Origin of the sequence: Cumulibacter manganitolerans (genome assembly GCF_009602465.1) — a bacterium.
In the GTDB taxonomy this organism is placed as follows: Bacteria; Actinomycetota; Actinomycetes; order Mycobacteriales; family Antricoccaceae; genus Cumulibacter; species Cumulibacter manganitolerans.
Genome location: NZ_WBKP01000001.1, coordinates 22060 through 136112, shown reverse-complemented (window position 1 = coordinate 136112; position 114053 = coordinate 22060). Strand labels below are relative to the sequence as shown.

Here is a 114053-nt window from a genome sequence, read left to right as displayed (position 1 = left end):
GACTTGAGGTCCAGGACGACGGATCGCTTGTTACGCAGCAGGTTCAGCGCGACGCCGGACAGCTCCTCGTGCGGACCGCCGCCCATCATCCGGTTGGTGTCGGGATCGGCGTTCTCGATCATGATCACGTCGGCGCCCTGGTCGGCGAGGATCTGGGTCGCGTACGGACCCATCACCACGCGCGTCAGGTCGAGGATCCGTACTCCATCGAGCGGTCCGCCCATGCCCACACCTTTCGCTTCGCTAACTATCTCCGTCGAGATTACGCGACCGCCACGGCCGACCTCGAGCACGCCGCCGCGGGTGGACCGTCAGCCGCGGACGAGCAGCGCCGCGGAGCGCGCCGGCAGCAGCAGCGTCGCATCGTCGTCCTCGCGCGAGATCCCCTCGCGCGTGCCGAACGCGACGGACGACGCGCCGTCCACGGGGGCGCGCCACGGCTCCGTGCCCAGGTTGAGCAGGATCTCCGCGGGACGGTCCAGGGAGGCGCCGCGGGTGACCCGCAGCCACCGACGCTCGGGGTCGATCCAGACGTGTCCTCGGGCGAACGACGGATCGCGCAGCGCGGGCAGGTCCTCGCGCAATCGCGCCAGCGCCCGGTAGGCCGCGAGAACGCGCGCGTGCCGGCCGTCCGCCGGCTCGGCCCAGGACAGCCGGGAGTCCGCGAACGTCTGCGGGTCCTGCGGGTCGGGCACGACGGCCGGGTCCCAGCCCATCCGCGCGAACTCGCCGATCCGTCCCTGGGCGACGGCGGCGGCCAGCTCCGGCTCGGGATGGGCGGTGAAGAACTGGAACGGGGTGGACGCCGCCCACTCCTCGCCCATGAACAGCATCGGGGTGAACGGCCCGGCGTACAGCATCAGCGCCGCGATGAGCAGCTCGGACTCGTCGAGCTTCTCGGTGATCCGGTCACCGCGCGCGCGATTGCCGATCTGGTCGTGGTTCTGGGCGCTGACCACGAGCCGCCAGGCCTTCGTCCGCGCGGTGTCGATCGGGCGGCCGTGGTCGGCTCCGCGGAACGAGGAGTAGGTGCCGGCGTGGAAGAACCCCTCCTCCAGCACCTTCGCGAGCGCCGTCAGCGGTGCGAAGTCGGCGTAGTAGCCCTCGACCTCTCCGGTGAGCGCGACGTGCAGCGCGTGGTGGAAGTCATCGCTCCACTGGGCGTCGATGCCGTACCCGCCGTCCGCGATCGGCGTGATCATCGTCGGGTCGTTGAGGTCCGACTCCGCGATCAGCTCGTGGATCCGTCCCGTGCGCTCCGCGATGGCGTTACGCAGCTCGGCCATCTCGCGCAGGATGTGCGTCGGACCGCTGTCGTGCAGCGCGTGCACCGCGTCGAGGCGCAACGCGTCGACGTGCATGGTCTCGAGCCAGAAAGCCACGTTGTCGAGGATGTAGCGACGCACCTCGGGCTCGGCGAGGTTGACGTGCTCACCCCACGACGAACGGCCCTCGCTGGAGAGGTAGGGCCCGAACTCGGGAAGGTAGTTCCCGCTGGGACCGAGATGGTTGTACACCACGTCCTGCACGACAGCCAGCCCCGCGTTGTGGCAGGCATCCACGAACCGCTGGTACGCCGCGGGGCCGCCGTACTGCTCGTGGACGGCGTACCACAGCACGCCGTCGTAGCCCCAGTTGTAGTCGCCGTTGAACGCGTTGACCGGCATCAGCTCCACGTGCGTGACGCCGAGCGTCGTAAGGTGCTCGAGCTTGTCCAGCGCCGCGTCGAGGGTGCCCTCCGGCGTGAACGTCCCGAGGTGCAGCTCGTAGATCACTCCGCCGGCGATCGACCGCCCGGTCCACCCGGCGTCGCGCCACTGGTGACGGCCGGCGTCGAAGGTCCGCGAGCGCGCGTGCACGCCTTCGGGCTGCCACCTGCTGCGCGGGTCGGGCCGTACGTCGTCCGACTCGCCGATCAGGAACCCGTAATCACCGTCCGGCCCGTCGGCGCTCCACCAGCCGCCGTCGCCGGCGGTCATCTCGACGATCGCGCCGGCGACGTCGAGGCGCATGCGCTGGGCGTTCGGCGCCCACACGTCGTACCGGCGGCTCACGAGGCGTCCCGCACGAGCAGGGCGACCGGCAGCCGGTCGAGCAGTCCGGCGGCCTCGACGCGGCCACCGCGCAGCGCCTTGCCGGTCAGCACGTCGCGCCAATGCCCGTCGGGCAGCATCACGTGACTGTCGGCCCAGTCGCCGCGCGACATCGCCCATCGGCTCGCGACGGTCACGGCGCCGCCGCGGTCGAACGCGATCAGATGCTCGCGCGCCGTGCCCTCGGTGACGATCGGCGCGTAGCCCGTGAACAGCTCGGGGCGGTCCCGGCGCAGCCGCAGCGCCGCGCGGACGACGTGCGCCTTGGCCCGGGACAGGTCGCCGAGATCGGAGTCCGCGGCGTCCGCACCGGTCAGCGCGTCCCACAGCACGGCGCGCCGGTTGTCGGGGTCGACCAGGCTGTCGTCGAGGCGCTCGGTCCCCTGGTAGACGTCGGGGAAGCCGGGCATCGTCAGGTTGACCAGCTTCGCCGTGAGCACGTTGGTGCGCCAGGCGTCGTCGGTCCGGGCGACGAGGTCGGCGAGCCGGCGGCTGCGTGCCGCCTTCTCGACGAGGGCGGTCAGCGCGGTCTCGTGGGCCGCGTCCGGGTCGATCCAGGTCGTGACGGTGCCGGCCTCGCGCGCCGCCTTCTGCGCGTACGCCGACAGCCGCTGCAGGTACTCCTCGAGCCCGTCGCCCTCTGCCAGCCGCGGGTGCCAGGTGCCGAACACCGCCTGCGCGACGAGGTGGACGATCGAGGGATCACCGGGGGGCAGCTCGTCGGCGAGCTCCTCCAGCACGGCGGCCCACTCCTGCGGCACCTCGGAGAGGACGTCGATGCGCGCCCGCACGTCCTCGCTGCGCTTGGTGTCGTGGGTCGACAACGCGTTCATCGCCCTCGGCCACCGCGCTTGCCGCTCGGCGAGCTGCCGGTGCAGCTCGCCGGTCGGCACGGCGAACACCGCGGGGTCGCCGCCGACCTCGTTCAGGCTGGTCAGCCGCAGGTACCGGTAGAACCCGTTGTCCTCCACGCCCTTCGCCATCACCATGCCGCTGGTCTGCTGGAACCGTTGCGCGGCCGCGATCGCGGGGTCGCTCAGCAGCGCGCCGACCCGCTCGAGGACGCCGGCGAGGTCGGGACGGCGCAGCCGCGCGGCGAGCAGCGCGTGCTCGAGATGCGCGCGGCCGTCGGGCAGGTACGAGCGGTAGACCGGGAAGCAGGCGAGCAGCTCGGCGAGCGCGTCGTCCAGATCGGCCGGGTCCAGCCCGGCGTCCTCCCAGCGCAGCTCGCGGCCGATGCGGTGGGTCTCCGAGGCCAGCATCTGATCGGCGACCGCGCGCTTGGTGTCGTGGATCAACGGATACCAGTGCAGCGGTGCGTCGCGGTAGGCGTCCCCGAGAGCGGTCAGGGGCCGCTCGCCGCGCGGGTCGACCAGCACCCGATCGACGAACGCGAGCGTGTCGTACCCGGTCGACCCCTCGCACTCCCACGCCTCCAGGCGTTCGCCCGGCTCCAGGATCTTCTCCACGACGACGAACGCGCCGCCGGTGCGGGCGCGCAGCCGGGCGAGGTAGCCGGCCGGGTCGCGCAGGCCGTCCGGGTGGTCGATGCGCAGCCCGTCGACGAGCCCCTCGTCGAACCAGCGGCCGATCTCGCGGTGCGACGCGTCGAACACGGCGTCGTCCTCGACGCGGATCGCAGCCAGGGTGGTGATGCCGAAGAACCGCCGGTAGTTCAGGTCGTGATCGGCGCGGCGCCAGCCGACCAGCTCGTAGTGCTGGCGGGCGTGCACCTCGTCCGGCGTACCGCCGCCGGTGCCGGGGGCGATCGGATACCGGTTGTCGTGGTAATGCAGCTCGTCGCCGACGACGCGCAGGTTGGTCACCTGCCCGCCGGGTCCGAGGTCGTCGTCGCCGACGACCGGGATCCGGATCCGGCCGCCGCCGGCTTCCCAGTCGACGTCGAACCATGCGGCGTACGCCGAGTCCTGGCCGCCGCGCAGCAGGTCCCACCAGGCCGCGTTCTCGTGCGGCTCGGCGACCCCCATGTGGTTGGGGACGATGTCGACCAGCACGCCCATGCCGAGCCGCCGCGCCTCGGCCGACAGCGCGGCCAGGCCCTCCGGGCCCCCGCGGGCGTCGTCCACCCGCGAGTGGTCGACGACGTCGTAGCCGTGCGACGAGCCGGGGCTCGCCTGCAGGATCGGGGACAGGTAGACCCAGTCGACACCGAGGTCGTGCAGGTAGGGCAGCCGGCCCGCCGCGTCGAAGAGCGTGAAGTCGGGGGTGATTTGCAGTCGGTAGGTACTCGTCGGAGAGCGCACCCGCCCATCCTCCCTGATTCGGCGTCGCTGCCGGTCCGTCCCGCGAGACGCGGCGGCGCGCCGCGGCGATCTGCCCGGCCGAGGCCCGGCGCGGCCACGCCTCGGCGATCCACCGCGGCCCGGCCGGAGGCCTACCGCAGCTGCGCCTTGGCGATCTTCCCGGCGGGCGTCATCGGCAGCTCGTCGACGAACACGACCTGGCGCGGCACCTTGTAGTCGGCCAGCCGGCCCCGGCAGAACCCGATGAGCTCGTCCTCGGTGACCTCGCCCTGCTTGATGACGAAGTAGCGGCCCACCTCACCGAGCACCGGATCGGCGACCCCGATGCCCGCGGCCATCGCGACGGCGGGATGGCTGCACAGCAGGTTCTCGACCTCGACCGGATAGACGTTGTAGCCGCCCTGGACGTACATCTCCTTCAGCCGGCCCTTGAGCTGCACGTGTCCGTCCTGGGTCATCAGGCCCATGTCGCCCGTGGCCAGCCATCCGTCGGCCAGGAACGTCGCGGCCGTCTCCTCCGGCTTCTCCCAGTAGCCCGCGGCGACGCCGGCGCACCGGATCTGCAGCTCGCCCTCGCTGCCCGGCTCGAGCACGTCGCCGGTCACGTCGACGATGCGCGCCTCGACGCCACCGATCGGGACGCCGATGTACGTCGAGACCTCCTCGACGCCGTCGTCGTGCGCCGAGAGGATCGCCGCGCCGGAGCTCTCGGAGAGGCCGTAGAGGTTGGTCAGCTTCGCCGACGGGAAGCGCTCGACGATCTGCCGGCACAGCGTCGGGTCGGCGTTCGATCCGCCGATGACCGCCTCCTGCAGCGAGCTCACGTCGTACGATGCGAACGACGGGTGGTCGATCATCAGCTTCCACATCGTCGGCACGCCGCCGAAGTTCGTGCCGCCGTACTGCGCGATGGCGGCGATCGCGGCCTCCGGGGAGAACGCCGGCAGCATCACGACCTCGCCGCCGCCGACCAGCCCGGTGCTCACCGCACAGGTGATCCCGCCGACGTGGTTCAACGGCATGCAGGTGATCTGCACGTTGTCCGGCCCGAAGCCGGTGTGGTCGCGCTGGGCCGTGGCCGAGGCGATCATCGAGGCGTGCGTCAGGGTCGCGCCCTTGGGGCGGCCGGTGGTGCCGGAGGTGTAGAGGATGACGGCCGGGTCCTCGGGTCGCACGTCGGCCTCGACGTACCCGGCCGGGTCGGCGTACAACGCCTCGAAGGGCCTGGCCTCGGTCGACCCGATGCGCGTGCCGGCGTCCAGCTCGCCGATGAAGTAGTAGTGCTCGACGGTGGGCAGCCGCTCGGCGAGGCCCGCGTACAGCCGGACGTAGTCGAAGTCGCCGAGCTGCGCCGAGGACACCACCGCCTTGGCGCCGGACTGGCCGAGCATGTACTCGAGCTCGGACTCGCGGTAGCGCACGTTCAGCGTCACCACGACCATTCCGGCCCGCACCGTGCCGAAGAACAGCTCGAGCCACTCGATCTGGTTGGGGGCGGCGATCGCCACCCGGTCCCCGACCCGCAGGCCGGCGCCCTGCAGCCCGGCGGCGACCTGCCGCGAGCGCTGCGCCAGCTCGGCGAAGGTGACCGCGGTCATGGGGCCGCGCGCCGAGTCGGCGCGCAGGAACACCTTGTCCGGGCTGCTCTTCGCGCGCTCGTCGAGCAGCTGCGGATACGTCGTCATAGTCCCCCCGGTGGTGGTCATCGGCTGACGGCTTCGCCGCGGCCGGCGTAGCGCTCGCGCAGGGTGCGCTTGAGGATCTTGCCGGTCGCGTTGCGCGGCAGCTCGTCGATCACCTCGACCGAGGTCGGGCACTTGAAGTGGGCCAGGTTCTCCCGCGCGTAGGCGATGATCTCCTCGGGCACGATGGTCTGCCCCGGCCTGGCGACGAGCACCGCCTTGACCGTCTCGCCCCACTTCTCGTCGGGGACGCCGATCACCGCGGCGTCGATGACGCTCGGGTGCCGGTGCAGCACCTGCTCCACCTCGATCGGGTAGACGTTCTCGCCGCCGGTGATGATCATGTCCTTCTTGCGGTCGACGAGCGTGTAGAAGCCGTCCTCGTCGACGCGGGCGAGGTCGCCGGTGTGGAACCACCCGTCCCGGATGGCGTCGCGGGTCGCGTCCTCCATCTGCCAGTAGCCGATGAACACGTTGGGGCCGCGCAGCACGAGCTCGCCGACGGTCCCGGGTGCGACGTCCTCGCCAATCTCGTCGACGACGCGCGCGTCGACCAGCAGCGCCGGGCGGCCGACCGAGCCGGCGTGGTCGATGACGTCCTCCTTGTTCAGGCCGGTCGCGCCCGCGCAGGTCTCGGTCATGCCGAAGCCCTCGATGAAGTCCCAGCCCTTGTTCTGGAAGAACTCGATCACCGTGATCGGGCAGGGCGCACCGCCGGAGATGGCGTAGCGCATGCGGGAGACGTCGTACGAGTCGAAGTCCGGGACCTGCGTCATCGCCGCCCACATCGCGGGCACCAGGAACTGCACGCTGGCCCGGTGGTCGGCCATCGCCTTCAGCGTCCCGGCGGGCTCGAAGGTCGGCAGGATGACGACCGTCCCGCCGAGGAACAGCAGCGGGAAGGTGTGCACCGCGAGGCCGCCGATGTGGAACAGCGGTGCCGGCGTCACGGTGGTGTCGTACTTCGAGATGCCCTCGGCCATCGCCATGATGTTGATGTTGTTGGCCTCGACGTTGCCGTGGGTGAGCATCGCGCCCTTCGGGCGGCCGGTGGTGCCGGAGGTGTACATGATGACCGCGACGTCGTCCTTGGCCACGTCGGCCTCGACGGCGTCCGCCGACCCGCTCGCCACGACGTCCTCGAACGCCTCACGGCCCTCGGGGACGTCGCTGGTCTCCATCGCGACGACGCTGCCGACGTGCACGCCCTCCTGCTTCAGCGCGGAGTCCACCGTCGGCGCCAGGTTGCCGCTGTAGAACAGCACCTTGGGCTCGGAGTCGGTCAGCACGTAGGCCACCTCGGGCCCGGCGAGCCGGAAGTTGATCGGCACGAAGATCGCGCCGACCTTCGCCGTCGCGAACAGCGCCTCGAGGAACTCCGCCGAGTTGGTCGACAGGATGCAGACCCGGTCGCCCTTCTCGACGCCGCGGGAGCGCAGCGCGGCGGCCAGCCGGTTGGTGCGCTCGTTGAGCTGCGTGTAGCTGATCTCGCGATCGCCGTACTTCAGCGCGATCCGGTCGCCGTTGATGACCGCGTGCTTGTAGATCCAGCGGCCGATTCCGTTGTCCATGGCGCTCACTTCCTACCGGGCCGAGTGTCGAGTCGACATTAAGGTCCTCTTCATCACCACGCCAGCCCTCGCTCTCGCGGTGGGTTACGCCCCGCTCACCGCTCTCGCGGTGGGTTGTGCCCCGCTAAACGACTGATAGCGGGGCGCAAGCCACCGCATCGGCGACCAGCAGGGTCAGGGGGTGAAGCCGTCGATGCGGGCGAGCACCTGCAGCATCGTCTCGTCGCTGCCGCCGCCGATCGAGCCGAGGCGCGTGTCGCGGACGTATCGGGCGACCCAAAAGTCCTCCATGTAGCCCATGCCGCCGTGGAACTGCAGGCACCAGTCGCCGACCTCGCGGGCCAGCCGGGCACCGATCAGCTTCGAGATCGTCGCCTCGCGGGTGGTGTCTCCACCCGCGGCGAACTTCTCGGCCATGGCGTGCGCGTGCGCGCGGAAGACGTCGATCTGCGCGGAGAGGTCGGCGAGCTTGTAGGCGACGTAGTCGCTGGCGATCAACGGCTTGCCCTTGACGACGCGCTGCTTGAGGTACTCCGCGGTCCTGTCGAGCGCGCGCTGCATGGAGTCGGCCTTGCCGTAGGAGGCGAACATCCGCTCCACGACGAACTGCTCCATCTGCTGCTGGAAGCCCCGCCCGATCTCGCCGATGGTGTTCGAGACCGGCACCCGCACGTCCACGAACGACAGCTCGGCGGTGTCCGAGGAGTGCATGCCGTACTTGTCGAGCTTGCGCACGACCTCCAGGCCCGGCGAGTCGCGCGGCACGATGATCTGCGACATGCCGCGGTAGCCGCCCTCGTTCGAGGTGCGGGCGAGCAGGCACAGCCAGTCGGACTGGGTGCCGGAGGTGATGTAGATCTTCGAGCCGTTGATGACCCAGTCGTCGCCGTCCTGCACGGCGCGGGTGCGCAGCGACGCCACGTCCGAGCCGGCGTCCGGCTCGGTGACGGCGATCGAGGTGACCATGTCTCCGGCGATCGCCGGACGCAGGTACTTCTCCTTCAGCTCCGGCGAGCCGTGCTTGTGCAGCGACGGCGTCGCCATCATCATCTGGACGCCGAAGGCCATCGGCACGCCACCGCACGGCATCCGGCCGATCTCCTCCACGGCGATCATCGTGTAGAGGTGATCGGCCCCGAGACCGCCGTACTCCTCGTCGTACTCGATGCCCAGCAGCCCGAGGTCACCGGCCTTCTTGAAGACCTCGTGCGCCGGGAAGATCCCCGCCTTCTCCCACTCGTCGGCGTGCGGCGTGAGCTCCTTGGCCACGAAGCTCCGCACCATCTCACGGAACGCGTTGTGCTCAGCGGTGAACTGCATACGAGACTCCCCAAGTTGACTTGCGTGTCAAGTTAGCATGCAAGCCGACGAGACGGAATCCACCGGCCGCGCCGCTCAGGAGTGCGTCATGTCCATCGGCACGACCCACTGGTCGAACTGCTCGGCGGTCACGTGGCCGAGGGCCAGCGCCGCCTCGCGCAGCGAGGTGCCGTCCTTGTGCGCCTTCTTGGCGATCGCGGCCGCGTTGTCGTAGCCGATGTGCGGGTTCAGCGCCGTGACCTGCATCAGGTTGGTCTCGAGGTTGGCCGCGATCCGCTCGCGGTTGGGCTCGATGCCGACCGCGCAGTGGTCGTTGAACGACACGCAGGCGTCGGCGATGATCCGGATCGACTCCAGGACGGCGTGCGCCATCACGGGCTTGAACACGTTGAGCTCGAAGTTGCCCTGGGTGCCCGCGAACGCGACCGTGGCGTCGTTGCCGAACACTCGCGCGGCGACCATCGTGATCGCCTCGCACTGCGTCGGGTTGACCTTGCCCGGCATGATGCTCGAGCCCGGCTCGTTCTCGGGGATCAGCAGCTCGCCGATGCCGTTTCGCGGCCCGGACGCCAGCCAGCGGACGTCGTTGGCCATCTTCATCAGCGCTCCGGCGAGGGTGCGCAGCGTCGCGCTGACCGCGACCAGCTCGTCGTGCGCGGCGAGCGCCGCGAACTTGTTCTCCGCCGAGACGAACTCCGCACCGGTCTCCTGCGAGATGTACGAGGCGGCCTTCGCGCCGAACTCGGGGTGCGCGTTCAGGCCGGTGCCGACCGCCGTGCCGCCGATGGCCAGCCGCTGCAGCCCCTTCTCGGCGTGCCGTACGTCGTCCAGCGCGTGGTCGATCTGCGCGACCCAGCCGCCGATCTCCTGGCCGAGCGTGATCGGGGTGGCGTCCTGCAGGTGGGTGCGCCCGACCTTGACGACGTCGGCGTACTCGGCGGCCTTCGCGTCGAGGGTGTCACGCAGCTTCGTCACCGAGCCGTACAGCCGCTCGCGCAGCTCGAGCAGGACGGCGATGTGCATCGCGGTCGGGAAGGTGTCGTTGCTGGACTGCCCCCGGTTGACGTGGTCGTTGGGGTGCACCGGCTTCTTCGAGCCCAGCTCGCCGCCGGCCAGCTCGATCGCCCGGTTGGAGATCACCTCGTTGGAGTTCATGTTGCTCTGCGTGCCGCTGCCGGTCTGGAAGACCACGAGCGGGAACTCGGCGTCCAGCTTGCCGGCGATCACCTCGTCGGCCGCCTGCACGATGAGCTTCGCGACGTCCGCCGGGATCTGCTCGAGGTCGCCGTTCGCCTGCGCGGCCGCCTTCTTCAGGATGCCGAGCGAGCGGATGATCGGCCGGTCCCAGACGAAGGAGTTCCGACCGATGTCGAAGTTGTGCAGGCTGCGTTCGGTCTGCGCGCCCCAGTAGTGGTCGGCGTCGACCTCGATCTTGCCCATGCTGTCGGTCTCGGTGCGTGTATTGGCCATGCCCCGACCGTATGCCTCATCGGTCCTTCGGCGTTACCCGCCCCGCGCGGGCGTCCGTCCACGGACGGTGGCAAACCGGGCGTCATCAGGCACAATCACGGCAAGCCCAACGAGGAGGTCCCATGCAGCCCGATGTCTCCGGCGTGTCCGCGCTCGACTACAACCTCGCGGGGAGGTGCGTGGTCGGTGACATGCTGACCCGCTCCGCCGAGCAGTTCCCCGACCGCGTGGCCATCAAGGACGCGGCCGGGACGGTCACCTACGCCGAGCTCGAGCGCACGGCGAACGCCGTCGGCCGCGGCCTGCTCGGCCTCGGCGTACGCCGCCAGGAGCCGGTCGGGTTCATCATGGGCAACTCGTGGCAGTTCATGGCCACGTACTACGGGTGCGCGAAGGCGGGGATCATCAGCCTGCCGATCAACCTCGCGCAGGCACCCGACGAGATCCGGTTCTGCCTCGCCGACGCCGAGGTCGGCACGCTCGTGGTCGACAGCCCGTACCTCGGCATCGTGGAGCAGATCATCGCCGAGCTGCCGCAGGTCACCCGCATCGTCGTCCGCGGCGACGCGCCCGCGCAGGTCGGCGGCATCGACACGGTGTCGTGGGACGACCTCGCCGACGGCGACGGATCGCTGCTGGAGGTGCAGGTCGACGACCGCGACATCCTGCAGTGCCTGTACTCCAGCGGAACGACGTCCCGGCCGAAGGGCGTGCTGACCAGCCACGTGTCCGTCGTGGTGGCCTGCCTGACGACCGCCATCACGGCCGGCCACCGGTGGAGCAACGAGCCGAGCGTGTTCGGCGTGATCGTGCCGATGTTCCACACCACCGCGCTGAACGTGCTGACGATGCCCACGCTGGCCACCGGCGGCACAGTCGTCGCGCTGCCGGGGTTCGATCCCGACCAGTTCGTCGACTCGCTGGAGAACGACGGGCTCACGCACATCATGCTGCTGCCGCACATGTACGAGCTGCTGCTGCAGAACCCGCGCACCAAGGGCAAGACCTACGACAGCGTCCGGTTCTGCATGTACGCGATGGCGCAGATGCCCGATGAGCGCATCAAGCGGATCAAGGCGCTGTTCCCCAACGGGCACGCGCTGCTGGGCTCCGGAATGACCGAGTGCGTGCCGCCGACGGTGTTCCAGTTCCCGGAGCACGAGTTCACCGCCACGGCGTCCTGGGGGCCGCCGGTGTGCACCGTCGACACCCGGATCATCTCGCCCGAGGGCACCCTGGTGCCGCGCGGCGAGCACGGCGAGATCGTGTACCGCGGCGCCCAGGTGATGCGCGGCTACTGGAACCGCGGCGAGGTGAACACCGAGGTGTTCCGCGGCGGCTGGCTGCGCACCGGCGACCTCGGCTACAAGGACGACGACGGAGTCGTCTGGTTCACCGACCGCTCGAAGGACATGATCAAGTCCGGCGGTGAGAACGTGTCGTCCATGGAGGTCGAGCGGACCATCCTGGAGCATCCGCACATCGTCGACTGCGGCGTGATCGGCGTCCCGGACGACCGCTGGGGCGAGGCGGTCACCGCGTTCGTCGTCACCGACGGCACCGACGTCACGCCCGAGGGCGTCATCGCGCACTGCAAGGAGCGCCTCGGCGGCTTCAAGGTGCCCAAGCGGGTCGAGCTGGTCAAGGCGCTGCCCAAGACCGCGACCGGCAAGGTGCAGAAGCACGAGCTGCGCAAGCTCACCTAGCCGCGCCGTCCAAGCGCTCCGAAGCGGCCCCACAAGCACCCGACGCGCGCATCCCACGACCCCGTCTCCCTGGGGTCGCCCGGAAACCGTCGCGATTGCGGGGCCTTGCGCACCCGGAGTGGCCAAGGCGTCTCCAGGGTGACGTTTTCCGGAGTGGCTCGGCCGCGCCGAGCGGCTGCGGGCGAAGTCCCCACAGCCGCGCGCCGAGGCGGGTCAGCCGTATGAGGCGCCGAGGCCGGCCCGCGCGTCGCTCTGGATGCCGTACTGCGGGATCGGGTACCGGAAGCCGTTGCGGCTGAGCGCATCCAGCCCGTCGAGCATGCCCGGGAGGTACTCCGGCGGCAGCGCGAGCAGCAGCTCGTCCTCGAGGACGCCGCCGTACCGGCGCTCGGCGTAGCAAGGGATCGACATGGACGGCTCGCGGCGCGCGAGCGCGCGACCCCACGAGTCCGCACAGGAGGACTCCCCCACGCACGACCACTCGAACTTCTTGTAGCCCGCCCACTGCAGCCCGTTGATCATCAGGATCGACTGCGCCGGCGTCGCGTAGATCAGCACGACGTCCGGCGGGTCGAGCCGGCCGCTGCTCACCGGTGACACCGCCATCGCCTGGTAGATGCCGTCCGGGACGGTGTCCATCGCGTGCTGGTGCAGCGACGCCTGCTCCTGGTCGGCGAACCACACCCCGGCCATCCGGTCACCGGAGAGCCACTGCTCGTCGCGGGGGTGCAGGCCGATCACGGCGCCGCACTGCGGCCCGACAAGGTCGTCGTTGGTGATGCCCATGGTGAAGCCGATCCGGGCCGCCTGCGCGACGATCTGATCGGTCGTGTGGATCGCCTTCGGACGGCGGATCTTCGGTACGGCCTCCATCTCCTCGACCGTCTCGAAGAGCTTCATCGCGACCGGCGTGGTGCGCAGCCGCAGGAGGGCGTTGAGCCGGTCCATCAGGGCGGCCCAGTCGGTGCTCCCCGCCTCGAGCCGCGCGGGCGGCGTGTCCTGCGGCCGGCGGCTCGGCATCGGAAGGTTGATCTGCGTCATCGGCCTGCTCCTGTCGTCGATGACCCAGACCCTAGGCGCTGCCGACGAGCCGGGAAAGCCCAGCCGGCGGGGCAGGTGAGCCGCACGAGGCCGCGCCGCCAGGTCTGGTCCGGCGGAGGAACGCGACGACCGGCCCGGATCGGCCTCGCGAAGCCGCGCCTCCACGGCCGGATCCGTGCCACGGGAAGACCGCCCGTGGTCGGATCAGTTCTCGGCGAGGCCGAGGCCGCGGGTCCAGATCCGGGTGAGGATCGGGACGGCTGCGTCGATCTCGGCCTGCGTCCGCGACTCGACCCAGATCTGCGCGAAGCGCTCGATCATGCCGCCGAGGACGTCGGCGGCGACGCGCGGGTCGATCTTCTTGTCGACCAGGCCCTGGGACTGCAGGCGCTTGATGCCCTCGGCGTTGCGGGTCACGAACCGCTCGCGGATCTCGACCGACAGCTGGCGGGTGAAGTCGTCGTACGCCGTCACCTCGACCATGACGGTCATCATGCGGGCGTTGCGCGCATAGGCCTCCACGTACTTGCGGTTGGCCACCTCGATGCGCTCGACCGGGTCGTCGCTGGCGGTGCGCGGCCGCGAGAACTCGAACATCTCGCTGGTCACCTCGCGCACGACCTCGCGGAAGATCTCTTCCTTCGACTCGAAGTACGTGTAGAAGGAGCCGTACGACGCACCGGCCTTCTTGGCGATGTCGGCGATCCGGGCGTCCTTGAAGCCGGACTCCTCGAAGACCTCCCGGGCCGCGGCGACGATCGCGGCGCGCTTGCGACGTCCACGCTCGGTCGCCGGCTGCGTCTCGGCGAGGACGGAATGCGCGTCCGTCAGTGCCGCCGGCGGTGGCTTGGTCATGGCGTCGACTCCCTCTCTCCTGACCCAGCCTAACGCGACTTGACACCCTTGTCATGTTTGCACCAGAGTGGCCGGGAGCGCCGCACCAATCCACCTCGTCCCTTGGAGGGCCTGTGCCGCCGATCCATTCACGGCTCGACACCAGATCCCGCGAGTACACAGCGAACCGCGAAGCGATGCTGGACATGCTAGGCGAGATCAACGCCGAGAATACGAAGGTTCTGGCCGGCGGAGGTGAGAAATACGTCGCTCGGCACCGCCAGCGCGGCAAGCTGCTCGCCCGCGAGCGCGTGGAGCTGCTCGTCGACCGCGGCTCGGCGCTGCTGGAGCTGTCGCCGCTGGCCGGCTACGGCACCGAGCACCCGCTCGGCGGCGGCGTCGTCACGGCCGTCGGCGTCGTGGAGGGCACCGAGTGCCTCATCATGGCCAACGACCCCACCATCCGCGGCGGCTCCCAGTCGCCGGTGAGCGTCGCCAAGGGGCTGCGGGGCTACGAGGTCGCGCGGCGCAACAAGCTCCCGCTGATCAACCTCACCGAGTCCGGCGGCGCCGACCTGCCGTTCCAGTCGCAGATCTTCGTGCCGGGCGGCGCCTCCTTCAAGGAGATCAGCCGGCTGTCCAAGAACGGCGTCCCGACGATCGCGCTCGTGTTCGGCTCGTCCACCGCCGGCGGCGCCTACGTCCCCGGGATGAGCGACTACACGGTGTTCGTCAAGGGCGGCGCCCAGGTGTTCCTCGGCGGCCCCCCGCTGGTCAAGATGGCGACCAACGAGGACGCCGACGAGGAGACCCTCGGCGGCGCCGAGATGCACGCCCGGCAGTCCGGCAGCGCGGACTACCTCGCCCGCGACGAGCACGAGGCGATCGCGCTGGGCCGGCAGATCATGCGCCACCTGCGCATGTCGCGCCCGGCGCCCGACGGCCTGACCGGCCCGGACCCGGTGTACGACGCCGAGGAGCTGCTCGGCGTCCCGTCGGTCGACCCGCGGACGCCGTACGACATCCGCGAGGTGATCGCCCGGACCGTCGACGGCTCGGAGTTCGAGGAGTTCAAGCCGCTGTACGGCGGCAACCTCGTCTGCGGGTGGGCGCGCCTGCACGGCCGCGACATCGGCATCTTGGGCAACAACGGGATCCTGTTCAGCGAGGAGTCGCAGAAGGGCGCGCACTTCATCCAGCTGTGCAACCAGCAGTCGATCCCGCTGCTGTTCATCCACAACATCACCGGCTTCATGGTGGGCACCCGCTACGAGCAGGGCGGCATCATCAAGGACGGCTCGAAGCTGATCAACGCGGTCTCGAACTCCTCGGTGCCGCACTTCTCGCTGATGGTCGGCAACTCCTACGGCGCCGGCAACTACGCGATGAGCGGGCGCGCGTACGACCCGCGGTTCGTGTTCTCCTGGCCGACCCACAAGATCGCCGTGATGGGCGGCAAGCAGCTCGCCGGCGTGCTGTCGATCGTCCGGCAGAACGCCGCCAAGGCCTCCGGCAGGCCGGTCGACGAGGACGCCGAGGCCAAGGCCCGCGCCGTCGTCGAGGCGCAGATCGACAAGGAGTCCACCGCGCTGTACGCCACCGGCCAGCTGTGGGACGACGGGATCATCGACCCGCGCGACACCCGCACCGTGCTCGGGATCGCGATGTCCGCGGCCCGCGGCAACCCGACCGACGCTGAGCGCGGCTACGCCGCGTTCCGGATGTGAGGCCACGATGACCCGTATCTCCTGCATCCTCGTCGCCAACCGCGGCGAGATCGTCTCCCGCGTGGCGCGCACCGCGGCCCGGCTGGGCATCCGCACCGTCGGGGTGTACTCCTCCAGCGACGCCGACTCGCGGTACCTGGACGACGTCGACCTCGCGGTCGCGCTCGGCGACGACTCGAGGTCGTCGCCCTACCTGTCGATCGAGGCGATCATCGCCGCGTGCCGCCGCACCGGCGCGGACGCCGTCCACCCCGGCTACGGGTTCCTCGCCGAGAACGCGGCCTTCGCCCAGGCGGTGATCGACGCCGGCCTCACCTGGATCGGCCCGACGCCCGCGGCCATCGAGGCGATGGGCGGCAAGATCGGCGCCAAGGAGATCGCGGCCGAGGCCGGGGTCCCGGTGCTCGACAGCGTCACCGTCGGCGACGACGTCGCGGCGGCGATCGCGCAGATCGAGGCACTGCCCACCCCGCTGCTGGTCAAGCCGTCCGCCGGCGGCGGCGGCAAGGGCATGGTCCGGCTCGACTCGACCGACGGCCTCACCCGCGCCCTCGAGACGGCGCGCCGCGGCGCGGAGTCGGCGTTCGGCGACGGCACGCTGTTCGTCGAGCGCTACCTGGAGGGCCCGCGGCACATCGAGGTGCAGGTGCTCGGTGACCTGGAGGGCGACGTCGTCCACCTCGGCACCCGCGACTGCTCGGTGCAGCGCCGCCACCAGAAGATCATCGAGGAGGCACCCGCACCGCGCACCACCTCGCCCGAGCTCGCCGAGCAGATCTGCCAGGCGGCCGTCGCGCTGGCCAAGCAGATCGGGTACGTCGGTGCGGGAACCGTCGAGTTCCTCGCGTTCGACCACGGCTTCGCGTTCCTCGAGATGAACACCCGCCTGCAGGTCGAGCACGCCGTCACCGAGGAGGTGGTCGGCATCGACCTGGTCGAGCAGCAGATCCGGATCGCCGAGGGCGAGCCGCTGCCCGAGCGGCTGTTCGGCGACGTCCCGTTCGACGGGCACGCGATCGAGGCGCGCATCTACGCCGAGGATCCGGCCCGCGGCTATCTGCCCTCCCCCGGCCGGATCCCGCACTGGTCCGCGCCGGACGTGCCCGGCGTGCGCTGGGAGATCGGCGTCCGCTCCGGCAGCGAGGTCAGTGTCCGCTTCGACTCGATGATCGCCAAGGCGGTGGCGCACGGCGTCGACCGGGACGCCGCGATCGCGCTGCTGGCAAAGGCGTTGCGCGCGGTCGAGGTGACCGGCATCAGCACCAACATCCCGCAGCTGCTGGCCATCCTCGACGACCCCGAGTTCGCCGAGTCGTCGGTGGGGACCGACTTCCTCGATCGCCGTCCCGAGCTGGTCGGCGTTGCCGCCGACGAGGAGGACGTGCGCCGCGCGGCGCTCGCGGCCAGCCTCGCCGACCTGCTCGCCGCGCCCACCTCACCCACCGTGCAGGCCTTCGCACCGGTCGGCTTCCGCAACCTGCGCAGCGCGCCCATCCCGACGGCGTACTCGTACGCCGGCGGCGAGGTGACGGTCGAGCTGACCCCGCAGCGCGACGGCGGCTGGCTGCTGGCCACGGACGGCGAGCCGGTTGCGGTGCGGGTCGCGCGCCGCGAGGGTGACCACCTCGCGCTCGAGGTCGACGGGATGCGGCATGCGTTCACCGTGACCCCGGGCGACCCGACCCTCGTCCGGTCGCCGCACGGCGTCATCGCCCTGCACCCGGTGGACCTGGCGGCCGTGGACGAGGTGGACGGCGTCGCCGGCAGCATCGAGGCGCCGCTGCCCGGGCTGGTCGTCTCGATCGAGGTCGCCGAGGGCGACGCGGTGAAGGCCGACCAGACGCTGATCGTCCTCGAGGCGATGAAGATGGAGCACAAGCTCGCCGCCGGCGGCGCCGGCGTCGTCAAGCAGGTCCTCGTCGGCGTCGGCGACACGGTCGACTACCAGGCGCCGCTGATCGTCGTGGAGGAATCATGACCGAGGTGTTGCGGGTCGCCAACTGCAGCGGCTTCTTCGGCGACCGCCTGTCGGCCGCCAAGGAGATGGTCGAGGGCGGCGACATCGACGTGCTGACCGGCGACTGGCTCGCCGAGCTCACGATGATCATCCTGCGCCGGCAGCTCGCGAAGAACCCGGCCGCCGGCTTCGCCGGCACCTTCGTCACGCAGGTCGAGCAGGTGCTCGGCACCTGCCTCGACAAGGGCATCAAGATCGTCTCCAACGCCGGCGGCCTCAACCCCCGCGGCGCCGCCGACGCGATCACGGCCGTCGCCGAACGGCTCGGGCTGACGGCGTCCGTCGGCTATGTGACCGGCGACGACATCCTCGACCGGGTGCCCGACCTCATCGAGCGCGGAGCGCTGACCAACCTCGACGGGGGCGACGTCGTCGACCTCGCCGGCCGGCGTCCGCTGGCCGCCAACGCCTACCTCGGCGGCTGGTCGATCGCCTCGTGCCTGGAGCGCGGCGCGGACGTCGTCGTGACCGGTCGGGTGACCGACGCCGCCGTGGTCGTCGGGCCCGCGGCGTGGGCGTTCGGCTGGCAACGCGACAGCTTCGACGAGATCGCCGGCGCGATCGTCGCCGGTCACGTCATCGAGTGCGGCGGGCAGGCCACGGGCGGCAACTTCTCCTTCTACGACGAGGTCCCGGGGATCGAGCGCATCGGCTTCCCCATCGCCGAGATCCGCCGAGACGGCTCGTCGGTGATCACCAAGCATCCCGGCACCGGCGGCCTGGTGTCGGTCGACACCGTCAAGGCGCAGCTGCTGTACGAGGTCGGCGGCCCGCAGTACGCCAACCCGGACGCGACCGCGCGGCTGGACAGCATCACCCTCACCCAGGAGGCGCCCGACCGCGTCGAGATCTCCGGGGTGCGCGGCGAGCGTCCGCCGTCCGGGCTGAAGGTCTCGATGGCCGTCGAGGGCGGCTACCGCAACCAGATGCTGCTGTGCCTGACCGGCGAGGACCCCGAGGGCAAGGCCGCCATCGCCGAGAAGACGATCTGGAACATGATCCCCGGCGGCCGCGACGCCTTCGAGCGGGTCGAGGTCGACCTGCTCGGCCGCAACGCCGAGGACCCGCAGACCTTCGGCGCCGCGACCACCCTGCTGCGGATCGCGGTCGCGGACTCGAACGAGAAGCTCGTCGGTCGCGCGTTCTCCGGCGCGGTCATCCAGACCGGGCTGTCGACGTACCCCGGGCTGTACGCCACCTCGCCGCCCGGCGGCGCCACGGCGTACGAGACCTACATCCCCGCCATGGTGGACGTCGGCGAGGTGACGGCGACGGCGTACGTCGGTGACGACGCGGTGGAGGTCCGCGAGACCGGGCTTGATCTCGCCGGCTCGCTGGATGCGCCGTCGTACGACGAGGGAGCGGCGTCCGCGCCGCCGACCGGCGGAGCGACGACCCGCGTGCCGCTCGGGCGGCTGTTCGGCGCCCGGTCGGGCGACAAGGGCGGTCACGCCAACGTCGGCGTGTGGGCACGCACGCCGGAGGCCTACGCGTTCCTCGAGGCCACGCTCACGACGCCCCGGCTGCGCGAGCTGCTGCCGGGCATCGACGACCTCGCCGTCCGCCGGTACCCGCTGCCGAACCTGCAGGCGGTCAACTTCGTCATCGAGGGCTTCCTGGGCGACGGCGTGTCGTCGTCGTTGCGGTTCGATGCCCAGGCCAAGGGCCTCGGCGAGTTCCTCCGCGCGCGCCACCTGGACATCCCCCAGGACCTCCTGGGGTAGCACGAGGCGCTCGGTCGTCCGGAGGACGTCGCCCTGCAGGTCCGCTGTCCACCCGGGGTGGTCAAGGCGCCTCCTGGGCGACGTTTTCGTGGGCCGCCGGCGCCCGGCCGCTGCCGGTGCCGGTTCTGCCGCTGCCGCTCTCGGTTCCGGTGCCCGTGCCGCTATCGCTCTCGGTTCCGGTGCCGGTGCCGGTGCCGGTGCCGGTGCGGCGGTCTAGACCGGTTCCGGGTCGGGATCCGGCCGGTCCACGCGCCGGCCGTACCCGGTCGCGACCAGGTTGCCCGGGGCGAGCCGGGAGTGCTTGCGGCCGTATCCGAAGTAGATGATCAGCCCGAGCGCCAGCCACACGAGGAAGCGCAGCCAGGTCTCGACGGCGAGACTCGCCATCAGCACCAGGCAGGCGAGGCCGGAGATGATCGGCAGCACCGGGACGAACGGCGTACGGAACGGGCGGTGCATCTTCGGCTTGGTCCGCCGCAGCACCGCGACCGCGATGGAGACGACGAGGAACGCGAAGAGCGTGCCGATGCTGACCATCTCGGCCAGCGCCGTCAGCGGAATGAACGCGCCCAGCAGGCAGACGACGGCCGTGGTGCCCAAGGTGATCCGCATCGGGGTCCGAAAGCGCGGCGAGACCTTGCCGACGGACGCCGGGAGCAGCCCGTCGCGGCACAGCGCGAAGCCGATGCGGCCCATCGCGACGATGTCGACCAGGATCACCGACGACAGCCCGGCGACCGCGGCGATGCCGATGAGGATGCCGGCCCAGCCCAGCCCCACCTGCTTGAAGGCGTCGGAGATCGGCGCCCCCTCGGACAGGCCGGTGTACTTCACCATGCCGGTCAGCACCAGGCAGACGCCGACGTACAGCACGGTGCACAGGACGAGGGTCCCGATGAGTCCCTTCGGCATGTCCTTGGCCGGCTCCTTCGTCTCCTCGCCGAGGTTGGCGACCGCCTCGAAGCCGCTGTACGCGAAGAACACGATGCCGGCGGCGACGAAGATGCCGGTCAGCCCGAACGCCGTGGGATCGGCCCCGGTGAGGAACTGCCACAGCGGCTGCTTGAGGCCGGTGGCCGCGAGCTCGGAGCTCATCGGCCGCGATGGCGGGACGAACGGCGAGTAGTTGGCCGCCTTGATGAAGAACGCGCCGACCGCGATCACGAAGATGCACACCGCCACCTTGATCACCACCAGCAGGTTGGTCACCAGCTTCGACTCGCGAATGCCCACGGCCGCCACGATGCCGAGGACCAGCGCGATCGCCACCGCACCGAGGTTGACCACGGAGCCCTCGCCGAAGAGCGACGTGGGCAGGCCGAACGCCTCCTGCAGGTACCCCGACCAGCCGCGCGAGACCACCGCGGCGCCGAGCGCGAACTCCAGGATGAGATCCCAGGCGATGACCCACGCGAAGATCTCCCCGATCGTCGTGTACGCGTAGGTGTACGACGACCCGGCGGTCGGCACGGCGGCGGCGAGCTCGGCGTAGCAGAGCGCCGCGAGCAGGCTCACCACGCCGGCGAGCAGGAAGCTGATGACGACCCCGGGGCCGGCGAAGTTGCGCGCGCTGGTTCCCGTGAGGGTGAAGATGCCGGTGCCGATGACGATGCCGACACCGAATCCGATCAGGTCGCGCGCGGTCAGGTGCTTGCGCAGTCCGCCGTGCTCACCCTCGGCGGTGTCGTCGTTCTGGTGGATGACGGTGTCGACGTCCTTGGTGCGGGTGATACTCGACGACGCCTCGCGGGTGCCGGGGGTCTGTTCGGTCATTCCTCGAACCTTGCACCGCGCCGCGAGGCGGCGTCCACGCTATGGATGCGGCGCGTCCGAATCGTGACCTTGGGGTCTGCGCGCGGGCGTCCCTCAGGCGCGCGGGAACTGACCGGGCTCGCGGCCGCCCCCGGGTGGTCCGGCGAAGGCCTGCGCCACGTCCAGGAACTCCTCGGCCAGTGGCCCTTCGGCCACGAGCGAGGTGTCGGCGCGGTGCCGCCGCTGCGTGACCAGCAGCGCCATGTCGTACGCCGTCCCCCGGATGACGTCGGTGTCGGACCGGCCGATGACGAACGGGTCGCCGGAGGGCAGCGTGACCTCGAGGCGGACGTCGCCGTCGGGCAGGTCCAGCCCGCGGTTGGCGTAGGCGAACGGCCGGGCCTTGTAGCCGATGAAGACGACGTGCGCGACGCGGTCGGTGGGCTCGCGGGTGATGCCGAGGCCGTCGGCGATGTCCTGGCCGTGCGCCCAGGTCTCCATGATGCGTGCCGTGCAGGCGGAGGCGACCGACATCGGCGGCCCGTACCAGGGGTAGCGGGCCTTGGGGTCGGCGTCCCGCATCGCGGCGTACATCGGCTCGCGGCCGGACTTCCAGCGCGCCCAGAGCTCGGCCGGCGGCAGCGCCACGAGCGCCTTCGCGACGGTGTTCACGAAGTCCGGGTCCTCGGCGCGTCCCGGCAGCGTGGCGCGGAATGCCTCCGGGTCGGTGATCGCCTGCGTGACCGCGCCGTCGAAGTACGCCAGGTGGGCCACCTGGTCGCGCACCGCCCAGCCCTCGGCGGGCGTGTCGGTCGCCCACTGGTCGTCGGTGATCTGGGCGAGGACGGCGTCCACGCCCTCCTGCTCGGCGCGGAGGTCCGCGATCAATGCCTCGATGTCGGCCATCCCGAGTCCTTCCCTAGACGTGACACAGGCATCAACTTATCCTGGCGAGCGGCTCGCGGCTAGTGAGCCGATACCGTACCGAGCACCGCCCCGAAGGAGAGCCGACATGACCGAACTGGTGCACCTGGACGTCGCCGATGGCATCGGGACCATCACCCTGGACTCCCAGGAGAACCGCAACGCCCTCTCGGTGCAGCTCATGTCCGAGCTCATCGCGCACCTGCGCAGCTGCGCGGAGGACCCCGCCGTCCGCGCCATCGTGCTGACGCACGCGGGCAAGGTGTTCTGCGCCGGCGCCGACCTGAAGGCGGCGTCCACCGGCGGCATGAACAGCGGCAGCCAGATGATCGAGATGCTGCGCACCATCGCCTCGACCCCGAAGCCGGTGATCGTGCTGGCCCGCGGTCCGGTGCGCGCCGGCGGCCTCGGCATCGTCGGCGCGGCTGACATCGCGATCGTCGCCGACGACCAGACGTTCGCGTTCACCGAGGCCCGGCTCGGCCTGACGCCGGCCATCATCTCCCTCACCACGCTGCCGGTCATGGACAAGCGCCTCGCCAGCCGCTGGTACCTCACCGGCGAGACGTTCAGCGGCGCGGACGCCGAGCGGTCCGGGCTGGTGAGCAGGGCGGTACCCGCCGACCAGCTGGACGCCGTCCTGCGCGAGACCCTCGACGGACTGCTGCAGGCCTCCCCGCAGGGGCTGGCCAAGACCAAGGAGCTGCTGGGCCGCGAGCTCGTCGCGCACCTGGACGAGCACGGTGCGGCGATGGTGGAGCTCTCCGAGAGCCTGTTCGGCTCCGAAGAGGCGCGCGAGGGCATGCTCGCGTTCCGTGAGAAGCGCAAGCCGGCCTGGCAGCAGTAGCCGGAGCGCTCCAGCGTCGCCGGCCGCGGCCGGTCAGCGCGTAAGCGGTCATCCTTCTGCGGGGCAGCCAGTGACGATAATCCGCCGTTACCGTCACCCGCAGCCCCGCAGAACCTCACCGGCGTCGACCCCCGGCGTGGGGCGTCGTAGCCTCAGCGTTCATGGAGCTGCGCATCCTCGCGATCGTGATCGCCGCGGGCCTGCTCGGTCCGTTGCTGGCGGCGAAACGCTCGTGGCGGATCCCGGTCGTCTTCGGCGAGCTCACCGCGGGCGTCCTGCTCGGCCGCACCGGCTTCGGCGTCGTCGACCCGAGCGAGCCGATGCTGAGCTTCCTGGCCGAGATGGGGTTCGCGCTGGTCATGTTCGTCGCCGGGAGCCACGTACCGCTGCGCAAGGGGGCCGTGGTGGGGGCGCTGCCGCGCGCGGTGCTGCGCGTCGCGCTGGTCGCGGTGATCGCCGTCGGCCTGGCCGTGGGCATCGCGGCGGTATTCCACAACCCGCACTGGCCGTTGTACGCCGTCCTGATGGCGTCGTCGTCCGCCGCGCTGGCGCTGCCGGTGACGGCGGCGCTCGGGCTCACCGGCCGGGACATGACGCAGCTGATCCCGCAGCTGGCGCTCGCGGACGCGCTGTGCATCATCGCGCTCCCGATGGCGATCGATCGCGAGCACGTGGCGCGTGCCGCGCTCGGCGCGCTCGCCGTCGTCGCCTCCGGTGCGGTCGTCGCGGCGGTCCTGTGGCGCCTGGACCGAGTCGGCGTACGCCGCCGCGTGCACGACTTCTCCGAGGACGCCCGGCTCGCCGTCGAGCTGCGGATCTCCACGATGGTCTTGTTCGCGCTCTGCGCGCTCGCGGTCACCGTGCACGTCTCGATCATGCTCGCCGGCTTCGTTCTCGGCCTCGGCATCGCGGCCATCGGCAACCCGCGACGGCTGGCCAAGCAGCTGTTCGCGTTGACCGAGGGGTTCCTCGGCCCGATCTTCTTCGTCTGGCTGGGCGCGTCACTGGACCTCCGGCTGCTCGGCGCGCACCCCGAGATGATCGCGCTCGGGGTCGCGCTCGCCCTGGGCGCGCTCGCGGCACACGCGGCCACCCGCGCGGCCGGTCAGCCGGTGGCGGTGTCGGCGCTGGCCGCCGCGCAGCTCGGGCTGCCGATCGCCGCCCTGCAGATCGGGCAATCCCTGCACTACTTCCTGCCTGGTGAGGCGGGTGCCGTCGTCGTCTCGGCGCTGCTCACCGTCACCGTCGCGATCCTCGCCGCCGGTGCACTCGCCCGCCGGCAGGCCCCGACCTGACATGCTGGCCGGGTGACCTCCGACCGCCGTGGCTATCTCGCGACCCGGCGGACCCGTCGCGTCGCCGGGGACCGGCGGCTCACGCGGCGCACGGTGCTGCCGTGGGCGGTCGCGGTCGTCGCCGGCGCGGTGGCCGGATGGTTGCTCGCCGTGCTCGGCGTCCCGTCGCCCACCCTCTTCGCGGGTCTGGTGGGCGGCTGCATCGTCGCGCTCTGGCTCGAGAACCCGCCCCAGATCGGGCGGCTGACGACCCGCGCGTCGCAAGCGGTGATCGGCACGACGATCGGGGCGACCATCACGCTCCCGGCGCTGCAGCGGCTGGCGACCGGGTGGGCGGCGGCCGTGGCCGTCACGGCCGCGACTTTGGCGTTGAGCATCGGCTGCGGGTTCCTGCTCTCCCGCATCGGGCGCATCGGCCGGCTGACCGGAGTGCTGTCGATGATCGCCGGCGGCGCCTCCACGCTGACGGCGATCACCCGCGAGCTCGGCGGCGACGACCGCGTGGTCGCGGTCGTGCAGTACCTGCGCGTGCTGCTCATCCTCGTCACCCTGCCGGCGATCGCGCTGTGGTTCTTCCACGCCCACGCCGGACCCACGACGTCCGCGCCGCACACCCGGCTGTGGAGCGACCTGCTGTACACGGCGCTGTGCGTGGGGATCGGCGCGCTGATCGGCTGGCTGATCCCGATCTCGACGTTCTTCCTGCTCGGGCCGATGATCGTCTCGGCGGTACTGGCCATCAGCGGCGTGCTGGGCGCCGTCCGGGTACCGGAGCCGGTGGTCGCGGTCTGCTTCGTCGCCCTGGGCCTGCAGGTCGGGCTGCGGTTCACCCGCGCGAGCCTGCGGGCCATCGCGCGGCTGCTGCCGGCCGCGGCGGTGATGATCCTGCTGGTGGTCATCGGCAGCGGGGCGCTGGGCTGGGTGCTCGAGCAGGCGACCGGCATCGACCCGCTGACGGCCTACCTCGCGACGACCCCGGGTGGACTGCCGGCGGTACTGGCCATCGCGACCGACTCCAACGCCGACGCGACGTACGTGTTCGCCGTACAGATGGCCCGGCTGCTGCTCGTGCTGATCACGGCGCCGCTGCTGTCGAGGCTGATCGGCCGGGAGCGCTCCACCGACTGAGGACCTCCACCGTCGCTCGCCGGCTTCGTCCTGCGCGGCGTTGCCGGTCCACCTCACGCGCCACGGTCGGCGCCCGCCCGCCGGGCAGGGCTACAGCAGTCCTCGATCGCGGGCGATCGAGGCGGCCTCCGTGCGGCTGGCGGCGCCGAGCTTCGCCAGGATGTTGCTGACGTGCACGCTGGCGGTCTTCGGGCTGATGAACAGGTCGGTGGCGATCTGCCGGTTGGTGGATCCCTTGGCCACCAGCCGAAGCACGTCGCTCTCTCGCGCGGTCAACGGAGAGCGGCGCTCGGTGGAGCTCTCGGTGCTGTCACCGGCCAGAGCGCGGCTGCCGGGAGCGCCGTCGCCGGACGAGCCCCGACCGTCGGACGCTCGACCGCCGGAGCTGCTTGACGCCGCGCGACCGCCGGAACTGTTGGACGTCGAGCGACGGCCGGAGCGGCGACCGCTCGACGAGGCGCGGACGCCGAGTGCGGCGCGGCGGTCGAGGTCGAGCAGCCGCTCGCGCAGCCGGCTCGCTCCGGCCGACTCGGCGACGTCCAGCGACGCGCGCAGCCAGCGGGCCGCCTCGTGGCGGTCGGTGGCCGCGAGCTGCTCGGCGAGCCGCCACCCGCAGACCGCCTGCCGATAGCGTTCGCCGTACCCGAACGCGTCGTACGCCGCCCGCCACCGGTCGGCCGCATCACCGCCGAGCCGCGCGTACTGTGCCTCGGCCAACGCCATCCACGCCACCGTCTCCGGACCGTCGGCCTTGCCGTGCGCGTCGGCGGGGAGGCACTCGCGCACCTGCGCGATCAGCTCGTCGGCGGCCACCCGCCACCGCGTTCCGGCGGCGTCGGCGAGCGCCGCGTCGACCACCGCCCCGAGCGCGACGCCGCCCAGCCGCGCCATCGCCTCGGACGCGATCTCACCGACCACCGGCCCGCGGGTCGCGCGCAGCCAACGCAGGGCGTCGTCGGGATCGCCCCGCCACGCGGCGTCCTCGATCAAGGAGCTGCCGGCGTGCAGGATCGTCGTGAAGTGCCGCCCGTCGAGGGCCGACATCAAGGCGGTCAGTCGTTCGACGGTGCGCGGCTCGCCCCGGCCGACGCCGACATATCCGTCGGCGGCGGCGACCTGCTCGGTGAGGTAGGGGCTGCTGTCTCGGGAGCGGGGCAGCACGTCGAGGGTGACGGCGCGGGCCTCGTCCCACCGTCCGAGGGCGTAGAGGCACAGCACCTCGATGACCGCGGTCGCCGTGGAGTAGAGGCTGCCCTGGATCCCGCTCCGCGCCGCCAGGTCGCGCAGCTCCTGCGCCCAACGCAAGGCCTGTTCGATGAAGCCCCCTTCGTAGCTGCCGATCGCGAGGTTGAACAGCACGCGCTGCTCCGTCGCCGGACGCGGCGCCGCGCGGGCCAGCTCCAGGGCCCGGGCGAGCTCGCGCAGTCCCTCTGGCGTCTGGCGGGTGACCTGGCCGGCGACGAGGGCCGTCGCCGTCAGCTCTGCCTCGATGTCCGGACGGCCGAGCTCGCGCGCCGTCTGCACGCCCTCGGCGTACGCCGCCTCGACCGCCTCGTCGTCGTCGCCGTACGCCGCCGCGCGGGCGTGCATGGTGAGCGCCCAGAGCCGGGACGTCGACCGGCGGTCGCCGTCGGTGAGCCGCAGCGCCTCCTCGGTGTGCGCCCGCGCCTCGCCGCCGCGGTCGAGGCTGAGCCCGACCTCCGCGAGCGTGTAGTGGGCGCGGGCGATCCGGGCCCGGGCGGCGGTCGCAGTCGCCTGCTCGAGCGCCGACGTGGCGAACGAGTACGCGCGCTGCAGGTCTCCCGAGCGTTGCGCGGCGCTGACGGCGTCGAAGGTGACGGCCAGCTCGTCGACGCCCAGCGCCTCGGCGGCGCCCTCGACCGACGGCCACAGCTCGAGGACGTGCTCGAGGTGGTTGCGCTGCGCGGGCGGCGCGCCGGACAGGGCGGCGTACTCGGCCGCCTCCAGCGAGGCCCGCATCGAGCCGAGCAGGTTGTTGCTCTCGTACAGGTGATGGCTGCGGTCGGCGGCGCTGGCGGGGCCGGGGCGGAGCCCGGCGAGCTGGGCGGCGTACTGCGCGTGCAACCTCACCCGCTCGCCGGGCAACAGGTCGCGGTACGCCGCCTCCCGCAGCAGCGCATGCCGGAAGCTGTAGACCTCGCCGTCGTCGGAGTACATGACGTGATGGCTCAGCACGTCTTGCAGGCCTTCGTCGAAGGCGGTGTCGTCGAGGCCGGGCAGGCTCGCGCGAATCAACCGGTAGTCGACGGAACGGCCCGCGACCGCGGCCGACTTCACGATCTTCTGGGCCGCCGGGCTGAGCCGCTCGAGGCGGGTCAGCAGCAGATCGCTCAACGCCGCCGGGAGGGCACCGGCTCGCGCCGTGCCGCGGCGTGGCGTGCCGGAGCCCGACGAGCCGGAAAGAGGCGTGCCTGCTCGGACCGTCGCGGCGCGAGGCACTCCCGGACCGAGGGCGTCGGCCGGCGCGGCGCGAGGCACTGCCTGACCCAGGCCATCGGCCGGGGCGGCGCCGGTCCGCGAAGTGCCGGTCGGGGAGGCAGCTGGCTGCTCGTCCGCGAAGCTGGCCACCAGCTCCTCGGCGAAGAACGCGTTGCCTTCGGCACGCTGCAGCAGCGTCTGCATCAACCCGTCGTCCGGAGGACGGTCGGACAGCGCCGTCACGAGGGTGCGGATCGCGGCGTCGTCCAACCGGCCGATCTCGAGCCGCTCGACCTCCGGCAGCCGAACCAGCTCGGCGAGGTCACGCCGCAACGGGTGCGTGCGGTGCACGTCGTCCGACCGGTAGCTGCCGATGACGAGCAACCGTTGACGACGCAGCCGGCCGAGCAGGAACCGCAACAGGTCGCGGCTGGCCTGGTCGGCCCAGTGCAGATCCTCGATGACGAGGACGACGGTCTGGTCGGCGGCGAGGGTGTCGAGCAGCGCCAGCAACGACCCGAACAGCGCCGGGGGGTCGATCCCCGCGGCGGGATCCCGCCCGACCAGCGGGGCCAGCGGCGGCAGGGCCGCGACCTGCGCGGCGTACCGCTCGTCGGAAGCGAGCGTCTGCAGGACGTCGCGAAACGGCAGGTACGGCAGCCCGAGCCCGAGATCGACGCAGTAGCCGACCAGCACGAGCGCCTCGCGGTCGGCAGCCGTCGTCGCGATCTCGGTGAGCAGCCGGGTCTTGCCGACGCCGGCCTCACCGGCGAGCAGGATGGCCGACGGCTCGCCGCGATCGGCCGCATCGAGCGCGGCGAGCGCGTGCGCGAGCTCGTCGGCGCGTCCGACCAGCGGCGTATGCGATCCCCATCTCGGCACGCTCCCTATCGTCGCAGGTCGGTGTGACAGAGCCGGGGGCTGTGCGGTCAGCGGATCAGCGTCTCGGTCGCCCGGCGGGCGGCGGCTGCCGCGCTGCGGTACTCGGTGCTGGACCGGCGTACGCCGGGCAGCCACCGTCGCGCGCCCTTCAGCGCGTCGTGGTGCCGGCGGCGGATGTCGTCGTTCATCAGCTCGATGGCTGGGACCTCGAACGGCATGGCTCCTCCTGAAGTAGGCACAGGAGGCGCGGCCGCCTCGCGGCCCGGTGGAGACGGCCCCGCGACTCCTGCACCTCCCAGGCTCGGTCTAAGGAGGGCGGCCCGGCATCGGGCGATCTCCTTATCTTTCGGCGTACCGCCCCGCTTCGGCTAAGCCGTAGCCGCCGGCCGAACCGGCCGTGTCAACCGAACCCACCGCTTGCGCGAAGCCTCGAGGACTTCTCAAAAGAACGCCCTGGCGGCCCCTCGGGCATTCCGGATGGACAGTGACTCGCAGAGGTGACGTTTTGGCGGGAAGGTGTCGGTCTCCTGACAGCCAGACCGCTGTCCACAGCCGCGGGGAGTCATGCACAGCGGCCCGCCGGCCGCTCGCCCGGGCAACACAACGGGCCGATGCTGCCCGGATGAACCTCGACTTCGTCATCGCCAACAGCTTCGGTGTCGTCCGTACGGCGCAGCTCAACCGATGCGGGGTGGACCGAGACGAGATCGGCCGTCTGGTGGCGATGAACCGGCTCCGCCGGGTACGGCACGGATGGCTCGCGAGCGACTCCCCGGCACCGGCGGCGCTCGCCGCGGTGAAGGGCGGCGGCGTGCTGTCGTGCGTCTCGGCGCTGGCCTTGCGCGGGTACTGGACTCCGCGGGTGACCGACACGCACGTCCGGCTGACCGACTTCGGTCGCCGGTCTGCCGCCGGCGGCTTGGCCACCGGATTGCGCCGGTGCGGGAGTCGGGCGGGCAGCAAACGCCCGGCGTCGTCGGTCGATCCGACCCTCATCGCACTGAGCGCCGCGGCGGGGTGCGTGAGCGACGAGGAGCTGGTCGCCATCATCGACTCGATCCTGCATGCGAAACGCGTGTCTGAGGAAGACGTCCGGGCCGCGCTGGCCGGCCATCCGGCGAAGGTGCGACGGCTCCTCGACCGCGTCGATGGCCGGGCGGAATCGGGCAGCGAGTCGATCGCGCGTGCCTGGTGGCGCGGCTCAGGCTCAAGGTGCGGCCACAGATACGAATCGCCGGTGTGGGCCGCGTCGACTTGATGATCGGAGACCGGTTCGTCATGGAGATGGACAGCAGAGCACACCACACCGGTGAGCTCGCCTACGAGAGCGACCGGCGGCGCGACCGGCTGCTGGTCGAGCGGGACTACGTCGTGATGCGGGTCAGCTACAACCAGGTGTTGCACGAGTGGGACGACGTCCAGCGAAGCGTGCTGGCCGTCGTACGCCGCCGCGACCACCTGCGCCGCAGCCACACCCGCAACCTGAGCGCTCACGCGACTGCGTGAGCCGTCGGCGCGGCTGAGGAACCGGCGCCAGCAAGCGGCCGCGCCGACTCGGACGCGCGCGGTCTCCGGAAAACGTCAGCCAGGAAGACCACTGATCACTCCGGACGTCCAGGAAGCCTCCAGCGCGACGTTTTCCGGAGCGCACCGCGGGCGGGAGCCGGGAGCGGGGCGTGGAGCCGGGCGCGCGGGCGGGGTGGCTAGGAGCGGTTGCGGCCGATCCCGAGCACCAGGGCGATGCCGAGGGCGGAACGCGGATCGTACGGTCCGCGCCACAGCCCGCCGTGCACGGCCTTCGCGGCTTCCTCTCGCCACGGCTCGCGCGGTTGCGGCCGGCCGGCGTAGAGGTCGTGCACCATCAGCGCCGCCATCAATGTGTTGCTGGTCGGCGGCGAGAAGACCTCGACGCCGAACCGGTGCGCACCGGCGTACGCCGCGGCGAGAGCGCGGTTCTTCAGCACCGACCGGGTGCGGGTCGGCGGTGCGACCAGCATGGACACGTCGAGCCCCGCCCGGCGCGCCGTGGTGGCGCGCCAGCGCTGGATGCGCTTGGCCAGCAGGTAGTTGGGACCTTGCTGGGAGACGCGGGAGTCGTTGAGGCCCGGGTCCGATCCGGGCGCGTAGTTGCGCTTCAGCAGGCGTCCACCGCTGAGGAACCGGACGGGAGTCCGCAGCACCCGGGCCAGGCCGGGACGGTTGTAGGCCCGCTCGCTGAACTCGACGGTCTCGCGCGGTACGCCGAACACGTCCGTCGGCGTGGCGAGGAACGCGAGCGCGAGGTCGCCGGGAGCGCTGCACCGGTCGATCAGCCAGGCGGTCATCGCGTCGACCGCGGCAGCCAGTCGCAGGTTGACGACGCCGTCGGCGTACACGTAGTTGCCCAGCACGAGCGGGCCGTCGATGTCCGCGATCCAGCGGCCGACCGCGGGCAGGTCGTGCAGCAGGTCGGCGCCGGCCCGGTCCTCGATCGGTCCCTCGGAGCCGACCGGGACCAGGAGCGTGCCGGCGGACTTCTTCGCCAGGTCCACGGTCGTCCGCCAGATCTCGCGGCGCGGCAGGTCGACAGCCGCGACCGTCGCGCCCCACCGCAGCAGCGACTGCAAGGGACCCATCTCGGACGCCGCGCCCAGCACGACCATGGTGCGTCCCGGCAGCGACAGCCATTCCGGGTGTGCCATCACCTGCCGGACGGCGTCCGCGGCCGAGGGCTCCATCGAGCCGCGGGCGAGCCAGGTATCGAGCTGGGCGTGCAGCTCGTCACCGGCGAGGCGTCGTCCTCGGAACGGGATGGACAACTGCGTCTCGGCGGTGCCGCGGCCCTCGACGACCGCGGTGGTCAATGGCGTCACCGGTTCGGTGAGCATCGCCTCGCGCAACGACCGCTCGCCTTCCCCGTCGATGTACGTCATCCGGTCGTGCACGGCGTCCAGGCCGACCTGGGCCATCCGGACGGCGGCGTCCGCGTCGTCGAGGCCGGCTTCGACGAGCCGGCGGAAGTGCCCGCCGTACTGCCGCCGCCAGTCGGTCTCACGCAGCGCGGCCCGCGAGCCCACCGGGTCGGCGACGCCGAGCGCGGCCGACACCACCTCGCGCCCGAGGGCGCTGCTCGATCGCTTCGTACCGTGGAGCGGGACGACGACGCCCGATGAACCCTCCGCCATGGCGCACCTCCGAGGCCGGTTGACCTCACCCTATCGACTGCGCGACGTGCACGAGCGCCTCGAACAACCGGTTGTCGTCACCCTCCTCGGGGTGCCACTGAACAGCGAGGCAGAACCGCCGGTCGATGCGCTCCATCGCCTCCAGCACGCCGTCATCGGCGTAGGCCGAGGCCGTGTACGAGGGATGCCGCGTCACGCCTTGGTGGTGGTACGTCGAGACGTCGACGCTGTCGCCGAGGATGTCGGCCAGCCGAGTGCCGGGCAGGACGTTCACCACGTGGACGCCGTACCGGCCGGGCCCCGGCGAGTGACGCTCGTGGCCGATCCGATCGGGCAGGTGCTGCTCAAGGGTCCCGCCGTCCTGGACCGCCATCACCTGCATTCCTCGGCAGATGCCCAGCAACGGGACGTCCGCGGCCAGTGCGGCCGTGACCAGCGCGAGCTCGCTGGCCTCGCGGTCCGGGCGGGACGGCTGGACCGTCGGGTGTGGTTCGGCACTGTACCGCGCGGGTTCGACGTCCGCGCCGCCGGCGACGACGAGCCCGTCGAGACGGTCGAGCAAGGTCGCGGCCTCGTCGGCGGTGTCGTTCAGCGCGCCCGTGCTCGAGAGGGGCGGCACCAATACGGCGCGGCCGCCTGCACGGTGGACGTGGTCGACGTACCGCTGCGGCAGCAGCGCCACCGAAACGCCGCGCCACGCTCCCCAGGAGGCCGGCTCGACATAACAGGTGACGCCGATGACCGGCCTTGGCATCACTGGTCCAGGGGCGTCACGTAGGCGCCGGCGATGCCGCCATCGACGAGGAACTGCGAGGCCGTAATGAACGACGATTCATCGCTGGCGAGAAAGACAACCGCGTTGGCGATCTCGACCGGCTCTGCGAACCGGCCCACCGGAATGTGCACCATGCGTCGCGCGGCGCGCTCAGGGTCCTTCGCGAACAGCTCCTGCAGGAGCGGCGTGTTCACCGGCCCGGGGCATAACGCGTTGACCCGCACCCCCTCGCGGGCGAACTGCACACCGAGTTCACGAGACATCGCCAGCACGCCACCCTTGCTTGCGGTGTAGGAGATCTGGGAAGTGGCGGCGCCCATGACGGCGACGAACGAGGCGGTGTTGATGATCGAGCCGCGCTTCTGCTCCAGCATGTAGGGCAGCGCGGCCTTGCAGCACAGATAGACGCTTGTCAGGTTGACCTCCTGGACCCTGCGCCACGCGTCGAGGCCCGTCGTCAGGATCGAGTCGTCCTCCGGTGGCGAGATGCCCGCGTTGTTGAATGCGATGTCGACGCTGCCGTACTTCTCCTTAGCCGCGCGGAACAGTGCGTCGACCTGCACCGCGTCGGTGACGTCGCATTCGACGAATGTTCCGCCGGCGCTCTTGCAGACCGCGGGCCCCTTCGCCGTGTCGAGATCCCCGATGACGACGCGAGCGCCTTCTTCGGCGAACCGCTGGACCGTGGCCAAGCCGATGCCGCTGCATCCGCCGGTGACGACGGCCACCTTGCCGTCGAGCCGCTTGCTCATGATGTGCAGGTTTCCTTCCGCTGCGTGGTTCTAGTCAGTGCAGTTGAAGACGTTCTTCGTCTCCGTGGATGAGTCGAGCGCGTCCGGACCGAGTTCGCAACCGAGGCCACTCTGCTTGAATCACGAGTGGACCACGGTCAACTCGATCTGCTCGGTCGCTGGGCTGACAACGTCGCGCTGCTCGCCGTTGAACGTGGGCATGGTTACAGCCTCTCGAATCCGCGCTTGAGCTCCCAGTCGGTGACCGCCGAGTCGTACGCCGCGATCTCGACGTCCGCCGCGTTCACGTAGTGGTCGACGACGTCGTCACCGAACGCTTCGCGGGCGATGGTGGACGACGCGAACAGCGCGCGGGCCTCGGCAAGAGTCGTGGGCACGGTCGGCTTGCGCGAGGCGTAGGCGTTGCCTTCGATCGGTGGCTCGAGCTCGAGCTCCGTCTCGATGCCGTAGAAGCCGGCGGCGAGCATTCCGGCGATCGCCAAGTAGGGATTCACGTCGCCACCGGGCAGCCGGTTCTCCATACGCAGCGAGGATCCCTCGCCCACCACGCGGACGGCGCACGTGCGGTTGTCTCGGCCCCAGGCCACGGTCGTCGGCGCGAACGAGCCGGGCTGGAAGCGCTTGTAGGAGTTGATGTTCGGCGCGTACAGCACAGTGAACTCGCGCATCGTCGCGAGCACCCCCGCGATGAAGTGGTCGAACATCGCGCTGTGCCCGGTACGGGTCGACGAGTCGGCGAACACATCGGCCCCGTCCGTACCGCGCAGGCTTAGGTGAATGTGGCAGGAGTTGCCCTCGCGCTCGTTGTACTTCGCCATGAATGTGATGGACTTGCCGTGCTGGGCGGCGATCTCCTTCGCACCGTTCTTGTAGACCGAGTGCTGGTCTGCCGTCCGCACCACCTCATCGAACAAGAACGTGGTCTCGTGCTGTCCAGGGTTGCACTCGCCCTTGGTGCCCTCGACCACCATCCCGGCCTCGAACATCTTGTTGCGGATGTCACGCAGCAACGGTTCCACGCGCGTGCCGCCCAGGATCGAGTAGTCGACGTTGTACCGGTTCGCCGGAGTCAACCCGCGGTATCCGGCGTCCCACGCCTGCTCGTAGCTGTCGTCGAAGACGATGTACTCGAGCTCGGTGCCGGCGTACGCCGTGCAGCCCAGCTGCGCGGCACGCTCGGCCTGGCCCCGCAGCAGCTGTCGAGGCGACTGGGCTACCGGGGTGCCGTCCATCCAGGTGAGGTCGCACATCACCAGCGCGGTCGCCGGCAGCCAGGGCACCAGCCGGATCGAGTCGAGGTCGAGAGAGAACCGCATGTCGCCGTAGCCGGTCTCCCATGAGGAGATCTGGTAACCGTCGAGAGTGTTCATCTCTACGTCGACGGCGAGCAGGTAGTTGCACCCCTCGGTTCCGTGATCCAGGACGTGATCGAGGAAGTACTGCCCGTGGAGCCGCTTGCCCTGCAGGCGGCCCTGCATGTCGGTGAACACGGTAAGCACGGTGTCGATCGCGCCGGTGCGGATACGGCCAGTCAGGTCTTCGCGGGTCAGTGTCATCCGTCGCTGCCCTCTTTCTGTCCCGGGCCTGTCGGCGTGCCGACGTGGTGTTGCTGTGCACTCTCCTGATGCGGCGTCCCCGGGCCCCGTGTTCCGGTGCGCGATTGTCTCGGCTCCGAGCCGGATGCGGCGCCCGGTCACGCCGGTCGCCGCATCCGCTCGGGTTATGCCGGTTTGATCTCCCGGATGGTTAAGACCTGCGTCGGGCTGTATGCGACCCCAGTGATGTTGGTTCCATGCACGATGATCTTGTTCGGCTGCACGAACGGGATGAGCGATGCATCGTCTCGCATGTTCGTGATGAGCTTCGTGGCAAGGTCCTCGCGCTTGGACTTGTCGGTCGTGGCGAGGTACTGGTCAAAGATGCCCTGGTTTTGCGGCAGGTTGATGCCGGCTCGTTTCCCGACGAGGCCGTCGTTGCGGCCGAACACATCGAAGTAAGTCGCGCTGTCGAAATAGTCGGGCGCCCACAGCGAGCTCGACATGGTCAGCTCGCCCTTCTGCATCTTCGCGAGCCAAGCGTCATACTCGACCGGCAGCAGGTTGAGCGTGATGCCGACTTTCGATAAGTCCTCGGAGACCTTCTCCCACAGCGTCTTCAACGAGATCCCGTACAAGACCATGTTGGCGAACGTGACGTCCAGGCTCATCGACGTCACGCCCGCTTCGGCCAACAGCGACTTGGCCTTGTTCGGATCGTACGTCGCCGGCTTGACCGCATCGCTTCCCTGGAAGCCCAACGGGACTACCGCCGCGGGCCGCTTCGCACCGCCGGCCAGCCCCTGGCCGATCTCGTCGTAGTTGATCGCGTGCTGGATGGCCTGACGGACCCGCGGATCCGCGAGCTGCGGCGCCGCGGGATTCTTGTTGTTCAAGAACATATAGATGAGGTTGTACGACGGGTCGCTGAGCACCTTCACGCCGTCCCCCATGGACTTCGCAGCGTCGGGATCGATGTCGAGTGCGATATCGACGTCACCCTTTGAGACGAGCTGTGATTGAGTCGCCGAGGAGCGCACGTCGACGAGCGTGACCTTGTCGTACGCTGGCGGATCGCCATAGTAATTGGGGTTTCGCTTGAAGGTCATCTTCTGGTTCTTGTCCCATGACTCGAGCATGTAGGGACCGGTTCCGATCGTGTTCGCGTTGAGCCATTCCTGTGCGGTGTCGCTCGTGGCCGCACCTTGCTCGGCAACGGCGCCGTGCTTCTTGGCCTCCGCGCTGTCCATCGGGCTTATGTAGACGATTCCCAAGACGGCAGGGAAAGAGCTGTCGGAGAGGTTCAAGATGAACTTAACCGTGTGGTCGTCGACGACCGTCACTTCCTTGATGTTCGTCAGCAGGCTGGACGGTGACCCCTCGATATAGCGCGAGCGGTCAACGGTGAACTTGACGTCATCGGCGGTCATCGTCTTGCCCGTGGAGAACTTCACGTCATCGCGCAGCACCACCGTGTACTCGGTGGCATCGGCGTTCGCTTCCCATGATTTCGCCAGCCCGGGCTCGAGCTTCGTCGGGTCTTTCGAATCCGAATGAATGAGCGTGTCGCCCCACAGCGGAACGATAAGTAGTTGAGCGTCCGCGAACTCGTGGGCGATGTCCAGACCGGACGCATCACCCAGCGAGATGGCGACCCTCAGCTCGTTGCTGGATCCCCCTGATTTTTCGTCCTGCGAGGCCGAGCAGCCGGTGATCAACAGGGCAAGACTGATGAAGAACGCGGTAATCAGGCTGGTACTACGTTTGATGCTCATTGTTCCCCCTTGGGCTGATGACTCTTCAGTTGTGTCTCGGCCGAGGCGGCTCCCGGGTCGAGCGGGTAGTGACAGGCGACCAGGTGTGGCTCACCGGCGAAACCGACGTCCCGCCATTCCGGACGCTCTGTGGCACAGCGCTCCTGCGCGATCGGGCAGCGCGTCCGGAAGACGCACCCCGACGGCGGATGGAGTGGGCTCGGGATCTCTCCCCTGAGCAAGACGCGCTCTCGGTGCTGCTCGACGTCCGGATCGGGCACCGGGATCGCCGACAGGAGCGCCGCAGTGTACGGGTGGCGGGTCTGCTCGTGCAGCGCGTCACGGTCGGCGAGCTCCATTGGGCGACCGAGGTACATCACGAGGATTCGGTCTGCGACGTGATGAACCGCAGACATGTCGTGCGAGATGAAGATGTACGCGAGGTTGGTCTCCTCCCGCAGATCGATCAGGAGATTCAGGATCTGCGCGCGGATGGACACGTCGAGTGCCGCGATCGGCTCGTCACAAATGATCGGGACGGATCCACCGCGAGGGCCCGAGCGATGGCGATACGTTGACGCTGGCCTCCTGAGAACTCGTGCGGGAGCCGTCCGGCGTAACGCTGCGGCAGGCCGACCAGATCCAGCAGCTCGCGCACTCGTTGTGGTTGCCTTGCCGGAGGTATCAGCTGGTGGACCACAAGCGGCTCGGTGAGCGTCTGCTCCACTGTCATTCGCGCGTTCAGGCTGGACGTCGGGTCTTGGAAGATCATCTGGGTGTGCCGACGCTCGCGGCGGCGGTCAGGGCGAGCAGGTCCTTCCCGTTCAGCCGGATCTGCCCGGCGGTGGCCTTGACCAGCCCCTGAATCGCATTGCCGGTGGTCGACTTTCCGCACCCGGACTCACCGACGAGGCCGATCGACTCGCCGGCGTCGATCCCAAAGGTGAGCCCGTCGACGGCTTGCACCGTTCCGTGTCTCTTTCCGAGGCCACCGGCCGGGAAGTGCACCCTGAGGTCCTCGACTTCCAGCAGCCGATCAGACATCGCGGCTCTCCATCCCTCGTGGCCCGGCCGCGGGCACCAGGCCGGGCTCCCCGCCTGCGCGAACCCAGCACGCCACTCTTTGCCCGCCCCGCTCAACAAGCGGCGGCTGGTTATCGACGCAGTGGTCCACCCGGATCGGACATCTCTCGTAGAACGGGCATCCCCGTGGCAGCTCGGTCAGGATCGGTGGCAGCCCGGGAATCGAGTCGAGGCGTCGCCGGTCCCTCGTGCGCACCCGCGGCACCGAACTCAGCAATCCCTCGGTGTAAGGGTGCAGCGGGTGGTGAAAGACGCTGCGCACGTCGCCCTCTTCCACGATCGACCCTGCGTACATCACGTAGACCCGTTGCGCGAGGCCGGCTACCACGCCCAGATCGTGTGACACCCACACGAGTGAGAGGTCCGTCAAGGCCCGGATCATGTCCAGGATCTGGGCCTGGATGGTGACGTCGAGGGCAGTCGTCGGCTCGTCCGCGATCAGCAATCGCGGGTTGCCTGCGAGCGCCATCGCAATCATGGCGCGTTGCCGCATCCCGCCGGAGAGCTGGTGCGAGTACTGCTTCGCGCGTACCGCGGGATCGGGTATCCCGACCTGCCACATCAGCTCGATCGACCGTTCCTCTGCCGCACGTCGTTTCAACGCTCGGTGCGCAGCGGCGCCCTCGCTGATCTGACGACCGACCTTGACGATGGGGTTGAACGAGCTGAGCGCATCCTGGAACACCATGCTGACCTCCGCACCCTGCAGGGCGCGCATCCGCGAGTCGGAGACCTGCAGCAGGTCTTCACCGTCCAGAAGAACCTCGCCGTTGGTGACATGGGCGGGCGGTGTCGGCAATAGCCGCAGCGCCGCGAGCAAGGTCGCCGTCTTCCCGCAACCGGACTCGCCTACGATTGCGACCCGCTCTCCGCGAGCGACCTCAATGCTCACCCCGTTGACTGCTTTGGCGATGCCGTCGGCGGTCCGGAATTGAACACTCAGGTCGCGGATCTCGAATAGGTTCTCAGCGCTAGTCACGACTACCCTCCCGCATTCGCGCTCCGAGCAGCAGACGTCCCAGCTGGCGACGACCCGCGCTCCTGTTCTGCGCGCGTACCTGTGGATCAAGACGGTCTCGCAGGGAGTCCCCGATAAAGTTGACCGCCAGCACGATCGTCAGGATGGCCAGACCCGGGAACAGAGCGAGCCACCACTGCGGCATGTGATTGCTCGCGTCGGCGATCATAGAGCCCCATTCGGCGGTGGGCGGCGCGGCGCCCACGCCGACGAAGCTGAGGCCCGCGGCCAGCAGTATGGCCATCCCCAGGTCGACCGTCGCCTTAACCACGATCGGGGGTACACCAAAGGGCAGCACGTGCAGCCGGAAGATCCGTGCCGGGGAGCAGCCAACCGACTCCGCAGCCTTCACGTGCAGGTTGTCCTTTATCGACAGCACCTGGCCCCGCATCAGGCGGGCGTACTCGGGCCAGGTGACGGCGGCTATCGCCACGATCACGTTGGACATGCTGGGACCGAGCGCAGCGGCGATGGCGAGGGCAAGCACCATGGCGGGGAAGGCGAGGAAGACGTCGCAGAGGCGCATCAGGATCTCGTCGGCCCACTTTCCCGCGAATCCGGCGACCGCGCCGACCAGGCAGCCCAGGAGAACGGCGATGACGACGGCGACCGCGGCGATCGGCAACGATAGGCGGGCCCCGTAGATGACCCTGGTGAACCCGTCGCGCCCAAGGGAGTCCGTCCCGAACCAGTGCGTCGCGTTCGGTGCCGCTAACCGGTTGGCGACCGACTGATCGGTGATGGGGTCGAAGGGTTGCCACAGCGGAATCGTCGCGGCGGCGAGGATCCACAGCACCAGGACGGCGACACCGAGCCAGAGCCCGGCGTCGGCGAGCAACGACCTCGACCTGTGGCCGTCGGTTGGTTCTTCGGGTGCGGATTCGATGGCGCGGGAGAGGTCGACTGTCACTTCAGCCTCCTATCCGGATTCTCGGGTCGAGCACTCCGTAGAGGATGTCCACCAACGCGTTGGTGACCACATAGATCAGGCCGATGACCAGGGTGACGCCGAGGATTGCTTGGAGGTCGAGCGTCTTAGCGGCATCGACGGCGTACCGTCCGATACCCGGCCACGAGAAGATCGTCTCGGTGAGCACGGCACCGGCCAACAGTCCACCGACCGCCAGGCCCATGATCGTGAGCGTCGGCACGAAGGCGTTGGGCAGGATGTGGCGTCGAAGAAGCACCCACGGTGACAGGCCCTTGGACCGCGCGGCAACCAGATGTGGCGACCGAAGCACCTCGAGGGTGGAGGCACGGGTGATCCTGGCCAGCAGGCCGAGAAAGAAGAGCCCGAGCACCGCTGCGGGCAGCAGGATGTGCCCAAGAGCATTGCCGAGGGTGGCGAACCTGCCTGTCAGCAGTGCATCCACGGTGTACATGCCGGTGATCTTCGGCGGCGCGATGAATTCGCGGCTCAGCCGGCCTTCCGGTCCGGGGACGATGTCCAGCTGCAGGTAGAGCAGCTGGAGCAGCACCAGGCCCAGCCAGAAGACCGGCAATCCCGACGCGACGAGCGCGAACAGCCGGACGACGGTGTCCGGCCAGCGCCGGTGGAAGAACGCGGCGACGGTACCCAGGATTAGACCGCCGAGGCCGGCGAACAGGAAGGCGACCAGCGCCAGCTCGATCGTCGCGGGAAGGAAGTCGATGATGTCGGTGGCCACCGCGCGCTTGGTCATCGTGGACCGGCCGAGGTTGCCGTGGAACAGATTGCCTACATAGATGATGAACTGTTGCCATGGGGGCTTGTCCAACCCCCACTCGCGCTCGAAGTTCGCGCGAATGGCAGGGTCGGCGGCGCCTCGTTGACCGAGCATCCGCGCAGCACGGTCACCAGGCAGCGCGGAGGTGAGGACGAACGTCACCAGCAGCAATCCGAACAGCGTCGGAATCGCGATCAAGACCCGGCGGAGGATGAATCGACGCAGCACCTATCTGCCCTCCCGGGTGCGTAGCGCGGTCGCCTCGTAGAGCGACACGAGGCGCGCTGCGCTCGCCGTATACAGCTGCTCGAGTGCGGCATCAGGGGTGAATACGCGTTCGACGCGCACCAGCTCGCCCAGGCTGCTTCGATCGATGTGTCCCATCGCTACGAGCGCGTAGAGTGCGGCTCCTCGAAGGCCGGCGTGGGTCGGCGCAGCCACCCGTTCGATCCTCCGGCCGAAGACGTCGGCGATGATCTGCGCCCACAGGTCGGATCGCGCACCCCCGCCGAGGAAGCGAATCGGCTCGAAGCGACGGCGCGTCACCCACTCGACCTCGTCCAGCATCCAGCGGGCGTTCACTGCCACACCTTCGAGGACCGCCCGTGCCAGGTCTGCCAGCGTGGTGCGGACGCCGATTCCTGTGAGGCTCGCGCGTAGCGAGCTGTCGACCGCTGGAGTTCGCTCGCCGCACAGCCACGGAGCGAACAGAACACCCTGTGCGCCGGGAGGTGACTCGGCGGCGAGCGCGACCAGGTCATCGATCGTCAGCGAGCCGCCGGCCAGGGGAGCGAGGAGGTCGCGCAGCCAGCTCAACGACGTCCCAGCGGTGTCCTGGTTGGTCATCAGCATGTATTCCCCGCGCCACATGCTCGGAACGGAGCCGATCGCGCGCGCGGCGTCGGACAGCGGTTCCGACAGCGGCGTCGACACCCAGGCCGTGGAGCTGATAACGAAATGGGCCTCCCACAGATTCACCGCACCCGACCCGAGCGTCGCGGCCTGGTTGTCGGGCAGCCCGTTGACGACCGGGGTGCCCGGCGGGACGCCGAGCTCGCGGGCCGCCCGTTCGCTGACGCCGCCGGTGACCGCGCAGGTCGGAATCAGCGGCGGCAGCTTTTTTGGATCGATGCCGAGGTCGGCAACGAGCTGTGAGTCGTAATCGAGTCGTTCCGGGTCGTGGATGTCGAAGAGCTGCACGACACACATCGACGATCGCGTGGCGGCGACGACGCCGGTCAGCCGCATGGTCAGGTAATCGACCGGCTCGAGATACCACCGTGTGCGCACGGCGATCTCTGGCAGCCCACGCTCGAGGAACGCCAGGTGATTCACTGCTCGGCCCGAACCGCGCGGTACCGGCGACCCGGTGACGGCGTACCAGTGGTGCTCCAGCTCGTCGGTGGCGCCAAGTGCCGCGGTGAGTTCGCTACCGCGCCCGTCATTCCACATGATGCAGGGCCCGGTCGGCTTGCCGTTCGCATCGACCGGGACCGTGCTCGAGAACTGTCCCGTGACAGCCACTGCTACAACCGCCGACATATCGAATCCGGCGCTTGCGACGGCCCCGGAGCCTCGCGACACCAGGCTCCACCATTCGTTGGGGTCCTGCTCGGACGCGCCGTCGGCACCGAGATGGTTCACCAGTGGATACTCGTCGCTGAACAGCAGGTCGCCGTCCACGCTCACGAGCCCTACTTTGAGCGCGCTGGTGCCGAGGTCGAACGACAGCACAACGCTGTCCTTGGCGAGTCCTTGAGCCACAAGGTCACCCCGGCGGAACGGTTAGGAAGCCGTCGAGTCGCGCCGCGAGCAGATCCAGCTTCGCGGCACCCTGGGACGCCGATTCACTCGTGGCGTAGGTCGACGAGGACTTGGCGGGGCGGCCCGCGGCATGCTCGGCCTTCGCATGCTCGACGGCGTCGACGAGATCACGCGCGAACTCATCGACGACACCCGGTTGCAGCTGAGGCCACGTGATGGCCATGTGCAGCGCCGCCGGCTTCTGCTGGCCGTTCAGCCGCCACCCTCGCGACGTCATGAAGTCATTGACGAGGTAGACGTCGAACGCGTCGGAGGTGAACGAGAAGAGAAAGGTCGGCGAACCCATCAGCCGGAGCTCGGGGTGCGAGAGCACCGCATCTTGCATCGCGGCGCTGACGTCGAGGATCTCCTTCGCGTAGCGCAGGTACCCGTCGCGCCCCAGACTGACCATCGTCGCCCAGGTCGCGGCGAGCAGACCACCGGATCGAGAGCCGTCGATGCCCGGTGAGGCGTACCTGCCCCCGCTCCAGTCGGTCTTGAAGAAGTACAGTGCCCGACGCAGAGCGGGGTCGCGGAACAGCACCAGCGATGTTCCCTTGAACCCATAGCCGTACTTGTGCGTATCCGCCGACATGGAGGTGACTCCGCGGTTGCGGAAATCGAACGGTGGCACGTCGTAGCCGAGCGCTTCTGCGAACGGCAGGATGAATCCGCCGAGGCAACCGTCGACGTGTAGACCGATGCTGTGCTCGAGCGCCAGCTCGGAGAGCTCCGCGATCGGGTCGATCGTGCCGTAGCCATAGTTGCCTGCCGAGCCCACGAGCATGATGGTCTGGTCATCTATGAGTGCTTCCATGGCACGGGGATCGGCCTGGGTCGAGCGCTGATCGATGGGCGCGGTACGAACCTCGATGTCAAACAGCCAGCCCGCCTTGTCGAAGGCTGGGTGTGCCGTTTCCGGTTTGACGAGGTTGGGGCGGATGACACCACGCTCGCGCCACACCTCACGATGAGCCAGCACGCCGTGCAGGATGCTGCCGGTGCCGCCGCTGGTGTTCAGGCCGCACGCGGTTCCACCGGTTGCATCGCCGCCGAGCAGGGACAACGTCATCGCGATGATCTCGCTCTCGAACTTCGTCGCGCTCGGGCAGGTGTCGCGCTGCAGCACATTGACGTGACCGAAGTTGCCAAACGCTTTGGTCATGAAGCTGTAGTGATCGAGATCTCCGCCGTAGAGGGAGCCTGACATTTTGCCGGACTGCCAGCGGCGGTTCTCCTCCTCGGCCATGGTGTCGAGCTCGGCCAGGACCTGGCTTTCATCACGGCCGTGCTCCGGCAGAAAACGGTGGATCTCGAACCGATCGGCGTAAGGGTGCGTCGTCATGCGGTCTGCCTTCCCAATGCGTTCAGCGCTGCGTCGTGGATCTTCTCGTTGGCAGCGGCGACCACCGAACCGCCCGCATCGGCGGGCAGACCCTCGAACGTGGTGACGACACCGCCGGCCGATTCGATGATCGGGATTAGCGGCAAGATGTCGTACGGCTGCAAGGAGCCGTCCAGGACGAGGTCGACGGTGCCCAGCGCGAGTTGGGCGTACGAGTAGCAGTCGCCGCCGAACCGTCGGATCCGCACCTTTCGCGCCAGTCGTTCGAACGCGTCGCGATCTCGAGGTTCGAAGAAGAACGCGGGATCGGTGCAGTAGAGAGAGGCCCGTGCAAGGTCGTGCGTCGACGACGACGTCAGCGTGCGGGACGAGCCGTTGTGGACGAGCCGGCCGACCCCGCCGGCCGCGCTGAAGAGTTCTCCGGTGTGCGGCTGGTAGCACCACCCCGCCGCGGCGACACCGTCTACCTGAAGTCCGACAAGAACGCCCCACAGTGGCGATCCCGTCACGTACGAGCGGGTCCCGTCAATCGGATCGATAGTCCAGACCCACCCGGTGGTGCTGCTCTCGCCGCTCGCACCGTCTTCCTCGCCGTTCACGCGATCGTTCGGCCTGATTCGGCTGATCCCCGCGCGCAGGTGCCGCTCGACGCCACGGTCGACTGGAGTGACCGGATCGAAGCCTCGTGTCGACTTGTTCTCCACGGCGATCGGCTCGCGGAAGCTGGTGAGCGCGATCTCTCCGGCGTCACGCATCAGCTGCTCGATCGCACGCACCAGTGACCTATCGAGTTCGACTTCTGGCGACTTCGAGACCATGTACGCGGCTCCTGGACGTGTGGTTGGAGCCACACTAAGGGCTGTGCCTGATTTGGTCTAGTCCCAAAATGGAATTAGGTCTGTACCCTAACGTCAAACCCGTTCGCTGTCTGCGCATCGAGACCCACTTGACTGCGCACGAAGATCCGCGCGATGTCGGTCCGGAAGACGTCCGCCGAGTACTCGATCGGCACATCCGCGGCAGTGAAGGCAGTCCGCGTGATCCGCATCAACGGGGTTCCTTCGGCGATCGTGAGCAGCCGGGAGTCCGAGCTTGTCGCGAGCACCGGCTCGAGCTCCTCCAAGGCGGAATGCGGGGGTTGACCCAGGCCGCCGAGAACCTCGTAGATGCTCCCGGAGAGATCCTGCTCAAGGAGCCGTGGCAGCGGCCCGAGCGGAAAGAAGGATCGTTCCACCACCACGGGCCGATGGTTGGCCAGCCGCACGCGCACTAGCTCGTACACTTCACTGCCCGGCGTCAGCCGCAACGCGTTGATGACTGCGCGTGGCGCCTTTCGCCGACGCGCCTTGATCACCCGCGAGTGCGGAGTCATGTCCTTACGCCGTACCTGCGCCGCGAATCCCGGAAGCCCAGTCAGATCGCAGTCGACCCTGGGTTCGGTCACGAACGTGCCGCCGGTCCTGCCGAGTCGGCGCTCGATCAGCCCTCTTCGCTCCAGATCGTCCAATGCCTGACGCAACGTCATTCGACTAACGCCCAACTGCTGCGACAAGTCGCGCTCGCGCGGCAGGCGGTCGCCTGCCGCGAGGACGCCGTGCGTGACGAGATCGCCGAGCCACTGGCTGATCTGCGTGTGAATCGGCACAGCGGCATCCCGCCCCAGCGCCGGCAGGGGCAGCTGGTCACCGTCAACATCGCGAAGCAGGTCCATCGCCAAGAGCGTAGACCGGTCGTGCGGCCCGCTCGCCGATCAAGGGGTGGGCCCGGCTTGCCGCATCGAAATCCATCGACTAACCGTTGAACCATGACCTTTCTCGGCACGCTCATCGACCTCGCCCGCACGGACCCCGACGCGCTCGCCATCGTCGAGCCGGGCGCGGGCGCCACGGAGCGGATCTCGCGCAACACGCTCGTCGATCGCGTGCTGGTCGTACGCCGCGAGCTGGCCGAGCACGGCTTCGGCGAGGGCGACTGCCTCGGCGTCTGGCTGCCGAACTGGTCGGCCGCCCTCGTCTGGCAGCTCGCGGCCGGGTCCCTCGGCGGCCACGTCATCGGCATCAACACCCGGTACGGCGTCCACGAGGTCACGCACGTGCTGACCCTCGCCCGACCCAAGGTCATCGTCATCGCACACGAGTTTGTCGGGCTCGATCTGATCGGCCGGCTGCGGACCGCCGCCGAGGACGCCGCGCACACCGACGGCTGGACGCCGCCGCAGGTCGTGCCGATCGCCGCGCCCACCGGCACCCACACCGGCCCCGGCGCCGGGGCCGACACCGGGGCCGATGCCGCGACGACGGGCGCCGTGGGGACGAGGACCGCCGTCGATCCCACGTCGTACGACATCGGCGGCGGCGCCTGGCTGCCGGGCGCCGGTGAGCCCCTCACCCTCGACGAGCTGGCCGAGCCCTCGGCCGACGACCTGTACGTCGCGTTCACGACGTCCGGCTCGACCGGTCTGCCGAAGCTCGCCGCGCACAAGGAGGCGGGCACCCTCGAGCAGTGCCTCGGCGCCGGGGCGCGCACCGGGATGGGCCCGGGCAAGGCGCTGATCGCCGCGTTGCCGTTCTCGGGGACCTTCGGCTTCGTGCAGGCGTTCGCGATGCTGCTGTCCGGTGGCGTGATCGTCATGCACCCGTCGTTCAACCCGGCCGAGGTCGCGCAGCAGATCGAGCGGTACCGCGTCACGCACGGCGCGTTCGGCGACGACATGTGGGTCCGGATCATCGACGAGGTGGGGGACGCCGATCTCTCGTCGCTGGAGTGGCTCGGGGTCGGCGACTTCCAGGGCGCCGCGCGCGGCGTGGCGGACTGGCTGCGGTCGCGCACGACGGCGCACGTCAGCGGTCTGTACGGCTCGTCCGAGACGTTCGCGCTGCTGACCACGACGCCGACCGGCGTACCGGCGGACGTCAGCTGGCTGCCCGGCGGGCGGCTGGTCGTCGACGCCCTGGAGTACCGCATCGCCGACGGCGAGCGGGTGATCACCGACGGCTCGGAGGGGGAGCTGCAGTTCCGCGGCCCGCAGACCGTCGATGCTTACCTGGGCCAGCCGCAGAAGATGGCCGAGAACCACACCGCCGACGGCTGGTTCCGCAGCGGCGACCTCGCGCGGGCGATCGACGAGCGCGGGTTCCGGTTCGTGTGCCGGGCGGCAGAAGCCCTCCGGCTCAAGGGATTCCTCGTCGAGCCGGACGAGATCGGCAACCACATCGCCACCCATCCGGCTGTCGAGATCGCCAAGGTCGTCGGCGTACGCCGGGACGCCGGTGACGAGGCGGTCGGATTCGTGACGCTGCGTGAGGGCGAGCGGGTCGACGGCGACGAGCTCGTCGAGTACTGCCGGACGTCGCTGGCGCGCTACAAGGTCCCGGTGGCCGTCTTCGTGATCGACGAGATGCCGGTGACGACGGGGACGAACGGCACCAAGATCCGCGCGAACGTCCTCAAGGAGTGGGCGCTCGAGCGCCTCGAGGCCACCTCTTGACGATTCTGCGGGGCAGCCAGCGACGCTAAGGGACGATTAGCGTCGCTGGCTGCCCCGCAGATCGAGACGGCGTCAGCCCAGGTGCCGGCGGGTCAGGCGTCGTAGCCCTCGACCGGCGTGTAGTCGGCGTACACCGGGTCGCGCTTCTCCATGCCCGCGGACACGGCTTCCTTCTGGTTCGGCGTGCCGATGAGCGAGCGGATCGCCTTCTGCTCGGCGGCGAAGCCCTCCTCGAGCGAGACGCGCCCCGAGAGCTCCATGAGCTCCTTGGCGCGGCGGACCGAGTGCGGGGACTTCGAGGCGATCTCCTTGGCGAGCGCCATCGCGTCCTCGTAAGGATTCTCCGACGTCCGGGTGGCCAGGCCGATCTCCGCCGCCTCGGTGCCGCTCACGATGCGGCCGGTGTAGACGAGCTCCTTGGCGATGTCGCGGCGCACCAGGCCGGCGATCATCTGGGTGCCGGTCATGTCGGGAACCAGCCCCCACTTCGCTTCCATGAGCGACATCTTCGTGTCGGGGTGCACGATGCGAATGTCCGCGCCCATCGCGACCTGGCAGCCGCCGCCGAACGCGAAGCCGTGCACGGCCGCGATCACCGGGACCGGCATCCAGGTCCAGACGTACGGCGACTGCTGCCCCATCACCTTGGCGGGACCGAGCGGCTCGCGCTCGTCGATGATCCGCTGGACGCCCTTCTTCATCGCCTCGAAGCGGCCGAAGTCGAGCCCCGAGCAGAACGCGCGGCCTTCACCCGAGAGCACCACGGCGCGCACGCTCGTGTCGGCGGCGATCTCCTTGCCGACGGTGACGAGCGCTTCGAACATCGCGTCGTCGAGCGCGTTCATCTTGTCGACACGCACCATGCGGACGTCGGCGACGCCGTCGGTGATCGTGTACTGGACTCGGTCTTCGGTGCGGATCTGCTCTTCGGTCATAGGGTCAGTATGACCGAACCCGGCACGCCCACCTCGCCAGTGCCAGGATGTGGGCATGCCTCATTTCTGGATGCGTCACGAGTCGCGCAGCACCGAGCGGCGCGCTCCGCTCACCCCGCAGGACGCGGCGGAGCTGATCGCCGGCGGGGCGAGCGTCACGGTCGAGAAGTCCCCGCAACGGATCTTCGGTGACGACGAGTACGCCGCCGCCGGCTGCACCCTCGCCCCGACCGGTGCGTGGCCCACTGCGCCGGACGACGCGTACGTCCTCGGCCTGAAGGAGCTGCCCGACTCGTCGGACCCGCTGCGCCACCGGCACATCTTCTTCGGGCACGCCTACAAGGGGCAGGACGGCGCCCGCGATCTGCTCGAGCGGTTCGAGGCCGGCGGCGGCCGGCTGCTGGACATCGAGTACCTCACCGACGAGGGCGGCCGCCGGGTGGTCGCGTTCGGATACTGGGCGGGCTACGTCGGCGCGGCGCTCGGCGTCCTGCAGCTGCGCGGCCGGCTTCCCGTTCCGCTGGCGCCGACCGACAAGGCGGCGCTCGACGCGTTGCTTCGCCCGGCCGACGGTGATCCGACGCCGGCCGCGCTCGTCGTCGGGGCGAAGGGCCGCAGCGGACGGGGCGCGGTCGACGCGCTGGCCTCGGCCGCGATCGACGCCACGCAGTGGGACCTCGCGGAGACCCGCGACCTGGACAAGGCGGCGTTGCTCGACCACGCGCTGTTGGTGAACTGCGTGGTGACGTCGACGCCGCAACCACCTTTCGTGACGGACGCCGATCTGGACGGTCCGCGGCGGCTGCGGATGATCGCGGACGTCACCTGCGACGTCACGTCGGCGAACAACATGCTGCCGGTCAACACCTCGATCACGACGTGGGACCGGCCGGTGCGGGTGCTGCGCGACGAGCCGCGCGCCGAGGTGATCGCGATCGACAACCTGCCGTCGCTGCTGCCGCGCGAGGCGAGCGTGACGTTCAGCGCCGACCTGCTGCGCGCGCTGCGGAGCATCGAGTCCGACGCCGTCGAGTGGCGCGCCACGAGCGCGGCGTACGACGCAGCAGTCGGCTGACACCTCGTTCGACGACGGCGGATCACCGCCCGTACGGCCACAGCGACGCGCGCCCTCCCACGGTCGTCGAGCGAGCGAGGCACGAGCGACGTCGAGACGACGCAGGACGGCGATCAACCGCACCACGTCTCGACGTCGCCTCCGCTGGCGCTCCGGCTCGCTCGACGACCGTGGGAAACGACGCTCGTGACCGGGCTGACCGCCCGACCGGGGACCACCCGCTCGACACCGACGACGGATCACGACCGGGAATCGGCGCATCGACGAAGGCGGCCAGGCGCCCCCTCACGGTCGTCGAGCGAGCGAGGAACGAGCGACGTCGAGACGCCGGGAGGTCAGCTCGGGCAGCCGTCCAGGACGGCCTTCGTGCCCGACAGACCGAGCCGGGTGGCACCTGCGTCGATCATCGCGATGGCGGTCGCGTAGTCGCGGATCCCGCCGGAGGCCTTGATGCCCAGGCGGTCACCGACCGTCTGCTTCATGATCTCGACGGCGTGCACGCTGGCGCCACCCTCGGGGTGGAATCCGGTGGACGTCTTGACGAAGTCCGCGCCCGCGGCCTCGGCGGCCTTGCAGGCGGTGACGATCTCGTCATCGGTGAGCGCCGCCGACTCGATGATCACCTTCAGCACCGAGTCGCGGACGGCCTCGCGGACGGCACGGATGTCCGCCTCGACCCGACGCGCGTTACCGGCCTTCAGCGCACCGATGTCGATGACCATGTCGACCTCGTCCGCGCCGTCGCGCACCGACTGCTGGGCCTCCGCGGCCTTGATAGCGCTCTTGTGCTTGCCGGACGGGAAGCCGCAGACCGTCGCGACCAGCGCGCCACCCAGAGGAGTCTCGACCGGCAGCGCGGACGGCGACACACAAATCGCGTAGACACCCAGCTCGCGTGCCTCGTTTGCGAGCGCTGCGACGTCCGCCGGGGTGGCGTCGGCCTTCAGCAGAGTGTGGTCGACGTAACGGGCCAGGTCTGCGCGGCTGAGATCAGTCATCCGGCCATTGTTCCAGAACCGCCGACCGGCCAGAAGCGCCTCGACGCCCCGGGGAGCTCGCCTCGCAGCCGCGGCCGCCGCGGACGAGACCCGACTGCCCGCGGTGGGTTTCGCCACGCTGCTCACGCTGGCGGTGGGTTCTGGCCCGCTTCCAGCTCTCGCGGTGGGTAACACCACGCTAAACGCGCGATAGCGGGGCACAACCCACCGCGCGAGCCCGCCGTCGCCGCCGGCCGGCCTACGCCGCGCCGCCCGACCGGCCGTCGTACGCCGCGCCGCCGCCGACCGGCCTACGCCCGACGTCCCACGGTGTCGGCAGCTCCCCCGGAAACCGTCGTCCTGGCGGCTCGCTGTCCACTCCGGGTGGACAGCGGGCCTCCGGCGCGACGTTTTCCGGCGCGGGAGCGCCCACCGTCAAAGCCCCTGGGCCTACGGCTTGCCGCCGGCCGATCGCGAGCGGTCGGAACCGGCCGTCCGCTCCCGGCGCCGCCGGGTGAAGTGCCAGACGACGAGCGCGCCGACAACGATTGCCGCGATGGTGACGGCGAGGCCACGGCCGACGTACTTCTCCACGGTGCGGTAGGAGTTGCCGGCGACGAAACCGAGGACGACGAATCCGGCGCCCCACACGATCCCGCCCAGGGCGTTGTAGTGCAGGAAGGTGCGGTACGGCATCCGGGAGGCGCCGGCCAGCGCCGGCATCACCGCGCGGAAGAACGCGGTGAACCGCCCGAGGAAGACGGCCATGCCGCCCCGGCGCCGCAGGTAGTCCTGAGCCGCGTCGACCCGGGGACGCAGGCGGGTCATCTTGTGGTGATCGAGCAGCTTCGGGCCGACGATGTGCCTGCCGACCTCGTAACCGACGCTGTCGCCGGAGATGGCCGCGGCGACGACCAGCACGATCATCAGCCAGAGGACGGCGTGGCCGCGGGACGCGTCGACGCCGCCGAGCACCGCCGCGGTCTCCCCCGGGATGACGAACCCGAGGAAGATCGCGTCCTCGGCGAACACCAGCAGGAACGTCACGACGTACACCCAGACGGGTGCGATGTTCAGGATGCCCTCGATCAGCTTGGTCACCAGGGCATTCTGCGCCTCATTGCATTAGAAGATGCTGTACCCGCCGTCGATGACCGTGCTGGTGCCGGTCTGATAGGCCGCGGCGTCGCTGGCCAGGTAGACCGCGATGCCACCGAAGTCCTCGGGGTTGCCCCACCGGCGCGCGGGCACCCGCGGGATCACGGCGTTGTTGAACTTCTCGTTGTTCTGCGAGCCCTCGGTCATGTCGGTGCGGATCCAGCCCGGCAGGACGGCGTTCACCCGGATCTGCTTGCGGGCCAGCTCGACCGCGGCGGCCTTCGTCAGCGCGATGACGCCCGACTTGGAGGCGCCGTAGGCGTAGTTGCGCGGCGTCGCGTCGATGGAGGCGAGGCTCGAGACGGTGATGATCGAGCCTCCCTCGCTCATCACGTTGGCGGCCTGCTGGATGGTGAAGAAGGCGCCGTCGAGGTTGACCGCCAGGACCCGGCGGAACTCTTCGGGCGTGACCTCGGCGAGCTTCTTCGGGCCCGCGCTGATGCCCGCGTTGGCGACCACGATGTCCAGGCCGCCCATCCGCTTGGCGGCCTCGGCGAAGCCGTCGGTGACCTGCTGCGGATCCGCCACGTCGACCTGCTGCGTCAGGAAACCGGCCTTCTCGTTGGCGGCGGCGGCCTCGTCGAGCTTCTCCTGGCGGCGTCCCCACAGCGTGACGGTGGCGCCGGCGTCCGCGAGCGCCTGGGCCATCGCCAGGCCGATGCCGGTCCCGCCGCCGGTGACGACCGCGCGCTTGCCGGTCAGGTCGAAGATGTGGGTCATGCTGAGCTCCCTCGTTCGGCCGCGCCCAGGACCGGCGCGTGGTGTTGCAGACCGACGTTAGTACGCGTCACTAACGATGTAGTCGCGCGGCCCCGTGCGCCGGTTCGGACGACGATAGGATTTCGGCATGAGTACCGAGAACGAGAACTACGGCGACTACAGCATCGACGAGGACGACCAGCTGCAACCGGCGGACACCTTGGACGACCGCGGCGTCGACGACGTCCTCGACGAGGGGTACGCGACGCGCGAGGGGTGGTCGGCCGCGCAGGGCTACGGCAACACCGCCGAGGAAGAGGCGCGCGGCGAGTCGCTCGATCAGCGGCTCGCTCAGGAGGAGCCGGACTTCGACCCGGACAAGGACACCTGGGACAACGACGAGCTCGACGACGGCGAGGTGGGCGGACGCCGTTCCGGTCGTCTTGTCGCACCGGACGAGGGCATCGCTCCGGACACGGAGCCCGAGTCGGTGGCCGACGACGTCGGCATCGACGGCGCGGCGGCGTCGGCTGAAGAGGCCGCCGTCCACGTCGTCGAGGACGACGAACAGCTCTAGCCGCCATGTCCCCCGCGTACGTCGTGGCCGCGGGGTGGGAGTGGGCCCAGGCGCCGGACGCGTGGCTGGGCCGCATGGTCCTCGAGCACGGCGTCGCGGCGCTGCTGCTGGTGACGCTGATCAGCACGATCAACCAGTTCCCCGGCCTGCTCGGCGCGCGCGGGCTGACGCCGATCGAGCCGTACTTGCGGCAGACGCGGTTCTGGGACGGCCCGAGCATCTTCCGCTGGCGCTACAGCGATCGGTACTTCCTGACCGCCTGCTGGGTCGGCGTGCTCATCAGCGCGGCGACGGTCGCCGGGCTGACCGCGATGCTGCCGGCGTGGGGCCACATGCTCGCGTGGACGGCGATGTGGGTGCTGTACCTGTCGATCGTGAATGTGGGCCAGCGGTGGTACGGCTTCCTGTGGGAGATGCTGCTGTGCGAGGTGCTGTTCGTCTGCGTCTTCATCGGGCCCCGCGACCAGGTGCCCTCCACGCTGGTGATCGCCGCGTTGATCTGGCTGCTGATCCGCGTGGAGCTCGGCGCCGGCCTGATCAAGATGCGCGGCGGCAAGGAGTGGCGCGACCTGACCGCCCTGGACTACCACCACGAGACCCAGCCGATGCCCGGGCCGCTGTCGTGGTACTTCCACCACCTGCCCAAGGTGCTGCACCGGGTCGAGACCGGCGCCAACCACGTGGTGCAGCTGGTCGTGCCGTTCCTTCTTCTGGCGCCGCAGCCGATCCGCTCGTACGCGGCGCTCGTCATGGCGCTGACCCAGGCGTGGCTCGTGCTGTCGGGCAACTTCGCGTGGGTCAACCTGCTGACGATCTGCCTGTGCCTGTCGCTGGTCGCCGATTCCGCGGTCGGGCTGGACGGCTTCCGTCCGGAGCTGGCTGCGGCGTCGGGCTGGGTGCTCGGCGTGCAGATCGCGTTCGCCGTCCTGTCGCTGGCGCTGGTGTACCACCCGCTGGTCAACCTGTTCTCGGCGCAGCAGAAGATGAACGCCCGCTACAACCCGCTGCTGCTCGGGTCGTCGTACGGCGCGTTCGGGACCATCGGCAAGCAGCGTCGCGAGCTGATCGTCGAGGGCTGCACCGAGCGGGGTGAGCCGTGGCGTGAGTACGAGTTCTACGGCAAGCCCGGCGATGTCGCGCACCGGCCACCGGTGGTGGCGCCGTACCACCTGCGCCTCGGCTGGCAGCTCTGGTTCGCCGCGCTGTCGTCGTACTTCCGCGGTCCGTGGCTGGACGTGTTGACCGTGCGGCTGCTGGAGGGCGAGCCGGCGGTGACCCGGATGTGCCGGGTGAACCCGTTCCCCGACGCGCCGCCGAGGTGGATCCGCGTCATGGAGTACGACTACCGGTACTCGACCCGCGCGGAGAAGCGCCAGACGGGTGCCTGGTGGGTGCGCTCGCACGGGCACGAGGTCATCCCACCCCGCCGCCTCGCCACCCGACCGTAGCCACCGCCCTACCCGCGGACGTCACCGCACGACCGCCCGTGGCCGGTGACACGGTCGGCGTACGGCGTCTCGACGTCGGCTCGTTCCTCGCCTCGCTCGACGACCGTGGAAGCAGCGCCACGGAGCCTCCCACCATGGTCGCCGAGCAACGACCGCCCGCCACCATGATCGCCGAGCGAACGGCCGCCCACCATGGTCGTCGAGCGAACGGAGCCGCTAGGCGGAGTGACGTCGAGACGCCGGGAGCGCCCGTCCGGACTACGCCGACGGCGTACGGCGTCTCGACGTCGGCTCGTTCCTCGCCTCGCTCGACGACCGTGGAAGCAGCGCCACGGAGCCTCCCACCATGGTCGCCGAGCAACGACCGCCCGCCACCATGATCGCCGAGCGAACGGCCGCCCACCATGGTCGTCGAGCGAACGGAGCCGCTAGGCGGAGTGACGTCGAGACGCCGGGAGCGCCCGTCCGGACTACGCCGACGACTTACGGTGACAGGGTGAGCCGGTCGGGGTAGCCGGTGATCGTGTCCCAGGAGTAGGTCATCGGCAGCATCTCGACCCGCGCCCACGTCTCGTGCTGGTCGACGTAGTGCGGCGACCGCGGGTCGCCCGACGTACCCGCGAGCACGACCCAGCGCGAGTCGTCCCAGCTGCCGACGTCGAACGCGTACCGGGCGACCGAGCCGTACATCGACGCGCTGTTGCCGGCGGCGACCGCGCCGGAGGCGAGGACCGTCTCGTTGTCGCCGCCGATCGGCTGCCCGGCAGGGTTGAGGGCACTGCGCTCGTCGGGGAACGCGCCGGCGAGCGGGTGCTGGAAGACGACGCGGTGACGCTCTCCCCACGGTGCCGGCGTCCCGCGCGCGCCGACGGCGTCGAGGGCGTCGGAGGCGAGCGCCTCCCAGGTCGAGCCGTCCAGCAGGGAGCGGTCGTCGTCCCTCAGCAGCGTGGCGAGGGTCCACCACATCTCCGTCACGGGCGCGAATCCGGGCGGCGGGGCGGCGTACGGCGAGGACGTGGTCTCGGCCAGACCGGTGCGCTCGGCCAGCAGGCGGGCCATCTCCCACCGCAGGTCGGTGTACGCCGTGGCGGCGGTGCTGTCGGCGTCCATCCGGCCGTTCCAGCCGGCGAGCAGGTCGACGAGAGCGCGGCCCTGGTCGGTGGACGGCGTGGCGCGGCCGGCGAGATCGATGAACATCGGGGCGTGCAGCGAGACGGCGTCGGCGTGGATGGCCGCCATGTCGGCGATCGTCGCCTGCGAGAGGTCGCCGAGGCGCGTCTGGATGCGTTCGGCGCGCTGCGGCGGATGGCAGTCGGTCGAGAGGTAGGGGCCGGCCTCCGGGTCGGAGTCGACGACGCGGTTGTTCGCCGTGACGAGGAATCCGCGCTCGGGGTTGACGAAGTGCGGCATCTCCTCGAAGGGGACGACGCCGTCCCACTCGTAGTCGCCACTCCAGCCGGGAACCGGCAGCCAGCCGTTGATCGGCCCGCGGCGCGGGACGATCGCGCGCGTGCGGTAGCCGATGGTGCCGCTGGTGTCACCGGCGACGAGGTTGTGGTCGACCAGGCCCCAGCCGCGGGTAGCTTCGAACAGCGCCTCGCAGGTGCGGGCGCGCATCATCGGCAGCATGCAGTCGAGTGAGTAGTCGGTCGGCGCGAACTGGATCGACTGCACGCTCAGCGCGACGCCGTCCTGCGGGTCGCCGACGATCAGCGGGCCGTGGTAGGTGGTGTGCACGTCGATGTCGACCGGCTTCGCGCCGCGGATCTCGATGCGCTCCGTACGCCGCTGCATCGGCAGCCATTCGTCCTTATAGAGGTACGTGTCGCCGTCGGTCTTCTCGATGAACAGGTCGTGCAGGTCCATGAACGCGATGGTCACGCCCCAGGCGACGTTCTCGTTGTGCGCGAAGTGCGGGAAGCCGGGACAGCCGGGGATCGTCAGGCCGATCAGGTCGAACTCGTCGCACGCGATGTGCTGCTGCGCGTACATCCCGGGGAGCTCGAAGTTGCGGTGCGGGTCGCCGGCGACCATCGGGCGGCCGGTCGCGGTGCGCTGCGGGCTGACGCACCAGTTGTTGCTGCCGCCGCCGGTGTACGACGGATCGCGCAGCGCCATCAGGTCGTCGATCGCCGGACCGAGCTGGGTGAGGTCGGCCGTCCAGCGCTCGGCCCGTTCGCCTTGCGGCACGATCAGCAGTTCGTTGCCGCCGTCGTCCCACCGGAGCTTGGCGACCTCGTCGAGCGGAAGGTGTCGCAGAGCCGCGGCGCGCCACAGCTTGTGCCAGATGGAGCCCATCAGGTAGCCGCGCTGACGCATCGCGCTGATGCAGTGCCAGGCCTGCCAGCGTTCCGGGGCGCCCCCGACAAGGGAGTACTCGTGGGGCAGCTGGTCGTTGGTGGCGGCGTGCTCGATCCAGGCGTTGACGCCGTCCGCGTACGCCGTGAGCATGTCGCGGGCCTCGTCGCCGATCGCCTCGAAGTCGCGGCGGGAGGCGCCGGCCGCATCCAGGCGGCGGGCGAGCTTGTCGGCCTCGAGGCCCTGCGGGCCGACCCACTCCGACCAGCGTCCGGCGATCTGCCGCCGGACGGCGTCCATCTGCCAGAGCCGGTCCCGCGCGTGCAGGTAGCCCTGCGCCACGAAGGCGTCATGCACCGTCGTCGCCCGCGCGTGCCCGATCCCCCATTCGTCGAAGTACACCTCGACGGGGCTGTCCAGAGCATCCAGAACCAGGTCCATTCGCCGACCCTAGCAACGGACCGGCGGCGAAGGACGGGTTGCCGCCGTACCAGGCAGACGTGGTTCAGGTAGCAGTCTTCTGGGCGTGGTCGGCGGCGTACGCGGCGAGTACGCCGCCGAGGGTCTCGTCCGTGTGCAGGTAGTTGTGTTCGAGCACGGCCCCCAGCTGCTCGAGGGCGATCGCGAGCTGGCGCCCGCTCCTGGACACACCGATCTCCGGTCGCGCGAGCGACGCGTCCCGCATGCGTACCGCGTACGGCAGCTGGCAGGGCAGCGAGATATCCGCATCCCGTTCCTGGAAGTAGTAGCTCTCGCTGTACTGCGTGAAATCGATGCGCACTTGCCCCACCTCGGCCGAGAGCTCGTCAAGCACCCGGCTTGCCGTCTCCGAGGGGATCGCGGCGAGGTCCTCGGCATAGTCGCTGTCCGCCAGGCTCTTCAGATGCAGAGCCAGCGCCCGGCGCCGCGACAACGGCGGGTACATCTGGGTGAACCAGGTCAGCGCCGCGGTGAGCAACGCCAGACCGGTGAGCGCCTCGAGAGGTGTGACGATGCGAATCCACGGGTCGACGGGCACGACGTCACCGAAACCGAGGGTCGAGAGCACGACGACCGAGTAGTACAGCGCCTGCACCATCCGCGGATACGCAGTCGGGTCGATGCCCGACGAGTAGGTGAACCCGTCGGTGATGTGCGGAAGGTAGATCAGCGCCCAGCCGACCGCGTGCATCGCCACCCAGACGGAGATGGCGACGACCATCGCAGCCGGCCCCAATACCGAACCAAGCCGGTGGCCCGTCGCCTTCGAGGCCCTCCACGCCTGCGCGAAGACCCAATGACTGACCCGCCCGCGCCCGCTGGGGTGCAGCAGGGTGTGGAACATGTCCGTCAGGCCGACCGCGATCAATGCCACGCCAACGACCGCCAGGAACACGTGCATGCACTGCTATCCCTTCTGCCTGGGCCGCCCGCGGGGAACCGATCGCGACGAACCGGCCTGACCAACCTGGTCACGACCATGAAGCCATACTCGGGGTAGGAACAGAGTGGGGTGGTGCGGTCCCGCTCTCCGGGCGAGCATGGACACGTACCGCCTGGGTACTACGACGTTGCACGCGACGAAGGAGGAACCACAATGCCCGCCAAGGATGAACTGCCCTCTACCCTGCAGCGCTCGCCGAAGAAGGCGCAGGAGACGTGGTCGAAAACGCACGACTCCGCGGTCGAGGAGTACGGCGAGGGCGAGCGCGCACATCGAACGGCCTTCGCGGCTCTCAAGCACAGCTTCGAGAAGGTCGGCGATCACTGGGAGGCCAAGGACCAGAAGGGACCCTCGGACAAGCAGGCCCAGAAGTCCGGGGCCAAGGCACGTCGAGGCGGTGACACCGCCGGCGGCGTGAACGCGAACGCTTCCAAGAGCCACCTGTACGACGTCGCCAAGCGGCTCGGCATCAGCGGCCGCTCGAAGATGGACAAGGACGAGCTGGTCGACGCCATCCAGAAGGCGAACGACAAGGAGACCCGTAAGGCACGGTCCTAGTCAGCTGGGCGTCAAGGCCGAACGCTTCGCACGTGCCATGCGGCGCTGCTACATCGACCGCCGAGCTATCCGACCGCGGAAGCGATCTTCCACACCGATTCGGACATCGGTGATCGGAGCCTCCAGGTGATCGCCATCGGCTTCTCACCGACGTGGCTGACGTAGTCGAGGGCGCCCAAGCAGCGAAACGGCGCTCCGCCGCCGAATGCGTCATCCCGGGCTTCACGAACGAAGAGCACGACCTCGGTTCCGAGCTCATCGTGCCGCCGATACCGACGCCCGACCTTGCCATCCGCGGGGGTCGAGTTCTGGCTCTCCCAGTGGAACAGGTCTCGGCTGATGGCGTAATCGCGGTACTGGATCGACGGCGCGAAGTGCTTGGTCGACTTGCGGAGGTTCACGAACAGCAGGTCCGTCTGGGTCGCTTCACACCACGCAACGCCGACTTGATGACTCGACGTGGCGCGACCGCCCTCGGTGTACCCGAACGCGGACAACGCCTCGTCGCGGCGATACAACCCATTCACCAACGCGGGCACCGCGGCAAGCCGCCCGTCGACCGGAACGGGTTGCTCGCGGAGCCGCACACGCAGGGCGCCGGTCAACTGCGCGATCTCAAAACCGAACTCCGTATCGACGCGGACCGCCTCGAGCGCGCGTTCGTAATCGTGGTCATCGACCGCCTTGAGCGGTCGATGCAATACGTGGATGAGCATCCGCGCCAGCGCTCGCTTCCGCGGCGTCAGGTCGCGGTACGCCGGCGCGTCTGGCCGACAAACGGAGGCAATCAGCTCGAGGCGCTCACGATCATTTACGTGCGTCAACGCGCGGGCGCGGTTCAGCAGCGGCGACGTGAGCTGATCGTGGCTCAATCGGGCGGCGTTGAGCGCCCCGATCCAGGTGTCGGCTGGGCGGGCGCCCCGATATATGTCGGAAAGCAGCATTCCGGTCTGCCGCAAGAGCACCTCGAGCTCTTCCGTGCCGGTCTGCCGCACGGCCTCGATGAGACGACGACGGCTGCCGCGTATCCGAGCCTTCAACTGATCGAGAATCCTGCTGCGGACCTGGCGCTGCAGAGTGATCGTCGAGCCGACCGGGACCTCGTACGAGTTGTCCTCGACCTGGACGAAGACGCTTCGGCTCCCCGAACGCACAAGCGCGGCGATCTTCGGCTCGAAATCGAATTCCTCACGATTGAGCCCGACGAAGTCGAGCACCGTGGTCACGCTCTTTCCCTCGTACTTGCGCAGCCCGCGACCGAGTTGCTGCAAGAAGACGGTGGAACTCTGCGTCGGACGCAGCAGTAGCACCGTGTCGACCGATGGGATGTCGATGCCCTCGTTGAAAACGTCGACGGTGAAGATGCAGCGCAACCGGCCCGCGCGTAACTCTGCAACCCAAGCCGCCCGGTCGCCGGCCGCGGTCTCACCGGTGATGGCTCTCGCCGGCAGGCCGAGATCGGTGAATCGCTTAGCCATGTAGTGGGCGTGCTCGACCGACACACAGAAGCCCAGCGCGCGCATGCTCGCGACGTCCTCGACCTTGCGGTCCAGCTCGTTGAGGACGATCCGTAGGCGAGACTCATTGCCGACGTACAGGCCGCTGAGTTGCTCGTCGTCGTAGCGACCGTTCACCCACCGGATTGCGCGTAGATCGGTCGCGTCGTCGAGCGCGAAGTAGTCGAAGGGGGTGAGCAGTCCACGATCCAACGCGTCCCACAACCTGATCTCGGCAGAGATTCGGCCGCCGAAGTCTCGTTCGACGATGTCGACCCCATCGCGCCGTTCGGGGGTGGCGGTCAACGCCAGGTATTCGAGCGGTCGAAAGTGATCGACGACCGCGGCCCACGAGCGGGCGCCAGAGTGGTGCGCCTCGTCGACGACGACCACGTCGAAGTGGTCGGATGGGATCTGATCGAGTCCCCTGGACAGTGACTGCACCGACGCGAACACCTGGCGCCATCGCGTCGGCCGCTCACCGCCGACGTACAACTCGCCGAACGAGGTGTCCTTGAGTACGCCCCGATAGGCCGCTCGTGCTTGTTCCAGGATCTCGACCCGGTGGGCGACGTACAGCAACGTGGGGCGTTGGGGACCGGCCGCGAGATCTCGATAGTCGAACGCCGCGACCATCGTCTTGCCGGTGCCCGTCGCGGCCACCACGATGTTCCGGTGCTGGCCGAGTTCGGCACGCGCCGTGCGGAGGGCGTCCAGGATCTCCGCCTGATACGGGTGCGGTGTCAGATCGAGGGAACTGATAAAGCGCTGGACGGCGCCGTCGGATCGATTACGACCGGCCGCGGCGGCGAGCGCACGCTCCAGACGTTCGCTGTCGCGGTCGGGTTGGAAATCTTGGAACTGCCCGCTGTTCCAGTAGCCCTCGAACACCGCTGCGACCTGACTCAGCACGCCGGGGTTTGCGCGGCGGGACAGGCGGACGTTCCATTCCATGCCGGAATCGAGTGCGGGCATCGAGAGATTGGACGACCCGACGAAGGCGGTGGAGAAGCCGGAGGCGCGAAAGAAGTGCCACGCCTTGGCGTGTAGTCGAGTGATCGCGGTGTCGTAGCTGATTCGCACCTCTGCCCCGAAGTCCTCGACGAGGCGGCGCAGGGCGGCCGCGTCGGTCGCTCCCATGTAGGTGGTGGTGAGCACCCGAAACGGTAGGCCGCGGTCGCGCGCGTCGATCAAGGCCTCCTCGAGATGCTTCAGGCCCGATTTCTTGATGAAGGCGCACAACAAATCGACGCGGTCAGCCGACTCGAGCTCCCGGCCGAGTTCCAGATGCAGGCGTGGGCCGCCGGCGGCGTTCGTGAATAGCGCGGTCTCCGAAAGCGGGACCTCGGGCCGTGCCCGCGATCCTTCGTCGAGCTCCCGACTGGTCAGCTGCTCGAGTTGCTCGACGGCGTCGTCACGCAGCGTCCGGAAACTGGGCTCGAGAACACTCATGACCCTCGTGACGAGAGCGAGCTTGCCTTTAGGTGACGTGTGCTGGTCGAGGTGATCGCGAAGGACACTGCCGACGTGCTGGAGCAGAAACTCGTCGACGTACTCGTCATCGACCAGCCCGAATCGCGCCCCGAGAGAGAGCGCGGCGAGCCGCCGGTCGAGCTGCTCGGTGCGCAGGGTCTCGTAAAGGCCGTCAACAAGGTCATCGGTCACGCCGGCAGCTTCTCAGAATGCTCCGACGTTCGCGACCAACGCGCTTACCCGTCACCGGCCGGGTCCCTCGACACCTGGGTAAGCGTGCGCGAGCGAGGTGCATACTCGGCGCATGGCGACGTACATCGACATTCACCCGGTGGATCCGCAACCGCGGCTCATCGAGAAGGCGGCCGCGATCATCCGGGACGGCGGGCTCGTCGCCTACCCCACCGACTCCTGCTACGCGCTGGGCTGCTCGCTGGGCAACAAGGACGCGTTGCAGCGGATCCGTGACATCCGCAAGCTCGACAGCAAGCACGACTTCACGCTCGTCTGCCGCGACTTCTCCCAGATGGACGCCTACGTCACGTTCGACAACTCGCTGTTCCGCGCGCTCAAGAACGCGACGCCGGGCCCGTACACGTTCATCATGAAGGCCAGCCACGAGACGCCGCGGGTCATGCAGAACCCCAAGAAGAAGACGGTCGGCGTCCGCATCCCGGATCACCGTGTCGCCCAGGCGCTCATCGAGGCGGTCGGATCGCCGATCGTCTCCAGCACCCTTCTGCTGCCCGACCACGACGAGCCGCTGCTGAGCGGCTGGGAGATCAAGGACGAACTCGACCACGTCGTCGACGCGGTCATCGAGGGCGAGTCGGGCTACACGCCGACCACGGTCGTCGACATGACCAGCGGTGTCCCGGAGGTCGTCCGCGTGGGTGCGGGCGACCCGACGCCGTTCGAGTAGCGCCGTCCACGGGTTCGTCCCCGCGCGGAGGGCTCAGATGTAGCCCGGAGCGGTGTCCGCGGCGGATTGCGGGACGCCGGTCCCGTCCCGCTTCTCGAGCAGCTCGCGCACGTGCTCGGTCAGGGACCCCAGCAGCTCGGTGACCGCCGAGCTCCACTCGAGCAGGTCGCCGTGCTCGTCCAGGTCGCCGTCGGCGAGGGCGGCGGTCAATGCGCGGTGGCTGCTGGTCACATTGGCCAGCGCGATGGCCAGGGCGGTGGCGCTGTCGGCACGTTCGGTCGTCATGACTGCTCCTCGTTCTACTTCCGCAGCGGGTTGCGACGTCGGGCGGCTCCGGCAGTACGCCGGCGCCGCGGTGGAGGAGGGTTGCTGCCCGGCCCGCCTGCAGTCGGTACGCCCACGGCGTTCGCGTCGCGCGCATTGCGCATCCGACGCCAAGGAAGGGAACAAACGTGCGGGCGGGGCAGCAACCACCTCGGACTCATGAAGGCGAAGAAAGGATCTGCCGACACCACCTGCCTTTCCTGTCTCACGCCTCGTTCGGTCGATCAGAGGAGTGCGCGCCTCCGCGCGGAGGTGAGCGCTCCCGTACCCACCCGTCGGTCCCGGGGGCGTGCGCCCGAGACGGCGGCTTGCGAAGCCGCGCGCCGCGCGCGGGGCGACGCCCGTCGGGACCCGTCGGCCCGGCTCCGGTGGCGGTCCGAGTGAGCGGCACGCGCACTATCCGCTGCGGCCACTCGGCGGCCATCAGGACCTCGAACTCCTCGCGTACCCACTGCGGGTCGTCCAGCAGCAGGGCGAGCTCCGGGTCGAGATCGACGCACCTCTCGCCCGCGCCAGGGAGGGTCTGCACCGTTCTCACCTGCCTTCCGTGCACCTCACCGGTCGGCCTAGGCGTCGCCGCTCAGGCGTCGATCGCCTGCTTGTCGCTGTTGCTGGAGATCTCGATCTTGCGCGGCTTGGCCTGCTCGGCGACCGGGATCGTCAGGGCGAGCACCCCCGCCTCGTAGCTGGCCTGGATGCGCTCGGTGTCCAGCGTGTCACCCAGGAACAGCTGCCGGCTGAAGACGCCGCGGGGACGCTCGGCGGCGATCAGCTCGCTGTCGCCCTCGCGCGGCGGACGCTCGGCGCGCACCGTGACCACGTTGCGCTCCACGTCCAGGTCGATCGAGGACGGGTCGACACCCGGGAGATCGAACTCGACCCGGAAGACGTCACCTTCACGCCATGCGTCCATCGGCATCAGGGTCGGCCGGGCAGGAGTGCCGTTGGTGCCGAACATCTGCTGGGTAATCCGATCGAACTCGCGGAACGGGTCGGTCCGCATCAGCATCGTGACCACCTCCAACTCCTCACTTTCTCGATGCTGAACCAGATCAGGCGACCTGCCGATCTGTATTGTTGGCTATAGATATTGTTATAACGCTGCGCATAGTGGCGTGCAACACTGATCGGGAAAATTCTTGGCGGAAGGCGGCTCGATGGGCTCAGCCGACAAGCGCGAGGCGGCGGCCAGCACCGTGCCCGACAGCGCGCGCGGGGTGTACGGGATCTCGGTGGCGGCCGAGCTGGTCGGCATGGGCGTACAGACGCTGCGGCTGTACGAGGCGCGCGGTCTGCTCGAGCCGGCCCGCACCGAGGGCCGCACCCGCCGCTACAGCGCGGACGACCTCGACCGGCTGCGGCGCATCGGGGACCTGCTCGCGGCCGGGCTCAACCTGGCGGGGGTCGCCATGGTGCTGGACCTGGAGTCCCGGCTCGCGGCGCAGCAGCCCGGGGAAGAGGGCGGTCCCGAGAGATCGTGAGGCGCCCTACCGGGCGGGTGGCTGCTGGTCGAAGCCCGGACCGTCGTGCGGCCGGGACGGCTGGCCGGGCTGCGGGTCGGCCGGACCGGGCTGCTGAGCTCCGGGCTGCTGGGCGCCGTACTGGCCGCCCGGCTGCGCGCCGTACGGCTGCCCCGGCTGCTCTTCGGGCTTCTCCGCCCACGGCGGATTCTGAGTGGGCGGCTGCGGGGGGCCGCCGTAGGTCGGCTGTCCCGGCGCGTGCAACGCGCCCGGTGACTGCGGACCGCCGACCGGCCGGCCCCACGTGGGCTGGTTGGCCGCCTGCGGACCGGACACGGCCTGGCCCCACGGCGGCTGGTTGCCGGCCTGCGGTGCGGACGGCGGCTGGCCCCAGGGCGTGTGCGATCCGGTCTGCGGTCCCGATGCCGGCTGGCCCCACGCCGGCTGCGGACCCGTCTGCGGCGCGGACGCCGGCTGGCCCCAGCCCGAGGGACCGCCGGGTCCCGCCGTGTTCGGGGCGGACGGCGACGAGCCCGCCCACTGGCCGTTGCCGACCCACTGACCCGCGGTCGCGGCCTTCTGCTTCTTCGCGCCCTGCGCCACGGCAACACCGACCAGCGCGATGCCGATGAGACCCACGATGATTCCGGCTGCGGGCTGGGCGTCGTCCAACAGCTCCATCAGGCGAAACTGGAAGCCGATCTCTGGGAGAATCAGCGATCCGAAGCCGAAGATGATGAGCAGGATTCCGAGCTGGATCATGAGGGTCGTGTCCAATCATCGAGGGGCAGGACGAACTCCGCGGGCTCCGACGCCGGCCGCCGGCCCCTGACCGCGGGCCACCGTTCAGCGCACGGTTTGAAAGCGTAGACCTCCTGGTGAGCGCCGTGTCACGACGTCCGCGGAGCGGTCATGATCCAGCGCAGTGTGCCCACCGACATGGATCCGGCCAAGCGCCCGGCGAGGGGCGTCACTCCGCGCAGGTGCGGGATCCGCAGCATTGCCAGAGCCCACGGCGGCAGGGTCGCCGCGGCCGCGATCGCGAGCCCTGCGTAGCCGCCGCGGGCGAGCATCGGCACCGGCGGCTGCAGCAGCAGAAAGCGGGCCACGTCGAGAGCCTCGGGGGTGGCTCGCAGCTCCGGGCGGTACGACGCCAGGACGTCCTCGAGCTCGGCGACCGACCGGGGCGCACGCTCGACGCCGAGGGCCTCGGCCGTCTCGGCGGTCTGCGCGACGTACAGGTCTGCGTCGTGCGCCGACAGCGCCGCGGAGCCGAACTCCTGGTAGGTCTGCAGGAAGCTGTCGATCTCGGCCGCGTGCACCCACATCAGCAGATGCGGATCGCCGGCGGAGTACGGCGTACCGTCGTCGGCCACGCCGACGACGCGCTTGTGCACGGCGCGGACGATCCGCACCGCCCGGTCGGCGTCCTCACGCACCGCGAAGGTGGTCTGCGCGATGAAGTCGCTCGTGCGTTGCAGCCGGCCGAGCGGGTCGCTGCGGAAGCCCGAGTGCTCGGCGACGCCGGCCATCGCGAGCGGGTGCAGGCTCTGCAGCAGCAGCGCGCGGATGCCCCCGGCGAACATCGAGGCGTCGGAGTGCACGCGCCAGATCGGGTCGCGGTCGGTGAAGCGGCGCTCACCCGGCTTCGCCCAGATCTGCGCAGCGCGTTTCTCGGCATCGTCCCCGGCGATGCGGCTGCGGACCGCATCGCGCAACCGGCCGCGCACTGCGTCGATCATCGCCCGCTCCTCGCCTGTGGTGACTGCTGGCTCCGACACTCACTGTATGAGCGAAGTCCTCCGTCGACCGGGCTTCGCTTCCAGGCGACGCTTCAGGCCGGTCCAGACGTTGCCCTCCATGCGTCGACCGAGCGCTACCGCCGCATCGCCCGTGACCTTGGTCCGGACCGTCGTGCGGCCGCAGCGTCGTGGCTCCGCGCCGGACGATCGTCCATACTGCTGTGATGAGCCAGGACCTGCGCGAACGGGCGGGACACCGCCGAGTCGGTCGTCCGCGGTGACCCTGGAAGAGGTGGCCGCCGAGCTCTACGGCCTGACGCCCGCGGAGTTCACCGCGGCGCGGAACGCACGCGCCAAAGCGGCCCGGGCCTCGGGTGACCGTCAGCTCGGCGACGCCATTCAGCGGCTCCGCAAGCCGACCAATGCCGCCTGGCTGGTCAACGTCCTGGTGCGCCGCCATGGCGAGGAGATCGGCCAGGTCATCGCCTTGGGCGAGAAGCTGCGCGAGGCCCACAGCCACCTCGAGGGAGCGCAGCTGCGGACCCTCGATCAACAACGCCGCCAGCTGATCCACGCGCTGTCCGCGCAAGTGACCGGGCTCGCGCGGGAGCTGGGGCACGGCGTCAGCGACAAGGTGCGCGCGGAGGTGGAGGAGACGCTGCATGCCGCCATGGCCGACCCGCACGCCGGGGCCGCCGTCTCGAGCGGCTTGTTGACGGACGCGTTCGAGGCCTCGGGACTCACCCCGGTGGATCTGGACGGTGTGACGGCCCTGCCGCTCACGGCTGCGGCGTCCACGCCGACGAGCATCAAGGGATCCGGGCCGCACAGGGACAGGAAAGCGGAACGCGCCCGCGCTGACGCAGAACGCGCAGTGGCGGAGGCGGAGTCGGAACTGCGGCGATCGGAGGAGGCGGTGAAGGTGACCACCGACGCGGTCTCCGACGCGCGCCGCCACCGCGAGAGACTGCAGAACGAGCGGGAGCGGCTCGAGCAGCAGCTGGAGGACCTCCTGCGCGACCTCAGCTCTGCCCGGCAGGCGCAGGAGCACGCGGAGCGTCAGCACGAGAGTGCCGAACGCGACGAAGCGGCGGCGCGGCTCGCCGCGGAACGCGCACAGTCACGGCTGAACCGGTTGGGCTAGTCTGGCCGGCCGGTTTCTCTGACATCGACCGATTGGCCGGGAGGATGCGCGTGCGCACCGTCGAATCACGCATCGCCGCTCGTTGCCGTCGCGCCGGTATCGCCGCTGCTCTGCTGGCCGCGTCGACGCTCGTCGGCTGCGGCTCCGGAGGCGCAACGGGCCAGGTCGTTCGCGACGTCGCGTACGCGCGCGACTCTCGCAGCCAGGCACTCGACCTCTACCTGCCGGCGCGCGCCGGAGGCGATGCCCTCCCGTTGGTCATCTACATCCACGGCGGCGGCTGGGAGCACGGCGACAAGAGCCAGATCGACAGCGCCGCAGGAGCCGACATCAAGGCGTTCAGGGACTCGCTGCTCGCCGCCGGGTACGCCGTCGCGGCGATCAACTACCGGCTCACCGGCGAGGCGATCTGGCCCGCGCAGATCCACGACGTGAAGGCGGCCGTCCGCTACCTCTCGACGCACGCCGCGCGATACCACCTCGACGCCGGCCGGTTCGCGGCATTCGGCGGCTCCGCCGGCGGTCACCTCGTCGCGCTGCTGAGCACCACCCATGGCGAGCCGAGCATGGAGGGCGCCGTCGGCACCAGCGACGGCTCGAGCGTGATCGAGGCGGCCGTGTCGTTCTTCGGCGCCTACGACCTGCCGACGATGCAGCCCCAGGCAGCGGCCCGCTGCGGGTCGGCGTACGGCGAGGTGGGCCAGAGCAAGCTGATCGGCGGTCCGCTCACGGAGGCGCCGTACGCCGAGCTGGCGGCCGACGCGAGCCCGGTGAACCACGTCGACTCGGGCGACGCGCCACTGCTGCTGCTGCACGGCACGAAGGACTGCGTCGTCGCCCACGACCAGGCCGACGAGATGCTCGCCCAGCTCGAGGCGGCCGGCGTACCGAGCGGGCTGATCTCCTTGGACGTCGGTCACTCGGACCCGGCCTTCTTCACCGACGAAGACGTGGTCGACCAGGTGCTCACCTTCCTCGACGAGCACATCTGAGGCTCCGGTGCACCGATCGGCATCAGCGCACGAGCCTGCAGATCGGGAGAACTCACCGGCCGATAGTGCTAGCGGGCCGGCACGCCCGCCGCCGCGCCGACCGCCCGAAGGTGGAAATCCGGATCTCCGAACATCGGCTCGAAAGCGAGGATCCGCTTCGCGTAGTGCCCGATCGGCAGCTCGTCGGTGGTGCCGATGCCGCCGTGCAGCTGGATCGCCGACTCGAAGATCGTCCGGCCGAAGCGCGCGACCTGAGCCTTGAGCACCGCTGTGTCGACAGCCGAAACCGTCCCCGCCTCTGCGAGCGCGGTCGTGTGGAGCAGGGTGGCACGGGCATTCAGGTACGCCATCTTCATGTTCGCCATGCGATGCGCGAGCACCTGGAAGCTGCCGATCGGTACGCCGAACTGCTGCCGCGTGGCGGCGTACTCGATCGTCTGCCGCAGTAGCGCGTTCATCGCCCCGACGGCCTCCGCGGCGAGGGCGATGATGCCGTTCGCGATGATCTCCTCGATCACCTCGGTGGCGTCCTGCGCCAGCAGCTGGGCGGGCACGTCCTGCAGGTCCACCGAAGCAGCGGCCCGACCGTCGATCGTGCGGTACTCACGGAACGAGATCCCCGGGGCGGACGCATCGACCAGCAGCAGCGCCAGGCCCTCGGGATCGCGGGCGGCGCCGTCGAGCCGCGCGGTCACGACGATCGCCGACGCCTGCGCGGCACCGAGCACGAGCTCCTTGCGGCCGGTGAGGCGGTGGCCGCCGGCGCCCTCGCGCGCGGTCAACGCCACGTGCGCGGCGGCCGGCGTGCCGGCGCCTTCCTCATGGGCGAATGCGACCTGGGCCTCGCCGCCGATGACGGCCTCGAGCAGTCTGCTCGCCGGGTCCGAGCCGGTGGCGGCGCGCAGCGCCTGTCCGGCGAGAACCACGCAGGACACATATGGCTCGACACAGAGGTACTCGCCCAATATCTCGCCCACGGCGACGATGTCGGCCATCGTGCCGCCGATCCCTCCGGCCTCCTCGTCGAACGGCAGGGCGGTCAGTCCGAGCTCGGTGAAGTGCTTCCACGCGTCACCCGACCACGGGCGGTCGGACCGAAGCAGCTCCTGGCGCTGATCGAACGTGTACGTGCGGTCCAGGTAGCGAGACAGGCTGTCACGGAGCGCTTGCTGCTCGCTGGTGTAGGTAAGGTCCATGTCTCCTCCGTCAGCGCCGGCCCAGCGTGCGGGCAACCAGATCGCGCTGGACCTCGTTGGTGCCGGCGTAGATCGTGGTCGCTCGGCTGTTGAGGTACCAGGGCATCGCGGTCAGCTCGAACTCACTGCCCAGCGGTTCCACGCCGGACCCGACCTCGATCGCCTCGAGCTGTCGCGGAACGGCGCCGACGCCGGCGACCCGGGTTCGCAGCACGGTGAGCCGCTGAGTGATCTCACTGCCCAGGACCTTGTTCATCGACGGTGTCGCCGGATCCTTGGCCATCGGATGACCGCTGTGGATGAGCTTCTCCACGCACTCGAACGAGATCACGTCCGCGGCGACCTCCCCGAGGTCACGCTGAAAGACCGGATCGTCCGCGAGGTTGCCGCCGTACGGCGAGGGAACCGTCCGCGCGGCCGCACGGATCTGCTCGAGGTGACGACGCATCCGTGGCGCGGTGACCGACGCCCCGCGCTCGTAGGTCAGCAGATGCTTCGAGATCGCCCAGCCGTCGTTCTCCTCACCGACGCGACCGGACGCCGGCACCCGCACGTCCTCGAAGAAGACCTCGCACTGTTCCTCCTCGCCGGCCAGATTGACGATGGGGCGGATCTGCATTCCCGGGTAGTCGACCCGGTCCAGCAGCAGGAACGTGATGCCGGCCTGCTTCGGCCCGTCGGTGCTGGTACGCACCAGCATGAACATCCGGTTCGCGCGATGCGCGAGCGTCGTCCAGATCTTGCTTCCGTTGATGACGTAGTCGTCGCCGTCGCGCACCGCGGAACAGCGCAGCGAGGCCAGGTCCGAGCCCGACCCGGGCTCGGAGTAGCCCTGCGTCCAGTAATCCGCTCCGGAGAGGATCCCCGGCAGGTAGCGCTTCTTCTGCTCGTCGGTGCCCTTGTCGATGATCAGCGGGCCGACCATCTGCAGGCCGTTGGGAAGCAGCGGTGGCAGATCGCGGCGGGCGTACTCCTCGCTGAAGACGTACCGCTGCTCGAGGCTCCAGCCGGTGCCGCCGTACTCCGCCGGCCAGCCCGGCGCGGCCCATCCCTTGTCGTTCAGAATGCGCTGCCACTGCATGGCCTGGTCGAACGGCGCGAACGCGCTGGTCGTACGCCGACCCGCCTCGCGGATGGCGTCGGTGGGTGCGGTGTCGAGGAACGCCGCAACCTCCGTGCGGAACGCCTCCAGCGCGGGATCCCGGTCCAGGTTCATCGGCTGCTTCCCTGCGAGCGCAGCTGCTGGAATCTCGCGACGGTGAGCGCGTCGCGCTTGTCCGGTCGGGTCACGGTCGGCACCACCAAGCCATCCTGATCCTCGCGCTGCACGAGACTTCCAGAGTCGGCATCCGACACAATCGATCCCCTTGCACTCAGGCATGCCGTCCGCGGACGGCGGGCGGTCTTCCGTAGCCTGTAGAAACATGACACGTTAGTCAAGTGACCGCTGATCCTCTGGCGAGGTCGACCAGCGACGTACGCGTCACCAGGAAAGGCCGAGCCGACCAGAATCGCTGCTCAGCCGAGGCCGGCGATGATGTTGACCGCCGCGCCGATGATGACCACGCCGAACACGAACGCCAGCAGGCAGTGCCGCAGGACGGTGCGCCGGATCGCCTTGTCGCTGACCGACGTGTCGGAGACCTGGTAGGTCATGCCGAGGTTGAACGCGAAGTAGGCGAAGTCGCGGTAGTCGGGATCGTCCTCGCTGTTGAAGTCGATGCCGCGCACGCCGTCGAAGTAGTAGAGGTGGGCGTATTTCAGCGCGAACGTCGTGTGGATCAGCAGCCAGGACAGCGCGATCGTCGCGACGCCCAGCAGGGTGACCACCACGCGGTCGGCCCCGTCGGCCTTCCCGGCCTGGGCGAAGTAGTAGCCGACCGCGCCCAGGCTGAACAGCGCCGCCAGGACCATCACCAGGTCGACCGTGCCGCGCCCCGGGTCCTCGCGCACCGCGTGCACACGGGTCTGACCCGGCGTCATCGGGCCCAAGGAGATCCAGATCCACAGCAACCAGACGAGGCAGGCCACGCACCACCCCACGCCGACGGCGTACCGCGGGTCCGCCAGCAGCCCGGTGACCGTCGCGGCCAGCACGCCGAGCAGCGTCCCGGCGGCGAACCGGGTGCGCGCCGGCGTGCGCGCGGCCCGCGACGGCGGCGTCGTCCGCTCCTTCTCGATGGTCATGTCGGCCCTACGCCTGGGCGGACGGCGACTGCGCGACGACCGCTGCTCCCAGCGCGTCGAGAAGCGCCACCTCGGTGCCGCCCAGGCCGCACGACTGGAAGAAGGTCAGCCGGCGTCCGCGCAGTCGGTCCGGACCTGGATCGAGGTGGTGGCCGAGGTGCTCGACGCCCTGCGTGCTGCCCGTGAGCGCCTCGAGCTGGGCGAGGGAGTCGGTGCTGACGAACGACTCCTCGAGCAGCGCTTCGTCGTACTCGGCGGCGCCGGGAACCTTGGCACCGAGCGAGCTGAGATGCGCGGCGTCGGCGATCCAGCCGGCCTCGACCACCGGCTCGTGGGCGGTCGTCGCGAGGACGACGATCTGCGCCCCGTCGACCGCGTCGCGAGGATGGTCGACCGACCGTGCGGGCAGCCCGAGCCGGTCGACCAGCCGCCGGGCGAACGCGACCCGGTGGTCGGCGGTCGGCGAGTAGACGCGTACGTCGGTCAGCGGCCGGGTGGCGGCGATCGCCCAGGCCTGCCAGTACGCCTGGATGCCGGTCCCGATCAACGCCAGCGAGGTGGCGTCCGCAGCGGCGAGCGCGTCGACCGCGACGCCGCCGATCGCGCCGGTGCGCGCGATGCCGACGAGGCTGCCGGCGTGCACGTACTTCAGCCGTCGGGTGGCCCGGTCGAGACAGGTCACCACCTGGTCGACCTTCCCCGGCGCGAGGCTGTCGTAGCTGCGGTAGCCGTACACCTCGGCAGTGGCGCCGGTCGTGTATGTCATCTGACCGGCGCCGAGATCGGCGGTCACCCGAGCGGGTGCCACCACGTCACCGCGGGCGAACCCCGCGATGACGCCGCGGACCGCTCGCATCGCGAGCTGCGGGGTCAGCAGATCCTTGACGTCGTCGTCGTTGAGCAGCAGGGCCATGCTCGCCATGCTGTCAGAGCCGGGATATCAGCCGCGTGCGGCGGTCGCCTCCGCGGGTACGTCGGCACCGCGCCGCGGCCGCATGCCGGAATGCGTCGGCCGGGCGAAGAACAGCGCCGCGACGATGCCGACGACGAGCACGGCCGCCGCGAGGTACAGCGACTCGCCCATCGCGCGCGCGAACGGCTCGCGCAGCGGCTCGGGCAGCGCGCCGGTCGCCGACGCGTACGAACCGCCACCGCCGCCCGACGGCGCGCCCTGCTGCGCGAGCACGGGAGCGAAGTGGTGCGAGATCCGGTTCTGCATCAGCACCCCGATAGCGGCGCTGCCGAGGACGGCGCCGACCTGGCGGGTCATGTTGTAGACGCCGGAACCGGCGCCGGCCAGCCGCATGGGCAGGTTGCGGTTGGCCGTCGCGGCCAGCGGCGCCCACACGAACGAGCCGCTCAGACCGAGCAGCCCGATGGGCAGCAGGATCTGCCAGACGGCGGTCTTGTCGCCGAGGACCTGGCCCAGCCAGAACAGCCCGATCGCCTGGCCGGCGAAGCCGATACCGGCCAGCAGCCGCGGGTGCAGCTGGTCGGTCAGCCGGCCCGCGAGCGGCGCGAGCGCCATCGACCCGATCGCCAGCGGGATCATCAGCATCGCCGAGCGGATCACAGTCAGGCCCATCGACTTCTGGGCGAACAGCATCAGCGGGATCGCCATGCCGGTGACCGCGAAGCCCATCGCGCAGATGCCGATGTTGGCCAGGCTGAAGTTGCGGTCGCGGAACAGCTCGAGGCTCATCAGCGGCTCGCGACGATTCGCCGACTGCCACCACACGAAGGCGGCCAGCAGCACCAGACCGGCCGCGATCAGCGACCACACCACGGAGTCCCAGTCGCGCTTCTGGCCCTCCTGCAACCCGTACGTCAGGGCGAACAGGCCGATCGTGTTCAGCGCGATCCCGGCGAAGTCGAACCGGTGGGCGTGCGTCTCGAGGCGCGGCACGAGCCGGGCAGCGGCGACGAGCGCGATGATGCCGACGGGGACGTTGACGTAGAACACCCACTGCCAGCCCAGCGTCTCGGTGAGCAGCCCGCCGGCCAGCGGGCCGACGAGGATCGCCACGCCGGCGACCGAGCCCCACAGGGCCATCGCCGTCCCGCGTTTCTCGGGAGCGAAGGTGCGGGTGATCACCGCCATGGTCTGCGGCGTCATCAGCGCCGCGCCGAGACCCTGCAGCACGCGAGCGAAGATCAGGAGCTCGATCGACCCCGCCAGCCCGCACAGCCCCGAGGCGACGGTGAACACGACGAGGCCGATCATGTAGATGCGCTTGGGCCCGAACTGGTCGCCGAGCCGCCCGCTGACCAGCAGCGGGACGACGTACGCCAGCAGATAGGCGCTGGTCACCCACACCACGCTGTTGAGGTCGGTACGCAGCCCGACCATGATCGAGTCGGTCGCCACGGACACGATCGTCGAGTCGACCAGGATCATGAAGAAGCCGATGACCATCGCCCACAGCGCCGGCCACGCGCTCGCCGGTGCCGACGGTTGCGGAGAGTCGGGCTCCTGAGTCGCCGAGGCCGGTCGGGCCGACGCGTCGCCCGCCGACTGTGTCGAGGTCGTCATCCGTCCATGGTGGCACCAGCGGCCGACAGATTTCATCCCGATCCGTGCCCAGCACGCCTTCCTCGCGCGGTGCCCGGAACCTGCCGCCCGGCGGGCGGCGCCGCGGCGTCCGCGGGTACGTTCGAGCACATGACTGCTGAGGTGAGGGGCTACCTGCCGGACGAGTGCGACGGCGTCGTGGTCGTGCTGCACGGCGGCGCCGAGACCAGCCTGATGGCGGTGCAGTGGTGGAACCCGGCCGTGCTGCGGATGCTGCCGTTCGCGTGGGCGGTACGACGCGCCGCCGGGCCCCGCGTCGGCGTGCTACGCGTGCGCAACGAGCTGCTGGGCTGGAACGGCCACCGGCAGTCGCCGCTGGACGGCACCCGGTGGGCACTCGATCAGGTGCGCGCCGCACACCCGGACACGCCGATCGTGCTGGTCGGGCACTCGATGGGCGGCCGCGTCACGCTCAACCTGGCCGGCGAGCAGGACGTCGTCGGTGTGGCTGCCCTGGCGCCGTGGATCGTCGAATCGGACGGCGTGCACGCCCAGTCTGGGCAGCGGGCGCTGCTCATGCACGGGCGCTCCGACCGGATCACCGACCCCGCCCTCACCGAGCGGTACGCCGAGCGGCTGCGGGCGCGGGACGTCGACGTCCGGCTCGAGCTGCTGCCCAACGAGGGCCACGCGATGCTCATGCGGGCGCCGGTGTGGCACCGGACGGTGGCCGAGTTCGCGACCACCACCCTCAGCGTGCAGCCGCGTTCCGCCGCGCGCTGACGCACATCCGACCGGCGCCGGCACGCGCCACTACCCCAGGAGGACCTGCTCGATGAGCATCCAGACCGAGACCGACGGCGCCGTCCGAATCATCACGCTGGACAACGCGCGGCGCGCGAACAGCCTGACGTGGCAGATGCTCGACGAGCTCGTCGACGCGCTCGAGCAGGCCGGCGCCGACGAGGGCGTGCGCGGCGTGCTGCTGCGCGCGAGCCACGACGCGGGCTTCTCGGCCGGGATGGACACCTCGCTGTTCGAGACCGACGATCCCAACCGCGCGTACGACATCATCACCCGGCTCGGCGACGTCTGCCAGGCCGTGAAGGACTGCCCGGTGCCGGTGGCTGTCGCGATGCGCCGGTACGTCGTCGGTGGCGCCCTGGAGATCGCCGCGGCCGCCGAGTTCCGCGTCGCCGCCCCGGGCACGTTCTTCCAGATGCCCGAGGTCCGCATCGACATCCCCTCGGTGCTGGAGACGGTCAACCTGCACCGGCTGATGGGCTGGACCCTCGCCACCGAGCTGGTCCTCACCGCCGACAAGTACGACGCGGAGCTGATGCTGCAGCGCGGCTACCTCAATCGCATCGAGGAGGACCCGGAGGCAGCCTGCACCGCGCTGCTAGCCAGCACCGCCGAGAGCAGCCGGCACGTCATCGCGCAGCAGAAGCGGCTGAACAACCGCTGGCGCAACCTGCACGAGCGCGAGGCGATCGACGACACCCGCAACGAGTTCGCACTCGCGTTCACCCGCCGCCAGGCATAGCCCCGGCGGCCCGCTCCAGGGTCGGCCGGCATCCGCACGTCTCAGCGCTCCCCGGGCATCGGGCCAGGCACGCGCTGCTCGGACCACCCGCCATCCAGTGCAGACGCTGTGCATTGCGCAGGTCACACCCGAGAATTGGGCATTTCGGTTTACACGGGTGTAACGGCCGCGCCATGCTCTAACCGGAAAGTTTGCTTCGCTAAGGATTCTGGAGTGCTCCACATGACTGTTCGCAAGACCCTCCTCACCGGCACCGCAGCCACCGTCGTGGCCGTCGTTGCACTGACCGGCTGCAGCACCAAGGCGCAGGGCGGCGGCGACAGCGGTGGAGGCAAGGGCGACGTCAAGACCGACCTCGGCGTCACCGACGACACCATCACGCTGGGCGCGCTCACCGACGCGTCCGGCGTCTTCAAGGCCACCGGCCTGGCCAACACCCACGGCAACGAGCTGTGGGTCGACGACATCAACGCCGCCGGCGGCATCTGCGGGCGCCAGATCAAGCTCAACGTCCAGGACCACGGCTACAAGGCCGACAACGCCGTGCCGCTCTACGAGAAGATGAAGTCCGAGGTCGCGGCGATGATCCAGGTCAACGGCTCGCCGGTGCTCGCGGCGCTGAAGCAGAAGCTCACCAACGAGAAGATGCTCAGCATCCCCTCGGCCACCGCGTCGGTGAACCTCGACTCCGAGTCGATCCTGATGATCGGCCAGACGTACGACGTGGAGATGGTCAACGGCCTGGCCTACCTGCAGAAGGAAGGCAAGATCGCCGACGGTGACAAGATCGGCCACATCTACGTCGACTCGGAGTACGGCCAGAACTCGCTGCTGGGCACCAAGGCGTACGCCAAGGAGCACAAGATGGAGGTCGTCGAGGCCACCGTCTCGGCGAGCGACACCGACATGACGGCGACGATCACCAAGCTCAAGGAGGCCGGCGTCAAGGCGATCGCGCTGGCGGTCACCCCGGGAGCGCTCGGCTCGGTCGCGCTGCAGAACGTCGCGCAGGGGCTCAACGTGCCGATGATCGGCAACAACCCGACGTACTCCGTCTCGCTGCTGAAGGACCAGGCGACGTCCCAGGCGCTGCAGCAGAACTACCTCTTCCTCAACTCGGTCGACGCCTACAGCGACACCGACAATGCCGCGATGGTCGATATCGCTGAAAAGTACAAGAAGAAGTACCCCGAGGAGCCGGAGAAGGCGATCCCGTCGGGCTACGTCTTCGGCATGGCGTTCGAGCAGATCCTCAAGAAGGCCTGCGACAACGGCGACCTGACCCGCGCCGGCATCCTGAAGGCGCGCGAGCAGATCACCAGCGTCGACACCAAGGGCCTGACCGGCAAGCTCGACCTCTCCAAGCACGGCGAGCCGACCAGCCGCGAGGCGTACATCCTGAAGGTCGACCCCAACGCTCCCACCGGCCTGGTCAAGACCGGCGATCTGTTCTCCTCCAAGGAGGCCGACGAGTACAAGGCGCCCTACCAGAAGTAGTCTGCGAGCAGGCCCCACCGCGGCTCGGCAGCCGCATTGCACAAAAGGTCAGGTGGGGCAGAATGGTGACGTCCGACGAGAAGGAGAAACGAATCATGGCGAAGTACTCGCTGCCCGACCTTCCATACGATTACGCAGCGCTCGAGCCGCACATCAGCGGCGAGATCATGCAGCTGCATCACGACAAGCACCACCAGAAGTACGTCGACGACGCCAACGCGGCGCTGGAGAAGCTGGGCGCGGCCCGCGAGTCCGGCGACTTCGCGACCGTCCCGATGCTGGAGAAGAACCTCGCGTTCAACCTGGGTGGGCACACCAACCACTCGATCTTCTGGAAGAACATGAGCCCCGAGGGCGGCGACCGTCCCGACGGTGACGTCGCGGCCGCGATCGACGAGTTCTTCGGCTCGTTCGAGGCATTCCAGGGCCAGTTTGAGGCCGCCGCGACCACGATCCAGGGCTCCGGCTGGGCGATCCTGGCGTGGGACTCGATCGGCCAGCAGCTGATCATCGTGCAGCTGTGGGACCAGCAGGGCAACGTCCCGATCGGCCTCACCCCGATCCTCATGCTGGACATGTGGGAGCACGCCTTCTACCTGCAGTACAAGAACGTCAAGGCCGACTACGCCAAGGCGTGGTGGAACGTGGTCAACTGGGCCGACGTCACCGAGCGCCTGGCCAAGGCGCGCACGGCCACCCAGGGCCTGATCGTCGGCTAGCTCCGGCGTCCACCCTGCGATCTGCGGGGGTGTGGGACACGATAATCAGCGATTACCGTGTCTCGCACCCCCGCAGATTCGTTTCTCAGGGCAGCGCGTGAGCTCAGGACCGACCGGCGTACTGCTGGCGCAGCAGCTTCTTCTGCAGCTTGCCGGTCGGCGTCCGCGGCAGCTCGTCGACGAAGTCGATCGTGCGTGGCGCCTTGAAATGCGCGAGGTGCGCCCGGCAGTGCTCGATCAGCGCCGAGGCGACCTCCTCGTCGCTGCGCTCGGACGGCGTCCGGATGACGACCGCCTTCACCTGCTCGCCGAAGTCCGGGTCCGGGACGCCGATCACCGCGGCGTCCTGCACGTCGGGATGGGTGATCAGCAGATCCTCGATCTCCTGCGGGTAGATGTTCACACCGCCGGAGATGATCATGTGCGACTTGCGGTCGGTCAGGAACAGGTAGCCGTCCTCGTCGACGTACCCGACGTCGTCGACGGTGGCCATCGTGCCGTCCGGTGACTGCTGCTGAGCCGTGCGCTCTGCATCGCCCTTGTAGCTGAAGTTCGTCGCCCCGCGGAACCAGATGGTGCCCTCCTGCAGCGGCGGCAGCTCGTTGCCCTCTGCATCGCGGATCACGATCTCGCCGAGGATCGACTTGCCCACGGTGCCCGGGCGCTCGAGCCACTCCTGGGAGCTCGCGCAGCAGAAGCCGTGCCCCTCGGTGGCGCCGTAGTACTCGTACAGCACCGGACCCCACTCGTCGATGACCTGTCGCTTGAGCTGCGGGGGCATCGGCGCCGCGCCGTGCACGACCGTCTTCAGCGTCGAGATGTCGTACTTGTCGCGGGTCTCCTTCGGCAACCGCATGATCCGGTTGAGCATCGTGGGCACGACCTGGGTGGTGGTCACGCCGTACTTCTCCACGAGCGCGAGGAACTGCTCGGCGTCGAACTTCTCCATCACGACGCTCGTCGCGCCCAGCCGCACCGCGCCCAGCAGGGCGCTGTGCGGCGCCGAGTGGTACAGCGGGGCGGTGCTCAGGTACGTCATCTCCGGCGTCAGCTGGAAGATCGCGTTCGTGAACTGGTACACCGGCAGGTTGTCCGTCGGGTCGGTGTCCGGGATCGGCCGGATGATGCCCTTCGGGCGGCCGGTGGTGCCGGAGCTGTAGAGCATGCCGCCACCGAGCCGCTCGTCCTCGATCGGCGTCGCCGGCTGCGGCGCGATCAGCGCCTCATAGCTCTCGAAGACCCCGTCGGCGGGTACGCCGGACACCAGCCAGCGCCGTACGCCGGGGCACCGGTCGGGCAGCGACCGGATGGCCTCGAGCGTGGTCGCGTCGCACACCACGACGGAGGCCTCGGCGTCCGCCACGATGTACTGCAGCTCGTCGGCCTGCAGGTGGGTGTTGATGCACACGAAGCGCAGCCCGGCCCGCTCGGCGGCGGCCTTGCAGAAGATGTACTCCGGGGTGTTGCTCAGCACCAGGGCGACGGTGTCGCCGTTCTGCAGCCCGAGCTCGCGGAACAGGTGAGCCGCCTCGTTGGCGTGCTCCTCGTACTCGCGGAAGGAGTACACGCGGCCGCTGCCGGCCATGATGATCGCCGGCTTGTCGGGGGTCCGCCTGGCGTGCTCGGTTGCGTACAAAGGGCCTCTCCTCGTGTCCGGCAGATATGACTCTCGTGTCAACTCTCAGGGTGCCATGCGAGCCGACCGAGCACCAGGGCGTCCCACCCGCCGCCGAGGGCCGTCTACTCTCAGATGGTGTTCTCTGACGATCTGACCTTCACCAGCGGCCGTACGATGTCCAACCGGTTCGCGCTGGCACCGCTGACCAACTGGCAGAGCAATGACGACGGGACGCTCTCCGACGACGAGTTCCACTGGCTCGTCGCGCGTGCCCGCGGCGGGTTCGGCATGACGATGACCTGCGCGGCGTACGTCTCGCCGGAGGGCAAGGCGTTCCCCGGCCAGCTCGGCATCTCCTCCGACACCCACCTCCCGGGACTCACCCGGCTGGCCGAGGCGATCAACGCCGAGGGCAGCATGTCCGTCGTCCAGCTGCACCACGGCGGACGGCGCGCGTCCGCCGACATCTCCGGTCACGAAGCCGTCGCCCCGTGGGACGACGCCCGGTTCGGCGCGCGAGCGCTCACCACCGGCGAGGTGCAGCGGGTCGTCGAGGACTTCACCGCGGCCGCCGTACGCGCCGAGCAGGCCGGCTTCGACGGCGTCGAGCTGCACGGCGCGCACGGCTACCTGCCCTGCGCGTTCCTGGACACCAAGAACAACGACCGCACCGACCAGTACGGCGGGTCGTACGAGAACCGGACCCGGATGATCCGCGAGATGATCGACGGGGCGACCGCGGCGACGAGCGCCGGGTTCAGCGTGGGCGTGCGGCTGTCCGGCGAGCGGCACGGCGTCGACCTCGGCGAGATGAAACGGCTGGCCGGCGAGGTCATGGCCGACGGCCGCCTGGACTACCTCGACATGTCGCTGTGGGACATCGCCAAGCTGCCGCACGACGACACGCAGGAGCGCAAGCCGCTGATCGAGCACTTCACCGGCATCCCGAGGGGCACCACCCGGCTCGGGGTGGCCGGGACCGTCCGCGACGCGGCACAGGCCCGGTGGGCGCTCGACCGCGGAGCCGACTTCGTGTTCGTCGGGCGCGCGGCGATCCTGCACCACGACTTCTCGCGACGCGCGATGGACGATCCGGCGTTCGCCGCGACGCCGACGCCCGTCACCGCCGACTACCTGCGCTCGGAGCACCTGGGCGAGGCGTTCGTCGAGTACCTCGGCACCGCCTGGGACGACTTCGTCGTCCGCTAGCCCCGGCTGAGCCGCGACGAGGGGCCTCGGACCGCCCAGGGTCTCCTCAAGACGTCACCCGAGAGGCGCCTTGTCCATCCGGAGTGGACAAGGCGCCTCTCGCGCGATCGTTCGGTGAACGGTGGTGCGAGACGGGATGTGGGCAGGCGGTCGCGCTCAGCGATCGAGGCGGTCGCGGTCACCGCCGCGGTTGAGGACGGCGTACAGCACGCCGCTCACGACGCTGATCACGATGGAGCCGAGGAGCGCGGCCAGGAATCCGTCGACGTGGAAGCCCAGGGACAGCTTGCCGGCGATCCACGAGCTGAGCAGCAGCATCAGGGCGTTGATGACGAGCAGGAACAGCCCGAGCGTGAGCAGCACGAGGCAGCCCGACACCAGCGTCACGACCGGCTTCACGAAGACGTTGACCAGCCCGATGATGATCGCCACGCCGATCAGCGTGAAGATCTTGTCGGTGTCCGAGCTGCCGGTCAGGGTGATGCCCGGTATCAGCCAGGCGGCGAGGGCGGTCGCGAGCGCCGTCGCGACGAGGCGAGCAATCATGCCCACAGTCTGGCAGTGCAGGCTGCCGACCGCATTCCCGACGTCGCGAGGCCCTCGCCGCCGGCGTCCGCCGCACCTCCGCGCCGGTCGCACCCCTCCCGGCGACCCGCCGCCGGTCGCACGCCTCCCACTCCACCAGGATCAGCACCTGGCGGGGCGCCGGGCGGTCTCGCTACGCGCCGCGGCGCGGCTCGCGGACGTGTCTCGGGGCCTTCGGTGGGCGCAGCTCGCCGTAGTCGGCCCCCGCGCCGACGTCGATCCGGCCGCCCGCCCAGTCGATGTGGACCGCCTCGCTGAGCTGCAGGTAGCGGGCGTGCCGATGGATCCGGCCCACGACCGCGGCCAGCAGCGCCGGCCCCTGCTCCGCGCGTCGCTCGTACCCCAGCATCGAGCCGGGTCGTCCGGCCGGTCCCACGATCAGCCCGGTGACATACGCCGAGGACAGCGTCGAGCCGCTGTAGGCGAGCCGGACGTCGAGGATCCGGTCCTTCTCGCGGGCCTGCGGGCCGGTGAGCCGCAGGTTCGACAGCCGGTTGAGGCTGTGCACGTGCGGCTCTCCCTGCGGCTGCACCTGCGCCACGCCGTCCCGCGACCGGTCGAGGTGGACGGCGCTGTCGAGGGCGCGAACCGCGCGGATGTCGATGCGGCCCGGCGTGTTGCGGTCGGAGCGGACGGGGACGAGGCCGTGCCAGCCGCGCAGCAACCGTTCACCCGTCCGGCGACCGCCGAACCGGGGCAGCAGCGCCGGTGCGCCGACCAGGATCCCGGTCAGGCTCAGCTCGCGCTCACCCGAGGCGGTCAGCTCCAGGTCGTCGACCTTCCCGGCGAACAGCCCGTCGCTGTCGATGATCTGCCGATCCAGCAGCTCGAGGTTGGCATCGAGCTCGTGGCGGTCAGGGTTCGTCCGAGTCATCGGTGCTCACTTCCCCATGCCGGTGATGATCATCAGTGGGAGGGCCGCCAGCGAGATGATCGTCAGCAGGATCAGGTAGACGACGCCCAGACCGTTGGCCAGCCTTCCGTTGACGTGGTCGCCGAGATACCTCCGGTCGTTGGCGACCACCAGGATCGGGAAGTAGGTCAGCGGGAGCGCGACGGCGGAGAACACCACCGAGATCTCGGTGACCATGATCGGGTCGACGGTCGTGAGCAGGACGCCGACCGCCGCCACGATCGAGACCAGGACGATGGAGTGGAACGCCGCGGCCTCGCGCGGCCGTACCAGCTTGCCCCACTGGAAGCCGAAATACTGGGCGATGCTGTAGCCGATCGACAGTCCCGTCTCGCAGGCCGCTCCGAACGTCGCGGCCACGAACCCGAGCAGCATGATGGCGACGCCGACCTTGCCCAGCGCCATCGCCACCGGCAGGCCGACCGCGCCGAGGCTCTCCACGGACGCGTGCGCCGGCAGCAGAACCAGGGTGGCCGCCCCGGCGATCGACAACGAGAGCAGGCCGCCGAGGGGGAAACCGATGAAGACGTTCGCGCGCATCGTGGCCAGGCTGCTGGGCTTCCAGTGCTCCTCGACGCCGCCGGAGGAGAAGAAGAACACCTCGTACGGCGTCATGGCCGCGCCGAACAAGGCCACGAAGTAGAAGGCGTACGTCGTCCACGACTCCTCGCCGGGTTTGCGGGCGAGCAGCGCGTCCAATCCGAACGCCGACCAGCTGGGACCGAGCTGCCAGACCGCGACGGCGAAGACGATCAGCGACAGCCCGGCGAGGCCGACGACGTTCTCCATCGCCGCGAACTTCGCTCTCCAGAGCACGACCCACAGCAGCAATGCGAGGAACGGGACGATCAGCAGGTAGCTCACCGAGCTCAGCAGCTCCAGCGCCAGCGCCAGGCCACCGATCTCGGCGACCAGCGTCAGAAAGGTGACGGCCATCGACGCCACCAGGTTGGCCAGGCCGACGCGCGGGCCGAGGCGCTCACGCACCAGGTCGAACGTCGCCCGCCCGCTGACCGCCGCAATGCGGCCGGACATCTCCGAATAGACGCAGATGCCCAGCACACCGATTACGACGGCCCAGGTGAGCGACATGCCGAACCGGGATCCGACGACAGCGTTCGTCACCAGGTCTCCCGCGTCGACGAACCCGCCGATCGCGGTGAGGATGCCGAGCGCGACACTCAGGAGCTTCTTCAGCTTCATTGCAGCTTGCGCTCCTCGTCCAGCAGCTGCTTCTGCAGGTCGGCGGTCTGCTCGATCAGCGTCGCGGGATCCCCGTCCCCGGCCATCGCGATCCGGCTGCGCACGAGCAGGTCGCCCGCCTCCCGCAGCAGCGCCGCGATCTCGTCATGCATGTCGAACAGCTCCGGCGGCGGGTACAGGTCGGCGAAGTCGTCGATGCTCGACAGGCCGGAGTCCTGGGCGTTCGTGGTGGTCATCGTCGCGTACGCCGTCGGCAACCGGTCCTGCTCGCGGGCCTGCATAGCCACCCGGGTGATCGCCAGCTGCCCGGCGACGTCGTGTGCGATCTGGCCGGCGTCCGAACGCCAGCTGGAGCTGCTGTCGGGCGAGCTCGCGCAGCCGGTCGCCCCGGCCAGGACCGCCGCGAGAAGCAGCACGAGGGGCCGTCGGCGCCGTATGGCTGATCTCGGTGGTATCGGGTTATAGCTGGAAACCTCGCGCACCTGCTTCCCTTTCGGCTCGCGCCTGGCGGCGCAGTCGTGGAGACGTTCTCATGCCTAGCACATGGGGTGTTCGGCTTCCTTGAGTGCTGATCGGCTGCAAGGATCTGTAGTACCCAGCACGGCGTAAAGCATGCGTGCCGTCGGCGAAGAGACGCTCCCGAGCGTCGGACGATGGCGACGACGCACAAAGCGTGCCAATGTGTCCACCATGAGCGCATCGATCGCCCCCGTCAGCCGCGTCGCCGCAACGCGCCTCCCCTGTCGTCACGGTGTTTTCCGGATGCTCGGGTATCGCGACGGTGACGGCACAGAGCACATCGCTTTGACGATGGGCGATCTCGGCAACGACAACGGCGCGGGACCGCCCACGGTCCGTCTGCACTCGGAGTGCCTGACCGGTGACGGATTCGGCTCCTACCGCTGCGACTGCGGCGAGCAGCTGGACGCGGCGCTCGCGCAGATCGCTGCGGTGGGACGAGGCGCGGTGATCTACCTGCGCGGCCACGAGGGCCGCGGGATCGGCTTGCTGGAGAAGCTTCGCACCTACGAGCTGCAGGACGACGGGCTGGACACGCTGGATGCGAACGTCGAGCTGGGTCACTCGATCGACGCGCGCTCGTACGACGCCGCAGCCGGGATCCTGCGCGATCTCGGCGTCGACACGATCACGTTGTTGAGCAACAACCCGGCCAAGGCCCTCGCGCTGCACAACCTCGGCATCAAGGTGGTCGGACGGGATCCCTTGTGGGTCCCCAGCCGCCCTGAGAACGCCCGCTACATCGACACCAAGATCAACCGCATGGGCCATGCCGCCCCGCCGCAGGACGACTGCTGGGCCGATCTCCTCCAGATGCAGACGCCCGCCGTCGCCGTGGGCCCGACGTCGAGGATGCTGGTGGACCGTTACGGACCGCTGGTGCGCCACGACGGCCCGCTGGTGATCGCGCAGATGGGACAGAGCGCCGACGGCTTCATCGCCTCGCGCACCGGCGACGGTGCGGAGCTGACCTCGGACGCCGACCGCGAGCACCTACACCGGCTGCGGGCGCTGGTGGACGCGGTGGTCGTCGGCGTCAACACGGTCGCCGCGGACGACTGCCAGCTCACCGTGCGGGCGGTTCCGGGGCCGAATCCGGTCCGGGTGCTCATCGACCCGAACCGGCGGATCCCGCCGCATTCGAAGGTCCTGCAGGACAACCAGGCGCCCACCCTGTGGCTGGTGGACGCGCGCACAGCTGCCGCCGCTCCGACGCCGTCCACCGCCGCGCACGTGGAGGTGGTGCCGATGGAGTCGCACGACGGCACCTTCGAGCCCGAGGCGATTCTTCGCGAGCTCGCCGCCCGTGGTCTCCACCGGGTACTCGTCGAGGGCGGCGGTCGCACGGTCTCCCGGTTCGTGCAGGCGGACGTCCTCGACTACCTGTTCCTCACGGTGGCCCCGACGCTGCTCGGCGACGGCGTCCCTGGGATCCGCTTCCAGGGCACGGATCTCGTCCGGGACGCGCTACGGCCGCCGGTGCACCGGCTGCTCATCGACAACGACACCTGCCTGCGCTTCGACCTCAGCCACCGCGCGACGCCGCCGACGCTGGGCATGGAGACCGTCGCCGAAGCCCTGCGTCGTCAGGACAGCGACCTCCGATAGCTGCACCAGGCGTCAGGGTGCTCGCGGAGGACGACCTCGATCTCCGATATGTCAGGGATATCCATCTGCTCGGCGAGCGAGTCGGCGACGAATTTCGCGAGGTTCTCGGTGGTCGTGAGCAGACCCGCGGTCGCAGGGTTGTCGTCCAGGTTGGTGTACCTCAGCCCGCCGAGGATCTCCTGCAGCGTGTCGGTGGCCGCGCCGATGTCCAGCACAATCCCGTTCTCGTCGACCGCGTCGCGACGGAAGGTCGCCTCCACCACATAGGTCGCGCCGTGCAGGCCCTGCGCCGGTCCGAAGACCGGTCGCGGAAGGGAATGGGCCACCATCATGTGGCCGCGTACGGTCAGGCTGAACATGCGTCCTCCTCGGATCGCTCAGTAGTCCACAACGTGGCAGATCTCCGTGGACCCCGTGCAGACGCGGTCCATCGTTGCGACGATATCGGCGAACGCGCTCCGACCGGAGACGAAGTGCTCGTAGCGGTCGTCGCACAACGCCTCCATGGACAGCTCCAGCCGGTCGCGGTAGGAGCGCCGTCCTCGCCGGGTCGGTGAGATCTGTCCGACCTGGCTGGCCCGAATGCTGAGCCTGCGGCTGTGGAAGGTCTCGCCCAGCGGTACCTCCGGAGCGTTGTCGCCGTACCAGGACATCTCGATCAGCTCGCCCTCGTTCGCCAGCAACCGCAGGCCGGTCGCCAGCCCCGCTGCCGTGGCCGAGCAGTGCACGACGATGTCGCACTCCGGCGACGCGTCCCCGGGTTCGACCAGCCGGACGCCGAGAGCCTCGGCGAGAGCCGCCCTGTCGGGGTTGACGTCGACGAGCTCCAGCCGGGCCAAGGGGAACTGCCGCAGCAGGCCGGCCACCATCGCGCCCACCATGCCGGCGCCGATCACCGCGATCCGATCGCCGTACGCCGGTCGGGCGTCCCAGACGGCGTTCACCGCGGTCTCCATCGTCCCGGCCAGCACGGCGCGATGCGAGGGCAGCTCCGGCGGCAGCACGACGAGGTCCGCGGCGTCGATGACGTACCGGTCCTGGTGCGGGAACAGGCAGAACACCCGCTCGCCGACGAGCTCCGGCGGCCCCGCCTCGACGACGCCGACGTTGAGGTAGCCGAACTTCACCGGGCCGGGCCAGTCGCCGGACTGGTGCGGCGCGCGCAGCGAGATCCGCACCGCCTCAGGCACACGGGCGGCATGGACGATCGACTCGGTGCCCCGGCTGATCCCGGAGTGCAGCGTGCGCACGAGCGCCTGGCCCGGGCCGGGATCGGGCAGCCGCTCCTCACGCACCTCCCCGCGGCGGGGGCCGGTGTTCCAGTAGGCGTTCGCGGTCGTCATCGCTCCCTCATCCCCTCAACCTGCTCGTCGCGCTGTTCGTCAGAGCCGCTCTCGCCCCAGAATCGTGCCGCGCCGTACGGCACCGCCCCGATGAGCCCGCTCACCACCGCCGCGAGCGCCACGAGAGCGACGATCCCGGCAGTCCGCCCCAGCACGACGTCGAAGACGAAGGACGCGACACCGGCGACCAGGACGGCGATGCCCGCGATGGACAGCCGGGCGATCCGCTGGCCGAGTGCCACCAGCTGCGGCTTGCGCCGCTGACGGAACAACCGCCGATGAATCGCGATGGGCACCAGGATCAGGGTGACGTTGACGGTCGCCAGCACGACGAGGAACAGATAGAAGGTCAGCTGGACGCCGTCGAGATGCTGGAAGCGCGACTGGAAGGGCAGGGTCAGCAGCAGGCCGCCCAGGACCTGCAGCCCGGTCTGCAGCACGCGGAACTCCTGCAGCAGCTCGTCCCAGTTGCGGTCAGCGCGCTCGGTCGCGGTTTCCTGGCGTCCGTCGTCAGCGACGTCCGACTCCTCCATCCCGGCCTCCAGTCATCGGCTGCGTCGCGGAGAGCTCAGCCGCGACGCATAAGAAGCGACAGGGTCGTAGTCTTCTACAACCCCGCCGCCTCAGGAAGGTACCGTCCCGGTTCAGCACCGACCGGCACCCGGACCGGAGCCGAGGAGCGCTTGCTCGGCGCCGCCCACTCCTCGTCGCTGTCTTCGGTACCCACTCACCGCAGCCCCAAACATCGGTTCTCCGTTTCGGTACCACCCTTGCGCCTGCGCATGTAGTGTCGAAGTAGATCCACGCCGGCACCCGCTGAAGAAACCGGCGACTTGGAACCGGCCTTATCTGGCGAGGCTCCCCGTGGAATCAGTGAAGACCGATGTGCCCAGACCGGGACTGCCCATCCAGTCCGAATCAGCTCCTCGCGAGGAGCGCGCAGCCGAGACCAAGCGCTTGCTGATCCGCGCTGCGAGCGCCCGTGAGCCGTTCCGCAGCAGGCTGCGGCGGCAGGTGGTGATGATCAACATCAACGTGGCGAACGACGTCGCGAACCGGTACCGCAACCGCGGCGTACCGCTGGACGACCTGCGCCAGGTGGCCTACGAAGGGCTGCTGCACGCAGTCCTGCGCTTCGACGTCACCAAGGATCGGGATCTGGTCTCGTACGCCGTCCCGACCATGCGGGGCGAGGTACGCCGGTACTTCCGCGACCAAGGGTGGACGATCCGGCCTCCGCGCCGCGTGCAGGAGCTGCAGTCGGAGATGACGCGGGCCCTCGAGCGGCTCGCTCACGAGCTCGGCCGCCCACCGACCCGCGCCGAGCTATGCGCGGAGACAGGCGCCTCGCAGCAGGATCTCGACGAGACGGACCTGGCCCGCAGCTGCTACGCACCGGCGTCACTGGACCAGCCCGCAGGCCAAGGACCGACCCTCGTCGGGCAGTACGTGCGAGCGGACGACGGGCCCGGACGCGAGAGCGAGGCACGGCTCATGCTGGCCCCGGCGGTACGTCGGCTCGGACCGCGCGATAAGGAGATCCTCTATCTGCGGTTCTTCGAGGACCTGACGCAGAAGGAGATCGGCGAGCGTCTCGGCGTGACCCAGATGCAGGTCTCGCGGGTGCTGACACGGATCCTCTCGGAGCTGCGCACCGCCATCACGGGGGACGCCGCGTGAGCTACATCGTGTAGCCGAGGCTGCGCGCGATGCGCCGCCCCAGCTCGACGTCACCGCTGGTCTCCACCCGCGCGGCGACGGCGTCGATGTCGCCCCGGTTGCCGGTCAGCCGTGCGAAGTCCGTGCTGGTCATCCGTAACGACACCGTCGGGTCGTCGACGAGCTCGCCCACGTTCGCCCTCCCCTCGGCCACCGTGATGCCGTAGGTGCGGGGAACCTGCCCGGTCAGCTCGAGATTGACCCGCGAACCGTCGGGAGCTTGTGCGCGCTTTCCCACCATGTAGCCGATCGCGCGTTCGACCTCGGCGATGGAGATCTCGGCGGCCGGGCCGCCCTCGTGCCCGGGTGAGCCGATGCTGTCGCGCACGTCGAGCTCGTGCAGCCAGAGGTCGTACACCCGGATCCGCATGAAGTCACCGAGCGTGCCCTTGCCGACCGGCGTCCAGGACTCAGCGTCGAAGTCCTCCTGGGACTGTCCCTCGAGGACGGCGGTGCGGCGAGCCGTGACGTCGGCCCAGCGCTCCCGCATGCGCTCGGGTGAGTCGTCACGCATGGTGTCGACCCACTGCTCGTTACGGACCGCGATCTGGTTCTTCAGGTGCGCTCGTGAGTCGTCGACCTCGACGGTCGGCTTCTCGCCGAGCAGCATGTACTCGGTGCCCAGGCAATGCGCGAACACGTCGGTCACCCGCCACCCCGGAAGGATGCTCGGCGCGGCGTAGCGCTCGTCGCCCAGATCGTGCATGAGCGCGCTCAGGGCGGCGAACTCGTCGAGGTATCCGGTGACGATCTCGTCGCGGGTCGGGTTGCTCATGCGCGCTCCTCGAAGGTGATCTCGGTGCCTCGGTTGATGCTGATCCAATCCCGGCCGCGAAGGTAGGGCTCGAGAGTCGCCCGGATCGCCCGCTCGTCGGCGGGCGACTTGGGGCGTTGGATCTCGTACAGGTGCGGGAACTTCAGCCAGGCCGTGGTCATCCTCCAGAGCTCGAGCGCCTCGTCACCGGTCGGCGGGTCGATGAGCACCGGCCCGAACAGGGCCTGTCCGTCGGGGAAGAACATCGTCGGCACACCGAACCCTCCGGCGGCGATCACCTTCTCGTGCTCGGCACGTACCTCGTCGTGTGTGACCGGATCGGCGAGCGCCTCGTCGAACGCTTCCTGCGGCGCGCCGATCTCGGCCAGCAGGGCGCGCGCGTTGTCCGGCGCGTGCGGCTGACCGCCGTCCAGGTGCAGCTCGCGGCCGATTCGTTCGTACCAGGCGTCCAACAGCTCGGGATCGCGTCGACGTAACCAGGCCCCGATCCGCATGAGCGACCATCCCCAGGCCCAGTCGCGCTCCCACGGGTGCTTCTGGTCGTCGCGGCGATTCACCTCTTCCAGGCTGAAGAACCGCCAGTCGATCCGCAGGCCCGTGAGCCGGCGGACCTCGCGCAGCCACACCGACGTCTGGTAGGCGAACGGGCACATCGGATCGAAGTGGAAGTCGACCCGCTCGGGTGGTGACGAGGCGGCATCAGTCATGACTGCACCTTTTCATCTTCGATGCCCGGGGGCCAGCACTTGCGCGGCCGCGCAGACTGGAGGCATGACGACGTCCTCCCTGGCTGCGCCGCCGGACGGCGACGGTGCCGCGGTCATCACGTATCGCTACGTGCGGCTGATGCTGGCCGCTGCAGTGTTCGCGATCGGCGTCGCGGTCACCCTGAGCGCCGTCTCGGAGAGCCGGATCCGGGGCTCGATCAGCGCCTACTACTACTCCCCTGCGCAGACGGTGTTCGTCGGCGCGCTGTGCGCGATCGGCCTGGCGCTGGTCGCCCTGCAAGGCGGTACCGGCACCGAGGACAACCTGCTCAACCTCGCCGGTCTGTTCGCGATGGTCGTGGCCATCGTGCCCACGCCGGTCTGCCCCATCGGACCGCCGTACGGCGTGGTGAACTGCGAGACGACCGCGGTCCCGCGCTCGTTCGTCCCCGAGGTCTCGAACGCCTCGCGCACGCTCGCCGGCGTCGTCCTCGCGGCGCTGGTGTACATCACCATCGCCCTGTGGCGACGGGTGCGCGCCGGCGAGCGCGCCATCATCGCCGGGCTTGCCGCCGTCTGGATTCTTTTCATAGTCGGCGTCGGCGCAGCGCTCCTCCGCCCACAGTGGTATCTCGTCACCGCGCACTATGTCGCCGCGTCGGGGCTGTTCGCCTGCATCACCTGCGTGGCGGTGATCAACGCCGACCGAGCCGGACGCCGCGATCCCACGACGCTCCGGATGCTCACCCCCGGCGTGTATCGCCGGTCGTACGTGGTGCTCGCGGCGGTCATGACGCTGGCGGTGCTGACCGCGATCGCGCTGTTCGTGGTGGTCGGCGGCGGGGGCTGGCTGATCTGGATCGAGATCGTGCTGATGGTCGCCTTCGTGGTTTTCTGGCTGCTGCAGACCGCGGAGAACTGGCGCACCGAGTCGCACTGACCTCGCGGCCGCGGCCGCCATCGGGAAGACTTGAGGCGTGCTCACCCCTCCACCGCCGCTCTCCGCCCCGCTCGCCCCCGAGCAGGCTCTCCGCCGGACGGCCGCCCTGCTCGAGCGCGACATGCAGAGCAGCTTCCGCATCGAGGCCTTCCGGTCGGCGTTGAAGGTCGTGATCGGGCTGCCGGCCGGCGAGCTGGAGCGACGCGTCGCCGACGACTCGCTGCGCGAGCTCGAGGGCATCGGCAAGACGACCGCTGAGCTGATCGGGCAGGCCGTACGCGGTGAGCTGCCGAGCTATCTGGCGGACCTGCAGCGCAAGGCCGAGCCGCTCACCGCCAGCAGCTACACGGCCCTGCTGCGCGGCGACCTCCACCTGCACAGCGACTGGTCGGACGGCGGATCGCCGATCCAGGAGATGGTCATGACCGCGATGGAGCTGGGGCACGAGTACGCCGTCCTCACCGATCACTCGCCGCGCCTTCGGATCGCCAACGGACTGAGCGCGTCGCGGCTCATGGAGCAGCTGCGGATGGTCGATGCGATCAACCAGCTCGTCGCTCCCGACTTTCGGCTGCTGAAGGGCATCGAGGTCGACATCCTGGACGACGGTGCCCTCGACCAGACGCCGGCGATGCTCGGGCGACTGGACGTCGTGGTCGCCAGCGTGCACTCGAAGCTGCGGATGGATCAGCGCCAGATGACCCGCCGCATGGTGCGCGCGGTGCAGAACCCCCGCGTCAACGTCCTCGGGCACTGCACCGGCCGGCTCCTGCAGGGCGGCCGGGGCACCCGGCCGCAGTCGACGTTCGACGCCGAGGCCGTGTTCGCCGCGTGCCACGAGAACGGGGTCGCGGTCGAGATCAACTCACGGCTCGAGCGCCAGGATCCCCCCGACGAGCTGATCGACATGGCCCTGCAGATGGGCTGCTTGTTCTCGATCGACTCCGACGCGCACGCCCCCGGCCAGCTCGAGCTCAAGGCGTACGGCGCCGAGCGCGCCGAGCGGCTCGGGGTGCCCCCCGACCGGATCGTCACCACCTGGCCCGTGGACCGGGTGGTCGAGTGGGCCGGCGGCGAGCGGGCGGAATAGATGAAAATTCTCTTACTGCAGTTGTCGTAATCGACTACCTGGGCTTATTCTCAGCATGCAGGGCAGGACATCGAGATCGTTGCCGCAAGATTCCGAGGCGTTCCGCCGGCCGTGTGGGGGACGCCAGCCAGTCGGGGGGTGGCGGGCGTCCCCTATGCATAGCCCCCGCCGAACGTGGCCCAATCGTGCCCGCTCTCGTAGCGTAGGAGCCATGACCTCACCCGAACCACACCCCGAGCCGGTGCCGATGCGCGCGAGCGACCTGGACCGACGGCGTACCGCGGGGCTGCTGCACGATGCCCTGGGCCGCGGGCAGCTCAGCATCACCGAGTTCGACGAGCGGACCGCCGCCGCGTGGTCGGCCGTCTACCGCAAGGATCTCGAGCCGCTCACCCACGACCTGGTGGACCCGACGTCCGAGTCGCCGCTGCACACACCGGCCACCGACCTCCAGCCACCGGCGTCCATGCGGGTCACCGGTGACGGTGGGCCGAGCCTGTCGGTCGCCCTCTTCAGCGGCTTCGAGCGCAAGGGGGTGTGGACGGTGCCGTCGCGGTACACGGCGATCGCCGTCATGGGCGGCGGCAGCCTCGACCTGCGGTACGCCAACCTGGGCGCGGACCACGTGACGATCACCGCCGTGGCGATCATGGGCGGCATCGAGATCATCGTCCCCGACGACGTCGCGGTCCGCGAGCGCGGCGTCGGGGTGATGGGTGCCTTCGTCGACGACCGCCGCTGGAAGGGTGCCCCGGTGGTGCCGCCGCCCGGCGCACCGGTCATCACCATCAACGGCGCCGCGATCATGGGCGGCGTCAGCATCATCCGCAAGCCGGCCGGGCCGAAGCAGGAGGTGGATCGATGACCGAACGCCGGACGCTCGGCCGGCACACCACCATGCTGTGCGGCGAGGAGAAGGGCAAGTACCCGTGGGGCAACCCGCTGCTCGTCGAGGGCAGCGACGGGCGGGCGCTGCTCGACTCCGCGCTCAGCGTGCCGATCCCGGACGTCGACGTCGTGCTGCTGAGCCACTTCCACGAGGACCACACCTGCGGGCTGTCGGCGCGCCCGGACCTCGACGTCCGCGTCCACCCCGCGGACCTCGAGGCGGTACGCGACCTCGACGCGTTCTTCGCCGAGGGCGGCTACGACGAGCCGGAGTTCCGCCAGGAGCTCGTCGAGCGGTACGCGCACGGGCCGATCCCGCAGGCGGCGCCGCTCGGCGAGGACGCGATCGACCTCGGCGGCGTGCAGATCGTGCCGGTCCACCTGCCCGGGCACACCGCCGGGCACTGCGGCTTCCTGATCGAGCCGGACGGCGTGTTCTTCACCGCCGACGTCGACCTGTCGAGCTTCGGGCCGTTCTACGGCGACGCGCGGGCGTCCCTCAGCGACATGCGCTCCTCGCTGCACCGCGCCTCCCAGATCGATGCCGCGGTGTACTCGACGTACCACCACAAGCAGGAGGTCCGTGACCGCGCGGTGTACGCCGAGCTGCTGGGCGCCTTCGCCGGCGTGCTGGACGCGCGAGCCGACCGCGTGCTGGACCTGCTCGACCGGCCGTCCACCGCCGGCGACCTGGTCGGCCGCGGCGTGGTCTACCGCCCCGGCAAGGTGCCGACGTACGCCGCCACGTCCGAGCTCAAGATGGCCCAGCTGCACCTCGACGAGCTCGTCGAGCAGGGCCGCATCGTCCGTGAGGAGGACCGCTACCAGCGCGTCTGACGCCGGCCCTGCGGCGGGCGACCGGACGGCGGCTCGGCCTAGCGGCGGGAGGACTGGATGAAGGTGGCGACGGCGCGCGCGATCGGCTTGCCGTCGGACTCCCGGCAGACCTCGGCCTCGACCACGATGGTGGTGCGTCCCGCCTTGATCACCGACGCCTCCACGCACACGACGTCGCCGGGGTGGGCCGAGGCGAGGTAGTTGACCGTCATCGTGGCCGTCGCGGTCCGCATGTCCGTGTCGACCTTGGTGCGCACGGCGCGGCCCATCGCGCTGTCGCACAGCGTCGCGATCGCGCCGCCGTGCAGGATGCCGCCGCGGTTCTCATGGTCCTCGGTGACGGCGAGCCGGCCGCTCGCCGTACCCTCGCCGGTGATCTTGACGGTGTAGCCCGTCAGCTCGCGATATCCCACACGCTGCCCCTCTGTAGTCCGCCCACGACCGTATCCGTAGGCCGGCAGGGCGCTGCACGGCGGGCTGTGCACGGGCCGGTCCGGCGAACGTCGCTCAAGGCTGGGCGTCGGCCCGGAGAACGTCGCGCTGGAGGCCGGCTGTCCACCCGGAGTGGACAGCGAGCCGCCAGGGCGACGGTTTCCGGACGGGCCCGGTTACCTCGGGCGGTCGGCGGGAGCCGGTCAGTCCAGGAGCGTCGTGGCGCCGTCGTCCGCCTGCCGCACATGGGCGGCGTACTTCGCCAGCACGCCGGTGCGGTAGCGCGGCTGGGGCGGCTCGCGGTCGGCCAGGCGCGCCGCGATCTCGTCGTCGGGGACCTCGAGGGTCAGCGTCCGGTTCGGGACGTCGATGGTGATCGTGTCGCCCTCGCGGATGGCCGCGATCGGGCCGCCGACGAAGGCCTCGGGCGCGACGTGGCCGATCATCAGCCCGCGGGTGGCACCGCTGAACCGGCCGTCGGTCATCAGCCCGACCGAGTCGCCCAGGCCCTGCCCCACCAGGGCAGCGGTGATCCCGAGCATCTCCTGCATGCCGGGGCCGCCCTTCGGGCCCTCGTTGCGGATGACCACGATGTCGCCCGCGACGATCTTGGTGTGCAGCACGGCGTCGGTGGCCTCCTGCGCGCTCTCGAACACCCGGGCGGGGCCGGACATCGTCGTCGGCTCGTAGCCGAAGAGCTTGACCACGCAACCGTCCGGGGCGAGATTCCCCTTCAGCACGTGGATGCCGCCGGTCGCCTTGATCGGGTTGTCGACGCTGCGGACCACGTCCTGGCCGGGGGTCTCCACGGCCTCGGCGGCCTCCTCGGCGAGGGTGCGGCCGGACGGCGTCGGGCTGCTGCCGTCGATGTGCCCGCTCTCGATCAGCCGCCGGCAGACGAGCTGGATGCCGCCGGCCCTGTCGAGGTCGGCGGCGGCGTACTGCCCGCTCGGCATCAGGTTGCAGATCAGCGGCGTCCTGCGCGAGATCGCGTCGAAGTCGTCGATGCTGAGCTCGACACCGACCTCGCGGGCGATGGCGAGCAGGTGCAGGACGGCGTTCGTGGAGCCGCCGGACGCCGCGACGCCGGCGATCGCGTTTTCGAACGCCGTCTTCGTGAGCACCTGGCTGGGCCGGTAGTCGCGACGCAGGACGTCGATGATCAGCTCGCCGATCCGGGTGCCGATGTCCTCCTTGCGCGGGTCCTCGGCCGGCGGTGACGCCGTGCCGATCGGCGAGAGCCCGAGGAACTCCATCGACATGGCCATGGTGTTGGCGGTGTACTGGCCGCCGCAGGCGCCGGCGCCGGGGCAGGCGCGGTTCTCGATCTCGCGCAGCTCGGCGGTGTCGATCTTGCCGGCCGCCTCGGCGCCGATCGCCTCGTACACCGACTGCACCGTCAGCTCGCGGCCCTTGTAGTGCCCCGGCATGATGGATCCGCCGTACAGCAGGACGCTGGGCACGTCGAGGCGGACGAGCCCGAGGGCGAGCCCGGGCAGCGTCTTGTCGCAGGCCCCGAGGCCGATGATGGCGTCGAACATGTGGCCGCGGCCGACCAGCTCGAGGGAGTCCGCGATGACCTCCCGCGAGACCAGGGACGTCTTCATGCCCTCGGTGCCCATCGTGACGCCGTCGGAGATCGCGATCGTGTTGAACTCCATCGGCGTACCGCCGGCCGCGCGCACGCCCTGCTTGACCTTCTCGGCCAACCCGCGCAGGTTGAAGTTGCACGGCATCGTCTCGATCCAGGTGTTCGCGATGCCGATGATGGGCTTGCGCAAATCGTCGTCGGTGAACCCGATGCCCTTCATCATCGCGCGGGCCGCGGCCCGGGAGTTGCCGTCGTACAGCGTGCTGCTGCGGGTGCGCAGATCGGCGTTCGGGCCGTCGTTCTCCGTGCTCATCGCGATGCCTCCGGGTCGTCGGTCAGTACCTCGAACATCGACGCCCGGCCGCTGCTTGTCAACCGCCGGGCGCGTCGCGGCCGCGGGCGCCCCGCCTCAGGGAGCGCGCGCCGACTCCGGGGGGCGGCATACGGTGGGCGGGTGCGGATCGCGACCTGGAACGTCAACTCAGTCAAGCAACGCGTCGATCGGCTGCTGCCGTGGCTGGACGAGCGGGGCCCGGACGTCGTCTGCCTGCAGGAGCTGAAGGTGACCGAGGAGGCGTTCCACGAGCTGCTCGGCGACGAGCTGACGGCGCGTGGCTACCAGATCGCGGCGCACGGCCAGGCGCAGTGGAACGGGGTGGCGATCCTGTCGCGGGTCGGCCTGTCGGACGTCATCGCCGGTCTGCCCGGCGGCCCCGGGTTCCCGGGGCAAGAGGCCCGGATGGTGTCGGCGACCTGTGCGGACGTCGTCGTCCGCTCGGTCTACGTGCCCAACGGACGGACGCCGGACTCGGAACACTACCGCTACAAGCTGGAGTGGCTCGAGGCGTTGCGCGCAGTGGTCGCCGCCGGGCCCGCCGCGCAGGTGGTGTGCGGGGACGTCAACATCGCGCCGGCCGACCAGGACGTCTTCGACCCGGCGGCGTACGTCGGGCACACGCACGTGACCGGACCGGAGCGGGCCGCCCTGGTCCGGCTGCATGACGCGGGCCTGCGGGACGTCGTCCGCGAGCGGTGGCCCGACAGCCGCGTCTTCACGTACTGGGACTACCGCGGCGGCATGTTCCACAAGGACCTGGGCATGCGCATCGACCTCGTGCTGGCCTCGGACCCGGTCGCCGAGCGCGTGCGCGCGGCGTGGGTCGATCGCCAGGCCCGCAAGGGGACCCGGCCGAGCGATCACGCGCCGGTGATCGTGGACCTCGACGAGGCACCGGACGGCGACATCGGACCCGTCGTGCCGCCGCCGTCGCGCGTGGCCAGGACCGGACGGCTGCCGCAGGCCTAGTGCCTCGCCGGTCGGCGCACCGCTAGCCGATGTTGAACGACCAGGTGATGCCGAACTTGTCGGTGAGGTCGCCGTACACCGCTCCCCACATCTGCTTCTCCAGCGGGGTGCCGATGGTGCCGCCCTCGGCCAGCTTCTTGAACTGCTGCTCCATCGTCTCGTGCTCGTCGCCCCAGAGGGTGAGGGTGGATCCACCGCGGACGAGCTCGTCACCGGGCTTGGTGGAGTCGGCGGCCATGAGGGTCCAGCCGGCGTCGGTGGTCAGCTGTCCGTGCATGATGGCGTCCGGGTCGAAGCCCGCTCCGGCGCCCATCTCGCCGAACTTGTTCAGGTCGACCGTGCCGCCGAACACCGACTTGTAGAACTCGAGGGCCTCGGGAGTCTCACCCGAGAAGGCGAGGTACGCGCTGAAATTGATGGCCATGGTTCGCTCCGTTCCTGCTTGCTTGCCTGCCACGAGTCACGCTACTGCCGAGGACCGACAGCCGGAACCGTCGAGCAGCGGGCTCGGGTCGGCTCGCTCAGCCGACGTTGTCGCGGAGCCAGTCGCCGAGGGCTCGCGCGCTGCGATCGACCAGCTGCGGCCAGTTCATCGCCGACTCGTCGGCCTGGTCGCTGATGTGCTTGACCAGGCGCACCGGGACGCCGAGCTGCGCGCAGGCCCGGGCGATCGCGAAGCCCTCCATGTCGACCATGTGCGCCTCGCGCGCCAGGATGTCGCGCACGACCGCGTCGGAGATGAAGCTGTCGCCGGTGGCGAGGGTGCTGCCGTCGCCGTCCTCGATGGCCACCTCGTCGACGATGTCGTAGCCCATCGAGCGCAGCGCCGCGGCACTCACATCGTGCATGCGCACGACCGAGGGCAGGTACAGCCCGCTGACGTCAGGACGGAGCGCGCCCGCCGTGCCGATGTTGATGACCCGCGCCGTCGGCCCCACCTCGAGAACAGCCCGCGTGACGGCGATGGCGGCGTCGGTCTTGCCGATCCCGCAGATGAGCAGCCGCAGGCCAGGGGGCACGTACTTCGCCTCGGCGCGCGTGGCGGAGACGACGATCAGGTCGGAGGCGGGCACAGCGGCCACCTTACCCACGCCGCCGGCCGCCGGTGATCGACTGCGATCGCAGAAACCAAGAACCGCCCGAGCTGTCGCTCGAGCGGTTAGGTGGTGGGCAAGGGGGGACTTGAACCCCCACGTCCTTGCGGACACTGGCACCTGAAGCCAGCGCGTCTGCCATTCCGCCACTTGCCCGTGACTACGACGAGCAAGGCTACCACGCACGTCAACGACCGCTGCGGGGGCCTCGACACCCGGGGCGGGCCCGCTGCGGTAGCTACGTCTCGCCGGTAACGACGTCGACAGGGCAAACAACGGTCGTCGAGCGAGCGGAGCCGATAGGCGGAGCGACGTCGAGACGCCGCAAGCCGACAGTTCGTCGAATCACGGCTCGGCCACCGTGAGGGAGGACCGCTCCACGGCGCGGCGGTTGTTGACCGGCCGCTGCACGCGGAGGACAGTCGGGGAATGGCACTTCGGTTCGCCGATCACGAGTTCGCCGCCCTCCCGCAGCTGCGCTGGCATCCCGAGGCGAAGCGCATTCAGGCGTTCGCCGGCGGCCGGCCGGTGATCGACACGACGCGGGCCCGGATCGTGTGGGAACCACGCCGCGTCGTCCCGTCGTACGCCGTCCCGATCGAGGACCTCGCCGGCTCCCTGGTCGAGGGTGCACCGGCCGCCGAGGGTGCCGGCGGCGCCGAACGCGCCGTGCGAATGGGCGACGGTCCGCCGGTGCTCGACCCGCGGACCGGCTTCCGCATGCACACCACGGCGGGGACGACGTACGACGTCCGGACGGCCACCGCAACGCTCGCCGACGCTGCGTTCCAACCCGGCGACGGCGACTTCGACGGCTACGTGATCGTCGACTTCGCGGCCTTCGACGAGTGGCGGGAGGAGGACGAGGTCCTGGTAGGCCATCCACGTGATCCGTTCAAGACCGTCGATACGCGGCGCAGCTCGCGGCGGATCACCGTGCAGATCGCCGGCGAGACGGTCGCCGACTCGACCCGCTCGGTGATGCTCTTCGAGACCTACCTGCCGACGCGCTACTACCTACCACGCGACGACGTCCGCATGGACCTGCTGACGCCGTCCGACTCGACGTCGATCTGCGCCTACAAGGGGCGCGCCCGGTACTGGTCGGCCGACGTCGGTGGCACCCGGGTCGACGACGTCGCGTGGAGCTACGAGGAGCCCGACAACTACGCCGTCCCGGTCAAGGACCTCGTCTGCTTCTACAACGAGCGCGTGGACATCAGCGTGGACGGCGTCCCGCAGGAGCGTCCCCGCTCGCCGTGGTCCGGCGAGTGATCAGGCGGTCGTTGCGCGGCGGCCGGTCCGTGGTGGCGGTGAACCAGCGACCCACGGCGTCTCGACGTCGCTGCGCCTAGCGGCTCCGCTCGCTCGACGACCACTGAGGGGCCCGACCGTCGGGGGGCGGGCCGGCTCTTTCCGGTCGTCGCGCGGGGGCCGGTCGGTGGTGGCGGTGAACCAGCGACCCACGGCGTCTCGACGTCGCTGCGCCTAGCGGCTCCGCTCGCTCGACGACCATCGGGGGGGGGCGGCGACCGTTGGAGGCCGCTCGGTGACCGGTGGGCGTCTCGATGACCGTCGGGGGGCGGGCCGGCTCTTCACGGTCGTCGAGCGAGGGCGAGGAACGAGCCCGACGTCGAGACGTAGAGCGAGGGCGAGGAACGAGCCCGACGTCGAGACGTCGCGCGCTCGGCGCACCTCTGAGGCGGTTCAGCGGCGGTAGGAACGGGGTCAGGCGATGGTGCCGGTGGCGCGCATCCGGGCTATGTCCGCGTCGGCGTAGCCGAGCTCGGCGAGCAGCTCGGCAGTGTGCTGCCCCGGCGACGGGGGCGGCGACGCCGGCGCGGTCGGCACGCCGTCGACGAAGAACGGGGTCGCCACGGACCGCACACCGGGCAGCGCCGGATAGTCGACGACGTACCCGTTAGTCCGCGCCTGCAGGTCGTCGTGGATGTCCTGCGGCGTCGCGACCATCTCGAAGACGATGCCTGCGGCCCGCAGCACCTCCACCCAGTGCGCCCGCGGCCGCGCGCCGAACGCCTCGTCGAAGCACGCCACCAGCTCGCGCGAGCTCGCCAGCCGGTCGGGCTTGGTCAGGAAGCGGGGATCGTCCTTGAGGTGGCTCAGCCCGAGGCCGTCCGCCAGCAGCGGCCACTGCCGCTCCTCGTTCAGCACGGCGAGCACGATCCACGCGTCGTCGGCGCACCGGTAGTGACAGGTCAGCGCGTTCATCGCCTCCTCACGCGGCGGCCGCGGCGTGAACGGGGCGGCGTTCAACGCCGCGGTTCCAAGGAAGCCGTTCGCCCACAACCCGTTCGCCAGCAGCGACGAGCGGACCACGGTGCCCTTGCCGGTGCGCTCGCGCTGTAGCAGTGCGGTGACGATCCCGGCGTACATGCTCATCGCGGACGGGTGGTCGCCCATTCCCGCGACCGACCGCGCCGGCACCGCGGCGCCGTCGGTGCGCACCTGGTCCATCAGCCCCGAGCGGCTCCAGTACGCGGTGGTGTCGAAGCCCGGCTTCGTCGCCTCCTCGCCCTTCTCGCCGTACGCCGTGAACGAGCCGTAGATCAGCCGCTCGTTCAGCGCGACGAGCGATGCCTCGTCGATGCCGAGACGTCCACGCGCCGCGATCGGGTAGTTGGTGACGAAGACGTCGGCCGCGGTGACGAGGCGACGCAGCACGTCGCGGCCGTCGTCCCCGGCCAGGTCGATCGCCAGGCCGCGCTTGCCGCGGTTGTCCAGCAGGCTCCCGTAGTCGAGGTCGGCCGCCGGATTCCCCGGTAGCCGGTGGACCTGCCGGTAGGGGTCACCGGCGCCCAGTGGCTCGATCTTCACGACGTCCGCGCCGAGGTCGGCCAGGATCATCGTCGCCGCCGGCGCGGCGATGTAGCTGCCGCAGTCGATCACCTTCAGTCCGGAAAACAACAGCTCGCTCATGAGGCCTCCGCTCGGTGGGCGCGCCACGTCCTGCGCCATCCGTACCGTAGCGGACGCCGAACGCTCGCTCGGTACACCGCGATCCCGCAGCGGCCGCGCGGCCTACCGGTCGACCAGCTCGCGTTCTTCGGGGGCGGCGTCCTGCGCTGGCGTGCGGTGGGAGAGCTTCGACGGCCACCACGTGAAGCGCCCGGCGTCGATCGCCAGCGCCGGCACCAGCAGGGTGCGCACGATCAGGGTGTCGAGCAGGACCCCGAAGGCCACCACGAATGCCAGCTGGGCGAGGAACAGCAGCGGGATGACCGCGAGCGTCCCGAACGTCGCCGCGAGCACCACACCGGCGCTGGTGATCACGCCGCCGGTGACCGTGAGCGCCCGCGTCACGCCCGCACGCGGGCCGAGGCGGCCCACCTCCTCGCGGGCGCGCGTCATGAGGAAGATCGAGTAGTCGACCCCGAGCGCCACCAGGAAGATGAAGCCGATGAGCGGTACCGCGGGGTCCGATCCGGGGAAGTCGAAGACGTGGTTGAACAGCAGCGCCGAGACACCGAGCGCGGTCCCGAACGAGACCACCGTCGCCACGATCAGCATCAGCGGGGCGACCACCGCCCGCAGCAGCATCATCAGGATGACGAGCACCACGGTGAGCACGATCGGGATGATGATCCGCAGATCCTGCTGCGACGTCTCCTTCGTGTCGTACTTGACGGCCGGATCGCCCCCGACCAGGGCGTCCCGATCGACGGCATGCGCGACGTCGCGCACCGGCTCCACCAATTGCTGCGCCTTGTCGGGATCGGTGGGCACGACCACGACCTCGGTGCGGCCGTCGTCCGTCTGACCCTGGCCGACGGTGGCGCTCGCGACGCCGTTCGTGCCGCCGAGCTTGTCGACCAGCTCGGGCGCCTTGTCCGCGGCGATGACCACGCGCAGCGGGTCGGCGGCTCCGGCGTCGAAGTGCTCCTGCAGCGCGCGCTGTCCGTCGACGGCGTCCACCTTGGTGAGGAACACGTCGGCGTCCGCGGTGCCCTCGGCCTTGAAAGTGGGGACGGCGAAGCAGAAGGCGATCAGGACGGCGCCCACGGTGATCCAGATCCGCCGCGGGTTCCGCTCGACGCTGCCCGCGATGCGCGTCCACACGCCGTGGGACTCCGCGCGGTGCTCGCCGGCGTGCGAGATGCGCGGCCAGAACACCCAGCGGCCGAGCATCAGCAGCGCCGGGAGGAAGGTCAGCGACACCGCCACGGATGCGACGATGCCGATGGCCCCGACCGGGCCGAGACCGCGGTTGGAGTTGAGGTCCGACAGCAGCAGGCACAGCAGGCCCGCGATAACGGTGCCCGCGGAGGCCGCGATCGGCTCGACGCACGCCCGCCACGCGGCCTTGATCGCGTCGAACGGCCGGTCGTGCTTCTCCAGCTCCTCGCGGTAGCGGGAGACCAGCAGCAGGCTGTAGTCGGTGGCCGCGCCGATGACGAGGATCGACAGGATGCCCTGGGACTGGCCGTTCAGCACGATGATGTCGGCCTTCGCCAGCAGGTACACGATCAGCCCGGCGAGCGCGAGACCGGTCACCGAGGAGAACAGCACGAGGAACGGCAGGATCACCGACCGGTAGACGACCAGCAGGATCAGCAGCACGACGCCGAGGGTGACCAGCAGCAGCAGGCCGTCGATGCCGCCGAACGCCGCGCCGAGATCGGTCGCGTACCCGGCCGGTCCGGTGACGTGCACCGTCTGCGCGCCGGTCGCGTCCGGGACCTGGGCACGCAACGCCGCAACGGTGGCTTCCAGATACGTCTTCTCGCCGTCGATGAGCTGCGCCATCTTCGAGGAGTCCAGCGGAATGATCAGCAGCACGCCCGATCCGTCGTTCGCCGGCAGCGCGAGCGACGGCTGGTTGGCGGCGAGCAGCTCGGTGAGCGGGGTCCCGTCGACCGTCACCTTGCCGACGATCTGCGCGGCGTACGCCGCACCGGGCGGACCGGCCGGCGGCGCTCCTCCGAAGGCGGCCTTCTGCGCTTCGGCATCGAGAACCGTCACGAGCGCCGGCAGCGCTCCCGAGTCGTCGAGCTCACGGAGCTTCTCGCTCGCGCGGACCGACTCGGCGGACGCCGGCAAGAACGCCGAGGCGTCGTTGGTGGACACCTGGGACAGCTTGCCCATGGTCGGTCCACCGATCCCGGCGATCGCCAGCCACCCGAGAATCACCAGCGCTCCGAGCACCCCGCGGCGCCACCGACGAGGAGTGGTGTCGCGAGTCTGCGCCTCGCGGCGTCCGGGGGGCGTAGCAGGCATCTGTGCTCCACAATCCAGAGATAACGGCGGTCGAACGAACCCTTGCCAGCGTATTCGTAACCGGCCCGGCCGCGGATGGGTGCGGGCCGGAAATCGGCTCACCCTGTGCGATCCACCGTCGCGCGAATGGTATTTCTATTGCACCGTTGCCATCAGCCGGCCACCGGGCGGAGCAGACGCCCATCACAGGTCGCGGCGACGTGGAGGACACGTAATGGACGGCCCTGACGGTCTGCGCATGGCGGAGATCGCCGCCCGGCTCCACCGGGACACCGACGAGGACCTGACGGTCGACTCGATCGTCTCTCTCGCGGTGGAGGTGATCCCGGACGCGCAGCTGGCGAGCGTGACGCTGAACGCGTCACGCCGTGCCGGTTTCGCCACGCTCGGCGCCACGTCCGACATCGCGCGTCAAGTCGACCAGCACCAGTACGACCTGCTCGAGGGCGCCGCCGTCGAGACGGCCGAGCGCGAGGAGTGGGTGCGCAGCGGCGATCTCGACACCGATGGCCGCTGGCCGCGCTGGGGCGCGGAGGCGGCGGACCTCGGTGTGCTGTCGGTGCTGAGCGTCGCGCTGAAGACCGAGGAGCGCCGCACCGGTGCCCTCAATCTCTACAGCCTCCAGCGCGGCCGGTTCGCCGATCGGGAGACTGTCGAGGTCGCGCTCATGTTCGGCGTGCACGCCTCCAGCGCGCTCGCCGCGTCGCGCGTCGTCAGTGGCCTGGAGAACGCGTTGAGCACCCGGCACACGATCGGCATCGCGCAGGGCATGCTGATGGAGCGCTACCAGCTCAGCCTGGACCAGTCGTTCAACGTCCTGCGGCGGGTCTCCTCCCACGAGAACACCAAGCTCGCCCAGGTCGCCCGCCAGCTGGTCGAGACCGGGAGCCTGCCGACCTCGCCCGAGCAGGAACCGTCGGTCGAGTCGCACCCCATCCAGCGGGACGGGTCGTCGATGGGGTACGTCGTGGCCGACTCGCGGGACGCCGCGCCCGACTCCCTCGACCCCGCGCCGGATCGCTCCCGCGAGCGTGCCGCGGACTGAGCGTCGCCGGCCGCTCAGCTGCTTCGAAGGTCCTCGACGATCGATGCCGCGGCACGTTGCCCGGAGACGAGGGCGCCCTGGATCGACGCCGTGTCGCGATGGTCGCCGGCGACGTACCGACGCGGGCCCCAGCGGGTCGCGGACGTGACGCGCAACGGTGCCGGTTGCTCCGGCAGGGCGTCGGGGATGTCGTGCCGCGTGATCAGCTCCCAGTCGTCGGTCGCCGTGCCCCAGATGCGCGCAGCGTGCGCGCGAGCCTGGGCCTCCGAGACCTCGGTCCTGGGCCGCAGCAGCGCGCTGGCCTGGACGAGGTGCCGCCCGCGAGGCGCGTATCCCGGCGCGACGTTGCTCACGACCGCGGTGTTCACGAGCGGGCCGGAGCGGGTCCCGTCGACCGCGATCAGCCGGCTCGATGACGGCGCGACGGCAGCGCCGAACCACCAGGTCGTCAGCCCCTTCGTCGGTACCGACGGCGCGCCGGTGAGCCGTGCCGCGGCACGCGGTCCGGTGGCCACGAGGACGGCTCGGCTGCGCACCGGCGCCCGGTCGGCGCAGCGCAGCACGACCCCGTCGCCCGACGCGGTGTCGTCGATACCGGTCACCTGGCAGTCGAGGTGCACGCGAGCGTCTCCCAGGCGCTCGGCGAGCTGCTGCGGCAACGCCCGCATCCCGCGCTCGGGCAGCAGCGGCCGACCGAGGACGAACATCCGCATCAGGAGGCGGACGAAGGCGTCGGAGGTCGCGAGGTCGTCCTCGGCCAGGACACCGGCCAGGAACGGCTCGAGCGCCTGCGACCGCAGCCGCCCGCGCAGCCCGGCGCGGTCCCACGCCGCGCGCAGCGTGCGATCGGGGCCCGCGACGACCCGTCGGGGAGCGGCCAGCACCGGCGCCAGCCAGCGGACCGCCGCGATCACGTCGCGGGGCTGGAGCAGTCCGCTGCGCAGGGTCGGCGGCAGCAGTGCCGGGTGCCGCACCGGGTGTGCGAGGGTGACCAGCCGGCCGTCGCGGCGGACCAGCATGCCCGAGTCGAAGCGGTGGCAGCGCAGCGCCGGCAGGTCGACCATCCGCCGTACGGCGGGGTAGGCGGAGTTGAGGATCTGGAAGCCGCGATCGAGCTGGTAGCCGTCGACGTCGTCGGTGCGGACCCGGCCGCCGACGACGGGCTCCTGCTCCAGCACAACGACGTCGTACCCGCGCCGCGTCAGGGCGACGGCCGCGCTGAGCCCGGCGAGGCCGGCACCGACGATCGTCACGTCATGATCCACCGCCGGCCACCTTCGTCGTCATCGGGTCCGTCCGGACGCCGGTCAGGCGGGTCGTCCGAGCACTTCGGCGAGCCGGTCCGCCGTCTTGTCGCCCAGCCGCTTCAGCAGCAGCACGAGCAGCGGATAGAGCGGCGCGAAGGCGGTCGGGAACTCGAAGGTCGCCCGGTAGCGCACCGAGGAGCCACCGTCGGCCGGCGAGACGCGGATGTCGTCGGTGCTCGTCGTCGAGCCGGTCGAGCCGACGATCTGGAAGCTCGTCCCGGGCCGGTCGACCCCCGTCACGACGTACTGCAGCTCGACCTCGCGTCCGGCGAACTTGGACCGGTTCAGGTACCGCGTGCCCTCCGAGCCGTCACCGCTGAGCCGGACGCACGACACCGTGCCGGCGTCCCACTCCTCGGCGTTGCGGAAGTCGAGCAGGTAGTCGAAGGTGTCCTGGGTGCTTCGGCGCGAGGCGACCGTGCGATCGATGCTGAGCTTCATCCGTCCTCCACGAGATCGGGTGCGGGCGGGCGAGGCCGAGCGATCAGCGTCGGCACCGGTGAACGGTCCGAGCACTCACCCACGAGCCTCCGACTCTAGCCGCGCATCCACACCGGCGTCCGGCTCATCGCGAGCGGGTTCACCGTGGGCGCCGGCGAGCTTCAGCGCGACGAGCGCGACGATCAGGCCGGCCACCAGCCCGATCCGCAGCAGGCTCGCCGGGTCGCCGAACGCCGCGATACCGACCGCGACCGCCCCGACGCTGCCGATGCCGGTCCACACCGCGTACCCGATGCTCAGCGGGATCGTCCTGATGCCGCGCGAGAGGCACGCGAAGCTGGCGATCGCGCACGCCCCGAACAGCACGCCGAAGCGGGCATCCTGCTGCTGCAGCTTCAGCGCGACCGTGAACCCGACCTCGAAGAGTCCGGCGACCAGGATCCACAGCCACCCCGAGCGACGGGGGTGGCCGGCGAGCGCCTTCGGTGCGGTCACGTCACTCCCCCGTCAGCTTGAGGCCGACGATGAGCGCCACCACGACCGCGACGATCAGCACGACCCTCGCGCTGAGCCGCTCCTTGAACGCCAGGCCGCCGACCAGCACCGTGCCGACCGCGCCGATCCCCGTCCAGACGGCGTAGGCGGTGCCCACCGGGATCTCCTGCAGGGCTACCGACAGGAGGCCGAAGCTGACGATCGCGCAGCCGACGAAGCCCCAGATCCAGGCCTTGTGCCGCTGCCCGAGCTTCAGGCAGGTCGTGAAGCCGACCTCGAACGCGCCCGCGATCAGCAGCGCCAACCAGGGGTTCATGCCCTCTCCCTCCGTTATCGCTCATTCGTGCTAAATAGATGTCCTGTCTGTTTTAGCACGTTTGGGCGGTCTCGAAGCGATTCCGTGCTAAGACATAGGTCATGCCGCGGATCGTCGACCACGAAGAACGGCGTCGCGAGCTCGCGACGTCGGTGTGGTCGATCATCCGCACCGACGGGATCGAGGCGGTCACCATCAGGGCACTGGCCGAGCGCAGCGGGTGGTCGAGCGGCGCCGTCCGGCACTATCTGCCGACCCGAGAGGCGATCCTCGAGTTCGCCGCCGGTCAGGTCGCCGCCGAGGCGCGCCGCTTCATCGAGTCGCGGCCCGTGACCGGTGACGCGGTGCAGGACTTCCGGACCGCCCTGCTCGCGACGCTTCCGCTGACCGCCGACACGCGCGCCTACCTCGAGACCTGGCTGGCGTTCGTCGGCGCGGCGGTCACCGGCCAGGGCCCGGCGCAGAAGGCCCTGCTGTACGACGACCTGCACTCGTTCCTCGTCGAGACGCTGACCGGCTTCGCCGCGGACGGCCGGCTGGCCACCGGCTCCGTCGGCGCCGTCGCGATCTCACTGCACGCCCTGCTGGACGGGCTGGCGGTGCACCTGCTGCTGCACCAGATCACCGGCCGCGAGGCGGAGGACGCCGTCGACCGCTGGCTGGCCGGGTCGCTCGTTGTGCCGGACCCTGTCCGGGAGCCGGCCTCGTGACCGCCGCGGACGGCTCGGACATCGAGCAGGTGGTGCTGGTGGACGACGCGGGCCGCGCCCTCGGCGCGGTGCCGAAGGCGACGGTGCACACCGACCGGACGCCGTTGCATCTCGGCTTCTCCTGCTATGTCGTGGATCCGGCGGGGCGGATGCTGCTGACCACCCGGGCGGCCGGCAAGACCTTCGGCGGGGTGCTGACCAATGCGTTCTGCGGCCACCCGGCGCCCGGGGAGCCGCTCGAGAGCGCCGTACGTCGCCGCGCGGCGCACGAGCTGGGCCTGGAGCTCGGCGATGTGCGGCTCCTGCTGCCGGACTTCCGCTACCGCGCCGAGCTGCGCGGGGTGGTCGAGAACGAGCTGTGCCCCGTGCTGCTCGCGACCGGGCGCGGCGCGCCGCGCCCCGACCCGTCCGAGGTGTGCTCGCTGGAGTGGGTGAGCTGGCCCGGGCTGCGCGACGACGTCCTCACCGGGCGGCGGGCCGTGTCGCCATGGTTCGCCGACCAGATCGCGCTGCTGGCCGGCGCGAACGACGACCCCCGCGAGTGGCCGCCGGGCGACCCCGCGCGACTGCCGGCAACCCTCCGCGACGCGGGCTGAGGCCTCACTTGCCGCGTCGGGGACGTGGCGCGGCCTGGTCGCCGCCCTCGGCGTCCTGCTCCGCCGATTCGATCGCATAGGCGGCGACCACGAGCGCGAGGTGCGAGAACGCCTGAGGGAAGTTGCCGATCTGGCGCTGCGCCTTCGTGTCGTACTCCTCCGACAGCAGCCCGACGTCGTTGCACAGGCCGACCAGGCGACTCATCAACGCGTGGGCGTCGTCGAGCCGGCCGATCAGCGCGTACGCGGAGACGAGCCAGAACGAGCAGGCCAGGAACGGCGACTCGTCGCCGCTGAGGCCGTCGACGCCGGACTGCGTGCGGTAGCGCAGCAAGAGCCCGTTCTGCAGGAGGTCGTGCTCGATCGCTTGCACGGTGGCGATGTAGCGCTCGTCGTGCGGATCGATGAACCCGACGTCCGCCATGAGCAACAGCGAGGAGTCGACCTCGGTCGTCTCGTAGTGCTGTGTGAAGCAGCCGCGCTCGGAGCTGAAGCCGTGCTCCATGATCTCCGCGCGCACCGCCTCTCGCGTCTCCTTCCAGCGGTCGACGTCGCTGTGCATGCCGTGGTGCTCCACGCCGGAGATCGCGCGGTCGAGGGCGGCCCACACCATGACCCGCGAGTGCGTGAAGTAGCGCTTGGGGCCGCGGATCTCCCACAGCCCGTTGTCGGGTTCCTTCCAGGTGTCGCAGAGATTGTTGATCAGCGCTCGCTGGACCTGCCAGGCGTGCTCGGGCTCCGGGTCCGCCCCGACGTCGCGCATCATCGCGAGCGCGATCATGACCTCGCCGAGGACGTCGGCCTGGCGTTGATCGACCGCGCCGTTGCCCACCCGCACCGGTCGCGAGTCCTCGTAGCCGGAGAGGTAGTCCAGCTCGCGCTCGGGCAGCTCGCGGCCGCCGTCGACGGTGTACATGATCTGCACGTCCTGCGGATCGCCCGCGACCGCTCGCACGAGCCAGTCGCGCCAGGCGAGGGCGGCGTCGGCGAAGTCCGCCATCAGCAGCGCCTCGAGGGTGAGCGCGGCGTCGCGAAGCCAGCAATACCGGTAATCCCAGTTGCGCTCGCCTCCGATGTCCTCGGGCAGCGATGTCGTGGGCGCCGCCACGATGCCGCCCGTGGCCTCGTGGGTGAGGGCGCGGAGGGTCAGCAGCGACCTGCGGACCGCGGCGACGTACGGCCCGTCGTACTTCAGCGGCTTGATCCACGAGGAGTACTCGCGCAGGTTGCGCTGCACGCGGCTGCGGATGTCGATCGGCAACGGGATCGGCCGGTACGACGGCGTATAGGTCGTCTCGAAGACGAGGACGTCACCGGCGTGGACGTCGAACTCGTCGCAGTGCCGCCGGTCGGCGGCCTTCGGCAGGTGCGGGCCGCGCAGGGTCAGCCGGTCCGGGCCGGCCACCGCGACCAAGATCTCGTCGCACCCGTAGTCGCTGTAGTCCCGCCACCGGGAGACCCAGGGCATCACCTTGCCGTAGGTGAAGCGGACCACCCACTCGTGCTTGAGGCGCACGGTGCCCTCGACGCCTTCGATGCGCCGGACGACGTCGTGCCGGCCGTCGCCGAACGGCATCGAGTCGTAGACGCGGACCACGCCGCTCGGCGTGCGGTGCGTCGTCTCCAGGACCATCGAGTCGTCGACGTACCGTCGCGTGCTGGTGATGTCGTCGCCCATGGGACCGATCAGCCACCGCCCGTTGTCGGGATCGCCGACCAGCGCCGCGAATGCGGCCGGGGAGTCGAAACGGGGCAGGCACAGCCAGTCGATGGATCCTTCGCGGGAGACCAGCGCGGCGGTGTGCCGGTCGCCGATGAGTGCGTAGTCCTCGATGTTGGCCATGCGAGCAGGCTATCCCCGCCGTGCACCGCGGAGGCAAGGGTTGTGGTAGCAAAGTACGCATGGCAACCACCGCTCTCCGGGGCAACCCCGTTCACACTGTCGGCGAGCTTCCTGCTCAGGGCAGCAAGGCTCCCACCTACACACTCACCGGCTCCGACCTCTCGGAGGTCAGCTCCGACTCGACGCAGGGCAAGCGCGTCGTCCTCAACATCTTCCCGAGCGTCGACACCGGCGTCTGCGCGGCGAGCGTCCGCAAGTTCAACGAGCTCGCCGCGGGCCTGGACAACACCGCGGTCGTCAACGTCTCGGCGGACCTGCCGTTCGCGCTCAGCCGGTTCTGCGGCGCCGAGGGCATCGACAACGTGATCGCCGCGTCGGCGTTCCGCGACGACTTCGGCCAGCGGTTCGGCGTGACGATGACCGACGGCGCGATGCGCGGGCTGCTGGCCCGCTCGGTCGTCGTCGTCGACACCGACGGCACCGTCCTGCACAGCCAGTTGGTTCCCGAGATCACCACCGAGCCCGACTACGACGCAGCGGTCGCCGCGCTCGGCTGACCCGTGCGCGCCGCCGGTCGGATCCGGCGCGAAGGCCCGGCAGGTTCGCCTGCCGGGCCTTTCGCCACCCCATAACCGGGACCGACGTGCGCCTGCAGTGGCACCATGGGGAGTGCGCCTGGCTTCCACGCGATCGGAAAGAGGTCTGCCCTTGTCCAGCTCTGCCCTCACGGCTGCGTCCCGCGAGCGCGCGCTGCGCGCGATGTGCGACGACGCGGGCGTCGACCTGCTCGTGGTCGGCGGCGGAGTGACGGGCGCGGGCATCGCCCTCGATGCGGCCGCGCGCGGACTGCGGGTGGCGGTCGTCGAGGCGCAGGACTGGGCCGGCGGCACGTCGGCCTGGTCGAGCAAGCTCATCCACGGCGGCCTGCGGTACCTGTACAACTTCGACATCGCGCTGGTCGCCGAGGCGCTGCGAGAACGCGGGCTGCTGCTCGATCGCACCGCGCCGCACCTGGTCAAGCCGCAGCCGTTCCTGTGGCCGCTGAAGAATCCGGTCATCGAACGCACCTACAGCGCGGTCGGCGTCGGGATGTACGACGTCCTCGCCCAGATCGGCGCGCGCGGCCGGCGGGTCGTGCCGGGCCAGAAGCACTACTCGCGAGAGGGCGCCAAGGAGCTCTTCCCCGGCATGAAGGACGACGCGCTCGCCGGCGCGATCCGGTTCTACGACGCGCGGGTGGACGACGCCCGTCTCGTCATCGACCTGGTGCGTACCGCAGCCGGCTTCGGCGCCCTCGCCGCGAGCCGCACCCAGGTCACGGGCTTCACGAAGGACGCCGACGGGACGGTCACCGGGGCCAGCCTGCGCGACCTGGAAGGCGGCAGGGACTACGCGGTCAAGGCTCGGTACGTCGTCCTCGCCACCGGCGTCTGGACCGACCGGACCCAGCAGCTGACCGGCGCCGAGCACGGCCTGGAGGTGCTGGCCTCCAAGGGCATCCACATCGTCGTCCCGCGTGAGGCCATCGACGGCACCACCGGCATCTTCGTGCGCACCGAGAAGTCGGTGCTGTTCATCATCCCGTGGGAGCGGTACTGGATCATCGGCACCACCGACACTCCGTGGACCGAGGGCCTGGAGCATCCGGTGGCCACCGCCGAGGACATCGATTACGTGCTCGAGCACGCCAACGAGGTGCTCACCAACCCACTCGGCCGCGCCGACATCATCGGCGTGTACGCCGGACTCCGGCCGCTGCTGCAGCCGAAGGCGAAGGACTCCGCGACCTCGACGAAGGTCAGCCGGGAGCACACCGTGAGCGAGGTGGCCCCGGGCGTGTGCGCCATCGCCGGCGGCAAGCTCACGACGTACCGGGTGATGGCCGAGGACGCCGTGGACTTCGCGATCAGCCAGATAGACGGCAAGGACGCGTTGAAGGACCGCCCGTGCCTGACCGAGAAGATCCCGCTGGTCGGTGCCGCCCGGTACGCCGGAGCGGTGGCCAACGGCCCGCGCATCGCCCGCGAGCGCGGGTGGGACGCCGAACGCGTCGATCACCTGCTCGGTCGGTACGGCGACGAGATCGCCCAGCTGCTGGAGATGATCGACGCCGATCCCTCGCTCGGGCAGCCGCTGGCCGGCGCCCCGGCCTACCTGCGGGCGGAGGTCGCCTTCGCGGTCACCCATGAGGGAGCCCTGCATCTCGAGGACGTGCTGCGCAAGCGGGTGCGTCTGGACTACGAGATGCGCGACCGCGGCGCGGCATGCCTGCCGGAGATCGCCTCGATCGTGCAGCCGCTGCTGGGCTGGTCGGACGCGCAGACCGAGCGCGAGATCGCGGCGTATCGCGACCGGGTGGCCGGCGAGCTGGCCGCCGAGCAGCAAGCCACCGACGCGTCGGCGGCGGCCGCGCGCGAGCAGCACCCCGACCTGGTGCCCATGCTGTCCCCCGAACGGCACGTGCAGCCCCTCTAGGGTGGGAGGCGTCCCATCACCGGGTAGCGGGGAGCGGCGAGTGACCGAGCAGTATGTGCTGGCGATCGACCAGGGGACGACGAGCTCGCGGGCGATCCTGTTCGACCACGCGGGGGCGATCGTCAGCGTGGGACAGCTCGAGCATCACCAGCACCTGCCCCGAGCCGGGTGGGTCGAGCACGACCCTCTGGAGATCTGGTCCGCCGTCCGCGAGGCGGTCGCGCAGGCGCTCGCTCGCGCGGAGGTCAACAAGGAGCAGATCGCGGCGATCGGTATCACCAACCAGCGCGAGACCGCGGTCGTGTGGGACAGGCACACCGGTCGGCCGGTGTACAACGCGATCGTCTGGCAGGACACCCGCACGCAGCGGATCTGCGACGAGCTCGCGGCGGACGGCGGGGTCGACCGGTACAAGCCGATCTGCGGTCTGCCGCTGGCGACGTACTTCTCGGGCCCGAAGGTCAGCTGGATCCTCGACAACGTCGAGGGCGCCCGCGAGCGTGCCGACGCCGGGGACCTGCTGTTCGGCACGGTCGACTCGTGGCTGATCTGGCTGATGACCGACGGGCTGCACGTCACCGACGTCACGAACGCCTCGCGCACGATGCTGATGGACATCCGCACCCTGCGCTGGGACCCCGGGATCTGCCGCGACCTGCGGATCCCGATGTCGATGCTGCCGGACATCCGCTCGTCGTCGGAGGTGTACGGCGAGGGGCGGCGCACCGGCCTGCTCACCGGCGTACCGATCGCCGGGGACCTGGGCGACCAGCACGCGGCGATGGTCGGCCAGGCCTGCTTCACGCCGGGCGACGCCAAGAACACCTATGGGACCGGCTGCTTCATGCTCATCAACACCGGCGCCGAGCCGGTCACCAGCGAGCACGGCCTGCTGACGACGCTCTGCTACCAGCTCGGCGACGAGCCGCCGACGTACGCCCTCGAGGGATCGATCGCGGTCGCCGGATCACTGGTGCAGTGGCTGCGCGACAACCTCGGGCTGATCGAGACGGCGCCGCAGGTGGAGGCGCTGGCGCGGACGGTCGAGGACAACGGCGGCGCGTACTTCGTTCCGGCGTTCTCCGGCCTGTTCGCGCCGTACTGGCGCAGCGACGCGCGGGGCGCGCTCGTCGGGCTGACTCGGTTCGTGAACAAGGGACACATCGCGCGGGCCGCGCTCGAGTCGACCGCCTACCAGACGGCCGACGTGATGGCGGCGATGCTGGCGGACGCCGCCGAGCAGGGCGTCGCGCTGACGGAGCTCAAGGTCGACGGCGGGATGACCGCCAACGACGCGCTCATGCAGTTCCAGGCCGACATCCTGGACGTATCGGTGATCCGGCCACAGGTCACCGAGACCACCGCGCTCGGCGCGGCGTACGCCGCTGGACTGGCGGTCGGGTTCTGGTCGGGCAAGGAGGACATCCGCGCCAACTGGGCCGAGGACCGGCGTTGGAGCCCGACGATCGATCCCGAGCTGCGCGGGAAGCTGCTGCGCGGCTGGCACAAGGCGGTCACGAAGTCCCTGGACTGGGTCGACGACGACGTCGAGAGGTGATGCGCCAGATAGCGCCGGGTCAACGGTCGTCGAGCGAGGGCGAGGAACGAACCCGACGTCGAGACGCGGAAACCGCGCAATGCCGCCGACCACCACCTCACTACGTCTCGACGTCGCTCCGCCTAGCGGCTTCGCTCGCTCGACGACCGTGAAAGGCAA

The 114053-nt window shown here is 70.0% G+C and carries 101 protein-coding genes, 1 tRNA gene and 1 pseudogene (1 of these 103 running past the window's edge); 37 read left to right on the top strand and 66 right to left on the bottom strand.

Annotation, left to right across the window (positions count from 1 at the left end; translation table 11 throughout):
• The 7 genes from F8A92_RS00605 to fumC form a co-directional block, all read right to left on the bottom strand.
• Positions 1 to 224, bottom strand: partial view of a CaiB/BaiF CoA transferase family protein gene (locus F8A92_RS00605; protein WP_153502644.1) — the start only. Its footprint begins 889 nt before the window's first position; only the first 224 of its 1113 coding nucleotides appear in the window; its start codon is at positions 222 to 224; the stop codon falls past the left edge of the window.
• 87 nt (positions 225 to 311) lie between these two features.
• Positions 312 to 2054, bottom strand: a complete 1743-nt coding sequence (gene treZ / locus F8A92_RS00600) for a malto-oligosyltrehalose trehalohydrolase (protein ID WP_228389085.1) — start codon at positions 2052 to 2054, stop codon at positions 312 to 314.
• The gene (gene treY / locus F8A92_RS18815; RefSeq protein WP_153502643.1) at positions 2051 to 4357 is read right to left on the bottom strand and encodes a malto-oligosyltrehalose synthase; all 2307 of its coding nucleotides are present in this window, start codon (positions 4355 to 4357) and stop codon (positions 2051 to 2053) included. Before treY ends, treZ begins: the two co-directional genes overlap by 4 nt.
• Before the next feature lie 131 nt (positions 4358 to 4488).
• Complete coding sequence (locus tag F8A92_RS00590) at positions 4489 to 6042, bottom strand: class I adenylate-forming enzyme family protein (RefSeq protein WP_228389084.1); 1554 nt, start codon at positions 6040 to 6042, stop codon at positions 4489 to 4491.
• Between the two features lie 17 nt (positions 6043 to 6059).
• Positions 6060 to 7610 (bottom strand): acyl-CoA synthetase, encoded by a 1551-nt coding sequence (locus F8A92_RS00585; protein WP_153502641.1) that lies wholly within the window; start codon positions 7608 to 7610, stop codon positions 6060 to 6062.
• 174 nt (positions 7611 to 7784) lie between these two features.
• Positions 7785 to 8930: an acyl-CoA dehydrogenase family protein gene (locus F8A92_RS00580; RefSeq protein WP_153502640.1), complete on the bottom strand. Its 1146-nt coding sequence runs from the start codon at positions 8928 to 8930 to the stop codon at positions 7785 to 7787.
• 75 nt (positions 8931 to 9005) lie between these two features.
• A complete protein-coding gene (gene fumC, locus F8A92_RS00575) occupies positions 9006 to 10400 on the bottom strand; it encodes a class II fumarate hydratase (protein WP_153502639.1) in 1395 nt (464 codons plus the stop codon).
• A 122-nt stretch (positions 10401 to 10522) separates the two neighbouring features.
• Here fumC and F8A92_RS00570 point away from each other — a divergent pair, with 122 nt between their 5' ends.
• The gene (locus F8A92_RS00570; RefSeq protein WP_194291300.1) at positions 10523 to 12106 is read left to right on the top strand and encodes a class I adenylate-forming enzyme family protein; all 1584 of its coding nucleotides are present in this window, start codon (positions 10523 to 10525) and stop codon (positions 12104 to 12106) included.
• A gap of 213 nt (positions 12107 to 12319) precedes the next feature.
• On the opposite strand, the gene F8A92_RS00565 is transcribed toward F8A92_RS00570, so the two are convergent.
• Both F8A92_RS00565 and F8A92_RS00560 read right to left on the bottom strand, forming a co-directional pair.
• Positions 12320 to 13147 carry a DUF169 domain-containing protein gene (locus F8A92_RS00565; RefSeq protein ID WP_228389083.1) on the bottom strand — a complete coding sequence of 276 codons (828 nt, stop codon included), beginning with the start codon at positions 13145 to 13147 and terminating at the stop codon, positions 12320 to 12322.
• A gap of 204 nt (positions 13148 to 13351) precedes the next feature.
• Positions 13352 to 14002, bottom strand: coding sequence for a TetR/AcrR family transcriptional regulator (locus tag F8A92_RS00560; protein ID WP_153502637.1), 651 nt, complete (start codon positions 14000 to 14002; stop codon positions 13352 to 13354).
• Between the two features lie 176 nt (positions 14003 to 14178).
• On the opposite strand from F8A92_RS00560, the gene F8A92_RS00555 reads away from it, so the two are divergent.
• Genes F8A92_RS00555 through F8A92_RS00545 form a run of 3 tightly spaced genes read left to right on the top strand, consistent with a single transcriptional unit; the run spans position 14179 to position 19449 of the window.
• On the top strand, positions 14179 to 15708 hold the full coding sequence (locus F8A92_RS00555) for an acyl-CoA carboxylase subunit beta (protein WP_228389082.1): 1530 nt from the start codon (positions 14179 to 14181) through the stop codon (positions 15706 to 15708).
• A gap of 7 nt (positions 15709 to 15715) precedes the next feature.
• The gene (locus F8A92_RS00550) at positions 15716 to 17686 is read left to right on the top strand and encodes an ATP-binding protein (RefSeq protein WP_153502635.1); all 1971 of its coding nucleotides are present in this window, start codon (positions 15716 to 15718) and stop codon (positions 17684 to 17686) included.
• On the top strand, positions 17683 to 19449 hold the full coding sequence (locus F8A92_RS00545; protein WP_153502634.1) for an acyclic terpene utilization AtuA family protein: 1767 nt from the start codon (positions 17683 to 17685) through the stop codon (positions 19447 to 19449). Before F8A92_RS00550 ends, F8A92_RS00545 begins: the two co-directional genes overlap by 4 nt.
• Positions 19450 to 19662: 213 nt before the next feature.
• Here the strand turns inward: F8A92_RS00545 and F8A92_RS00540 are convergent, their stop codons facing one another.
• Together F8A92_RS00540 and F8A92_RS00535 are read right to left on the bottom strand one after the other, a co-directional pair.
• Positions 19663 to 21222, bottom strand: coding sequence for an APC family permease (locus tag F8A92_RS00540; protein ID WP_153502633.1), 1560 nt, complete (start codon positions 21220 to 21222; stop codon positions 19663 to 19665).
• Positions 21223 to 21315: 93 nt separating this feature from the next.
• Positions 21316 to 22107: a TIGR03084 family metal-binding protein gene (locus tag F8A92_RS00535; protein ID WP_153502632.1), complete on the bottom strand. Its 792-nt coding sequence runs from the start codon at positions 22105 to 22107 to the stop codon at positions 21316 to 21318.
• A gap of 106 nt (positions 22108 to 22213) precedes the next feature.
• On the opposite strand from F8A92_RS00535, the gene F8A92_RS00530 reads away from it, so the two are divergent.
• From F8A92_RS00530 to F8A92_RS00520, 3 genes are all read left to right on the top strand, one after another.
• The gene (locus tag F8A92_RS00530) at positions 22214 to 22972 is read left to right on the top strand and encodes an enoyl-CoA hydratase family protein (RefSeq protein ID WP_153502631.1); all 759 of its coding nucleotides are present in this window, start codon (positions 22214 to 22216) and stop codon (positions 22970 to 22972) included.
• Between the two features lie 161 nt (positions 22973 to 23133).
• Positions 23134 to 24267 carry a cation:proton antiporter gene (locus F8A92_RS00525; RefSeq protein ID WP_153502630.1) on the top strand — a complete coding sequence of 378 codons (1134 nt, stop codon included), beginning with the start codon at positions 23134 to 23136 and terminating at the stop codon, positions 24265 to 24267.
• Positions 24268 to 24279: 12 nt separating this feature from the next.
• A complete protein-coding gene (locus tag F8A92_RS00520; protein WP_153502629.1) occupies positions 24280 to 25395 on the top strand; it encodes an AbrB family transcriptional regulator in 1116 nt (371 codons plus the stop codon).
• Between the two features lie 90 nt (positions 25396 to 25485).
• Here the strand turns inward: F8A92_RS00520 and F8A92_RS00515 are convergent, their stop codons facing one another.
• Positions 25486 to 28716: a helix-turn-helix transcriptional regulator gene (locus tag F8A92_RS00515; protein ID WP_194291299.1), complete on the bottom strand. Its 3231-nt coding sequence runs from the start codon at positions 28714 to 28716 to the stop codon at positions 25486 to 25488.
• A 47-nt stretch (positions 28717 to 28763) separates the two neighbouring features.
• Positions 28764 to 28934, bottom strand: a complete 171-nt coding sequence (locus F8A92_RS18510; protein ID WP_194291298.1) for a hypothetical protein — start codon at positions 28932 to 28934, stop codon at positions 28764 to 28766.
• Positions 28935 to 29338: 404 nt separating this feature from the next.
• Between F8A92_RS18510 and F8A92_RS00510 the strand changes: the two genes are divergently transcribed.
• The gene (locus F8A92_RS00510; protein WP_153502627.1) at positions 29339 to 29974 is read left to right on the top strand and encodes a type IV toxin-antitoxin system AbiEi family antitoxin domain-containing protein; all 636 of its coding nucleotides are present in this window, start codon (positions 29339 to 29341) and stop codon (positions 29972 to 29974) included.
• Positions 29974 to 30222, top strand: coding sequence for a DUF559 domain-containing protein (locus tag F8A92_RS00505; RefSeq protein WP_194291297.1), 249 nt, complete (start codon positions 29974 to 29976; stop codon positions 30220 to 30222). The genes F8A92_RS00510 and F8A92_RS00505 overlap by 1 nt, the downstream gene beginning before the upstream one ends.
• A gap of 197 nt (positions 30223 to 30419) precedes the next feature.
• Here F8A92_RS00505 and F8A92_RS00500 read toward each other — a convergent pair whose 3' ends face one another.
• The 14 genes and pseudogenes from F8A92_RS00500 to F8A92_RS00440 form a co-directional block, all read right to left on the bottom strand.
• On the bottom strand, positions 30420 to 31880 hold the full coding sequence (locus F8A92_RS00500) for a hypothetical protein (protein ID WP_153502625.1): 1461 nt from the start codon (positions 31878 to 31880) through the stop codon (positions 30420 to 30422).
• Between the two features lie 25 nt (positions 31881 to 31905).
• Positions 31906 to 32634, bottom strand: a complete 729-nt coding sequence (locus F8A92_RS00495; RefSeq protein WP_153502624.1) for a gamma-glutamyl-gamma-aminobutyrate hydrolase family protein — start codon at positions 32632 to 32634, stop codon at positions 31906 to 31908.
• Positions 32634 to 33407: a 3-oxoacyl-ACP reductase gene (locus F8A92_RS00490; RefSeq protein WP_153502623.1), complete on the bottom strand. Its 774-nt coding sequence runs from the start codon at positions 33405 to 33407 to the stop codon at positions 32634 to 32636. Before F8A92_RS00490 ends, F8A92_RS00495 begins: the two co-directional genes overlap by 1 nt.
• Positions 33408 to 33610: 203 nt before the next feature.
• Positions 33611 to 34963 (bottom strand): glutamine synthetase family protein, encoded by a 1353-nt coding sequence (locus F8A92_RS00485; protein ID WP_153502622.1) that lies wholly within the window; start codon positions 34961 to 34963, stop codon positions 33611 to 33613.
• Between the two features lie 164 nt (positions 34964 to 35127).
• Complete coding sequence (locus F8A92_RS00480) at positions 35128 to 36717, bottom strand: ABC transporter substrate-binding protein (RefSeq protein ID WP_153502621.1); 1590 nt, start codon at positions 36715 to 36717, stop codon at positions 35128 to 35130.
• Positions 36714 to 37196: an oligopeptide/dipeptide ABC transporter ATP-binding protein gene (locus F8A92_RS19420; protein WP_228389080.1), complete on the bottom strand. Its 483-nt coding sequence runs from the start codon at positions 37194 to 37196 to the stop codon at positions 36714 to 36716. Before F8A92_RS19420 ends, F8A92_RS00480 begins: the two co-directional genes overlap by 4 nt.
• Positions 37172 to 37740, bottom strand: a pseudogene (locus F8A92_RS19415) (ATP-binding cassette domain-containing protein). Before F8A92_RS19415 ends, F8A92_RS19420 begins: the two are co-directional and overlap by 25 nt.
• Positions 37733 to 38758 carry an ABC transporter ATP-binding protein gene (locus F8A92_RS00470; RefSeq protein ID WP_153502620.1) on the bottom strand — a complete coding sequence of 342 codons (1026 nt, stop codon included), beginning with the start codon at positions 38756 to 38758 and terminating at the stop codon, positions 37733 to 37735. The pseudogene F8A92_RS19415 and the gene F8A92_RS00470 overlap by 8 nt, the downstream one beginning before the upstream one ends.
• A complete protein-coding gene (locus F8A92_RS00465) occupies positions 38751 to 39707 on the bottom strand; it encodes an ABC transporter permease (protein WP_228389079.1) in 957 nt (318 codons plus the stop codon). The genes F8A92_RS00470 and F8A92_RS00465 overlap by 8 nt, the downstream gene beginning before the upstream one ends.
• 1 nt (position 39708) lies before the next feature.
• Entirely contained in the window at positions 39709 to 40731 is a 1023-nt protein-coding gene (locus tag F8A92_RS00460) for an ABC transporter permease (protein ID WP_153502619.1), read from the bottom strand.
• The gene (locus F8A92_RS00455; protein WP_194291296.1) at positions 40732 to 42237 is read right to left on the bottom strand and encodes a xylulokinase; all 1506 of its coding nucleotides are present in this window, start codon (positions 42235 to 42237) and stop codon (positions 40732 to 40734) included.
• 34 nt (positions 42238 to 42271) lie between these two features.
• A complete protein-coding gene (locus tag F8A92_RS00450) occupies positions 42272 to 43651 on the bottom strand; it encodes a pyridoxal phosphate-dependent decarboxylase family protein (protein ID WP_153502617.1) in 1380 nt (459 codons plus the stop codon).
• The gene (locus F8A92_RS00445; protein WP_153502616.1) at positions 43648 to 44469 is read right to left on the bottom strand and encodes an inositol monophosphatase family protein; all 822 of its coding nucleotides are present in this window, start codon (positions 44467 to 44469) and stop codon (positions 43648 to 43650) included. Before F8A92_RS00445 ends, F8A92_RS00450 begins: the two co-directional genes overlap by 4 nt.
• A gap of 74 nt (positions 44470 to 44543) precedes the next feature.
• Positions 44544 to 45362, bottom strand: coding sequence for a GntR family transcriptional regulator (locus F8A92_RS00440; protein ID WP_153502615.1), 819 nt, complete (start codon positions 45360 to 45362; stop codon positions 44544 to 44546).
• 93 nt (positions 45363 to 45455) lie between these two features.
• Here F8A92_RS00440 and F8A92_RS00435 point away from each other — a divergent pair, with 93 nt between their 5' ends.
• Entirely contained in the window at positions 45456 to 47138 is a 1683-nt protein-coding gene (locus F8A92_RS00435; RefSeq protein ID WP_153502614.1) for an AMP-binding protein, read from the top strand.
• 92 nt (positions 47139 to 47230) lie between these two features.
• On the opposite strand, the gene F8A92_RS00430 is transcribed toward F8A92_RS00435, so the two are convergent.
• On the bottom strand, positions 47231 to 48073 hold the full coding sequence (locus F8A92_RS00430) for a crotonase/enoyl-CoA hydratase family protein (protein WP_153502613.1): 843 nt from the start codon (positions 48071 to 48073) through the stop codon (positions 47231 to 47233).
• A gap of 55 nt (positions 48074 to 48128) precedes the next feature.
• Between F8A92_RS00430 and F8A92_RS00425 the strand changes: the two genes are divergently transcribed.
• Entirely contained in the window at positions 48129 to 49148 is a 1020-nt protein-coding gene (locus F8A92_RS00425; protein WP_228389078.1) for a saccharopine dehydrogenase, read from the top strand.
• 335 nt (positions 49149 to 49483) lie between these two features.
• Here F8A92_RS00425 and deoC read toward each other — a convergent pair whose 3' ends face one another.
• From deoC to F8A92_RS00410, 3 genes are all read right to left on the bottom strand, one after another.
• Positions 49484 to 50146: a deoxyribose-phosphate aldolase gene (gene deoC, locus F8A92_RS00420; protein ID WP_153502611.1), complete on the bottom strand. Its 663-nt coding sequence runs from the start codon at positions 50144 to 50146 to the stop codon at positions 49484 to 49486.
• A gap of 429 nt (positions 50147 to 50575) precedes the next feature.
• Positions 50576 to 51226: a DedA family protein gene (locus F8A92_RS00415; protein WP_153502610.1), complete on the bottom strand. Its 651-nt coding sequence runs from the start codon at positions 51224 to 51226 to the stop codon at positions 50576 to 50578.
• Between the two features lie 24 nt (positions 51227 to 51250).
• The gene (locus F8A92_RS00410) at positions 51251 to 52003 is read right to left on the bottom strand and encodes an SDR family NAD(P)-dependent oxidoreductase (protein ID WP_153502609.1); all 753 of its coding nucleotides are present in this window, start codon (positions 52001 to 52003) and stop codon (positions 51251 to 51253) included.
• 127 nt (positions 52004 to 52130) lie between these two features.
• On the opposite strand from F8A92_RS00410, the gene F8A92_RS00405 reads away from it, so the two are divergent.
• Together F8A92_RS00405 and F8A92_RS00400 are read left to right on the top strand one after the other, a co-directional pair.
• On the top strand, positions 52131 to 52559 hold the full coding sequence (locus tag F8A92_RS00405) for a DUF5709 domain-containing protein (protein WP_153502608.1): 429 nt from the start codon (positions 52131 to 52133) through the stop codon (positions 52557 to 52559).
• A 5-nt stretch (positions 52560 to 52564) separates the two neighbouring features.
• Positions 52565 to 54007, top strand: coding sequence for a lipase maturation factor family protein (locus tag F8A92_RS00400; RefSeq protein WP_153502607.1), 1443 nt, complete (start codon positions 52565 to 52567; stop codon positions 54005 to 54007).
• Positions 54008 to 54490: 483 nt separating this feature from the next.
• Here F8A92_RS00400 and F8A92_RS00395 read toward each other — a convergent pair whose 3' ends face one another.
• Both F8A92_RS00395 and F8A92_RS00390 read right to left on the bottom strand, forming a co-directional pair.
• Positions 54491 to 56746, bottom strand: coding sequence for a penicillin acylase family protein (locus F8A92_RS00395; protein WP_153502606.1), 2256 nt, complete (start codon positions 56744 to 56746; stop codon positions 54491 to 54493).
• Positions 56747 to 56810: 64 nt separating this feature from the next.
• A complete protein-coding gene (locus tag F8A92_RS00390; RefSeq protein ID WP_153502605.1) occupies positions 56811 to 57686 on the bottom strand; it encodes a potassium channel family protein in 876 nt (291 codons plus the stop codon).
• A 195-nt stretch (positions 57687 to 57881) separates the two neighbouring features.
• On the opposite strand from F8A92_RS00390, the gene F8A92_RS00385 reads away from it, so the two are divergent.
• Positions 57882 to 58286: a ChaB family protein gene (locus F8A92_RS00385; protein WP_153502604.1), complete on the top strand. Its 405-nt coding sequence runs from the start codon at positions 57882 to 57884 to the stop codon at positions 58284 to 58286.
• 65 nt (positions 58287 to 58351) lie between these two features.
• Here F8A92_RS00385 and F8A92_RS00380 read toward each other — a convergent pair whose 3' ends face one another.
• Positions 58352 to 61447: a DUF3427 domain-containing protein gene (locus tag F8A92_RS00380; protein WP_153502603.1), complete on the bottom strand. Its 3096-nt coding sequence runs from the start codon at positions 61445 to 61447 to the stop codon at positions 58352 to 58354.
• 112 nt (positions 61448 to 61559) lie between these two features.
• Between F8A92_RS00380 and F8A92_RS00375 the strand changes: the two genes are divergently transcribed.
• Positions 61560 to 62177, top strand: coding sequence for an L-threonylcarbamoyladenylate synthase (locus F8A92_RS00375; protein WP_153502602.1), 618 nt, complete (start codon positions 61560 to 61562; stop codon positions 62175 to 62177).
• A 33-nt stretch (positions 62178 to 62210) separates the two neighbouring features.
• Here F8A92_RS00375 and F8A92_RS00370 read toward each other — a convergent pair whose 3' ends face one another.
• From F8A92_RS00370 to F8A92_RS00360, 3 genes are all read right to left on the bottom strand, one after another.
• Positions 62211 to 62462, bottom strand: a complete 252-nt coding sequence (locus F8A92_RS00370) for a hypothetical protein (RefSeq protein ID WP_153502601.1) — start codon at positions 62460 to 62462, stop codon at positions 62211 to 62213.
• A gap of 244 nt (positions 62463 to 62706) precedes the next feature.
• Entirely contained in the window at positions 62707 to 63030 is a 324-nt protein-coding gene (locus tag F8A92_RS00365) for a hypothetical protein (RefSeq protein WP_153502600.1), read from the bottom strand.
• Between the two features lie 51 nt (positions 63031 to 63081).
• Complete coding sequence (locus tag F8A92_RS00360) at positions 63082 to 63510, bottom strand: Hsp20/alpha crystallin family protein (RefSeq protein WP_153502690.1); 429 nt, start codon at positions 63508 to 63510, stop codon at positions 63082 to 63084.
• A 148-nt stretch (positions 63511 to 63658) separates the two neighbouring features.
• Between F8A92_RS00360 and F8A92_RS00355 the strand changes: the two genes are divergently transcribed.
• Positions 63659 to 63982, top strand: coding sequence for a MerR family transcriptional regulator (locus tag F8A92_RS00355; protein ID WP_153502599.1), 324 nt, complete (start codon positions 63659 to 63661; stop codon positions 63980 to 63982).
• Positions 63983 to 63988: 6 nt separating this feature from the next.
• Here the strand turns inward: F8A92_RS00355 and F8A92_RS00350 are convergent, their stop codons facing one another.
• Together F8A92_RS00350 and F8A92_RS00345 are read right to left on the bottom strand one after the other, a co-directional pair.
• Positions 63989 to 64723 carry a hypothetical protein gene (locus F8A92_RS00350; RefSeq protein ID WP_153502598.1) on the bottom strand — a complete coding sequence of 245 codons (735 nt, stop codon included), beginning with the start codon at positions 64721 to 64723 and terminating at the stop codon, positions 63989 to 63991.
• 128 nt (positions 64724 to 64851) lie between these two features.
• Entirely contained in the window at positions 64852 to 65703 is an 852-nt protein-coding gene (locus F8A92_RS00345) for an oxygenase MpaB family protein (protein WP_153502597.1), read from the bottom strand.
• Between the two features lie 277 nt (positions 65704 to 65980).
• On the opposite strand from F8A92_RS00345, the gene F8A92_RS00340 reads away from it, so the two are divergent.
• Positions 65981 to 66847 (top strand): hypothetical protein, encoded by an 867-nt coding sequence (locus tag F8A92_RS00340; RefSeq protein WP_153502596.1) that lies wholly within the window; start codon positions 65981 to 65983, stop codon positions 66845 to 66847.
• A 50-nt stretch (positions 66848 to 66897) separates the two neighbouring features.
• Positions 66898 to 67839, top strand: coding sequence for an alpha/beta hydrolase (locus tag F8A92_RS00335; RefSeq protein WP_194291295.1), 942 nt, complete (start codon positions 66898 to 66900; stop codon positions 67837 to 67839).
• Between the two features lie 68 nt (positions 67840 to 67907).
• Here F8A92_RS00335 and F8A92_RS00330 read toward each other — a convergent pair whose 3' ends face one another.
• From F8A92_RS00330 to F8A92_RS00310, 5 genes are all read right to left on the bottom strand, one after another.
• Complete coding sequence (locus tag F8A92_RS00330; protein ID WP_153502594.1) at positions 67908 to 69035, bottom strand: acyl-CoA dehydrogenase family protein; 1128 nt, start codon at positions 69033 to 69035, stop codon at positions 67908 to 67910.
• 10 nt (positions 69036 to 69045) lie between these two features.
• Positions 69046 to 70251 (bottom strand): acyl-CoA dehydrogenase family protein, encoded by a 1206-nt coding sequence (locus tag F8A92_RS00325; protein WP_153502593.1) that lies wholly within the window; start codon positions 70249 to 70251, stop codon positions 69046 to 69048.
• A gap of 302 nt (positions 70252 to 70553) precedes the next feature.
• Positions 70554 to 71222 carry a DUF1345 domain-containing protein gene (locus F8A92_RS00320; protein ID WP_153502592.1) on the bottom strand — a complete coding sequence of 223 codons (669 nt, stop codon included), beginning with the start codon at positions 71220 to 71222 and terminating at the stop codon, positions 70554 to 70556.
• A 7-nt stretch (positions 71223 to 71229) separates the two neighbouring features.
• Positions 71230 to 72135: an ornithine cyclodeaminase family protein gene (locus tag F8A92_RS00315; protein ID WP_194291294.1), complete on the bottom strand. Its 906-nt coding sequence runs from the start codon at positions 72133 to 72135 to the stop codon at positions 71230 to 71232.
• A 27-nt stretch (positions 72136 to 72162) separates the two neighbouring features.
• Positions 72163 to 73755: a DHA2 family efflux MFS transporter permease subunit gene (locus F8A92_RS00310; protein WP_153502590.1), complete on the bottom strand. Its 1593-nt coding sequence runs from the start codon at positions 73753 to 73755 to the stop codon at positions 72163 to 72165.
• 129 nt (positions 73756 to 73884) lie between these two features.
• On the opposite strand from F8A92_RS00310, the gene F8A92_RS00305 reads away from it, so the two are divergent.
• The 4 genes from F8A92_RS00305 to F8A92_RS00290 all read left to right on the top strand — a co-directional run bounded on the left by F8A92_RS00305 (position 73885) and on the right by F8A92_RS00290 (position 77496).
• Positions 73885 to 74517 (top strand): alpha/beta hydrolase, encoded by a 633-nt coding sequence (locus F8A92_RS00305; RefSeq protein ID WP_194291293.1) that lies wholly within the window; start codon positions 73885 to 73887, stop codon positions 74515 to 74517.
• 52 nt (positions 74518 to 74569) lie between these two features.
• Positions 74570 to 75280 carry an enoyl-CoA hydratase/isomerase family protein gene (locus tag F8A92_RS00300; RefSeq protein ID WP_153502588.1) on the top strand — a complete coding sequence of 237 codons (711 nt, stop codon included), beginning with the start codon at positions 74570 to 74572 and terminating at the stop codon, positions 75278 to 75280.
• A 222-nt stretch (positions 75281 to 75502) separates the two neighbouring features.
• Entirely contained in the window at positions 75503 to 76777 is a 1275-nt protein-coding gene (locus tag F8A92_RS00295; RefSeq protein WP_153502587.1) for an ABC transporter substrate-binding protein, read from the top strand.
• Positions 76778 to 76839: 62 nt separating this feature from the next.
• Positions 76840 to 77496, top strand: a complete 657-nt coding sequence (locus F8A92_RS00290) for a superoxide dismutase (protein ID WP_267130028.1) — start codon at positions 76840 to 76842, stop codon at positions 77494 to 77496.
• A gap of 103 nt (positions 77497 to 77599) precedes the next feature.
• Here the strand turns inward: F8A92_RS00290 and F8A92_RS00285 are convergent, their stop codons facing one another.
• On the bottom strand, positions 77600 to 79132 hold the full coding sequence (locus F8A92_RS00285; RefSeq protein WP_153502586.1) for an AMP-binding protein: 1533 nt from the start codon (positions 79130 to 79132) through the stop codon (positions 77600 to 77602).
• A gap of 114 nt (positions 79133 to 79246) precedes the next feature.
• Between F8A92_RS00285 and F8A92_RS00280 the strand changes: the two genes are divergently transcribed.
• A complete protein-coding gene (locus F8A92_RS00280) occupies positions 79247 to 80323 on the top strand; it encodes an NADH:flavin oxidoreductase (RefSeq protein ID WP_153502585.1) in 1077 nt (358 codons plus the stop codon).
• A gap of 156 nt (positions 80324 to 80479) precedes the next feature.
• Here the strand turns inward: F8A92_RS00280 and F8A92_RS00275 are convergent, their stop codons facing one another.
• The 4 genes from F8A92_RS00275 to F8A92_RS00260 all read right to left on the bottom strand — a co-directional run bounded on the left by F8A92_RS00275 (position 80480) and on the right by F8A92_RS00260 (position 83440).
• Positions 80480 to 80869 carry a phage holin family protein gene (locus F8A92_RS00275; RefSeq protein WP_153502584.1) on the bottom strand — a complete coding sequence of 130 codons (390 nt, stop codon included), beginning with the start codon at positions 80867 to 80869 and terminating at the stop codon, positions 80480 to 80482.
• A 172-nt stretch (positions 80870 to 81041) separates the two neighbouring features.
• Positions 81042 to 81782 (bottom strand): hypothetical protein, encoded by a 741-nt coding sequence (locus tag F8A92_RS00270; RefSeq protein ID WP_153502583.1) that lies wholly within the window; start codon positions 81780 to 81782, stop codon positions 81042 to 81044.
• Positions 81783 to 81788: 6 nt separating this feature from the next.
• Positions 81789 to 83024, bottom strand: a complete 1236-nt coding sequence (locus tag F8A92_RS00265) for an NRAMP family divalent metal transporter (protein ID WP_228389077.1) — start codon at positions 83022 to 83024, stop codon at positions 81789 to 81791.
• Positions 83021 to 83440, bottom strand: coding sequence for a hypothetical protein (locus F8A92_RS00260; protein WP_153502582.1), 420 nt, complete (start codon positions 83438 to 83440; stop codon positions 83021 to 83023). Before F8A92_RS00260 ends, F8A92_RS00265 begins: the two co-directional genes overlap by 4 nt.
• A gap of 196 nt (positions 83441 to 83636) precedes the next feature.
• Between F8A92_RS00260 and ribA the strand changes: the two genes are divergently transcribed.
• Positions 83637 to 85151 carry a GTP cyclohydrolase II gene (gene ribA / locus F8A92_RS00255; RefSeq protein WP_153502581.1) on the top strand — a complete coding sequence of 505 codons (1515 nt, stop codon included), beginning with the start codon at positions 83637 to 83639 and terminating at the stop codon, positions 85149 to 85151.
• On the opposite strand, the gene F8A92_RS00250 is transcribed toward ribA, so the two are convergent.
• The 3 genes from F8A92_RS00250 to F8A92_RS00240 are packed head-to-tail and all read right to left on the bottom strand — an operon-like array spanning position 85130 to position 87027.
• A complete protein-coding gene (locus tag F8A92_RS00250) occupies positions 85130 to 85510 on the bottom strand; it encodes a 6-pyruvoyl trahydropterin synthase family protein (RefSeq protein WP_153502580.1) in 381 nt (126 codons plus the stop codon). The genes ribA and F8A92_RS00250 overlap by 22 nt on opposite strands.
• Positions 85511 to 85528: 18 nt before the next feature.
• Positions 85529 to 86494, bottom strand: coding sequence for an MDR/zinc-dependent alcohol dehydrogenase-like family protein (locus tag F8A92_RS00245; RefSeq protein WP_153502579.1), 966 nt, complete (start codon positions 86492 to 86494; stop codon positions 85529 to 85531).
• A complete protein-coding gene (locus F8A92_RS00240; RefSeq protein ID WP_228389075.1) occupies positions 86491 to 87027 on the bottom strand; it encodes a DUF6328 family protein in 537 nt (178 codons plus the stop codon). Before F8A92_RS00240 ends, F8A92_RS00245 begins: the two co-directional genes overlap by 4 nt.
• A gap of 331 nt (positions 87028 to 87358) precedes the next feature.
• Between F8A92_RS00240 and F8A92_RS00235 the strand changes: the two genes are divergently transcribed.
• Entirely contained in the window at positions 87359 to 88174 is an 816-nt protein-coding gene (locus F8A92_RS00235; RefSeq protein ID WP_228389074.1) for a sigma-70 family RNA polymerase sigma factor, read from the top strand.
• 1 nt (position 88175) lies between these two features.
• On the opposite strand, the gene F8A92_RS00230 is transcribed toward F8A92_RS00235, so the two are convergent.
• Together F8A92_RS00230 and F8A92_RS00225 are read right to left on the bottom strand one after the other, a co-directional pair.
• Positions 88176 to 88988: a maleylpyruvate isomerase family mycothiol-dependent enzyme gene (locus F8A92_RS00230; protein ID WP_153502578.1), complete on the bottom strand. Its 813-nt coding sequence runs from the start codon at positions 88986 to 88988 to the stop codon at positions 88176 to 88178.
• Positions 88985 to 89695, bottom strand: coding sequence for a mycothiol-dependent nitroreductase Rv2466c family protein (locus F8A92_RS00225; RefSeq protein WP_153502577.1), 711 nt, complete (start codon positions 89693 to 89695; stop codon positions 88985 to 88987). The genes F8A92_RS00230 and F8A92_RS00225 overlap by 4 nt, the downstream gene beginning before the upstream one ends.
• A 64-nt stretch (positions 89696 to 89759) precedes the next feature.
• Between F8A92_RS00225 and F8A92_RS00220 the strand changes: the two genes are divergently transcribed.
• From F8A92_RS00220 to F8A92_RS00205, 4 genes are all read left to right on the top strand, one after another.
• Positions 89760 to 90635: a hypothetical protein gene (locus tag F8A92_RS00220; RefSeq protein ID WP_153502576.1), complete on the top strand. Its 876-nt coding sequence runs from the start codon at positions 89760 to 89762 to the stop codon at positions 90633 to 90635.
• A gap of 37 nt (positions 90636 to 90672) precedes the next feature.
• On the top strand, positions 90673 to 91725 hold the full coding sequence (locus F8A92_RS00215; RefSeq protein WP_228389073.1) for a PHP domain-containing protein: 1053 nt from the start codon (positions 90673 to 90675) through the stop codon (positions 91723 to 91725).
• A 211-nt stretch (positions 91726 to 91936) separates the two neighbouring features.
• Positions 91937 to 92590 carry a DUF1707 SHOCT-like domain-containing protein gene (locus tag F8A92_RS00210; protein ID WP_194291292.1) on the top strand — a complete coding sequence of 218 codons (654 nt, stop codon included), beginning with the start codon at positions 91937 to 91939 and terminating at the stop codon, positions 92588 to 92590.
• A complete protein-coding gene (locus F8A92_RS00205) occupies positions 92587 to 93450 on the top strand; it encodes an MBL fold metallo-hydrolase (RefSeq protein ID WP_153502574.1) in 864 nt (287 codons plus the stop codon). Before F8A92_RS00210 ends, F8A92_RS00205 begins: the two co-directional genes overlap by 4 nt.
• Before the next feature lie 38 nt (positions 93451 to 93488).
• Here the strand turns inward: F8A92_RS00205 and F8A92_RS00200 are convergent, their stop codons facing one another.
• Together F8A92_RS00200 and ilvD are read right to left on the bottom strand one after the other, a co-directional pair.
• The gene (locus F8A92_RS00200) at positions 93489 to 93863 is read right to left on the bottom strand and encodes a PaaI family thioesterase (RefSeq protein WP_194291291.1); all 375 of its coding nucleotides are present in this window, start codon (positions 93861 to 93863) and stop codon (positions 93489 to 93491) included.
• Positions 93864 to 94085: 222 nt separating this feature from the next.
• The gene (ilvD, locus tag F8A92_RS00195) at positions 94086 to 95786 is read right to left on the bottom strand and encodes a dihydroxy-acid dehydratase (RefSeq protein ID WP_153502572.1); all 1701 of its coding nucleotides are present in this window, start codon (positions 95784 to 95786) and stop codon (positions 94086 to 94088) included.
• 141 nt (positions 95787 to 95927) lie between these two features.
• Here ilvD and F8A92_RS00190 point away from each other — a divergent pair, with 141 nt between their 5' ends.
• On the top strand, positions 95928 to 96779 hold the full coding sequence (locus F8A92_RS00190; protein WP_153502571.1) for an exodeoxyribonuclease III: 852 nt from the start codon (positions 95928 to 95930) through the stop codon (positions 96777 to 96779).
• A 22-nt stretch (positions 96780 to 96801) separates the two neighbouring features.
• On the opposite strand, the gene F8A92_RS00185 is transcribed toward F8A92_RS00190, so the two are convergent.
• From F8A92_RS00185 to F8A92_RS00175, 3 genes are all read right to left on the bottom strand, one after another.
• Positions 96802 to 97203: a VOC family protein gene (locus F8A92_RS00185; RefSeq protein WP_153502570.1), complete on the bottom strand. Its 402-nt coding sequence runs from the start codon at positions 97201 to 97203 to the stop codon at positions 96802 to 96804.
• Between the two features lie 97 nt (positions 97204 to 97300).
• On the bottom strand, positions 97301 to 97852 hold the full coding sequence (locus F8A92_RS00180) for a nucleosidase (protein ID WP_153502569.1): 552 nt from the start codon (positions 97850 to 97852) through the stop codon (positions 97301 to 97303).
• A gap of 91 nt (positions 97853 to 97943) precedes the next feature.
• Positions 97944 to 98029, bottom strand: a tRNA-Leu gene (locus F8A92_RS00175).
• 273 nt (positions 98030 to 98302) lie between these two features.
• On the opposite strand from F8A92_RS00175, the gene F8A92_RS00170 reads away from it, so the two are divergent.
• Entirely contained in the window at positions 98303 to 99148 is an 846-nt protein-coding gene (locus F8A92_RS00170) for a DUF427 domain-containing protein (protein WP_153502568.1), read from the top strand.
• 453 nt (positions 99149 to 99601) lie between these two features.
• Here the strand turns inward: F8A92_RS00170 and F8A92_RS00165 are convergent, their stop codons facing one another.
• Positions 99602 to 100810, bottom strand: a complete 1209-nt coding sequence (locus tag F8A92_RS00165) for a CaiB/BaiF CoA transferase family protein (RefSeq protein ID WP_153502567.1) — start codon at positions 100808 to 100810, stop codon at positions 99602 to 99604.
• 102 nt (positions 100811 to 100912) lie between these two features.
• Positions 100913 to 103108, bottom strand: coding sequence for an MMPL family transporter (locus F8A92_RS00160; RefSeq protein ID WP_153502566.1), 2196 nt, complete (start codon positions 103106 to 103108; stop codon positions 100913 to 100915).
• Positions 103109 to 103322: 214 nt separating this feature from the next.
• Here F8A92_RS00160 and F8A92_RS00155 point away from each other — a divergent pair, with 214 nt between their 5' ends.
• Positions 103323 to 104153: a GAF and ANTAR domain-containing protein gene (locus tag F8A92_RS00155; RefSeq protein WP_194291290.1), complete on the top strand. Its 831-nt coding sequence runs from the start codon at positions 103323 to 103325 to the stop codon at positions 104151 to 104153.
• Positions 104154 to 104167: 14 nt separating this feature from the next.
• On the opposite strand, the gene F8A92_RS00150 is transcribed toward F8A92_RS00155, so the two are convergent.
• The 4 genes from F8A92_RS00150 to F8A92_RS00135 all read right to left on the bottom strand — a co-directional run bounded on the left by F8A92_RS00150 (position 104168) and on the right by F8A92_RS00135 (position 106712).
• The gene (locus F8A92_RS00150) at positions 104168 to 105418 is read right to left on the bottom strand and encodes an NAD(P)/FAD-dependent oxidoreductase (RefSeq protein WP_153502564.1); all 1251 of its coding nucleotides are present in this window, start codon (positions 105416 to 105418) and stop codon (positions 104168 to 104170) included.
• Positions 105419 to 105460: 42 nt separating this feature from the next.
• A complete protein-coding gene (locus tag F8A92_RS00145; RefSeq protein ID WP_153502563.1) occupies positions 105461 to 105901 on the bottom strand; it encodes an SRPBCC family protein in 441 nt (146 codons plus the stop codon).
• Positions 105902 to 105976: 75 nt separating this feature from the next.
• Positions 105977 to 106396 (bottom strand): DMT family transporter, encoded by a 420-nt coding sequence (locus F8A92_RS00140; protein WP_153502562.1) that lies wholly within the window; start codon positions 106394 to 106396, stop codon positions 105977 to 105979.
• A gap of 1 nt (position 106397) precedes the next feature.
• Positions 106398 to 106712 carry a DMT family transporter gene (locus F8A92_RS00135; protein ID WP_153502561.1) on the bottom strand — a complete coding sequence of 105 codons (315 nt, stop codon included), beginning with the start codon at positions 106710 to 106712 and terminating at the stop codon, positions 106398 to 106400.
• 101 nt (positions 106713 to 106813) lie between these two features.
• On the opposite strand from F8A92_RS00135, the gene F8A92_RS00130 reads away from it, so the two are divergent.
• Positions 106814 to 107422, top strand: coding sequence for a TetR/AcrR family transcriptional regulator (locus tag F8A92_RS00130; RefSeq protein ID WP_153502560.1), 609 nt, complete (start codon positions 106814 to 106816; stop codon positions 107420 to 107422).
• Complete coding sequence (gene idi / locus F8A92_RS00125) at positions 107419 to 108018, top strand: isopentenyl-diphosphate Delta-isomerase (protein ID WP_228389072.1); 600 nt, start codon at positions 107419 to 107421, stop codon at positions 108016 to 108018. Before F8A92_RS00130 ends, idi begins: the two co-directional genes overlap by 4 nt.
• A gap of 4 nt (positions 108019 to 108022) precedes the next feature.
• On the opposite strand, the gene F8A92_RS00120 is transcribed toward idi, so the two are convergent.
• The gene (locus tag F8A92_RS00120; RefSeq protein WP_153502559.1) at positions 108023 to 109861 is read right to left on the bottom strand and encodes a glycoside hydrolase family 15 protein; all 1839 of its coding nucleotides are present in this window, start codon (positions 109859 to 109861) and stop codon (positions 108023 to 108025) included.
• Between the two features lie 59 nt (positions 109862 to 109920).
• Between F8A92_RS00120 and tpx the strand changes: the two genes are divergently transcribed.
• From tpx to glpK, 3 genes are all read left to right on the top strand, one after another.
• Positions 109921 to 110418 (top strand): thiol peroxidase, encoded by a 498-nt coding sequence (tpx, locus tag F8A92_RS00115; protein ID WP_153502558.1) that lies wholly within the window; start codon positions 109921 to 109923, stop codon positions 110416 to 110418.
• A 151-nt stretch (positions 110419 to 110569) separates the two neighbouring features.
• Positions 110570 to 112336, top strand: coding sequence for a glycerol-3-phosphate dehydrogenase/oxidase (locus tag F8A92_RS00110; RefSeq protein ID WP_228389071.1), 1767 nt, complete (start codon positions 110570 to 110572; stop codon positions 112334 to 112336).
• Positions 112337 to 112376: 40 nt separating this feature from the next.
• The gene (gene glpK / locus F8A92_RS00105; RefSeq protein ID WP_153502557.1) at positions 112377 to 113894 is read left to right on the top strand and encodes a glycerol kinase GlpK; all 1518 of its coding nucleotides are present in this window, start codon (positions 112377 to 112379) and stop codon (positions 113892 to 113894) included.
• The last annotated feature ends 159 nt before the right edge of the window (positions 113895 to 114053 follow it).

Bases quoted from the DNA above. Each gene is read 5' to 3' on its own strand.
- F8A92_RS00590 (WP_228389084.1), bottom strand. From the start codon at position 6,042: ATGACGACGTATCCGCAGCTGCTCGACGAGCGCGCGAAGAGCAGCCCG.
- F8A92_RS00585 (WP_153502641.1), bottom strand. From the start codon at position 7,610: ATGGACAACGGAATCGGCCGCTGGATCTACAAGCACGCGGTCATCAAC.
- F8A92_RS00580 (WP_153502640.1), bottom strand. From the start codon at position 8,930: ATGCAGTTCACCGCTGAGCACAACGCGTTCCGTGAGATGGTGCGGAGC.
- fumC (WP_153502639.1), bottom strand. From the start codon at position 10,400: ATGGCCAATACACGCACCGAGACCGACAGCATGGGCAAGATCGAGGTC.
- F8A92_RS00570 (WP_194291300.1), top strand. From the start codon at position 10,523: ATGCAGCCCGATGTCTCCGGCGTGTCCGCGCTCGACTACAACCTCGCG.
- F8A92_RS00565 (WP_228389083.1), bottom strand. From the start codon at position 13,147: ATGACGCAGATCAACCTTCCGATGCCGAGCCGCCGGCCGCAGGACACG.
- F8A92_RS00560 (WP_153502637.1), bottom strand. From the start codon at position 14,002: ATGACCAAGCCACCGCCGGCGGCACTGACGGACGCGCATTCCGTCCTC.
- F8A92_RS00555 (WP_228389082.1), top strand. From the start codon at position 14,179: ATGCTGGACATGCTAGGCGAGATCAACGCCGAGAATACGAAGGTTCTG.
- F8A92_RS00550 (WP_153502635.1), top strand. From the start codon at position 15,716: ATGACCCGTATCTCCTGCATCCTCGTCGCCAACCGCGGCGAGATCGTC.
- F8A92_RS00545 (WP_153502634.1), top strand. From the start codon at position 17,683: ATGACCGAGGTGTTGCGGGTCGCCAACTGCAGCGGCTTCTTCGGCGAC.
- F8A92_RS00540 (WP_153502633.1), bottom strand. From the start codon at position 21,222: ATGACCGAACAGACCCCCGGCACCCGCGAGGCGTCGTCGAGTATCACC.
- F8A92_RS00535 (WP_153502632.1), bottom strand. From the start codon at position 22,107: ATGGCCGACATCGAGGCATTGATCGCGGACCTCCGCGCCGAGCAGGAG.
- F8A92_RS00530 (WP_153502631.1), top strand. From the start codon at position 22,214: ATGACCGAACTGGTGCACCTGGACGTCGCCGATGGCATCGGGACCATC.
- F8A92_RS00525 (WP_153502630.1), top strand. From the start codon at position 23,134: ATGGAGCTGCGCATCCTCGCGATCGTGATCGCCGCGGGCCTGCTCGGT.
- F8A92_RS18510 (WP_194291298.1), bottom strand. From the start codon at position 28,934: ATGCCGTTCGAGGTCCCAGCCATCGAGCTGATGAACGACGACATCCGC.
- F8A92_RS00510 (WP_153502627.1), top strand. From the start codon at position 29,339: ATGAACCTCGACTTCGTCATCGCCAACAGCTTCGGTGTCGTCCGTACG.
- F8A92_RS00505 (WP_194291297.1), top strand. From the start codon at position 29,974: ATGATCGGAGACCGGTTCGTCATGGAGATGGACAGCAGAGCACACCAC.
- F8A92_RS00500 (WP_153502625.1), bottom strand. From the start codon at position 31,880: ATGGCGGAGGGTTCATCGGGCGTCGTCGTCCCGCTCCACGGTACGAAG.
- F8A92_RS00495 (WP_153502624.1), bottom strand. From the start codon at position 32,634: ATGCCAAGGCCGGTCATCGGCGTCACCTGTTATGTCGAGCCGGCCTCC.
- F8A92_RS00490 (WP_153502623.1), bottom strand. From the start codon at position 33,407: ATGAGCAAGCGGCTCGACGGCAAGGTGGCCGTCGTCACCGGCGGATGC.
- F8A92_RS00485 (WP_153502622.1), bottom strand. From the start codon at position 34,963: ATGACACTGACCCGCGAAGACCTGACTGGCCGTATCCGCACCGGCGCG.
- F8A92_RS00480 (WP_153502621.1), bottom strand. From the start codon at position 36,717: ATGAGCATCAAACGTAGTACCAGCCTGATTACCGCGTTCTTCATCAGT.
- F8A92_RS00450 (WP_153502617.1), bottom strand. From the start codon at position 43,651: ATGACGACGCACCCTTACGCCGATCGGTTCGAGATCCACCGTTTTCTG.
- F8A92_RS00445 (WP_153502616.1), bottom strand. From the start codon at position 44,469: ATGGTCTCGAAGTCGCCAGAAGTCGAACTCGATAGGTCACTGGTGCGT.
- F8A92_RS00440 (WP_153502615.1), bottom strand. From the start codon at position 45,362: ATGGACCTGCTTCGCGATGTTGACGGTGACCAGCTGCCCCTGCCGGCG.
- F8A92_RS00435 (WP_153502614.1), top strand. From the start codon at position 45,456: ATGACCTTTCTCGGCACGCTCATCGACCTCGCCCGCACGGACCCCGAC.
- F8A92_RS00430 (WP_153502613.1), bottom strand. From the start codon at position 48,073: ATGACCGAAGAGCAGATCCGCACCGAAGACCGAGTCCAGTACACGATC.
- F8A92_RS00425 (WP_228389078.1), top strand. From the start codon at position 48,129: ATGCCTCATTTCTGGATGCGTCACGAGTCGCGCAGCACCGAGCGGCGC.
- deoC (WP_153502611.1), bottom strand. From the start codon at position 50,146: ATGACTGATCTCAGCCGCGCAGACCTGGCCCGTTACGTCGACCACACT.
- F8A92_RS00410 (WP_153502609.1), bottom strand. From the start codon at position 52,003: ATGACCCACATCTTCGACCTGACCGGCAAGCGCGCGGTCGTCACCGGC.
- F8A92_RS00405 (WP_153502608.1), top strand. From the start codon at position 52,131: ATGAGTACCGAGAACGAGAACTACGGCGACTACAGCATCGACGAGGAC.
- F8A92_RS00400 (WP_153502607.1), top strand. From the start codon at position 52,565: ATGTCCCCCGCGTACGTCGTGGCCGCGGGGTGGGAGTGGGCCCAGGCG.
- F8A92_RS00395 (WP_153502606.1), bottom strand. From the start codon at position 56,746: ATGGACCTGGTTCTGGATGCTCTGGACAGCCCCGTCGAGGTGTACTTC.
- F8A92_RS00390 (WP_153502605.1), bottom strand. From the start codon at position 57,686: ATGCACGTGTTCCTGGCGGTCGTTGGCGTGGCATTGATCGCGGTCGGC.
- F8A92_RS00385 (WP_153502604.1), top strand. From the start codon at position 57,882: ATGCCCGCCAAGGATGAACTGCCCTCTACCCTGCAGCGCTCGCCGAAG.
- F8A92_RS00375 (WP_153502602.1), top strand. From the start codon at position 61,560: ATGGCGACGTACATCGACATTCACCCGGTGGATCCGCAACCGCGGCTC.
- F8A92_RS00370 (WP_153502601.1), bottom strand. From the start codon at position 62,462: ATGACGACCGAACGTGCCGACAGCGCCACCGCCCTGGCCATCGCGCTG.
- F8A92_RS00360 (WP_153502690.1), bottom strand. From the start codon at position 63,510: ATGCTGATGCGGACCGACCCGTTCCGCGAGTTCGATCGGATTACCCAG.
- F8A92_RS00355 (WP_153502599.1), top strand. From the start codon at position 63,659: ATGGGCTCAGCCGACAAGCGCGAGGCGGCGGCCAGCACCGTGCCCGAC.
- F8A92_RS00350 (WP_153502598.1), bottom strand. From the start codon at position 64,723: ATGATCCAGCTCGGAATCCTGCTCATCATCTTCGGCTTCGGATCGCTG.
- F8A92_RS00345 (WP_153502597.1), bottom strand. From the start codon at position 65,703: ATGATCGACGCAGTGCGCGGCCGGTTGCGCGATGCGGTCCGCAGCCGC.
- F8A92_RS00330 (WP_153502594.1), bottom strand. From the start codon at position 69,035: ATGGACCTTACCTACACCAGCGAGCAGCAAGCGCTCCGTGACAGCCTG.
- F8A92_RS00325 (WP_153502593.1), bottom strand. From the start codon at position 70,251: ATGAACCTGGACCGGGATCCCGCGCTGGAGGCGTTCCGCACGGAGGTT.
- F8A92_RS00320 (WP_153502592.1), bottom strand. From the start codon at position 71,222: ATGACCATCGAGAAGGAGCGGACGACGCCGCCGTCGCGGGCCGCGCGC.
- F8A92_RS00315 (WP_194291294.1), bottom strand. From the start codon at position 72,135: ATGGCCCTGCTGCTCAACGACGACGACGTCAAGGATCTGCTGACCCCG.
- F8A92_RS00310 (WP_153502590.1), bottom strand. From the start codon at position 73,755: ATGACGACCTCGACACAGTCGGCGGGCGACGCGTCGGCCCGACCGGCC.
- F8A92_RS00305 (WP_194291293.1), top strand. From the start codon at position 73,885: ATGACTGCTGAGGTGAGGGGCTACCTGCCGGACGAGTGCGACGGCGTC.
- F8A92_RS00300 (WP_153502588.1), top strand. From the start codon at position 74,570: ATGAGCATCCAGACCGAGACCGACGGCGCCGTCCGAATCATCACGCTG.
- F8A92_RS00295 (WP_153502587.1), top strand. From the start codon at position 75,503: ATGACTGTTCGCAAGACCCTCCTCACCGGCACCGCAGCCACCGTCGTG.
- F8A92_RS00290 (WP_267130028.1), top strand. From the start codon at position 76,840: ATGGTGACGTCCGACGAGAAGGAGAAACGAATCATGGCGAAGTACTCG.
- F8A92_RS00280 (WP_153502585.1), top strand. From the start codon at position 79,247: ATGGTGTTCTCTGACGATCTGACCTTCACCAGCGGCCGTACGATGTCC.
- F8A92_RS00275 (WP_153502584.1), bottom strand. From the start codon at position 80,869: ATGATTGCTCGCCTCGTCGCGACGGCGCTCGCGACCGCCCTCGCCGCC.
- F8A92_RS00270 (WP_153502583.1), bottom strand. From the start codon at position 81,782: ATGACTCGGACGAACCCTGACCGCCACGAGCTCGATGCCAACCTCGAG.
- F8A92_RS00265 (WP_228389077.1), bottom strand. From the start codon at position 83,024: ATGAAGCTGAAGAAGCTCCTGAGTGTCGCGCTCGGCATCCTCACCGCG.
- ribA (WP_153502581.1), top strand. From the start codon at position 83,637: ATGCGTGCCGTCGGCGAAGAGACGCTCCCGAGCGTCGGACGATGGCGA.
- F8A92_RS00250 (WP_153502580.1), bottom strand. From the start codon at position 85,510: ATGTTCAGCCTGACCGTACGCGGCCACATGATGGTGGCCCATTCCCTT.
- F8A92_RS00245 (WP_153502579.1), bottom strand. From the start codon at position 86,494: ATGACGACCGCGAACGCCTACTGGAACACCGGCCCCCGCCGCGGGGAG.
- F8A92_RS00240 (WP_228389075.1), bottom strand. From the start codon at position 87,027: ATGGAGGAGTCGGACGTCGCTGACGACGGACGCCAGGAAACCGCGACC.
- F8A92_RS00230 (WP_153502578.1), bottom strand. From the start codon at position 88,988: ATGAGCAACCCGACCCGCGACGAGATCGTCACCGGATACCTCGACGAG.
- F8A92_RS00225 (WP_153502577.1), bottom strand. From the start codon at position 89,695: ATGACTGATGCCGCCTCGTCACCACCCGAGCGGGTCGACTTCCACTTC.
- F8A92_RS00220 (WP_153502576.1), top strand. From the start codon at position 89,760: ATGACGACGTCCTCCCTGGCTGCGCCGCCGGACGGCGACGGTGCCGCG.
- F8A92_RS00210 (WP_194291292.1), top strand. From the start codon at position 91,937: ATGACCTCACCCGAACCACACCCCGAGCCGGTGCCGATGCGCGCGAGC.
- F8A92_RS00205 (WP_153502574.1), top strand. From the start codon at position 92,587: ATGACCGAACGCCGGACGCTCGGCCGGCACACCACCATGCTGTGCGGC.
- ilvD (WP_153502572.1), bottom strand. From the start codon at position 95,786: ATGAGCACGGAGAACGACGGCCCGAACGCCGATCTGCGCACCCGCAGC.
- F8A92_RS00185 (WP_153502570.1), bottom strand. From the start codon at position 97,203: ATGGCCATCAATTTCAGCGCGTACCTCGCCTTCTCGGGTGAGACTCCC.
- F8A92_RS00170 (WP_153502568.1), top strand. From the start codon at position 98,303: ATGGCACTTCGGTTCGCCGATCACGAGTTCGCCGCCCTCCCGCAGCTG.
- F8A92_RS00165 (WP_153502567.1), bottom strand. From the start codon at position 100,810: ATGAGCGAGCTGTTGTTTTCCGGACTGAAGGTGATCGACTGCGGCAGC.
- F8A92_RS00160 (WP_153502566.1), bottom strand. From the start codon at position 103,108: ATGCCTGCTACGCCCCCCGGACGCCGCGAGGCGCAGACTCGCGACACC.
- F8A92_RS00155 (WP_194291290.1), top strand. From the start codon at position 103,323: ATGGACGGCCCTGACGGTCTGCGCATGGCGGAGATCGCCGCCCGGCTC.
- F8A92_RS00145 (WP_153502563.1), bottom strand. From the start codon at position 105,901: ATGAAGCTCAGCATCGATCGCACGGTCGCCTCGCGCCGAAGCACCCAG.
- F8A92_RS00135 (WP_153502561.1), bottom strand. From the start codon at position 106,712: ATGAACCCCTGGTTGGCGCTGCTGATCGCGGGCGCGTTCGAGGTCGGC.
- F8A92_RS00130 (WP_153502560.1), top strand. From the start codon at position 106,814: ATGCCGCGGATCGTCGACCACGAAGAACGGCGTCGCGAGCTCGCGACG.
- F8A92_RS00120 (WP_153502559.1), bottom strand. From the start codon at position 109,861: ATGGCCAACATCGAGGACTACGCACTCATCGGCGACCGGCACACCGCC.
- tpx (WP_153502558.1), top strand. From the start codon at position 109,921: ATGGCAACCACCGCTCTCCGGGGCAACCCCGTTCACACTGTCGGCGAG.